Annotated in this window: 103 protein-coding genes, 1 pseudogene and 1 riboswitch; of the genes and pseudogenes, 46 read left to right on the forward strand and 58 right to left on the reverse strand. The window is 60.6% G+C overall.

Going from position 1 to position 115,343, the window contains the following annotated elements; all coding sequences use genetic code 11:
* Positions 1-484: 484 nt before the first annotated feature.
* The 6 genes from FHT86_RS16430 to FHT86_RS16455 are packed head-to-tail and all read left to right on the forward strand — an operon-like array spanning position 485 to position 7,784.
* Positions 485-1,489: a glycosyltransferase family 2 protein gene (locus tag FHT86_RS16430; protein WP_133707903.1), complete on the forward strand. Its 1,005-nt coding sequence runs from the start codon at positions 485-487 to the stop codon at positions 1,487-1,489.
* Positions 1,486-3,294 (forward strand): ABC transporter ATP-binding protein, encoded by a 1,809-nt coding sequence (locus FHT86_RS16435; RefSeq protein WP_133707904.1) that lies wholly within the window; start codon positions 1,486-1,488, stop codon positions 3,292-3,294. The genes FHT86_RS16430 and FHT86_RS16435 overlap by 4 nt, the downstream gene beginning before the upstream one ends.
* On the forward strand, positions 3,291-4,514 hold the full coding sequence (locus FHT86_RS16440; protein WP_133707905.1) for a glycosyltransferase family 2 protein: 1,224 nt from the start codon (positions 3,291-3,293) through the stop codon (positions 4,512-4,514). Before FHT86_RS16435 ends, FHT86_RS16440 begins: the two co-directional genes overlap by 4 nt.
* Positions 4,511-5,821 (forward strand): glycosyltransferase family 2 protein, encoded by a 1,311-nt coding sequence (locus FHT86_RS16445; RefSeq protein ID WP_133707906.1) that lies wholly within the window; start codon positions 4,511-4,513, stop codon positions 5,819-5,821. Before FHT86_RS16440 ends, FHT86_RS16445 begins: the two co-directional genes overlap by 4 nt.
* Positions 5,818-6,558 (forward strand): class I SAM-dependent methyltransferase, encoded by a 741-nt coding sequence (locus FHT86_RS16450; RefSeq protein ID WP_133707907.1) that lies wholly within the window; start codon positions 5,818-5,820, stop codon positions 6,556-6,558. Before FHT86_RS16445 ends, FHT86_RS16450 begins: the two co-directional genes overlap by 4 nt.
* A complete protein-coding gene (locus FHT86_RS16455; RefSeq protein WP_133708613.1) occupies positions 6,555-7,784 on the forward strand; it encodes a glycosyltransferase family 4 protein in 1,230 nt (409 codons plus the stop codon). Before FHT86_RS16450 ends, FHT86_RS16455 begins: the two co-directional genes overlap by 4 nt.
* Before the next feature lie 3 nt (positions 7,785-7,787).
* Here the strand turns inward: FHT86_RS16455 and galE are convergent, their stop codons facing one another.
* From galE to FHT86_RS16490, 7 genes are all read right to left on the reverse strand, one after another.
* On the reverse strand, positions 7,788-8,762 hold the full coding sequence (galE, locus tag FHT86_RS16460; protein ID WP_133707908.1) for a UDP-glucose 4-epimerase GalE: 975 nt from the start codon (positions 8,760-8,762) through the stop codon (positions 7,788-7,790).
* Positions 8,759-9,733, reverse strand: coding sequence for a UDP-glucuronic acid decarboxylase family protein (locus FHT86_RS16465; protein WP_133707909.1), 975 nt, complete (start codon positions 9,731-9,733; stop codon positions 8,759-8,761). Before FHT86_RS16465 ends, galE begins: the two co-directional genes overlap by 4 nt.
* A gap of 546 nt (positions 9,734-10,279) precedes the next feature.
* Positions 10,280-17,815, reverse strand: coding sequence for a hypothetical protein (locus FHT86_RS16470; protein ID WP_246779566.1), 7,536 nt, complete (start codon positions 17,813-17,815; stop codon positions 10,280-10,282).
* Between the two features lie 305 nt (positions 17,816-18,120).
* Positions 18,121-19,179: an ABC transporter ATP-binding protein gene (locus tag FHT86_RS16475; protein WP_133707910.1), complete on the reverse strand. Its 1,059-nt coding sequence runs from the start codon at positions 19,177-19,179 to the stop codon at positions 18,121-18,123.
* 6 nt (positions 19,180-19,185) lie between these two features.
* Entirely contained in the window at positions 19,186-19,977 is a 792-nt protein-coding gene (locus FHT86_RS16480; protein ID WP_133707911.1) for an ABC transporter permease, read from the reverse strand.
* Positions 19,978-19,979: 2 nt separating this feature from the next.
* Entirely contained in the window at positions 19,980-20,804 is an 825-nt protein-coding gene (locus FHT86_RS16485) for an ABC transporter permease (protein WP_133707912.1), read from the reverse strand.
* A gap of 25 nt (positions 20,805-20,829) precedes the next feature.
* Entirely contained in the window at positions 20,830-21,867 is a 1,038-nt protein-coding gene (locus FHT86_RS16490) for an ABC transporter substrate-binding protein (RefSeq protein WP_133707913.1), read from the reverse strand.
* 271 nt (positions 21,868-22,138) lie between these two features.
* On the opposite strand from FHT86_RS16490, the gene FHT86_RS16495 reads away from it, so the two are divergent.
* Positions 22,139-24,016, forward strand: a complete 1,878-nt coding sequence (locus FHT86_RS16495) for an adenine deaminase (RefSeq protein WP_133707914.1) — start codon at positions 22,139-22,141, stop codon at positions 24,014-24,016.
* Between the two features lie 141 nt (positions 24,017-24,157).
* Here FHT86_RS16495 and FHT86_RS16500 read toward each other — a convergent pair whose 3' ends face one another.
* Positions 24,158-24,400 (reverse strand): DUF2934 domain-containing protein, encoded by a 243-nt coding sequence (locus FHT86_RS16500; protein ID WP_133708614.1) that lies wholly within the window; start codon positions 24,398-24,400, stop codon positions 24,158-24,160.
* A gap of 433 nt (positions 24,401-24,833) precedes the next feature.
* On the opposite strand from FHT86_RS16500, the gene FHT86_RS16505 reads away from it, so the two are divergent.
* The 4 genes from FHT86_RS16505 to FHT86_RS16520 all read left to right on the forward strand — a co-directional run bounded on the left by FHT86_RS16505 (position 24,834) and on the right by FHT86_RS16520 (position 28,197).
* Positions 24,834-25,694 (forward strand): sugar phosphate isomerase/epimerase family protein, encoded by an 861-nt coding sequence (locus tag FHT86_RS16505; RefSeq protein WP_246779567.1) that lies wholly within the window; start codon positions 24,834-24,836, stop codon positions 25,692-25,694.
* Between the two features lie 400 nt (positions 25,695-26,094).
* A complete protein-coding gene (locus tag FHT86_RS16510; RefSeq protein WP_133707915.1) occupies positions 26,095-26,883 on the forward strand; it encodes an EAL domain-containing protein in 789 nt (262 codons plus the stop codon).
* 118 nt (positions 26,884-27,001) lie between these two features.
* On the forward strand, positions 27,002-27,601 hold the full coding sequence (locus FHT86_RS16515) for a helix-turn-helix domain-containing protein (protein ID WP_166656847.1): 600 nt from the start codon (positions 27,002-27,004) through the stop codon (positions 27,599-27,601).
* Between the two features lie 146 nt (positions 27,602-27,747).
* Positions 27,748-28,197, forward strand: coding sequence for a MucR family transcriptional regulator (locus tag FHT86_RS16520; RefSeq protein ID WP_208116670.1), 450 nt, complete (start codon positions 27,748-27,750; stop codon positions 28,195-28,197).
* Between the two features lie 169 nt (positions 28,198-28,366).
* On the opposite strand, the gene FHT86_RS16525 is transcribed toward FHT86_RS16520, so the two are convergent.
* Positions 28,367-29,974: an inorganic phosphate transporter gene (locus tag FHT86_RS16525; protein ID WP_133707916.1), complete on the reverse strand. Its 1,608-nt coding sequence runs from the start codon at positions 29,972-29,974 to the stop codon at positions 28,367-28,369.
* Between the two features lie 276 nt (positions 29,975-30,250).
* On the opposite strand from FHT86_RS16525, the gene FHT86_RS16530 reads away from it, so the two are divergent.
* A complete protein-coding gene (locus FHT86_RS16530) occupies positions 30,251-30,556 on the forward strand; it encodes a GCG_CRPN prefix-to-repeats domain-containing protein (protein WP_133707917.1) in 306 nt (101 codons plus the stop codon).
* A 45-nt stretch (positions 30,557-30,601) separates the two neighbouring features.
* Here FHT86_RS16530 and FHT86_RS16535 read toward each other — a convergent pair whose 3' ends face one another.
* The 3 genes from FHT86_RS16535 to FHT86_RS16545 are packed head-to-tail and all read right to left on the reverse strand — an operon-like array spanning position 30,602 to position 32,228.
* Entirely contained in the window at positions 30,602-31,231 is a 630-nt protein-coding gene (locus tag FHT86_RS16535) for a hypothetical protein (protein WP_133708618.1), read from the reverse strand.
* A 34-nt stretch (positions 31,232-31,265) separates the two neighbouring features.
* Positions 31,266-32,006: a CbtA family protein gene (locus FHT86_RS16540; protein ID WP_133707918.1), complete on the reverse strand. Its 741-nt coding sequence runs from the start codon at positions 32,004-32,006 to the stop codon at positions 31,266-31,268.
* 12 nt (positions 32,007-32,018) lie between these two features.
* Positions 32,019-32,228: a CbtB-domain containing protein gene (locus tag FHT86_RS16545; protein WP_133707919.1), complete on the reverse strand. Its 210-nt coding sequence runs from the start codon at positions 32,226-32,228 to the stop codon at positions 32,019-32,021.
* Between the two features lie 57 nt (positions 32,229-32,285).
* Positions 32,286-32,358, reverse strand: a riboswitch (cobalamin riboswitch).
* 108 nt (positions 32,359-32,466) lie between these two features.
* Here FHT86_RS16545 and FHT86_RS16550 point away from each other — a divergent pair.
* Complete coding sequence (locus FHT86_RS16550; protein ID WP_133707920.1) at positions 32,467-33,033, forward strand: histidine phosphatase family protein; 567 nt, start codon at positions 32,467-32,469, stop codon at positions 33,031-33,033.
* Between the two features lie 3 nt (positions 33,034-33,036).
* Here FHT86_RS16550 and FHT86_RS16555 read toward each other — a convergent pair whose 3' ends face one another.
* The 5 genes from FHT86_RS16555 to cyoA all read right to left on the reverse strand — a co-directional run bounded on the left by FHT86_RS16555 (position 33,037) and on the right by cyoA (position 38,179).
* Entirely contained in the window at positions 33,037-33,816 is a 780-nt protein-coding gene (locus tag FHT86_RS16555) for an SURF1 family protein (RefSeq protein WP_133707921.1), read from the reverse strand.
* A gap of 74 nt (positions 33,817-33,890) precedes the next feature.
* The gene (cyoD, locus tag FHT86_RS16560; protein WP_133707922.1) at positions 33,891-34,295 is read right to left on the reverse strand and encodes a cytochrome o ubiquinol oxidase subunit IV; all 405 of its coding nucleotides are present in this window, start codon (positions 34,293-34,295) and stop codon (positions 33,891-33,893) included.
* Positions 34,292-34,921, reverse strand: coding sequence for a cytochrome o ubiquinol oxidase subunit III (gene cyoC, locus FHT86_RS16565; RefSeq protein ID WP_133707923.1), 630 nt, complete (start codon positions 34,919-34,921; stop codon positions 34,292-34,294). The genes cyoD and cyoC overlap by 4 nt, the downstream gene beginning before the upstream one ends.
* A 5-nt stretch (positions 34,922-34,926) precedes the next feature.
* The gene (gene cyoB / locus FHT86_RS16570) at positions 34,927-36,930 is read right to left on the reverse strand and encodes a cytochrome o ubiquinol oxidase subunit I (RefSeq protein WP_133707924.1); all 2,004 of its coding nucleotides are present in this window, start codon (positions 36,928-36,930) and stop codon (positions 34,927-34,929) included.
* A gap of 139 nt (positions 36,931-37,069) precedes the next feature.
* Positions 37,070-38,179: a ubiquinol oxidase subunit II gene (gene cyoA, locus FHT86_RS16575; protein ID WP_133707925.1), complete on the reverse strand. Its 1,110-nt coding sequence runs from the start codon at positions 38,177-38,179 to the stop codon at positions 37,070-37,072.
* Positions 38,180-38,570: 391 nt separating this feature from the next.
* Here cyoA and FHT86_RS16580 point away from each other — a divergent pair, with 391 nt between their 5' ends.
* Positions 38,571-39,908 carry an MFS transporter gene (locus FHT86_RS16580; protein ID WP_133707926.1) on the forward strand — a complete coding sequence of 446 codons (1,338 nt, stop codon included), beginning with the start codon at positions 38,571-38,573 and terminating at the stop codon, positions 39,906-39,908.
* Positions 39,909-40,071: 163 nt separating this feature from the next.
* On the opposite strand, the gene FHT86_RS16585 is transcribed toward FHT86_RS16580, so the two are convergent.
* Together FHT86_RS16585 and FHT86_RS16590 are read right to left on the reverse strand one after the other, a co-directional pair.
* Positions 40,072-40,776 carry an LrgB family protein gene (locus FHT86_RS16585; protein ID WP_133707927.1) on the reverse strand — a complete coding sequence of 235 codons (705 nt, stop codon included), beginning with the start codon at positions 40,774-40,776 and terminating at the stop codon, positions 40,072-40,074.
* A complete protein-coding gene (locus tag FHT86_RS16590; protein ID WP_133707928.1) occupies positions 40,763-41,170 on the reverse strand; it encodes a CidA/LrgA family protein in 408 nt (135 codons plus the stop codon). The genes FHT86_RS16585 and FHT86_RS16590 overlap by 14 nt, the downstream gene beginning before the upstream one ends.
* A 100-nt stretch (positions 41,171-41,270) precedes the next feature.
* On the opposite strand from FHT86_RS16590, the gene FHT86_RS16595 reads away from it, so the two are divergent.
* The 5 genes from FHT86_RS16595 (at position 41,271) to FHT86_RS16615 (ending at position 47,336) form a co-directional block, all read left to right on the forward strand.
* Positions 41,271-42,155: a LysR family transcriptional regulator gene (locus tag FHT86_RS16595; RefSeq protein ID WP_183868828.1), complete on the forward strand. Its 885-nt coding sequence runs from the start codon at positions 41,271-41,273 to the stop codon at positions 42,153-42,155.
* Between the two features lie 119 nt (positions 42,156-42,274).
* Positions 42,275-43,291: an iron ABC transporter substrate-binding protein gene (locus tag FHT86_RS16600; RefSeq protein ID WP_133707930.1), complete on the forward strand. Its 1,017-nt coding sequence runs from the start codon at positions 42,275-42,277 to the stop codon at positions 43,289-43,291.
* 173 nt (positions 43,292-43,464) lie between these two features.
* Entirely contained in the window at positions 43,465-45,018 is a 1,554-nt protein-coding gene (locus FHT86_RS16605; RefSeq protein ID WP_183868850.1) for an ABC transporter permease, read from the forward strand.
* Positions 45,015-46,076 carry an ABC transporter ATP-binding protein gene (locus FHT86_RS16610; protein WP_133707932.1) on the forward strand — a complete coding sequence of 354 codons (1,062 nt, stop codon included), beginning with the start codon at positions 45,015-45,017 and terminating at the stop codon, positions 46,074-46,076. The genes FHT86_RS16605 and FHT86_RS16610 overlap by 4 nt, the downstream gene beginning before the upstream one ends.
* Positions 46,077-46,163: 87 nt before the next feature.
* Entirely contained in the window at positions 46,164-47,336 is a 1,173-nt protein-coding gene (locus FHT86_RS16615) for a M20 aminoacylase family protein (RefSeq protein ID WP_133707933.1), read from the forward strand.
* Here the strand turns inward: FHT86_RS16615 and FHT86_RS16620 are convergent.
* The 9 genes from FHT86_RS16620 to FHT86_RS16660 all read right to left on the reverse strand — a co-directional run bounded on the left by FHT86_RS16620 (position 47,333) and on the right by FHT86_RS16660 (position 57,085).
* A complete protein-coding gene (locus FHT86_RS16620) occupies positions 47,333-49,120 on the reverse strand; it encodes an adenine deaminase (RefSeq protein WP_133707934.1) in 1,788 nt (595 codons plus the stop codon). The genes FHT86_RS16615 and FHT86_RS16620 overlap by 4 nt on opposite strands.
* Positions 49,117-50,040 carry a nucleoside hydrolase gene (locus tag FHT86_RS16625; RefSeq protein WP_133707935.1) on the reverse strand — a complete coding sequence of 308 codons (924 nt, stop codon included), beginning with the start codon at positions 50,038-50,040 and terminating at the stop codon, positions 49,117-49,119. Before FHT86_RS16625 ends, FHT86_RS16620 begins: the two co-directional genes overlap by 4 nt.
* 4 nt (positions 50,041-50,044) lie before the next feature.
* Positions 50,045-51,073 carry an ABC transporter ATP-binding protein gene (locus FHT86_RS16630; protein WP_133707936.1) on the reverse strand — a complete coding sequence of 343 codons (1,029 nt, stop codon included), beginning with the start codon at positions 51,071-51,073 and terminating at the stop codon, positions 50,045-50,047.
* Positions 51,066-51,845: an ABC transporter permease gene (locus FHT86_RS16635; RefSeq protein WP_133707937.1), complete on the reverse strand. Its 780-nt coding sequence runs from the start codon at positions 51,843-51,845 to the stop codon at positions 51,066-51,068. The genes FHT86_RS16630 and FHT86_RS16635 overlap by 8 nt, the downstream gene beginning before the upstream one ends.
* Positions 51,842-52,672, reverse strand: coding sequence for an ABC transporter permease (locus FHT86_RS16640; protein WP_133707938.1), 831 nt, complete (start codon positions 52,670-52,672; stop codon positions 51,842-51,844). The genes FHT86_RS16635 and FHT86_RS16640 overlap by 4 nt, the downstream gene beginning before the upstream one ends.
* Positions 52,673-52,756: 84 nt before the next feature.
* A complete protein-coding gene (locus FHT86_RS16645) occupies positions 52,757-53,779 on the reverse strand; it encodes an ABC transporter substrate-binding protein (protein WP_133707939.1) in 1,023 nt (340 codons plus the stop codon).
* Positions 53,776-54,870 carry a LacI family DNA-binding transcriptional regulator gene (locus FHT86_RS16650; protein WP_133707940.1) on the reverse strand — a complete coding sequence of 365 codons (1,095 nt, stop codon included), beginning with the start codon at positions 54,868-54,870 and terminating at the stop codon, positions 53,776-53,778. Before FHT86_RS16650 ends, FHT86_RS16645 begins: the two co-directional genes overlap by 4 nt.
* Before the next feature lie 192 nt (positions 54,871-55,062).
* Positions 55,063-56,451, reverse strand: coding sequence for a M20/M25/M40 family metallo-hydrolase (locus tag FHT86_RS16655; RefSeq protein ID WP_133707941.1), 1,389 nt, complete (start codon positions 56,449-56,451; stop codon positions 55,063-55,065).
* Positions 56,452-56,668: 217 nt separating this feature from the next.
* Positions 56,669-57,085, reverse strand: a complete 417-nt coding sequence (locus FHT86_RS16660) for a MarR family winged helix-turn-helix transcriptional regulator (RefSeq protein WP_133707942.1) — start codon at positions 57,083-57,085, stop codon at positions 56,669-56,671.
* A 445-nt stretch (positions 57,086-57,530) separates the two neighbouring features.
* Between FHT86_RS16660 and polA the strand changes: the two genes are divergently transcribed.
* The gene (polA, locus tag FHT86_RS16665; protein ID WP_133708619.1) at positions 57,531-60,533 is read left to right on the forward strand and encodes a DNA polymerase I; all 3,003 of its coding nucleotides are present in this window, start codon (positions 57,531-57,533) and stop codon (positions 60,531-60,533) included.
* Between the two features lie 20 nt (positions 60,534-60,553).
* On the opposite strand, the gene phnN is transcribed toward polA, so the two are convergent.
* The 14 genes from phnN to phnG all read right to left on the reverse strand — a co-directional run bounded on the left by phnN (position 60,554) and on the right by phnG (position 73,014).
* Positions 60,554-61,156: a phosphonate metabolism protein/1,5-bisphosphokinase (PRPP-forming) PhnN gene (gene phnN, locus FHT86_RS16670; RefSeq protein ID WP_133707943.1), complete on the reverse strand. Its 603-nt coding sequence runs from the start codon at positions 61,154-61,156 to the stop codon at positions 60,554-60,556.
* A complete protein-coding gene (locus tag FHT86_RS16675; protein WP_133707944.1) occupies positions 61,153-62,292 on the reverse strand; it encodes an alpha-D-ribose 1-methylphosphonate 5-triphosphate diphosphatase in 1,140 nt (379 codons plus the stop codon). Before FHT86_RS16675 ends, phnN begins: the two co-directional genes overlap by 4 nt.
* A gap of 10 nt (positions 62,293-62,302) precedes the next feature.
* A complete protein-coding gene (locus FHT86_RS16680; RefSeq protein ID WP_133707945.1) occupies positions 62,303-62,995 on the reverse strand; it encodes a DUF1045 domain-containing protein in 693 nt (230 codons plus the stop codon).
* 192 nt (positions 62,996-63,187) lie between these two features.
* Complete coding sequence (gene phnE, locus FHT86_RS16685) at positions 63,188-64,534, reverse strand: phosphonate ABC transporter, permease protein PhnE (RefSeq protein ID WP_133707946.1); 1,347 nt, start codon at positions 64,532-64,534, stop codon at positions 63,188-63,190.
* Positions 64,535-64,542: 8 nt separating this feature from the next.
* On the reverse strand, positions 64,543-65,523 hold the full coding sequence (gene phnE, locus FHT86_RS16690) for a phosphonate ABC transporter, permease protein PhnE (protein ID WP_133707947.1): 981 nt from the start codon (positions 65,521-65,523) through the stop codon (positions 64,543-64,545).
* Positions 65,524-65,589: 66 nt separating this feature from the next.
* The gene (gene phnD, locus FHT86_RS16695) at positions 65,590-66,495 is read right to left on the reverse strand and encodes a phosphonate ABC transporter substrate-binding protein (RefSeq protein WP_133707948.1); all 906 of its coding nucleotides are present in this window, start codon (positions 66,493-66,495) and stop codon (positions 65,590-65,592) included.
* 94 nt (positions 66,496-66,589) lie between these two features.
* Positions 66,590-67,444 (reverse strand): phosphonate ABC transporter ATP-binding protein, encoded by an 855-nt coding sequence (gene phnC, locus FHT86_RS16700; RefSeq protein ID WP_133707949.1) that lies wholly within the window; start codon positions 67,442-67,444, stop codon positions 66,590-66,592.
* A 303-nt stretch (positions 67,445-67,747) separates the two neighbouring features.
* The gene (locus FHT86_RS16705) at positions 67,748-68,365 is read right to left on the reverse strand and encodes a DapH/DapD/GlmU-related protein (RefSeq protein WP_133707950.1); all 618 of its coding nucleotides are present in this window, start codon (positions 68,363-68,365) and stop codon (positions 67,748-67,750) included.
* Positions 68,362-69,069 carry a phosphonate C-P lyase system protein PhnL gene (gene phnL / locus FHT86_RS16710; RefSeq protein ID WP_133707951.1) on the reverse strand — a complete coding sequence of 236 codons (708 nt, stop codon included), beginning with the start codon at positions 69,067-69,069 and terminating at the stop codon, positions 68,362-68,364. Before phnL ends, FHT86_RS16705 begins: the two co-directional genes overlap by 4 nt.
* Before the next feature lie 75 nt (positions 69,070-69,144).
* Positions 69,145-69,921 (reverse strand): phosphonate C-P lyase system protein PhnK, encoded by a 777-nt coding sequence (gene phnK / locus FHT86_RS16715; RefSeq protein ID WP_133707952.1) that lies wholly within the window; start codon positions 69,919-69,921, stop codon positions 69,145-69,147.
* Positions 69,918-70,799, reverse strand: a complete 882-nt coding sequence (locus FHT86_RS16720; protein WP_133707953.1) for an alpha-D-ribose 1-methylphosphonate 5-phosphate C-P-lyase PhnJ — start codon at positions 70,797-70,799, stop codon at positions 69,918-69,920. Before FHT86_RS16720 ends, phnK begins: the two co-directional genes overlap by 4 nt.
* The gene (locus FHT86_RS16725; RefSeq protein ID WP_133707954.1) at positions 70,796-71,905 is read right to left on the reverse strand and encodes a carbon-phosphorus lyase complex subunit PhnI; all 1,110 of its coding nucleotides are present in this window, start codon (positions 71,903-71,905) and stop codon (positions 70,796-70,798) included. Before FHT86_RS16725 ends, FHT86_RS16720 begins: the two co-directional genes overlap by 4 nt.
* A 3-nt stretch (positions 71,906-71,908) precedes the next feature.
* Positions 71,909-72,538 carry a phosphonate C-P lyase system protein PhnH gene (phnH, locus tag FHT86_RS16730; RefSeq protein WP_133707955.1) on the reverse strand — a complete coding sequence of 210 codons (630 nt, stop codon included), beginning with the start codon at positions 72,536-72,538 and terminating at the stop codon, positions 71,909-71,911.
* Positions 72,535-73,014 (reverse strand): phosphonate C-P lyase system protein PhnG, encoded by a 480-nt coding sequence (gene phnG / locus FHT86_RS16735; RefSeq protein ID WP_133707956.1) that lies wholly within the window; start codon positions 73,012-73,014, stop codon positions 72,535-72,537. The genes phnH and phnG overlap by 4 nt, the downstream gene beginning before the upstream one ends.
* 101 nt (positions 73,015-73,115) lie before the next feature.
* Here phnG and phnF point away from each other — a divergent pair, with 101 nt between their 5' ends.
* Positions 73,116-73,850, forward strand: coding sequence for a phosphonate metabolism transcriptional regulator PhnF (gene phnF, locus FHT86_RS16740; RefSeq protein ID WP_133707957.1), 735 nt, complete (start codon positions 73,116-73,118; stop codon positions 73,848-73,850).
* Positions 73,851-73,910: 60 nt separating this feature from the next.
* On the opposite strand, the gene FHT86_RS16745 is transcribed toward phnF, so the two are convergent.
* The 8 genes from FHT86_RS16745 to FHT86_RS16780 all read right to left on the reverse strand — a co-directional run bounded on the left by FHT86_RS16745 (position 73,911) and on the right by FHT86_RS16780 (position 80,880).
* A complete protein-coding gene (locus FHT86_RS16745; RefSeq protein ID WP_133707958.1) occupies positions 73,911-74,546 on the reverse strand; it encodes a 2,3-bisphosphoglycerate-dependent phosphoglycerate mutase in 636 nt (211 codons plus the stop codon).
* A gap of 27 nt (positions 74,547-74,573) precedes the next feature.
* Positions 74,574-75,398, reverse strand: coding sequence for a 4-hydroxy-tetrahydrodipicolinate reductase (dapB, locus tag FHT86_RS16750; RefSeq protein WP_133707959.1), 825 nt, complete (start codon positions 75,396-75,398; stop codon positions 74,574-74,576).
* Positions 75,399-75,413: 15 nt separating this feature from the next.
* Positions 75,414-77,207, reverse strand: a complete 1,794-nt coding sequence (locus FHT86_RS16755) for an ABC transporter ATP-binding protein (RefSeq protein ID WP_133707960.1) — start codon at positions 77,205-77,207, stop codon at positions 75,414-75,416.
* Between the two features lie 117 nt (positions 77,208-77,324).
* Positions 77,325-77,576, reverse strand: coding sequence for a hypothetical protein (locus FHT86_RS16760; RefSeq protein ID WP_133707961.1), 252 nt, complete (start codon positions 77,574-77,576; stop codon positions 77,325-77,327).
* Positions 77,573-78,598 carry a glucokinase gene (locus FHT86_RS16765; RefSeq protein ID WP_133707962.1) on the reverse strand — a complete coding sequence of 342 codons (1,026 nt, stop codon included), beginning with the start codon at positions 78,596-78,598 and terminating at the stop codon, positions 77,573-77,575. The genes FHT86_RS16760 and FHT86_RS16765 overlap by 4 nt, the downstream gene beginning before the upstream one ends.
* Positions 78,599-78,632: 34 nt before the next feature.
* Positions 78,633-79,013 (reverse strand): methylglyoxal synthase, encoded by a 381-nt coding sequence (locus FHT86_RS16770; RefSeq protein ID WP_133707963.1) that lies wholly within the window; start codon positions 79,011-79,013, stop codon positions 78,633-78,635.
* Positions 79,014-79,120: 107 nt separating this feature from the next.
* Positions 79,121-80,167 (reverse strand): penicillin-insensitive murein endopeptidase, encoded by a 1,047-nt coding sequence (mepA, locus tag FHT86_RS16775; protein ID WP_133707964.1) that lies wholly within the window; start codon positions 80,165-80,167, stop codon positions 79,121-79,123.
* A gap of 143 nt (positions 80,168-80,310) precedes the next feature.
* Positions 80,311-80,880: a hydrolase gene (locus FHT86_RS16780; protein ID WP_133707965.1), complete on the reverse strand. Its 570-nt coding sequence runs from the start codon at positions 80,878-80,880 to the stop codon at positions 80,311-80,313.
* 39 nt (positions 80,881-80,919) lie between these two features.
* Here FHT86_RS16780 and FHT86_RS16785 point away from each other — a divergent pair, with 39 nt between their 5' ends.
* From FHT86_RS16785 to FHT86_RS16825, 9 genes are all read left to right on the forward strand, one after another.
* Positions 80,920-81,555: a TetR/AcrR family transcriptional regulator gene (locus FHT86_RS16785; RefSeq protein ID WP_133707966.1), complete on the forward strand. Its 636-nt coding sequence runs from the start codon at positions 80,920-80,922 to the stop codon at positions 81,553-81,555.
* 107 nt (positions 81,556-81,662) lie between these two features.
* Positions 81,663-83,501, forward strand: a complete 1,839-nt coding sequence (locus FHT86_RS16790) for an extracellular solute-binding protein (RefSeq protein WP_133707967.1) — start codon at positions 81,663-81,665, stop codon at positions 83,499-83,501.
* Positions 83,502-83,667: 166 nt separating this feature from the next.
* Positions 83,668-84,759 (forward strand): microcin C ABC transporter permease YejB, encoded by a 1,092-nt coding sequence (locus FHT86_RS16795; RefSeq protein ID WP_133707968.1) that lies wholly within the window; start codon positions 83,668-83,670, stop codon positions 84,757-84,759.
* On the forward strand, positions 84,759-85,913 hold the full coding sequence (locus tag FHT86_RS16800; protein WP_133707969.1) for an ABC transporter permease: 1,155 nt from the start codon (positions 84,759-84,761) through the stop codon (positions 85,911-85,913). Before FHT86_RS16795 ends, FHT86_RS16800 begins: the two co-directional genes overlap by 1 nt.
* Positions 85,910-87,541, forward strand: coding sequence for an ABC transporter ATP-binding protein (locus FHT86_RS16805; RefSeq protein WP_133707970.1), 1,632 nt, complete (start codon positions 85,910-85,912; stop codon positions 87,539-87,541). The genes FHT86_RS16800 and FHT86_RS16805 overlap by 4 nt, the downstream gene beginning before the upstream one ends.
* Positions 87,542-87,552: 11 nt before the next feature.
* Positions 87,553-88,512, forward strand: a complete 960-nt coding sequence (locus FHT86_RS16810; RefSeq protein ID WP_133707971.1) for a glyoxylate/hydroxypyruvate reductase A — start codon at positions 87,553-87,555, stop codon at positions 88,510-88,512.
* 77 nt (positions 88,513-88,589) lie between these two features.
* Entirely contained in the window at positions 88,590-88,862 is a 273-nt protein-coding gene (locus FHT86_RS16815) for a hypothetical protein (protein ID WP_133707972.1), read from the forward strand.
* Between the two features lie 193 nt (positions 88,863-89,055).
* Positions 89,056-90,360 (forward strand): nicotinate phosphoribosyltransferase, encoded by a 1,305-nt coding sequence (pncB, locus tag FHT86_RS16820; RefSeq protein WP_133707973.1) that lies wholly within the window; start codon positions 89,056-89,058, stop codon positions 90,358-90,360.
* 85 nt (positions 90,361-90,445) lie between these two features.
* Complete coding sequence (locus FHT86_RS16825; RefSeq protein ID WP_166656848.1) at positions 90,446-91,360, forward strand: tetratricopeptide repeat protein; 915 nt, start codon at positions 90,446-90,448, stop codon at positions 91,358-91,360.
* 78 nt (positions 91,361-91,438) lie between these two features.
* Here FHT86_RS16825 and FHT86_RS16830 read toward each other — a convergent pair whose 3' ends face one another.
* A complete protein-coding gene (locus FHT86_RS16830; RefSeq protein ID WP_133707975.1) occupies positions 91,439-92,395 on the reverse strand; it encodes a hypothetical protein in 957 nt (318 codons plus the stop codon).
* 178 nt (positions 92,396-92,573) lie between these two features.
* Here FHT86_RS16830 and FHT86_RS16835 point away from each other — a divergent pair, with 178 nt between their 5' ends.
* Together FHT86_RS16835 and FHT86_RS16840 are read left to right on the forward strand one after the other, a co-directional pair.
* A complete protein-coding gene (locus FHT86_RS16835; protein ID WP_183868830.1) occupies positions 92,574-94,742 on the forward strand; it encodes a mechanosensitive ion channel family protein in 2,169 nt (722 codons plus the stop codon).
* Positions 94,743-94,837: 95 nt separating this feature from the next.
* On the forward strand, positions 94,838-95,866 hold the full coding sequence (locus tag FHT86_RS16840) for an aldo/keto reductase (protein ID WP_133707977.1): 1,029 nt from the start codon (positions 94,838-94,840) through the stop codon (positions 95,864-95,866).
* Positions 95,867-95,910: 44 nt separating this feature from the next.
* On the opposite strand, the gene FHT86_RS16845 is transcribed toward FHT86_RS16840, so the two are convergent.
* The 5 genes from FHT86_RS16845 to FHT86_RS16865 form a co-directional block, all read right to left on the reverse strand.
* The gene (locus tag FHT86_RS16845; protein WP_133707978.1) at positions 95,911-96,639 is read right to left on the reverse strand and encodes an SDR family NAD(P)-dependent oxidoreductase; all 729 of its coding nucleotides are present in this window, start codon (positions 96,637-96,639) and stop codon (positions 95,911-95,913) included.
* Entirely contained in the window at positions 96,636-97,757 is a 1,122-nt protein-coding gene (locus FHT86_RS16850) for an alkene reductase (protein ID WP_133707979.1), read from the reverse strand. The genes FHT86_RS16845 and FHT86_RS16850 overlap by 4 nt, the downstream gene beginning before the upstream one ends.
* Positions 97,758-97,976: 219 nt before the next feature.
* Positions 97,977-98,714, reverse strand: a complete 738-nt coding sequence (locus FHT86_RS16855) for a bifunctional 2-polyprenyl-6-hydroxyphenol methylase/3-demethylubiquinol 3-O-methyltransferase UbiG (RefSeq protein ID WP_133707980.1) — start codon at positions 98,712-98,714, stop codon at positions 97,977-97,979.
* An 18-nt stretch (positions 98,715-98,732) separates the two neighbouring features.
* Positions 98,733-99,539, reverse strand: a complete 807-nt coding sequence (locus FHT86_RS16860) for an alpha/beta fold hydrolase (protein ID WP_133707981.1) — start codon at positions 99,537-99,539, stop codon at positions 98,733-98,735.
* An 85-nt stretch (positions 99,540-99,624) separates the two neighbouring features.
* Positions 99,625-100,374: a sulfite exporter TauE/SafE family protein gene (locus FHT86_RS16865; RefSeq protein WP_133707982.1), complete on the reverse strand. Its 750-nt coding sequence runs from the start codon at positions 100,372-100,374 to the stop codon at positions 99,625-99,627.
* Positions 100,375-100,475: 101 nt separating this feature from the next.
* Between FHT86_RS16865 and FHT86_RS16870 the strand changes: the two genes are divergently transcribed.
* The 10 genes from FHT86_RS16870 (at position 100,476) to FHT86_RS16915 (ending at position 107,990) form a co-directional block, all read left to right on the forward strand.
* Complete coding sequence (locus FHT86_RS16870; protein ID WP_133708620.1) at positions 100,476-101,441, forward strand: LysR substrate-binding domain-containing protein; 966 nt, start codon at positions 100,476-100,478, stop codon at positions 101,439-101,441.
* Positions 101,442-101,696: 255 nt separating this feature from the next.
* Entirely contained in the window at positions 101,697-102,857 is a 1,161-nt protein-coding gene (locus tag FHT86_RS16875) for a site-specific integrase (protein ID WP_133707983.1), read from the forward strand.
* A gap of 129 nt (positions 102,858-102,986) precedes the next feature.
* A complete protein-coding gene (locus tag FHT86_RS16880) occupies positions 102,987-103,424 on the forward strand; it encodes a hypothetical protein (protein ID WP_133707984.1) in 438 nt (145 codons plus the stop codon).
* A 96-nt stretch (positions 103,425-103,520) separates the two neighbouring features.
* Positions 103,521-103,952: a hypothetical protein gene (locus FHT86_RS16885; protein ID WP_183868832.1), complete on the forward strand. Its 432-nt coding sequence runs from the start codon at positions 103,521-103,523 to the stop codon at positions 103,950-103,952.
* Between the two features lies 1 nt (position 103,953).
* Complete coding sequence (locus FHT86_RS16890; RefSeq protein ID WP_133707985.1) at positions 103,954-104,313, forward strand: hypothetical protein; 360 nt, start codon at positions 103,954-103,956, stop codon at positions 104,311-104,313.
* On the forward strand, positions 104,313-105,683 hold the full coding sequence (locus FHT86_RS16895; RefSeq protein ID WP_133707986.1) for a phage/plasmid primase, P4 family: 1,371 nt from the start codon (positions 104,313-104,315) through the stop codon (positions 105,681-105,683). Before FHT86_RS16890 ends, FHT86_RS16895 begins: the two co-directional genes overlap by 1 nt.
* Positions 105,684-105,853: 170 nt before the next feature.
* A complete protein-coding gene (locus FHT86_RS16900) occupies positions 105,854-106,060 on the forward strand; it encodes a hypothetical protein (RefSeq protein ID WP_133707987.1) in 207 nt (68 codons plus the stop codon).
* A gap of 215 nt (positions 106,061-106,275) precedes the next feature.
* Entirely contained in the window at positions 106,276-106,689 is a 414-nt protein-coding gene (locus FHT86_RS16905) for a Terminase small subunit (RefSeq protein WP_246779568.1), read from the forward strand.
* 123 nt (positions 106,690-106,812) lie between these two features.
* A complete protein-coding gene (locus FHT86_RS16910) occupies positions 106,813-107,064 on the forward strand; it encodes a hypothetical protein (protein ID WP_246779569.1) in 252 nt (83 codons plus the stop codon).
* 284 nt (positions 107,065-107,348) lie between these two features.
* Positions 107,349-107,990 carry a recombinase family protein gene (locus FHT86_RS16915; protein WP_133707989.1) on the forward strand — a complete coding sequence of 214 codons (642 nt, stop codon included), beginning with the start codon at positions 107,349-107,351 and terminating at the stop codon, positions 107,988-107,990.
* 931 nt (positions 107,991-108,921) lie between these two features.
* On the opposite strand, the gene FHT86_RS16920 is transcribed toward FHT86_RS16915, so the two are convergent.
* A complete protein-coding gene (locus tag FHT86_RS16920; protein ID WP_409527606.1) occupies positions 108,922-109,317 on the reverse strand; it encodes a winged helix-turn-helix transcriptional regulator in 396 nt (131 codons plus the stop codon).
* A 163-nt stretch (positions 109,318-109,480) separates the two neighbouring features.
* On the opposite strand from FHT86_RS16920, the gene FHT86_RS16925 reads away from it, so the two are divergent.
* The 4 genes and pseudogenes from FHT86_RS16925 (at position 109,481) to FHT86_RS16940 (ending at position 112,411) form a co-directional block, all read left to right on the forward strand.
* Positions 109,481-110,068 carry an NADPH-dependent FMN reductase gene (locus tag FHT86_RS16925; RefSeq protein WP_133707991.1) on the forward strand — a complete coding sequence of 196 codons (588 nt, stop codon included), beginning with the start codon at positions 109,481-109,483 and terminating at the stop codon, positions 110,066-110,068.
* A gap of 147 nt (positions 110,069-110,215) precedes the next feature.
* Positions 110,216-110,488 (forward strand): annotated as a pseudogene (locus FHT86_RS38105) (OsmC family protein); the annotation flags it as partial.
* A gap of 310 nt (positions 110,489-110,798) precedes the next feature.
* Positions 110,799-111,245 carry a nuclear transport factor 2 family protein gene (locus FHT86_RS16935; RefSeq protein ID WP_133707993.1) on the forward strand — a complete coding sequence of 149 codons (447 nt, stop codon included), beginning with the start codon at positions 110,799-110,801 and terminating at the stop codon, positions 111,243-111,245.
* Between the two features lie 227 nt (positions 111,246-111,472).
* Positions 111,473-112,411: a GlxA family transcriptional regulator gene (locus tag FHT86_RS16940; protein WP_166656861.1), complete on the forward strand. Its 939-nt coding sequence runs from the start codon at positions 111,473-111,475 to the stop codon at positions 112,409-112,411.
* 490 nt (positions 112,412-112,901) lie between these two features.
* Here the strand turns inward: FHT86_RS16940 and FHT86_RS16945 are convergent, their stop codons facing one another.
* The gene (locus FHT86_RS16945; RefSeq protein WP_133707994.1) at positions 112,902-115,151 is read right to left on the reverse strand and encodes a DUF262 domain-containing protein; all 2,250 of its coding nucleotides are present in this window, start codon (positions 115,149-115,151) and stop codon (positions 112,902-112,904) included.
* Between the last annotated feature and the right edge of the window lie 192 nt (positions 115,152-115,343).

Below are 115,343 nucleotides of genomic sequence, written 5' to 3' on the forward strand. Positions count from 1 at the left end.
TCGCTTTCCCTCGCGATGGTATCCTCGTCCTCGCACCACAACCTCAAGGCTGAAGGGCGCTCGCTTTGCGATAATACAGTCCGGTGAACTGTTTTCCTCCGCTCAGGATGCAGGATACACAGACTTCCAGAAGCTCGCTTCGCGAAAAGTCCAGCTGAACTCGGGGGGTAAAGCGGCGATCCGACATTGCCGACCGCGGTTTAAGAATCTTCATTCTTCCTCAGACTAAGGTCCAGTTCATGACAGGACCAATGTCCGAAGACGAAAGTCTTTGGTCCTAATGCCATAGAATTACACCTTCCGCTGCGCCAGTTGTTTCCCGGGATGGAAGCGGCGAGATACCGGACCGCTTTTTGTAGAGCATGCGCAGAAGGTCGATGAACATGAACGGCGTCCTCAAAAGCGGCATCCTTGCCTTGGCATTTGCCGCTTCTTCCGCCGACGACGGCGTCGTCTGGTGTCGACCTCATCGCCAAGGGTGGCAATGACTGTGGAACGTGAGCAAAGTGCCACAGTTGCGGTCGTCGTGCCGATGTTCAATGCCGAACGAACGATCGGTGCTACATTGGCCAGTATCTGCCAGCAGACCCATCAGGCGCTGGACATCATCGTAGTCGATGACGGTTCGTCAGATAATTCTGCATCAATCGTGGCCGCTTATGCAAAGCAGGATCGACGGATTCGGATCCTTCAGCAGTCCAACAGCGGCGTCGCCGCAGCACGCAACAACGGTGCGGCTGCGACCGATGCTGAGTTTCTGGCGTTTGTCGATGCTGACGATTTATGGGCTCCCTCAAAGGTCGCTCTTCAATGGCAAGCTCTTGAAAAGGGCGGGCCGTCGGCAGGATTGGCCTATTGCTGGTATGCCCTTATCGACGAGGATAGCCGTGTGTTTTCGCTCCATAACCGGCCGAGCGCCGAAGGGCGCGTTCTTCAGAGCATGTGCAGAAACAATTTCGTCGGCAATGGCAGCTCGATGCTCATGCGCCGTTCCGCCTTCGAAAAAGCCGGGAAATTCGACTCCTCGCTAAGGGCGCGAAAAGCCCAGGGCTGCGAGGATCTTCTGATTTGTCTCAGAATTGCGGAGAGCTACGAATTTCGCGTCGTACAGCAACACCTTATCGGCTACCGCATGACGAACACGAACATGTCGAGTGACGTCAAGCAGATGCTTCGTTCGTGTGAAATCGTCCTTGCCGAGTATCGCAAAAAATATCCTCAGTACGGCACAGACCTCGATGCGCATTTGGTCGACATGATTCATTGGCTCGTCATCCGAGCTTTTGTCAGCGGACGATTTTTCGATGGCTGTGATCTGTTGAGGCGATTCCTGGCCTTGGAGCCGCGTCTGGCGATTTCGAGCTTGCCGAGCATGCTGGACGTATATTGCCGAGCCAGACTGGTACCCAATTGGGTCAAGGCGCGCTTGAGGGGATTGCGAAGCAAGAACGCCGATTTCCGACCTCTCTATACGGAGACGATCCAGTGACGGCGGGCGGTTCCCTCTTTAAGCGATTGCGCCGGCTTTTCTCCTTGGCAGGGGCGCCTGCTTGGGCGGGACCGACCATCGTCGGGCTCGGGCTGGCTGCGGCGGTCCTCGAGGGTGCCGGCCTCTTTCTCTTCATTCCCCTCATTCAGAGCCTAGGTGCTGCGACGGCGCAGCAGGGGGAATGGCAGCGTATTTTCGACCAACTTCTATCGCCTGTTCCTCAGCAACATTTGACTGCATTCCTGGTCGGAGTGTTGTGCGTCAGCATTCTCTTGAAGAATGCGGTCCATCTCATCAATACCTGGGTGACCCGTTATGTCGATGGGCTTGTTGCGCATCGGCTGAGAGCGAGGGTCTTCGACCAGACAATAAGCTCCTGCATCGACTACAGGGTCGAAAACAAGCGCTCGGACATCATCACGACAATTGCCAACAATACATGGAAGGTCAGTCAGGCACTGAGCCTCGCCTACCGTTTGATGATCTGCTTCAGCACGTTCGTCGTCTTCATCCTTCTCATGCTCCTGATTTCCATTCGGCTGACTTTCTTTTCGATGATGTTCCTGCTCCTTGGGGCCATCGCCATTCGCCTGGCGACGCGCCGCGCAGACGAGACCGGCAAGGCCGTTGTCGAAGAAAATAAGCAGTTCGGCCTCAGGATGTGGGAGAGCATCAACGCGCTGCAATTGATCCGGGCATTTGCCCAGGAAGACTATGAACGCAATCGCTTCCTGAAAAGTTCGGACAATGTGCGACGCCGCCTCCTGAAGCTCGATATGTTATGGGCGACACCCGGGCCTGTCTCGGAAATCTCGATCACAATCCTGATCGGTGCGCTCGTTCTCGCAGCTCAGACGGTAGGTTTAGGCATTGCAGCGCTGGCTGCTTTTCTATCGTTGCTATACCGTCTTCAAGGTCCGACCCGGGAGCTGCTGCAGTCGAAGATCGCACTGGACGGGCTCGCCGGCAGTATCGACGACGTCGATGATTTTCTGCGGACGACCGAGAGGCCGTTTCTCTCCCAGGGTCATGTGCCGGCACCCGCGTTCAGCAAGGCCGTTGAATTCCGAAATGTCTCGTTCCGCTATGCACCTGGCCAGCCGCTGGCCCTGCAGGACGTCTCCTTCAGTATTCCCGCAGGCAAGACCACAGCGATCGTGGGGGAGTCGGGGGCAGGTAAATCAACGGTGATGGCGCTGCTTTTCCGTTTTATGGATCCCACTTCCGGTGCGATCCTCGCAGACGGTATACCCCTTCCCGAATTCGATCTTCGCAGTTGGCGCAAGCGCCTGTCGTTGATGTCGCAGGAGGTCCATCTCTTCAACGACACGATTTCAGCCAACATCGCCTATGGCGACCTGGATGCTGGCGAGGCAGAGATACGCAAAGCCGCCGAAATCGCCAAGGCGGACGATTTCATCCGACTGCTTCCGCATCGCTACGGGACGCAGATAGGCGACCAGGGGATGCGTCTGTCGGGCGGGCAAAGGCAGCGCGTAGCGCTATCCCGAACAATACTTCGAAATCCCGATATTCTGCTCCTGGACGAGGCCACGAACGCGCTCGACGCCGAAACCGAACAGGCGTTTCAGCTCGCACTCGATGAGTACTCGCATAACCGCACTGTTGTCGTGATCGCTCACCGGCTTTCGACCATTCAGGCTGCCGACCAGATTATCGTGATGGCGAAGGGGCGCGTAATCGAGGCCGGCTCGCCGGACGAACTCCTCAAACGGCAGGGTCACTTTTCCAGGCTCAACGAGTTTCAGAATAGTCGCGGCACCAGGTTGGAAATTAGTGGATGAGCTACAAACTTGCTGACATCGAGCTATCGGAGCCCTTGGCGCCGATCGAACTCTCAGCCGGGCAGAAGGGAGTCGGCCTCATCGCCCGATGGAAGGGCCGACTGATCGCATTCGAAATGGTCGAGCTATCAGCCGGATCGATGATGACGGTCGAAAGGCTGAAAACCCTTGCCGGCGAGCGCTTTGCAGGGCGCATCCTCGTTGCTAAGCTGGAAGAAGAGCTAAGAAAACGGCAGCCGATGGAGGGGGCGGCGCTGCCGAGCCTAAGCATTGCAATCTGCACCAAGGATCGCGCGCAGCGTCTTTCCCGACTGCTAGGCTCGCTCGATCGGGTTCGGGCCGAATCCGCCTTCCAGTTCGTCGAAATCCTCGTGGTCGACAATGCATCGGTGGATGCCGCCACGCGCGAGGCCGTCGCGGGTTTCAGGGACGTCCATTATGTTTTCGAACCGAGGGCGGGGCTCGATTTTGCCCGCAACGCGGCTCTTCATGCGGCCAGGGGCGATTTCATCGCCTATCTGGACGACGACGTGGTGGTGGATCGCAATTGGCTTGCGGGCCTTGCCAAGGCGTGCCGGGACAATCCCGGCGTCGGCGGTTTCACGGGCCTCGTGTTGCCGTTTCGCCTCGACACCGAGGCGCAGATCTTTTTCGAGCGACGAGGAGGGTTTGGGCGAGGCTTTGCTCGAAGGGAGTTCCACAAAGCTCGCTTTGACAATCCGCTCCATCCCGTGGGTTCCGGCGTTCTCGGTGCCGGCTGCAACATGGCCTTCGACCGCGCATTGCTCATGGAGCTTGGTGGCTTCGATGAAGCGCTCGATACGGGAGCGCCGCTGCCCGGAGGCGGCGATCTCGATATTTTTTACCGTGTGCTGCGGTCAGGCCGCTCCATGATCTATGAGCCGGAGTACGCAGTCTATCACGAGCATCGCGAAACCATTCCGCAGCTCAGGCGGCAATACTGGACGTGGGGTCTCGGCATGATGGCCTTTCTTGTCAAAAGCTATCGCACCGACGATGAAATGCGGGCGCGGCATCGCGCCATGGTCCGGTGGTGGTTCTTCGACCAGCTAAAGGCGCTTGCACGCGCCGCAAGCCGGTTTCGCGGCCACGACCTGCGTTTCGGCATGGCGGAGCTGTGGGGCGGAATCTACGGCCTTGCTGGCGAATATGATCGCTCGTGTGCCCGCATCCAGGCGATCCGGGAGCGCAACCCATGACCGCAGAGCGCTTTGACGTGCGGCATATCGATCTCGCCACCGCCGATACCGGCACCCTGGGCGAGCCTGCATTGTCGATCTTCTGGTGGAGAGACCTGCCGCTTGGGATGCGTGCATCCTTGCAGGATGAGTTACCTTTCGGGATCTCTCAGTTGCGCCAGCTTGCCGCCGAATATGCTGCCGCGCAATTGGAAGCACGCAGCACCGGGCTAGGTGCGCCGTTGCGAGCCACGTATGAAGGATGGCCGAAGCCGGTGCTCTCGCTCGAGGCCGCGCTTAAAGCGGAAAATCTGGTCGAAAGCCTCGAAGAGTTCGCAGTCAAGTCTTGCGCTTCTGCGCGTGACATCTCTGTGGTGATCTGCACCCGCGATCGGGGGCCGGCGCTGGCCGACTGCCTTCGCAGCGTGGCGGCACAGCGCAGCACTCCGGGGGAAGTCATCGTCGTCGACAATTCTCGCGATGGGAATGCCAAGGGCGTGTGCGGGCAGTTTCCTGGCATCCTCTATGTCCATGAGCCGCGCGCTGGCTTGAGCCGTGCGAGAAACGCCGGAATTCGTGCAAGCCGGCTGCATATCATTGCCTTCACCGACGATGACGTCGAAGCCCATCCCGGCTGGACCGCGGAAATCGCGCGTGCCTTTGCGGATCGGAATATCGAGGCGTTCACCGGCCTTGTGCTGCCGGCGCGCCTCGACACGGCAGCGCAACGCTCTTTTCAGTTCACCATGGGCGGCTTCGGGACCACTTTTGTGCCGCTCACCTTTGACAGGCGCTTCTTTGAAGAGACGCAGCCGAGCGGGGCGCATGTCTGGAAGATCGGCGCCGGAGCCAACATGGCCTTTCAGCGATCTGTATTCGAGCGGGTCGGCATGTTCGACGAGCGCCTCGGCGCGGGGGCTGCAGGATGCTCCGAAGACTCGGAACTTTGGTACCGGCTGCTGGCAACCGGCGGAGCGTGCCTCTACGAACCCCGGGCCGTCGTTTTCCACCACCATCGCAGCGACTGGCCCGGGCTTAAGCGGCAGGTAAGAGCCTACATGAAGGGCCATGTAGCGGCGCTTGTGGCGCAGTACGACAATTTCGGCGATCGCGGAAACATCGTGCGTATCTGCAAGCAACTGCCGGTGTATTTCGTGAAGACTTTCGTCAAGTCGCTTTTCGAGGGGCCGCCGGGCAGGCTCGGAATTTTGGCCTCCGAAATGCAGGGATGGCTGGCCGGGCTGCAGTTTCTCCTGCGCTTCGGCTGGAGAAAGCGGCGGATAGCCATGCACGCAGCCGCCACGGATGCTAAGGGAACAGCGAAATGATCAAGAAGGCACCGCTCGGTCGGTTTCTGTCCAGGAATCCTTATCCGAATGGCCTGACCGATGGCCTGTTCTATCGTGAGAAGATGCGTGCCATCCACCGCGTTGCCCCGACCGAGACCGGCGGCTTGGGACGCGTGCTGGAAATCGGCGGTGGTCGCAGCGGCCTTGCCAGCATCCTCTATCCGGATGCGGAGATCGTCACGCTCGACATCGACCCGGAACTGGGCGACCATCAGCCGCCGTGGGCGAGATCGACCTTCATTTGCGGCAATGCCTGTTCGCTGCCTTTCGCCGACGACAGTTTTGACATCGTCACCCTGTTCGATGTGCTGGAGCATATCGAGGACGATCGCCGCGCCGCGCAGGAGGCGTTGCGGGTGGTGCGGCCGGGCGGACATGTCCTCATCTCCACCCCTGAGGTCAATTGGCACTATCCCTATTTCAGCGTGATGAAACGCTATTGTCCGCATGAGAGCGAGTTGATGCGTGAATGGGGGCACGTCAGGCGGGGATACCGCGACCCGGAACTCGCAGCCCTTTTCGACAGGCGGCCGGAAAGGCGTGCCACATTCATCAACCCCGCCACGGCTTTCTTCCATGACGTCTCGTTCTCCCGCCTCGGTCGTCGCCGTCGCAAGATACTCTATGCGCTGGCGGCGCCCGCGACGGTCATCGGTTATCTGATGCACCGACCTTCCACGCGCGGCACCGAGACGGCTTTTGCTTGGCGCAAATGACCGGCCACCGGACGCCGCAGTTGATAGCCCTCTTCCCATGGGGCGATGTGATCGAGGAATTTCTCGACCCGATTGGGCTTGAACTCGAGGATTTCGTCGAGCGGATGACCGGAGGTTGGCTGTTCGGCTATGCCGCGGCGCTGAGCTCGGCAGGCCACAAGCCGATCATCGTCTGCGCGTCTGAACGGGTGACCAGAATAGAGCGCTACGAGCATTCGGGCACGGGCACGCCAATCTGGGTCGCACCGGGAAAGCGGCCCCGGCAAGGCCATTCTCCTACCGCCTACAGCCTGCGGCGCGGGGTCGCGACGCCACTTGCCGCCTTCCGCGAGATCCTCACCCGCTCCCGATGCGACGTGCTGCTTGCCCAGGAGTATGAGTATATTCGCTTCGATGCGCTTGCATGGCTGGCGCGCAGACTAGACGTGCCCCTTTATGCCACCTTCCAGGGCGGAGATCGCACGCTTTCCTGGATCGAGGCGGTTGCGAGACAGCTCTCGCTGCGCGCCTGCCGCGGCCTCATCGTCGCTTCCTCCGCGGAACGCGACCGTCTCTCCAAGGCTTATCCGCGCATTGCGCTCGACATCGCGAATATCCCGAACCCGCTCGATACCGGGGAATGGCAGGCGATGGACCGCTTGGAGGCGCGAACAAGCCTCGGCCTGCCGCGGGATTGCTTCATTGTCCTCAATCACGGACGCATCGACATCCGCCGCAAGGGGCTCGATGTTCTCTTAAAGGCTTGGGCACACTTTGCCGACGATTCATCTAGCCAGTTGGTGATTATCGGCTCAGGGCAGGATAGCGAGGCCTTCGCAAAGCTCCTTCGCGAAAGCGGCCTGTCGAATGTGCAATGGCTTTCCAGCTACACGACGGACCGGCCTCTAATCCGGCGCTGGCTTTCGGCCGCCGATGCCTATGTCACGGCCTCCCGCATCGAAGGCATGCCGGTCGCGCCATTGGAGGCGATGGCCTGCGGCCTTCCCGTCATCGCCACGGACGCGCAGGGTTTGCCGGACATTATGGCCGATGGAGAGGCCTCGGGCGGCCTGATGGTGGGGCAGGAGCGGCCGGAGGAAATTGCACAGGCCTTGGCGAGATTGAAAGACGACAGCGCGCTTCGAGCCCGGCTCGGCGCGGCCGGCAGAAACCGGGTGACCGAAAAATTCTCGATCGAAGCGGTCGGCGCCTCTCTCGATAATTTTCTGACAACGGCCCGCAAGTAAGGATCAAATTCGGTTGCGATACCAGGCGAGCGCCGTCTCTATGATCCTGTCGATGCCGGATTGCCTTGGCACCCATCCTAGCTCCAACTTGGCCTTGTCGGCCGAGGCTACCAGAGCCGGTGGATCGCCGGCTCTGCGGGGGCCATAGGCAACGGGAACTCTCTGTCCGGAAACGCGGCCGACTGCGTCGACCAGTTCCTTCACCGTCGTTCCGTTGCCCGTGCCGAGGTTGTAGACATGCACTCCCTGGTCCCGCAATAGCTTTTCGCCTCCACGGACATGGGCGTGCGCCAGATCGGTGACGTGGATGTAATCGCGGACGGCAGTGCCGTCCCGTGTGTCGAAATCGGTGCCGTTGACGGTAAAGACCCGGCCCGGTTTGATCGCCGCCTCTATGACGAGCGGAACGACATGCGTCTCGGGTTCGTGCCGTTCGCCGGTCTCGCCATCAGGGTCGCAGCCTGCGGCATTGAAATATCGCAGCATCACCGCATTGAGGCCCCGAGCACGCGAGAAATCCTCCACCATCCGTTCGATCATGAATTTCGACCATCCATAGGGATTGATCGGCCATTGCGGATGGTTCTCGTCGATCGGGGTGCGTACCGGAATGCCGTAGGAAGCGCACGTACTCGAAAAGATCAGCCTGTTTACCCCGGCCTTGAGCATTTCCTCAATAAGGACCAGTGTCCCGAAACTGTTGTTCCGATAGTAGAGTTCAGGATACCAGACGGATTCGCCGACATAGGCGTAGGCAGCGAAATGGGCCACCACATCCGGTCGGTACTGGCGAAGGGCCGCAGCCATTGTCTCAGCGTCTGCGATGTCGCCCACGACGAGCGGGCCCCATTTGACTGCGTCGCGCCAGCCGCGGGAGAGATTGTCATAGGTGACGACCGACCAGCCGGCCTCGGCGAAAGCCTTGCAGCAATGCGATCCGATATAACCGGCTCCGCCTGTGACAAGAACGGTCGTCATTCTGCAGCGACCGCCTGCGAACCGTCCAACGAAAGCAGGTCTTCGAAATAGGCGATCGTTCTGGCAAGCCCATCCCGCAATTGGACCTTGGGCTTCCAACCGAGGTCGCGCATGGCGAGCCCGATGTCAGGCTGTCGTTGCCGGGGATCGTCGGCAGGCAAGGGCAGGTATATTATCTTCGATCGGCTACCGGTCAGTTCTATGACGAGTTCGGCAAGCTCCAGCATTGTAAACTCCGCCGGGTTGCCAAGGTTGATCGGGCCGGTAACCTCTTCCTTTGTCCCCATCAAGCGAACCAGGCCGTCAATGAGGTCGTCGACATAGCAGAATGAGCGTGTCTGCTGGCCGTTGCCATAAACCGTTATCGGCTCGTTCTGCAGTGCCTGCACAATGAAGTTGGAAATGACGCGACCGTCATCGGGGCGCATTCTTGGACCATAGGTGTTGAAGATGCGCGCCACTTTGATCCGGAGCCGGTGCTGGCGCCAGTAATCGAAGAACAGCGTCTCGGCGCAGCGCTTGCCTTCGTCGTAGCAGGAGCGCGGTCCTATCGGGTTCACTCTGCCCCAATAATCCTCCTGTTGGGGATGGATCTCGGGATCGCCATAGACTTCGGACGTGGAGGCCTGGAGGATCTTTGCGCCGACCCGCTTGGCGAGGCCCAGCATGTTGATCGCACCGTGGACGCTGGTCTTGGTGGTCTGCACCGGATCGTACTGGTAGTGAACCGGACTTGCGGGACAAGCGAGATTGTAGATCTCATCGACCTCTACGTAGAGGGGGAAGGTGATGTCGTGGCGGACGATTTCGAACGACCTGTTGTCAAGCAGGTGCGAGACGTTGCTCTTGCGTCCCGTAAAAAAATTATCCACGCAGATAACCTCATGTTTTTCCTGCAAAAGTCGTTCGCACAGGAATGATCCGAGGAAGCCTGCGCCGCCGGTAATCAGAATTCGCTTTGCTTGCTGCATCGCCGCTTATCTCTCAGCCAAAAGGGTGACGCCGTTGCCGTCGGAGGCCGCGGCAAGCGCGGGGGCGAGGATGCCGTTTTTGAGGACGCCGTTCATGTTCATCGACCTTCTCCGCATGCTCTACAAGAAGCGGCCCGATATCTCGCCGCTTCCATCCCGGGAGACAACTGGCGCAGCGGAAGGTGTAATTCTATGGTATTAGGACCAAAGACTTTCGTCTTCGGACATAGGTCCTGTCATGAACTGGACCTTAGTCTGAGGAAGAATGAAGACTCTTAAGCCGTACGGCCGTCGCTTTCGGTAGCCTTCCTAAGCGATGAGGACGGATTGCGGCACGTCACATGCCCAGGAAGTGTCGGCTAATGTGGAGGTCAGTAAGGCTACGAAGATGACCGAAGAATTCACAAGTCTCCGTGTGATCAGAGGCCCCCGCGAGAAGCGCAAGCCGGTCTGGAAAGGGCGTTGAAGGTGTGATCAAAACTAACGCCGCCGGAGAAAAGCCGGCGGCGCAGGACTGCGGAGATATGGGTTCGTCCGCGCTGAAGGTCAGACCGCAAGGTAAGACAAAATGTCTGCGGCGACATCATTTCCGGTGGAGCCGCTCGCCAGTCCGTTACTCGTCAACGCATCAACCTGCGCCGAAGTCATGGCGGCGATCTGACCCGGGGTAAAGGCCTCAGCCTGGGATGGCGTCAGGGCAGCGAGCGCGCTGGTGCTCAATCCCGAGATCGCACTCGAATTCAGGCTGATGATCTGCTCGGCGGAAAACGCACCGAGGTCGTCAGGGCTCAGCGCGGCTGCCTGCATTGCGCTGAAGGCGCTGACCTGCGACGTCGACAGCGCTCCGATTTGTGCTGAACTCATTGCCGCCACCTGGCCGTAGCTCAGCGAAGCCACTTGGCTTGTCGTCAAAGCGGCGATCTCGTCAGGGGATAGGGACGCGACAACAGTCGTGGATAGTCCCCTTATCGCCGTCGGGCTAAGCGCAGCGAGTTCCTCGGTCGGGAGCGTTTCCAAATCCTCGGAGGTCAACCCCGCAAGCCCAGCCGAACTCAATGCTGCTATCTGACTGGTTGAGAGTGCTTCGATCTGATCCTCGCTGAGAGCTCTGACCTGATCGCTGCTCAATCCGGCGACGCCGGCCGTACTCAAGGCTGCAATCTCATCAGGCGAAAGCGCCGCGATGAAGTCCGTGGACAGTCCCTTTATCGCGCTCGAGCCAATCGCGGCGAGTTTGTCCAGCGAGAACGTTTCCAGATCCTCAGAGGTCAACCCTGCAAGGCCGGACGAACTCAATGCGGCGATCTGACTGGTGGAGAGTGCTTCGACCTGCTCAAGGCTCAAGGCGCCGGTTTGGGCACTGCTGAGGCCTGCTATGCCGGCCGTGCCGAGAGAGGCTATCTGATCTGCCGAAAGCGAGGCGATATCGGCCGTGCTCAGCGCGGCAATCTGTTTCGAGGTGAGGGCGCCGACCTGAGCATTGGTCAGGGCGTCCACTTGGTCCGTGCTGAGGGCCGCGATCTGGTCAGTGGTCAGGCCCGATATGCCTGCCGTACCAAGTGCTGCCACCTGCTCCGGCGAAAGCGAAGCGATCGTCGCCGTCGACAAGCCGGAGATCGCATTCGAGCTGATTGCAGCTATCTCGCTGGGAGTGAAGGTGTCCAGATCGTCCGTTCCCAGAACCGCAATCTGTTTCGAGCTGAGCGCGCCGACCTGCGCACTGGTCAGGGCTTCGACCTGATCGATGTTAAGCGCCGCGATCTGATCGGTGGTCAGGCCCGCTATGCCTGCCGTGCCGAGTGCTGCCACCTGCTCCGGCGAAAGCGAAGCGATCTCATTGGTGCTGAGAGCGGCGATCTGTTTTGAGGTGAGAGCACCGATCTGCGCATTGGTCAGGGCGTCCACTTGGTCGGTGCTGAGTGCGGCGATCTGATCGGTGGTCAGACCCGATATGCCTGCAGTGCCCAGAGCTGCGATCTGGGCCGCCGTCAGCGAAGCGATCGTTGCCGTCGACAAACCCGAGATCGCATTCGAGCTGATTGCAGCCATTTCGGCAGGGGTGAAGGTATCCAGATCGTTCGTGCCGAGAGCCGCAATCTGTTTCGAGCTGAGCGCACCGACCTGGGCGCTGGTCAGAGCCTCGACTTGATCGGCGCTCAAGGCTGCGATCTGATCAGTGGTCAGGGTCGATATGGCTGCCGTGTCGAGAGAGGCAATCTGGTCTGGCGAAAACGAGGCGATGTTCTCCGTGCTCAGGGCGGGAATCTGCTTCGATGTGAGGGCGGCGGCCTGGGCGTCGGTCAGGGCCTCGACCTGATCGGCGCTCAAGGCTGCGATCTGGTCGGTCGTCAGGCCCGATATAGTCGCCGTGTCGAGGGCCGCGATCTGGGTCGCCGTCAGCGAGCGGACCGTCGCCGTCGACAGGCCCGAGACCGCGTTCATACTGATCGCGGCCATTTCGGCGGGGGTGAAGGTATTCAGATCGTCGACACTGAGAACTGCAATCTGTTTCGAGCTCAGCATGCCGACCTGGGCGCTGGTCAAGGCTTCGACCTGATCGATGCTGAGGGCCGCGATCTGATCGGTGTTCAGGCCCGATATGCTCGCCGTACCCAAAGAAGTTATCTGGTCTGGCGAAAGCGAAGCGATGTCGCCCGCGCTCATGGCGGCGATCTGTTTCGAGGTGAGGGCGCCGACCTGGGCATTGGTCAGGGCATCCACCTGATCGGTGCTGAGGGCGGCGATCTGGTCGGTGGTTAAGCCCGATATGGCTGCTGTGCCCAGGGCTGCGATCTGGGTCGCTGAAAGCGAGCCGATCGTCGCCGTCGACAGGCCCGCGATCGCACTCGAGCTGATTGCGGCGATTTCGGCGGGGGTAAACGTATCCAGATCGTCCGCACTCAGCGCCGCAATCTGTTTCGAGCTGAGGGCGCCGACCTGGGCGCTGGTCAAGGCCTCGACCTGATCGATACTGAGGGCCGCGATTTGATCGCTGCTAAGGCCCGCTATGCCGGCCGTGCCGAGAGCGGCTATCTGGTCTGCCGAAAGCGAGGCGATCTCGGCGGTGCTCAGGGCTGCGATCTGTTTCGAGGTGAGGGCGCCGACCTGGGCTTTGGTCAGGGCGTCCACCTGATCTGTGCTGAGGGCCGCGATTTGCTTGGTGCTCAGCCCAGCAATGCCTACCGTGCTCAAGGCTGCGATCTGAGCGGTCGTCAGGGAGGCTATGGTCTCTGTCGACAATCCCGTGATCGCACCGGAACTGATCGCGGCAATGTCCTTGGTCGTGAAGGTTGCTATGTCGTCCGGCCCAAGCACTGCAAGCTGTGTGGAACTGAGAGTGCCAACCTGCGCACTGGTCAGGGCCTCCACCTGAGCGGCGCTCAAGGCTGCAATCTGCTTGGTGCTCAGTGCGTTGATGTCTGCCGTGCTCAGGGCTGCGATCTGAGCGGTCGACAGCGAGGCGATCGTGTCTGTCGACAACCCGGAGATGGCATTCGAGCTGATCGCCGCGATGTCCTTGGTCGAGAACGTTGCTATGTCGTCGGTGCTCAGGGCCGCAATCTGTTTTGAGCCGAGCGCGCCGACCTGGGCATTGGTTAGGGCCTCGACCTGTGCTGTGCTCAAGGCGGCGATCTGCGCGGTGCTCAGCGCACTGATGCTCTGCGTGCTCAGGGCTGCGATCTGGGCTGTCGTCAGGGAGGCTATGGTCTCTGTCGACAATCCCGGGATAGCACTCGAACTAATCGCGGCAATATCCTTGGTCGTAAACGTCGCTATGTCGTCCGGCCCGAGCACCGTAATCTGTGTGGAATGGAGATCGCCGACCTGCGCACTGGTCAGGGCTTCAGCCTGACTGGTGCTGAGGGTGGCCAGCTGCTGGGAGCTTAATCCCGCAATGCCAGCGGTGCTCAGAGAGGCGATTTGGCTCGTTGAAAGAGCCGCTATGTCGTTTGTGCTCAGGGCAGCAACTTGCGCCGAGCTCAGCGCTGCCATCTGCTTGCTCGATAAAATCGAAATCTGGCCGGTGCTCAGAGCGGCGATCTGGCTGGTCGAAAGTCCCGCAACACCGGAAGCGCTCAGTGCCGCGATCTGGGCCGCGGAAAGCGATTCTATGTCATCCGTGCTCAGTGCCGCAATCTGTCTCGAGCCGAGCGCACCGATTTGGGCACTGGTGAAGGCGTCGACCTGATCGGCGGTCAGGGCGCCAATCTGATCGGCGGTCAGGCCCGCAACGCCCGATGTGCTCAACATGGCAATTTGATCGGTGGACAGGACTGCAACATCGTCGCCCAAGGCGGCGACTTGTGCCGAACTCAACGCCTTGACCTGCGCGGTGGATAGAAGGCTGACCTGATTGCTGTTCAAGGCTTCCACCTGATCGGTCGTCAGGCTTGCAACAGCACTCGTGCTGAGGGCGGCGATCTGATCTTTGGTGAGGGCCGCGATAATGTCCGTATCCAAGCCCGGCATGGCTCTGTTCGTGATCGCCGCGATATCGGCCGTCGAGAAGGTCGCTATATCCTCGGCGCTCAGAGCCGAAAGTTGCGCCGAGCTCAGCGACTTCACCTGCGTCGACGAGAGGGCTTGGACCTGATCGGTGCTCAAGGCTTCAATCTGATCGGTCGTCAAGCTTGCAACGACGGCGGCACTCAGGGCGGCGATCTGATTTGTGGAAAGCGCCGCGATCGCCTCCGCGCTCAAGCCAGGCATCGCTTTGCTGCTGATCGCCGCGATATCGGCGGTCGAAAAGGTCGCTATGTCCTCGGCGCTCAGGGCCGCAAGTTGTGCCGAGCTCAGCGACTTCACCTGCGTCGACGAGAGGGCCTGGACCTGATTGGTGCTCAAAGCGTCGATCTGGTCGGCCGTCAGGCCTGCAATCGCGCTGGTGCTCAGGGCAGCAATCTGAGCGGTCGACAGAGCCGCGATCTGATCGGCATTCAAGGACTGGAGTTGTGCTGCCTTGAGGGCGTTGAGTTGGGCCGTCGTCAATGCGGCGATCTGATCGGTGGAAAGGGCGGCGATTGAGTCCGTGCTCAGGCCCGGCGTGGCCTTGCTGGTGATCGCTGCGATATCGGCAGTCGAGAGAGTCGCTATGTCCTCCGCACTCAAGGCTGCGAGTTGCGTCGAACTCAGCGACCTCACCTGTACCGACGACAGCGCCCCGATCTGGTCCGCGCTCAAGGCCGCGAGTTGTGTCGTTTTGAGGGTGGCGATCTGGGCGGTCGTCAATGCTGCGATCTGATCGGCGGAAAGCGCCGCCATCGCGTCCGTGCTCAGGCCCGGTGCGGCTTTGCTGGTGATTGCCGCGATATCCGCGGTCGAGAAGGTCGCTATGTCCTCGGCGCTCAGGGCCGCAAGTTGTGCGGAGCTCAGCGACATCACCTGTACCGGCGACAAGGCCCCGACCTGGTCCGCGCTCAAGGCGGCGATTTGTGTCGTTTTGAGGCCGGCGATCTGGGCCGTCGTCAGTGCGGCAATCTGATCGGCGGAGAGCCCTGCGATAATATCCGTGCTCAAGCCCGGCATGGCTTTGCCCGTGATAGCCGCGACATCGGCAGTGGAGAAGGTCGCTATGTCCTCGGCACTCAGAGCAGCAAGTTGCGTCGAACTCAGTGACTTCACCTGTGTCGATGTGAGGGCTTCGACCTGATCGGTGCTCAAGGCCGCAATCTGATCGGTCGTCAGGCTCGCAATCACGCTGGTGCTCAGGGTGGCAATCTCGTTGGTGGAAAGCGCTGAGATCGCCTCCGTGCTCAACCCCGGCATGGCTTTGCTGGTGATCGCCGCGATATCGGCGGCGGAGAAGGTCGCTATGTCCTCCGCGCTCAGAGCAGCGAGTTGCGTCGAACTCAATGACTTCACCTGCGTCGACGACAGAGCCTCGACCTGATCGGTGCTCAGGGCCTGGAGTTGCGTTGCGTTGAGGCTAGGGATCTGGACCGTCGACAATGCGGCGATCTGATTTGTGGAAAGCGCCGCGATCGTGTCCGTGCTCAGGCCCGGCATGGCTCTGGTGGTGATTGCCGCGATATCCGCGGTCGAGAACGTCGCTATATCCTCGGCGCTCAAGGCCCCAACTTGCGTCGAATTCAGCGACTTCACCTGTGTTGGCGACAGGGCCTCGACCTGATCGGTGCTCAATGCGGCGATCTGATCGGTCGTCAGGCCTGCAATCGCGCCGGTGCTCAAGGCAGTAATCTGAGCGGGCGACAGGGCCTCGATCTGATCGGTGCTCAAGGTCTGGACTTGCGTTGCCTTGAGGGCGCCAAGCTGGGCCGTTGTCAACGCGGCGATTTGCTCGGTGGAGAGCCCCGCGATAACCTCCGTGCTTAAGCCAGGCATGGCTTTGCCTGTGATCGCTGCCATATCGGCGGCAGAGAAGGTTGTTATGTCCTCGGCGCTCAGAGCAGCAAGTTGTGCGGAGCTCAGTGACATCACCTGCGTCGGCGACAGGGCCTCGACCTGATCGGTGGTCAAGGCCGCGATTTGTGTCGTCTTGAGAGCGACGATCTGGGCGGTCGTCAGTGCGGCGATCTGATCGGTGGAGAGCCCGGCGATAATGTCCGTGCTCAAGCCCGGCATGGCTTTGCCCGTGATCGCGGCGATGTCGGCGCCGGAGAAGGTTGCTATATCCTCCGCGCTCAGGGCCGCAAGTTGCGTCGAACTTAGCGACGCCACCTGTGTCGGCGACAGGGCCTCGACCTGGTCCGCACTCAAGGCCGCGATTTGCGTCGTCTTGAGAGCGGCGATCTGGGCAGTCGTCAATGCGGCGATCTGATCGGTGGAGAGCCCGGCGATAATGTCGGTGCTCAAGCCTGGGATGGCCCTGTTTGTGATCGCCGCAATATCGGCAGTCGAGAAGGCCGCACTGTCCTCCGCGCTCAGAGCAGATAGTTGCGTTGAACTCAGCGACTTCACCTGAGTCGGCGACAGGGCCCCGATCTGATCTGGGCTCAAGGCCGCGATCTGATCGGTCGTCAGGCTTGCAACCGCGCTCGTGCTCAAGGCGGCGATCTGATCTGTGGAAAGCGCAGCGATAGTATTCGCGCTCAAGCCCGGCGTGGCTTTGTTCGTGATCGCCGCAATATCGGCAGTCGAGAAGGTCGCTAGATCATCCGCACTCAGAGCAGCAAGTTGGGTTGAACTCAGCGACTTCACCTGTGTCGGAGACAAGGCTTCAACCTGATCAGGGCTCAAGGCCTCGATCTGATCGGTCGTCAGGCCTGCAACCGCGCTCGTGCTCAGGGCGGCGATCTGATCTGTCGTGAGGGCTGCGACAATGTCCGCGCTCAAGCCCGGCATGGCTTTGCTGGTGATAGCTGCGATATCGGTAGTCGAGAAGGTCGCTATATCCTCTGCGCTCAGGGCCGCAAGTTGCGTCGAACTCAGCGACTTCACCTGTGCCGGTGACAGGGCCCTGACCTGGTCGGTGCTCAAGGCGGCGATCTGATCGGTCGTCAGGCCTGCAATCGCGCCGGTGCTCAAGGCAGTAATCTGAGTGGGCGACAGGGCCTCGATTTGATCGGTGCTCAAGGCCTGGAGTTGCCCTGCCTTGAGGGCATTAACCTGGGCAGTCGTCAATGCGGCGATCTGATCGGTGGAAAGTGCCGCGATTGCGTCCGTGCTCAAGCCCGGCAAGGCTCCGTTCGCGATCGCCGCGATATCGGCAGTCGAGAATGTCGCTATGTCCTCCGCAGTCAAGGCCTGGAGTTGCGTCACTCTGAGGGCGCTGACCTGAGATGAGGTCAGAGCTTCCGCCTGATCTGTCGTTAGAGCATGAAGCTGTGTGGTGGTGAGTGCGGAAACCTGGCTCGAGCTTAGACCTTCGATGGCGTACTTATCGAGAATGCTCAACTGGTCCAGCGTCAAACCAATTATGGCGCCTTGTGAAATGGCGCTTAGCTGTTGAGTGTCGAGGACTTTGACATCCTCTGTATCCAAGGCTGCGATCTGAGCCGAAGAAAGCGCTTTGATCTGAGCTGTGGAAAGCGACGCCACATCGTCGGTTGACCAGGCTGCGACTGCCGCTGTCGAAAGATATCTGATCTGATTGACATTCAGGGAAGAAACGATCGAAGTCATGTCCGCAAATCCTAAACGTTAAGTCCAACGTCCCAACAGCCAGCAGATGGCTTGCCTGTCCAAGCTCTGAAGGAGCATTGGCCATTCAAGCCCACCTTGTCGTAGACGCTGAGTACGCAAACGGGCTTGCCTGAACCTGAAGTTGATATGCTTCAGCCGATCTGGTTGGGTTTGAGCGGTCCTCGACCGCTCTGCGCAAGGACGGAAATTACGCCGCACAGCTCGGCGGCTTCAGAAGCCCGCTTGGTCAATACCAGCGGGCGTCCTGCATTCTAAGGCAAGGCATTTGAACGCCCGGCTTCTATTTACCGCTCCGATGCAAGCACGCAGCACTGTTCCGGCAAGTGCACGAGCACGGCCTCACTTCCCGCCGCCATAGGGTCCGACAAGGCTCCGTTGGCGACGATATCGCCCGCTGGTGTCGCGCATTGATATTGATAGGCGCGGCCGAGATAGGTTCTTGTTCCGAGAACAGCCGGCAAACCCGCACCTTCGCGGCGAACAGCCAGGCCTTCGGCGCGGCAGGCAAGAACGAATTCGTCGGGGATCGGCCCCAAATCATCCTGCGAAAGAATGATCCTGGCGCCGCCAGCGGTTTCGGTGGCGACCGATGCGCCGTTGCGGGCGACGACCCGCATGGACAAGAGATTTTCGAAGCCGACGAAGCGCGCGACAAAGGCATTGGCCGGCTTCTGATAGAGCACTTCGGGCCTGTCGAGCTGCATAATGCGGCCGGCATTCATGATGGCGACACGATCCGAGATCGAGAAGGCCTCTTCCTGGTCGTGGGTCACGTAGAGCGACGTCGTGCCGTTGGCGCGCTGCAATTGGCGAATCTCGACGCGCATGTCGATCCTGAGCTTGGCGTCGAGGTTGGAGAGCGGTTCGTCGAACATCAAAAGCGGCGGCTCAATGACGAGGGCGCGGGCAAGCGCTACGCGCTGTTTCTGGCCGCCGGAGAGTGCCGAGGGAAGCCGGTCCATAAGGCCGGACAGCCCGACGCGCTCCAGCATGGCTGCCGCCTTCTTCGAACGCTCTGGCATGGCCATACCCCGCTGCTTCAGGCCGAAGGCGACGTTTTCGAGGACAGTGAGATGTGGAAACAATGCGTAGTTCTGGAAGACCAGACCGATATTGCGGGCATGCGCCGGGAGCTTCGTCAGATCCCGGTCGCCGAGACGGACGGTGCCGCTCGTGGGCTGCAGGAAGCCGGCGACGAGGCGTAACGTGGTGGTCTTGCCACAGCCGCTGGAGCCGAGCAGGGAAACGAGTTCGCCGGCGGCGATCGAAAGCGACAGATCCTGCAGCACCGGGGTGTTGCCGTAATGGGCGGTAATGGAGTCGATGGAAAGCGATACGGTCACGGGCGGCTACTTGGTCAGGAAGGTGAGGCCCAACGTCGCTTCGACGATCGCCATGACGCCAACGGTGACGAGCATCAAAAGCACGGACACCGAGGCGATCGTCGGATCGAAGAACTGTTCCATATGGGCAAGGATCTGGATCGGAAGCGTGGATATGCCCGGCCCGGTCAGGAAGACCGAGACGGAGACATCGTTGATGGAGGTGATGAAGGCCAGGATGAAGGCGGCAATGACGCCGGCGCGGATATTCGGTAGGACGACCGTGAGAAAAGTCTTCACCGGCGGGCAGCCTAGGCTGATCGCCGCTTCCTCGATCGAAAAATCGAAGCTTGCCAGACTGGCGCTCACCACCCGCACGGAATACGGCAGGACGAGCAGGGCGTGGCCGATGAGCAGGCTCGCGAAGATCGGAAGGTCGAGGCCGATGGTGATCGATTTCATCAGCGAGAAGCCGAAAACGATCTCGGGGACGAGGATCGGCAGAACGAAGAGCGTCGAGAGCCAGCTCGGCAGCTCGAGCCTGTAGCGGGTGATGGCGTAAGCCGCGGGGATGCCGATCAACAGCGAGAGGGCCGTACCCAGAAAGGCAAGCTCGAAGCTGGTAATCGCCGTCGTGCGGAACGCCTCGATCTGGAAGATATTCCAGAACCAGTGCAGCGTCAGTCCCTGCGGTGGAAAGGTCAGAAAGCTGGTATCGCTGAAGGCCGCGCCGATGATGATCACGAGCGGTGTCAGCAGGAAGAAGAAGACACAGACGGTAAAAGCAATCAGGAGAGGATGGATGCGGTTCGCCGTCATGGTCACACCGCCATCGGATTCAGGCGCCGGGCGATGCGGCTCATGATCAGCACGATTCCGATCGTCACGACGACCATGATGGCAGCGATCGTCGAGGCGCCGACCCAGTCGAAGGTCACCATGGCGCGCTGATAGAGGAAGGTACCCATCATCATCTGCTTTTCGCCGCCGAGAAGCTGTGGGGTGGCGTAGGAGGTGAAGCTGCCGGTGAAGACCAGCACCGCGCCGACAATGAGGCCGGGGGTTGCGAGCGGCAGGACGACCTGACGGAAAGTCGCGGCCGGCGTCGCCCCAAGCGAGGTTGCCGCCTGGATCAGGTCCTGCGGTATGCCTTCGAGAACGCCGACGAGGGTCAATATCATCAGCGGCACGAAGAGATAGACCATGGCGACGATGACGGAGCCCTCGCTATAGAGCATCGAAAGCGGCTCGCTGATCGCGCCGATCGAGAGCAAAATGTCGTTGATGATGCCGTTCTTGCCGAGAATGATCAGCCACGCGAAGGAGCGAACGACGACGCCGGTGAGCAGTGGAAACACGGCAGCGATGATCATCAGGCTCTTCGCCCGGCCCGGCATCTGCGCGATCACATAGGCGGCTATGAAACCGACGAACAGCGAAATCACCGTCGTTGTGAGGGCGATTTCGATCGTCCGGTAAAGGACGGTGCGGCGAAAACCGCTGGAGAAGAAGGTGACATAGGGCGAGAACAACCCCTTCGGCTCGGCAAAGGTCGCGGCAATCGTGATGGCCACGGGAATGAGCAGAAACAGCACGACGGCGATGATCGCCGGCGCCGTCAAACCCCATTTCGCGAGATGCTTCATCGATCGAATTCCGCGCGGCATGCCGTTACATGCCGAAGATCTCATTCCAGCGATCGATCCAGTCCGATTGGACGGCATTCATCTTGGCGTAGTCGATCCGGCTGAGCTTGGCGATCATATCCGCGCCGTAGGTCCAGACTTTCGCCTGTTCCGGCGTGAGTACGACCTTTGTCGAGACCGGCGCATCGACACCTTGTTCGGCCTCGGCCTGCTGAACGTCCTTGGACAGGATGAAATTGATAAACTGATGGGCCAGCTCGACATTCTCGGAGCCCTTAGGAATATTGACGGTGTTGAGCGTGGCGATATCGCCGTCCTTGAGGCTGGCCCAGGTCATGGTCGGAACGGCGGCCTGCATCGATGCCAGTGTGAAGTCCTGCGCGAGAGCAACCTTGGCTTCGCCGGTGGAAATCAGGTTCACCAGTTCGGAGCCGGTATTGTAGTTCTTGACGACGTTCGGCTTCAGCGCATCGATCGCTTCGAAAGCCTTGTCGGTATCCTCATAGGCATCGGCGCCCGCATGCTTGCCCGCCTCCAGAACCATAAGCGGACCGGCGGTGGTGGTGATGCCAGGGAGCGTCACGGCGGCTTTCAGATCGTCACGCCAGAGATCGTTCCAGGATGTGACCGGCGGATTGACCTTCGCCTTGTCGTAGACGATGCCGACACGGCCGATCGTGTAGGCGGGGCCGTAATTGCCCTGCGGCGCCTTGGCCAGATCGTAGAGATCGGCGATATTCGGGATCTTGGTCCGGTCGACCTCCTGAAAGAGTCCCTGCTGGATGCCGATCTGCGAATAGCTGTCGGTCAGATAGATGACGTCGACGCCCTTGCCGCCGCGAAGTTTCAGCTTGTTGAGGCGGTCGGCGTTGTTGCCGGTTTCGAAGGCGACGTCGCAGCCGCAGATTTTCTTGAACGGCTCGATGATGTTGGCGCTCATCTTCTCGCCATTATAGCCCCACCAGGAGATGGTCAGCGTCTTCGCCTGAGCGTAGGCCGGCAGAGCAACTGCTGCTGCGAGAATCGCAAGACCCGCAACGCGGGACAGGGTGAGGCCTTTCATTATCGAGATCCTTTCGGGCGTGAGATCGTGGCTGAGCGTCTGGCTAGCGGAATACTATTTTTCGAGCATAGGGTTTACAAGCCTAACAATTGAGCAAAACGCAGCTTTTGACAGATCTCAACGGCGGGCGAAGCCAGCGCTGGAGGGCGATCGCGACTGATCGCAAGCTGCTGAGATAGTTCGAATTTTTTTGAGCTGGATCGGACAGCTTTACACGTCAGGCCGCCGTCTCTACGCTCGCCCCATCGAATTTCTTGCAGGCATCCTTCCGATGGCGTCTCTGCCCACAATTCTTCCGAACGACCTGCTCGTCAACGCGGCCGACGAGGTTCTCATCCGCCAGGATCTGACGCTCACTGCGCTTGGTCGGCGGCCTGCCGACCGGCTGCTGAGGGTAGGTCGGCTGCTCGATGTCCATAGCCGTAGCTGGCTCGAGGACCAGGAGATCGTAATCAAGGGACGGCGCATCGCCTATGTCGGCCCGGCCGGTAGCTACAAGGGGGAGGTCGCCGAGCGCGTGTCCGAACCGCGATTTGCCGCCGTTCCCGGATTCGGCGAAGCGCACAAGCATATAGAGAGCTCGCATTTGACGCCGGAATGGGAAGCAGCACTTGTCATGCCGCACGGCGTCACCTGGACCTGCGAGGCAAGCCACGAATTTTCCAATGTGAACGGTCCGCGCAATCTGGAATTCTGGCTGGAGGCGCGTCGGCGCGGCTCGCCGATGAAGATCTTCCCCTTGCCCGGTTCCGCAGTGCCGCCGACCGCCTACGAATGGGGTGGCGGCCATTTCGGCTACGACGAGCAGAAAGCTTTTCTTGCGGAGAGCCTGATGGTGGCGGGCCTCGACGAGGTAATGGACTGGCCATCCGTCAGCAATCCGGAAAATCCCGCCTATGATCGTCTTTGGGGCATGATCCGCGCCACATTCGAACAGCGTGGCGTCGTCGAAGGCCATGGCGCCGGGTTGCGCGACCTCGCCTCGATCAATGCCTTTGCCGGTGCCGGTCTTGCCTCGGATCACGAAGGCTGGTTCCTGGACGAGATCTGGGAGAAGCTGACGCATGGCCTTTTCATCGAGCTTCGGCCGCATTCGTTGCCGGAGGTGATCAGGGGGCTGATCGAAAAGGGGCTCTCCGACTGGTCGCAGATTGCCTTCGTAACGGATGACCGCAGCGCCTCGGATACGCTGAAGATCGGAGCAACGGATCACAATGTCCGTCTTGCCATCGAAAACGGGCTGGCGGCGGAAATCGCCATTCAATGCGTGACGATCAATCCGGCTCGGCACATGCGGCTGACGCCCTGGGTCGGCTCGATCGCCCCCGGTCGTTTTGCCGATATCGTGCTTCTGGACGATGTCGAGAAACTCTCGATCGCCAAGGTCTGGGCTGATGGAAGGCCGGCTTCCGAAGGCAAGAGTTTCGTCGGCATCCGTCCCGAGATCGATTGGCCGGATTGGGCGACGAAGACCGTGAAGATCGATAGGGTGGTCACCCCTGAGGATTTCCGGATCGCAGCGCCGTCGGATGCGCCGACAGCGAAAGCCGCTCTTCTGCGCCCCTTTCACTGGGCTGACGATTTCATCACCATGGACCTGCCGGTCAGGGACGGCGCCGTGCAGCGCGACCCCGACCGCAACGTCACGAAATTTGCGATTGTCGACCGGTTTTCCGGCGAGGCCAAGATCGCGCGGATGTTCTGGCTGGGCACCGGGCCGCGAACGGCCGATACCGCGCTTGGCGCCACGCTCGGGCACGACAAGCATAATATCTGGGTTGCCGGCTCTTCCGACGAGGCGATGGCGATGGTCGCCAATGCGCTGAACGAACAGCAAGGCGGCTGGGTGCTCGTCTCCGGCGGCAAGGTCATTGCGCGCGTTCACTACGAAGTCGGCGGCCTGATGACGGCGCGCTCCGCAGAAACGCTCGATGCGGAAATGCAGGCGCTTTATGCGGCTGGCGCCGAGATCGACTGGATGTACGAGCCGACCTTCTCGCCGCGCTGGTGGCCGGGTTTTCCGGAGCGCCTTTCTTTCGCGACGCTCACCTGTGCGCCCTGGCGTTGGGTTCTGGTCGCGCCGTCGGAAAGGGCGCCGGAAGGTTTCGTCAACGTCGCAACCGGAGAGACCCATCCGATCGTCTGGTGATCGACGATCGCCACGCCAAAGCCATTCGAGGAAAATTGCGAAGCGGTTTGCGTCCGGAATGCGAAAAACAAAAGATCGGACGGTTCTGCGATTCCGTGAAAAGCTGAACCGCCCTAGCTGTCGTATCGGAGATGCCGAACTTTATGTCGTGCCGTTGGATTTGGAGAGTGACTGAGCTTCGGCTTTTTTGCCGAGGCCAGGCTTTCGCTTGTATTTGACCAGGATTTCCTTGCCGTCGACAGACGCCTGTGTTCGCTCGAGATCTTCGCGTTCGGCAGCAGCCTGGTTCCAATGGTCCTGATCGCGGCCGTGGGGGCGGCCTGCTTCTTCCCACAGAGAATATGCACGTCTTTTAATCCACTCATATCCTTGCTCAGTCGGCATTATCGTCTCCTTCTCATCAATGGATGTCTTTTCGGAAATCTTTGTCTCGATGAATGTTATGCTGGAGGTGAACGCCGGCGCTTTCGTGGGAATTCTCGCGCCCTCGATCACCGACTGAAAACCATCATTTGCAGGGAATGTTCCCAGCCCCTGATAAGAATCACGGGCGCTGCCGATCAGCGCACCTGAAAGGGTGATAGATCTCCCTTGCGGGAAACATGACACCCGTGATGGAGGCCATGATCGGCGCCTTTCGACGTGCTTTCGGAACAAGCGCAGACAGCCGGCGTTGCCGCCAAGCTCTTGACGCCCAATCGGTGCTTCGTAATTATCTATTTAGTTACTAACGTGCGCCTGGTTCTCCCCTCGAGAGACATCGCGTTGGTGAACGCCACATTTATTTGCATCCAGGAACCAAACGGAGGAGGCGACGATGGTGACTGCCGTTGGTCTCAAAACCCAACGAATGACGCTGGCATTTTCGACATTGGGATGTGCGGAGCTGGAATTGGACGAGGCCCTGGCTCTGGCAGCGCGCCACGGCCTCGACGCGATCGAAATTCGCGCGCTCGGCGGCATGATCGATCTGCCGGCCTATTTCACCGAACGGTTTGGCACCCCGGCAGGTCTTGTCCGTGCCCTCAAGCATTCTCCTGTGTCGGTTTGCGCGCTCAATACGTCGATGCGCCTCGTCGGCGCCACGTCGCAATCGAAAGAAGAGTTCCTGCGCTATCTCCCCTGGGCGGAGGCGGCAGCGATAAAATCGCTACGCATCTTCGACGGTGGCAGCACCGGTGATGCCGGCGAACTTTCCGAGGCGCTGTCGACGCTGGAATGGTGGCGCGAAACGGCTCGCCGAGAGGGTTTTGCGTCAGATATCATGGTGGAGACGCACGACTTTCTGGTGCATCCGGACGCGCTCGGTCGTTTTCTGGAAGCGGCGCCGGACTGCGCACTGCTCTGGGACACCCATCATACATGGCGCAAAGGTGGGCAAGATCCCGCGGAGACCTGGAAACAAATACGTCGCAACGCTCGGCACCTTCATGTGAAGGACAGCGTCTTAAAGCCAAGCGGAAAGCTGCCATACACATACACACTCCCCGCCGCTGGCGAGTTTCCGATGCCGGCGCTGCTCGCGGCACTGGCTGCTGATAAATATGCCGGCGTCATGAGCCTCGAATGGGAGCGACTGTGGCATGCAGAGCTCCCGCCGCTTGATCTCGCGCTGCAGGCGGCAAGGCAGACGGGCTGGTGGCCGCTATCCGTTGGGGAAGGCGACCCTGAACAGTAAGGTTGGTCAGAATTTTGCTACAACCGGCGCAGGAAGACCGCGCGTCTAACTCACCCCTCAATATAACCGCCAGCGGTTAGCGGCGGAAAATTATAGCGGCTCGCTTCCACGCCAATTGAATTAGTAACTAGAAAAACGCGCGTCAATTGAATGTTAGGGAATACTAGTTTACATATTAGGAATATATTGATTCTGGGTGATTTGTCGCTTTAACGCGACACGTTCTGCTTGGCGAAGGGAAACTCTAGTTACCTAGAGTTAGAGGGTGTCTGGGAGATGGAAAAGGCGGGTTTTGGGCACCAGAAATCCCATGCTCTCAGCCTGCGTGCGTCCTTTTCAGATATTGGCCTTTCCTTCGGATTTTCTGTTCGTTGCCGATCTTGCGGCCGTTGGAGGCTTGATGACCGGTAGAGGAAATCGAACTGGAAAAGGGCGTAACGCTCTGATTTTAAAGGCAATCTCCAAAGGCGGCCTGAGCTTTGTCGCACAACGGATCCATAACATCGAAAACACCAAAGAGGTTCTCTATGCCGAGAGCCTGGCGCGTCTGACGGACGCCGAAGGTGTCGTTCACACCGCGGGTGCTTTCGTGCCGCAGTTGGGGCGGCTGGACGGCCGATTCGACCTCGATTTTCGTATCTTGGACTTGGTTCTGTCTGCTTTGACGGCCGATTCGACACTTAATCTCGGCTGCAATCTCTCCGTAGCCAATTTATCTGCGCCGGATCGATTCGCCGATATTTTTGGCCGACTCACCCGCCAGCCCGAGCTTGCTTCGCGGCTTATCGTGGAAATTACCGAGACCTATCCGCTCATCGGCTCCGCCATCGAGCGGTTGAAGATGATTCGTGCCCTTGGGTGCCGCATAGCGATCGATGATTTCGGCACCGGCTTTGCAACGCCTTCGCATCTGCTGCAGGTCTCTGCCGATATCGTCAAGATCGATGCATCTTTTGTCCGCGATATCAGGCCGGGCCGCGATGGCCACGACAGCCTGTATCATATGGTCGGTTTTGCATCCTGCATTGCACCCCAGATCGTCGTCGAAGGAATCGAGACCGAGCAGCAATTGGAGGCAGCACGCTCGACCGGCGCGACGCATGTGCAGGGTTTCCTGCTGTCCAAGCCGGTTGTACTTCCGCAGTTTCCACAGAAAAAGGGCAAATTCGGCCTGCGGGAGGTTGGATGAATACTCCACTTTTTGTCCCGCGAAGCTGCCCGATAAAACGAACTCACAACTCGAAATGCCTCGGCGTGGCGTGCGACTCGCTTGTTCTTGCTTCCATCCCGATCATGGAGGTGGCGATATGATCAAACACCCCTCGTTCGCTCGGGACTATGATTTCTCCGCCGTCTCGACCACACACGATCTACAGGCGCGAGCGCGGCTCGCCATGCTGTTCGAGGAGCTGCAGGGCCTGTTCGGTGGCGCCTCGAGCTTCAACAATCGATTGCCGGTCGCTTTCGTGGGTGGAAGCGAGCCGCATGTCGTCATTTACAACATGTCGGGAGAAATCTCCGCGCGGGTGACGATCGATCCTGAAAACGGCCTCTATGTCTTTTGTGAACTCGACCGTGCTGCCGGCATCGTGCTGGCGACCGCGAGCGAAGAACGGCTGATCGATGAGATCGTCGCGCACCTCTCTGTCAGCGACGACAACCCCGCGCCACACACGGTGGACGCAGCCGTCGGCATTCTCGTCGGCCAGACCGTGGAGGATGTCGAACGCAAGCTCATCCTTCAGACCCTCCGTCACTGCGGCGGCAATCCAACCTATGCCGCCTTCATGCTCGGCATTCCTCTGATCACCCTATGCACCAAGCTGGCCACCTATTTTGCAGATTCTGCAAAAGACTTTGCGGATGCGACTGACCGCGCCGAGCCTCTCAAGGAAGACCGACAATGAGCAGGCGTCCTCATCAAACGACGTCAATGATGCCGCAACCAAAACCTGTGGAGTTTGAACCAATGCAAGATTCACGAATGGGTTTGCACATGCCGCAATCACGCGAGGCGGCAAGCGCCGACCCAAATGAAATTCGGGAAACGATCATGGACGCTTTCAGTAAGAGAAGAGACCAATCTGAGCCTCAAGCGCATAATCTGTTCGATGGCTGTGTGAAGATTGTTTCGGCCTATGTCAGCCACAACCCCATTCTTATCGGTAGCCTTCCGAAGCTGATCACGGATGTGCACGAGGCGTTGCAGGCTTTGGATGGCTTGCCGCCTTCGGTGGAGCGGACAAAGCCGATTCCGGCCGTCGATCAAAAAAAGTCGGTGACGAGTGAGTACATCATTTGTCTCGAGGACGGCAAACGCTTCAAGACGCTCAAGCGTCACCTGCGCGTCCACTACGGCATGACGCCCGAGGAATATCGCCAGAAATGGGGCCTTGCTCCCAATTATCCGATGGTCGCGCAGAATTACGCGAACCGCCGTTCGGAACTCGCCAAGCTCTCTGGCCTCGGCGCCAACGGCAATAGGAAGGAAATCGTCCGCTAGAGCCTCCGGCTCTCAGGCGGCATCACCTGCAGGCGGACAAGATGCTCTAGCTTCAAAAAGCTAGCGCGATCTTTGTGCGTTCAAATGAATTGGAGCTGGCAATGATAGTGGCGCCGTACGGGGTGCCACTATCTAGTTTGTTGCGCGCCGTCACGACGCGCGGCACCGATCAGAAGACCTGGCGGAGCACGATGAAGAGTACAAAGGCAAGCGCGATCGAGGCGGGCAGAGTCAGGACCCACGCCATCAGCATATTGCGGACGGTCGACCATTGCAGACCGGAGCCGTTGGCGGCCATGGTGCCGGCGACGCCAGAGGACAGGACGTGCGTTGTCGAAACCGGCAAGCCGAGATGGTCGGCCGCACCGATCGTCAGCATGGCGACGACTTCGGCGGCGGCGCCCTGGCCGTAGGTCAGGTGTGTCTTGCCGATCTTTTCGCCGACGGTGACGACGATGCGCTTCCAGCCGACCATGGTGCCGAGCCCAAGTGCCAGCGCGACGGCAACCTTCACCCAGAGTGGGATGAACTTCGTCGCATGGTCCACGGCCGCATGATAGTTGGTTACGGCCTTCAGATCGTCGGCGCTCATCGGCAGGAGCTTCTGCTTGTCGATTAGCTTCAGCGATTCACCGATCAGGTAGATGTCATTGCGGACGTTGCCGACGAGCCCGTTCGGCAGCTTTTCGACGCTCGGATAGGCGGCGATCTCGGCGCTGGTGGCGTGGATATAGGCCTGCAATGCCGGTGTCGTTGCGTCCGTCCAGGTCTTGCTCTTCACGGCATCGCTGACTGCAGCCTTCGGATCCGCAGGTGCGGCGACGCCGGGCTTCACATATTTGCCGAGGACGGTCTCGACCTGCGCAGAGGCGGCTTTGTAGGCGTCGAGATAGTTGACGTCGGGCGTGCGGTTCAGGGCGAAGGCGGTCGGCACGAGACCGATGAGAATGAGCATGATCAGACCCATGCCCTTCTGGCCGTCATTCGAACCGTGGGCGAAGCTGACGCCGGTGCAGGTGAAGATCAGCAGAACGCGGATCCACAGCGGCGGTGGGCCATCGCCCTTCGGCGCCTCGTAAAGCTCCTTGTTGCGGATCAGAACTTTTGCGACCAGCAGCAACACTGCGGCCAAGCCGAAACCGATGATCGGCGACAGCAGCAGCGACATGCCAACGCTGCTTGCCTGCGACCAGTCGACACCACTTGTGGCCGAACCGGCGGGCGCCAGGAACTGATTGGCGAGGCCGACGCCGATGATGGAGCCGACGAGCGTATGCGAGCTCGATGCCGGCAGGCCAAGATACCAGGTGCCGAGGTTCCAGACGATGGCCGCGATCAACAGCGCGAACACCATAGCAAGGCCGGAACCGGACCCGACCTGCAGGATCAGCTCGACCGGCAATAGCGCCAGGATGCCGAAAGCAACGGCGCCGGAAGACGTTAGCACGCCGAGAAAATTGAAGAAGCCGGACCAAATGACCGCGAATTCTGCGGGCAGCGAGCGGGTGTAAATGACGGTAGCGACCGCATTGGCCGTATCGTGGAAGCCGTTGACGAATTCAAAACCCAGCGCGATCAGCAGGGCCAGACCGAGGAGGATCCACGGAACCGCTGCGGCCTCGGCAAGATCGCTGCCGAGAGCATAGCCGACATAGGCAAGGCCACCGAACACGACGACGCCGAAGAGCGGGAGAAACCATTTCGCCGAACTGCTTGCGCCGTGAATTGGGTGATTGGTGTTGCCACCCTCAGCACTGTTTGAAACGAGGTCGACCATCCCAAACTCCTTTATGGCAAATGATATTCCTGATTTAAGCGCGGTTGATGAAGCTCTCATGACGCATAAAGAGACACTTATGCGGTCACTGGTTGCACAGATGTTCAACTCGCCAACATAGAAGTTTCGCGTTTGACGGAAACACACGAAACGGTCATCGCAACCTGACGTTCAACATCTTGATTTCGCCGCGAAATCGCCTTTTTCGGTTCAGGCGGCGTTCAGCCGGCAAGGGTTTAAATCCGCTCGTAGGGACTTGGAAAGAGGACCATCACAATGAGATTGTCCGTGATTGCCATCGCTGCCGTGCTCGGCAGCCTGGTCGTATCTTCGGCAGAAGCAATGCCTATCGCCACTGTTGGGACCGTGGCCAAAGCGCCGGTCGTCAATGTCGATTATGCCTGCGGCCGTGGCTGGCATTTGACGCCCCGAGGCGTATGCCGGCCGAACCGCTGGGGACCGCCGCGCGGCTATGGCTGGGGATATTACAGACCACCACCGCCACGCTGGGGCTGGTATGGCCATCGACCCTATCGTGGCGAATGGGACGGCGGCTGGCGCGGTCGGCCGCGAGATTGGTGAAACGAGACACACCGCCGTCCGGTGACGGCGGGTGTCGTCTATTAACTACCAGCCGGGCCTCGTACGCAGGAGCCGTGCGGTCCACCACAGGCCGACTACGGCTGTTAGCAGTGTCAGCATCGTCGCGGCGAGGCTTTTGGCGTGCAGAACGATGCCGGCGAGCTGTGGCCGGATAAGGTCGGCCGTGTTGAAGCTCTCGCCGCTGAATCGGCAGAGAATAAAAGACAGGTTGTTGCGCACCAACGCCGCGTCGATCTCGGAGATGAGATCGCCGGCGGGCGCCCGCTCGTCCTTCATCGTGCGCATCTGCACCAGCGTCATCTTGGCAGCGGCGAGATAGGCATGCGAGCATTCGTTGAAAGGACTGTCCTCGTCGCTGACGCTTCCCGGCATTACCCCCCAAAGGCAATAGGTGCGTTGAATCTGGGCGAAGTTCAGCACGCGACGAAAGGACTCGTCGGTATCAGACGCCGATGAGGCAAGCGCGACGATACGCCCGTAATAGGGAGCGATCACAGCCATTTCACCATGGGTCAAGCTTGGGATGGAAATGCCCGCATGACTTCCGGATGAACCGCTTGTATGCGCATTCGCCTCTATCGACCAGCCCAGTGTGCAGATCAGACAAATGAACGAAAGTAGAGCAGTTGGGCTCAGCAAATGCGTCCCCCGCATGAAGACATGCGCGGGACGTGTTAGGCCTGCCATTTCAGGCCCGGCGCATGGCTGTGCGACCGTAGCGAACCTGCGGAAGGTCGCGTTCGGCCCATGCGCCGAAGGCGAGGCCGAGCGTCGTCCACAAAATCGCGTGCATGCCGAGCGAGGTGATCCGGAATCGCCAGAGCACAATGGCGGAGAACTGCTCCGGCACCTCGTTGATCGCCGGCAGCAGATATTGAACCAGGCCGATGAACACGATGTAGGCGATGCCGGCGAAGATCACGCCGTTCCATGATCCGTAACGCATGGCCAGCCGGCGGGCGAGGGATACTGCGGCAACCATGGCGGCGACGGAGGCCACAATCATCACGAAAAACAGTTCGGTCCTGGCGCCGATCGTGTCCGGATTGCCGACTGCCGGCGGATTGGCCGGATATTTGATGTCGGGAACCAGCGAGATGGCGATGAAGGCGGCGATCGCCAGCAGTGCGGCAGTGCCGCGTGCGCCGAACGGGCTGACTCGGCCGTAGACAAAGGCGAAGACCAGAGCGAAAAGCCCACCGACCGCCGTTGCATAGACCATGATGCCGGTGAAGAGACCGAGGCCCGCCTGGGTAGCGCGGCTGACGATTTCCGGTTCCGGCGTTTCGCCTGCCGCTTGGGCGGCCTGCTCTTCAAACGCAATCGCCCGATCGACGAGCGGCTCGCCGAACGTATGGGCGAAGGCAAAAATGAGAATACCAGCGAGGGCTCCGACCAGCATGCCGCGGAGCAAAAGACGTCCAACCATGTCCTTTACCCCTTAGTGGCAGGGGAAGCCGAGCAGATGGCGGCCGTCATGCACGAACTCGTGCACATAAATGCCGGAGATCAGCGACGTCGCGCCTTCCTCGGCGCCGACGAAATAGATCGCCAGCATGAGCAGAAGGCCGGCGAAGATCGCCCAGGGCAGGATCTGGCCGAGCGGGATCGGCGTCGGGATGGCGGTCGGTGCGAATGTGGTATCAGACATTTTATTCCCTCTAAGAATAGCGCGTTCCATTTACGGAAGGGGTTTTTTACGGGAAGGGTCTGGCTCTCTGGGGGCGGTATCCGCCCGTCGATTACAGTGGCGCGACCGCGCCGGGATTTCACCGGCTTCCACACCCGTAAGACTAAGCTTATATCTGGCGGCAAAGACGATTGTCAATCAACACGCTGCCGCTATTGAAGGTGGTAACGAGACAGCCCGCCCGAGGATATCGAATATCATGAGAGCGCATCTGAGCTGGGTTTGCCACGGGCCGACCGAGGCCAACCGGAATAGCCGCTTTCCGGCCGATGAGCCGCTGGAGGCAAAAGGTGTTCAACAGGCCGGCGCAATTGCCACGCAGCTCGGAACGGTCGACCGGGCGTGGGCGAGCCCGGCCCTGCGGGCCCGCCAGACCGCTGCTGCTATGGGACTTGACGCCACGACGCAGCCGTCGTTCCGGGAATGCGACTATGGGCGCTGGCAAGGCAGGTCGATCACGGAGCTCCATGAGACCGATCCGGAAGCGCTGTCGCTCTGGATGATGGACTTGGACACGGCGCCGCATGGTGGCGAACCTTTGTCCGCTGTTTTTGCGCGCGTCGGCGATTGGATGAAGAGCCACATCGGCGATGGCGGCCACGCCGTCATCGTGACACATGCCACCGTCATTCGCGCCGCCGTTCTCCATGTGCTGCAAGCACCGCCTTCGGCTTTCTGGACGATCGACATCGAGCCGCTCAGCATCGTGGAGATGACCACCGATGGCCGTCGCTGGCAGCTTCGTTTTCCGAATGCCGCGAGATAGCGATCAGCGACTCGCCTTCGCGCGCTGCCGGTCAAAATAGACTAGATAGGCGGCAAGGCCGAACGTCATCACGGCAAGCCCGTACCAGGTAATAGCGTAGACGAGATGATTGTTCGGAAAGACAATCTGCGTCAGGCCGCCGACCGGCAGATCGCCCGGATTTTTCGTGTCGTCCGCGTCGATGAAATAGGGCGCGACGTTTTGGAGGCTGCGAGCTTCGGCGATCGCCGTAACATCGCGGGAATACCAACGCTCCTCCGCCGGCACGTTGGAGCGCAGCAGCGTGCCCTTCGGTTCGTTGATCCGGAGCAGGCCGGTGACGGTCGTTTCGGTGGTCAATTCACCGGCAGGGCGCGTGTTCGGATTGCGCTTATCGGTCGGCACGAAACCGCGGTTGACGATGACAATCGCACCGTCACCTTCTCTCATCGGCGTCAACACCCAATAACCGGGGCCGAGCGCGGTCGACGCATAAACCTGCGCTTCCTTGTCGTTGAGGAACGTGCCGGTCGCCTGCACATGCTTGTATTCATATCCGGCAGCGTCGACCGCAGGCCATTCCGCCGGACCGGGGGCGGGCACGGGTGCCGCATGCACGCGCGCATCGACGCGGGCGATCAGGTCCAGCTTCCAGGACAGGCGCCTTACTTGCCAGGTGCCGAGCGCAATGAGCGCTGCGGTCAAAAGCAGAAGCAGGATCACCCAGATGGCAAGTGCGAGTGTTGAGCGAGGTTTTTCTGAGGAAAGGTCGGAGGAGGTGTCAGTCAAGGCGCAGAACTCCATCGGAGGCGCGATCCCGGCGAGTCATTAGGCCGGGAGAGCGGCGGGCGTCCGGAAAAACGCCCGCCGTTCGATCGTTACGGCATGTTGCGCATCATGTCGGGCGACATGACCATCATGTTGGCATTCAGGTGGTGCATGACCCAGAGCGAACCGGAGAGCGCGATGATCACCAGGATGATGGTGAAGATCAGCGCCATCATATTCCAGCCGCCTTCCGAGCGGGTGTTCATGTGCAGGAAGTAGATCATGTGCACGATGATCTGGATGGCGCCGAGGATCATGATCAATGCCGCGGTGACGCTCGGATCGGAGAAGACCTTGCCCATGACCAGCCAGAAGGGGATGGCGGTCAGGATGACGGAGAGGATGAATCCCGTCATGTAGCTCTTGAAGGTACCGTGTGCAGCCTCGTGGCCGCCATGGTGGTCATGGCCGTGGGCGTCGGCGGAATGATGCGAATGGTTTGCGTTCGAGCTCATCCGAGAACTCCCATGAGGTAGACGAAGGAAAACACGCCGATCCAGACGACGTCGAGGAAGTGCCAGAACATCGAAAGGCACATCAGACGGCGCTTGTTTTCGGGGATGAGCCCGCGCTGGCTGGTCTGCACCATCAGCGTGATCATCCAGACGATACCGGCGGTGACGTGCAGGCCGTGCGTGCCGACCAGCGTGAAGAAGGCCGACAGGAAGGCGCTGCGCTGCGGGCCGGCGCCTTCCATGATCAGGTGGTAGAATTCGTTGAGTTCGAAATAGAGGAAGGCGGCGCCGAACAGGCCGGTGATTGCCAGCCACAATAGCGTCCCCGACTTGTTGTCCTTCTCCATCATCAACATGGCGAAGCCATAGGTGATGGAGGAGAGCAGCAGCATCGTCGTGTTGAGAGCGACGATCGGCAACTCGAACAGGTCGGCCGGCGACGGACCGGCCGCATAGTTATGGCTGAGTACGGCGTAGGTTGCAAAGAGGACTGCGAAGATCAGGCAGTCGCTCATGATGTAGATCCAGAAGCCGAGCATCGTGCTGCCTTCGGGATGATGCTCCTCCGTCACGTAGAAGGCGGGAGCTTCGCTGTCCTTGGGAGCGTGTGCGATTTGGGTCGTCATGGGTCTTATACCTGTCCTGCCAGCTGCTTCGTGCGCTCGTTCTCGGTCTCCACGACCTCTTCGGCGGGAATGTAGAAGTCGCGCTTATAGTTGAAGGTATGCCCGATCGTAATGGCGATCATTGCGACGAAGGTGATGGCGGCGAGCCACCAGATGTACCAGATCATGCCGAATGCGAAGGCGATCGAGATAACGCCGAGGATGATGCCCGTGGCCGTGTTCTTCGGCATGTGGATCGGGATGAAGCCTTCGGTCGGCCTGACGTAGCCACGGTTCTTCATGTCCCACCATGCGTCGTGATCGTAGACGATCGGCGTGAAGGCGAAGTTGTAGGCCGGCGGCGGCGACGAGGTCGACCATTCCAGCGTACGGCCGTTCCACGGGTCGCCGGTGTGGTCACGAAGCTCTTCGCGCTTTCTGAAGCTGACGACGAGCTGGATCAGGAAGCTCGCGATGCCAATGGCGATCAGCACTGCGCCGAAAGCTGCGATGATGAACCAGATCTGCAGCGATGGATCGTCAAACTGGCTCATGCGGCGGGTAACGCCCATCAAGCCGAGGATGTAGAGCGGCATGAAGGCGAACCAGAAACCGATCTGCCAGAACCAGAAGCTCATCTTGCCCCAGAACGGATCGAGCTTGAAGCCGAAGGCTTTCGGGAACCAGTAGTTGACGCCTGCAAACATGCCGAAGAGCACGCCGCCGATGATCACGTTATGGAAATGGGCGATCAGGAACAGCGAGTTGTGCAGGACGAAATCGGCAGGCGGAACCGCGAGCATGACGCCGGTCATGCCGCCGATGGTGAAGGTCACCATGAAGCCGACGGTCCACAGCATCGGCACCTCGTAGCGGATGCGTCCGTGGTACATCGTGAACAGCCAATTGAACAGCTTCGCACCCGTCGGAATCGAGATGATCATCGTCGTGATGCCGAAGAAGGAATTGACGCTGGCGCCCGAGCCCATGGTGAAGAAGTGGTGCAGCCAGACGAGGTAGGAGAGGATCATGATCACGCAGGTGGCGTAGACCATCGAGGCGTAGCCGAACAGGCGCTTGCCGCTGAAGGTGGCGACGACTTCCGAGAACACGCCGAAGGCCGGCAGGACCAGGATGTAGACTTCCGGGTGACCCCAGATCCAGATGAGGTTGACATACATCATCGGATTGCCGCCGAGGTCGTTCGTGAAGAAGTTCGTGCCGGTGTAGCGATCGAGGGTCAGCAGCGCGAGCGTGGCGGTCAGGATCGGGAAGCTCGCGACGATCAGGATGTTGGTGCAGAGCGACGTCCAGGTGAAGACCGGCATTTTCATGAAGGTCATGCCCGGGGCGCGCATCTTGACGATAGTGGCGATCAGGTTGATGCCCGAGAGAGTCGTTCCGATACCCGCGACCTGCAGGCCCCAGATGTAGTAATCGACGCCGACGTCTGGACTGTAGGCGATGCCGGAGAGCGGCGGATAGGCAAGCCAGCCGGTCTTGGCGAATTCGCCGACGAAGAGCGAGATCATGATGACGATCGCGCCGGCCGTCGTCATCCAGAACGAGAAGTTGTTCAGGAATGGGAAGGAAACGTCGCGAGCGCCGATCTGCAACGGCACGACGAGGTTCATCAGACCCGTGACGAAGGGCATCGCCACGAAGAAGATCATGATGACGCCGTGGGCGGTGAAGATCTGATCGTAGTGATGCGGCGGCAGGTAGCCGTCGGAGCCGTTAAAGGCGATCGCCTGCTGGCCACGCATGAGCAGCGCGTCGGAAAAGCCGCGCAGCAGCATGATCACGGCCAGCACGATATACATCACGCCGATCTTCTTGTGATCGATGCTGGTGAACCATTCCTTCCAGAGAAAGCCCCAGAGGCGGAAATAGGTCAGCAGGCCGAGTACGGCGATACCGCCGATCGCCACGCCGATGAAAGTCACGACGAGGATCGGTTCGTGATAGGGGATAGCGTCGAGCGTCAGCCGACCGAAGATGAATTTATAGAGGTCCGGGTTGGAAAACATGGATTGCCTCTGTCCTTATAAATGTCTTGTTACCGCGCCCGACCTCTTGAACGGGAAACGTTCAAGAGGTCTCGCGCCACTTCAAATCTTGCTGCGCCATGCGTCCCGTGGAAGGCCCGCTGCAGCACGGCGCCTGAGTTCACTTGCTCGGCTGGGAAGCCGGAGCGGATGAACCGCTGGATGTGCCGTTGCCCATGTCCATGCCTGGCATGGAGTGCATGTCATGGGCTGCGGGCTCGGTAGCGTTCACCGGCGTGACATCGCCTGCATCGCCGCCGCGGTTGTCATAAATCAGACGCTCACGATTTTCCTGGCTATCTTTGCCTGCGCCGCCGTTGGCGTCGATATGCATCATTTCGCTCATGCACATCTTGCTCGGATCGGCGCACATGTTGAGGATTGCCTCATAAAGGCCGCTGTCGACCGCGTTGAAGTAACGCACCGGCTCCTGTTCGCTCGGTTTGGCAAGCGCCAGATATTCCGTACGGCCGAGTGCGGTGCCGGTCGACTTCACCTTTTGCACCCATTGGTCATAATCGGCCTGGCTCAAGCCATGAAACTTGAAGCGCATATGCGAGAAGCCGGCGCCGCTATAGTTGGCGGACAGGCCCTGATATTCGCCCGGCTTGTTGATGACGGCGTGCAGCTTCGTCTCCATGCCCGGCATGGCGTAGATCTGGCCCGCAAGCGCCGGAACGAAGAAGGAGTTCATCACCGAGGAGGCGGTGATCTTGAAGTTGATGGGCGCGTCCACGGGAGCGGCAAGTTCGTTGACCGTGGCGATGCCGAGATCGGGGTAGAAGAACAGCCATTTCCAGTCGAGTGCGACGACCTCGACATTGACCGCCCTTGTGGTCGTGGTCACGGGCTTGCCTTCGGCGACGCGATCGAGCGGCCGATAGGGGTCGAGCTGGTGGGTGCTGATCCAGGTCACCGCGCCCAGCGCGATGATAATTGCCAGAGGCGCAGACCAGATCACCAGCTCGAGGCGGGTGGAATGATGCCACTCGGGATCATAGACCGCTGCCGCCGCGCTGTTCGACTGGCGATATCTCCAGGCGAAGAACAGTGTGAGGAAGATCACCGGTATGATGATGATTAGCATCAGGACGGTCGAGACGACGATAAGGTCGCGTTGCTGCACGGCGATATCGCCGGAGGGAGCCATCACCACCATGTTGCAGCCCGAGAGCAGCAAGATGAGCGGGAGGACAGATAAGCGGCTGAAAATCTTCGATAGTCTTGGCACGTCTCAAAGCTCTTTTTGTTATTGACCGTACCGCGACTAAAGGACGGCGGTCATGAACGATATGAGGTGTTTCGTCGCACCGCAGCAAGCTTGGGTGCAATGCAGTATCGAGCGCAACTTCACCTATCGGGAAAATCTTGAGAAATCCAGAAGGTTTTCCAACGGCCAGTTGCTTTTGGCGTAGCTAATATAGCGAGATCAGTGGATATGGCTACCGCCGGCGGCACGTCAACCCGGCATTGTGGCCGCAAGGGCCGAATTTGACCCGTGCCGACCGCCAATTTGCGAATTAATCCATGCGCGACACTTGATAAGTTCGGAAGTTTGATAAACATCTTGTTTGTACGCGAATTCGTGGAGGAGTTCGCGTCCGGAGAGGGAGGCTCCCCATATGGTCAGCGCCACACATGAATCATTAAATCCAACATCTGCAGGTTTAGAACGCGATGCCCGCGACATGCATGCTGGCGGTACCGTCGACCCAGGTAGTATTGCTATCGGCGTGATCATCGGTCGCACGTCCGAGTTTTTCGATTTCTTCGTCTACGCTATCGCATCGGTCCTGGTTTTCCCCAAGCTGATCTTCCCCTTCGTCGATCCGCTGCCCGGCACGCTGCTTTCTTTCCTGGTTTTTTCGTTTGCCTTTATCGCCCGACCCATCGGCTCGTTCATCTTCATGGCGATCGATCGCAACTATGGCCGCGGTGTCAAGCTGACGATCGCGATGATTCTGCTCGGCGGGTCCACGGCGTCGATGAGCTTCCTGCCCGGCTACAGCGAAGTCGGCGTCTATGCGATCATCCTGCTTGCCATTTTGCGCATCGCTCAGGGCCTTGCGCTCGGCGGCGCCTGGGACGGTCTTGCCTCGCTGTTGGCGCTCAACGCGCCGACCAACCGTCGTGGCTGGTACGCGATGATCCCGCAGCTCGGCGCGCCGATCGGCTTCATGCTGGCGAGCGCTCTGTTCGCATATTTCGTGGCAAACCTCTCCACGGTCGATTTCCTGGAGTACGGCTGGCGCTATCCGTTCTTCTGCGCCTTCATGGTCAATGTCGTGGCCCTCTTCGCCCGGCTTCGCCTGGTCGCCACGCCGGAATTCGGCGCGCTGCTGGAGCGCCATGAGCTGGAGCCGGTCAGGATGTCCGAGCTGCTGCATGTGCATGGCCGCGATGTGCTGATTGGCGCTTTCGTGCCCCTGGCAAGCTTCGCGACGTTCCATCTGGTCACGGTCTTCCCGCTTGGTTGGGTAACGCTTTATAGCGCGCAAACCCCCGGTTCGTTCCTGATGGTCGAGTTCCTCGGCGCGATCTGCGGTATCGTTGCGATCATCTGTTCCGGCCTGATCGCTGACCGTATCGGCCGCCGCAACCAGCTTGCCGTCGGTGCCGTGCTGATCGCGATCTTCGCTTTTGTCGCGCCTTGGCTGCTCGATGGCGGCGTCACCGGCCGCCACATCTACGTGGTTCTCGGCTTCACGCTGCTCGGTCTCTCCTTCGGTCAGGCAGCCGGCGCCAGCGCCTCGCGCTTCAGCCGGAACTATCGCTACAGCGGCTCGGCATTGACCTCGGACCTCTCCTGGCTGATCGGCGCTGGCTTTGCGCCCTTCGTCGCGCTGGCACTCTCCAGCCAGTTCGGCCTAGTCTATACCAGTCTCTATCTGCTGTCCGGCGTGGTCTGCACGCTCGTTGCGATCTTCTTCAGCAAGACGCTGGAGACGCGCGACAACTGATCGAACCTTTGAAGCACGAAAAAGCCGCGGCGCGAGAGCGTCGCGGCTTTTTCTTTAAAGCATGTCGCGCAAAAGTGCGCAGCGGTTTTGCGATAACGATCTGCGCAAAATCAAAAACCTAAAGTGCAAGGAGCGAATCCCAGAGATCGCGATGCGCTTTAGGTCAGGCAGCGTGCATCGCCCAGGCGATCAGAGGCGCAGCAAGCACGTTGGTCAGGCCGACCAACACCATGACCAGCCCGGCAATCGACCCCTCTTCGCGGCCGATCTCGTGCGCCTTGGCGACGCCGACGCCGTGGGCGCCCATACCGAACAGCGCACCGCGCGCCAGGCCGGAACGCAGCGGCAGGAGACGCAACAAGGTCTGCCCGGCGGCCGCGCCGAAAAGACCGGTGATGACCACGAACACTGCGGTCAGATTGGGCACGCCGCCGATATCGCCGGAGACGACCATGGCGAAAGGCGTGCTGATCGAACGCGGCATCAGGCTGAGGCGCAGGCTTTCGTCCAGGCCGAAGAGGCTGGCGAGCCCCCAGGCCGATACCATCGCCGTGGTACTGCCGACGGAGACGCCGGCAAGGAGGATCGGCCAGTAGCGCTTGATAAGCGCGCGCTGCTCGTAGATAGGCACGGCGAAAGCAACGGTTGCCGGGCCGAGCAACGCCAGCAGCCAATGTGTGTCGCGCATGTAGTCCTGATAGCTCGCGTGCAGGATGACGGCGATCGCGATCAGGACGGCTGGTGCGGCAAACAGCGGCGACAGCCAAACCACCGGCCATCGGCGATACAGCGCTTTCGAGAAGTAATAGAGCGCGATCGTCGCGACCGGCCAAAAAAGGGTCAGCGCAATGGCTTCAGCGGTGGGCATGGCGAGATCCCTCCCGGCGCATCATCAACCGGTACCCGACATCGATTGCCAGCGCCGTGACGCTCATGACGATGATCGTACCGAACAGGATGACCGCCATGATCTTTAGTCCGACAAGGCCGATGAACTCGCGATGATCGAGTACGGCAAGAACTGCCGGAACGAAAAACAGCAGCATTTCGGCGAGAAACCATTCCGCACCGCGCCGCATGCTACCGATGCCGACCTTGCCGCTGGCAAACAGGGCCAACACCAGCAGCATGCCGACGATCGGACCTGGAACAGGCAGGTGAGTGACGCGCACGATCCCCTCACCGGCCTGCCAGAAGGCGAGCAGCAGGATGATCTGAGCCAGGCGGCTCAGTCTGGGGCGGTTTTGCAGGTCGATGCGCATGGGCGGACTCTCGGAAAGACTAATGATGCAAACATAGGTTCTCGGCACCTATGAACAAAATGAATTGAATTCATGAAATCTAGTCTGATATGGAATAGACATGGAACTTCGGACATTGCGCGCCTTTGTCGAGGTCGTGCGCCAGGGCGGCTTTTCGGAAGCGGCCAAGGTGGTCTTCACGACCCAATCCGCCGTCAGCAAGGCCGTCCGCCAATTGGAGGACGAGCTTGGCCTGCCCCTGCTCAACCGTATCGGCCATCGCACGACACTGACCGATGCCGGCGAAGTGGTCTATCGCCGTGCTCTCACGATTCTGGCCGGTCGCGATGATCTGATCGCCGAACTTGCCGAGCTGAGAGGGCTGTCGCGCGGCATGCTCAGGCTCGGCCTGCCGCCGATCGGCAATGATGCGCTGTTTGCGCCGCTCTTCGCCGTCTTCCGCAGCCGCTATCCTGGCATCGAGATCAAGCTGGTGGAGCAGGGGGCCAAGCGGCTGGAGGAGATGGTGCTGTCTGGAGAGGTCGATCTTGGAGCCTCGCTGCTGCCGGCGCCGGAGGTCTTCGAATGGCAGAGCGTACGCCGGGAGCCGATGCATGTGCTCCTGCCCGCAGGGCACACGCTCGAAGGTCAGAAGACAGTGCGGCTCGCCGGGCTCAAGGACAATCCCTTCATATTGTTCGAGAGCGGCTTTGCGCTCAACGGCATCATCCTCGATGCCTGCCGCACGGCCGGTTTCGAGCCCGATATCGTTGCGCGCTCTAGTCAGATCAATTTCATCATCGAACTGGTTGCCGCCGGCCTCGGCGTGGGCTTCCTGCCCCGAATGATCGCAGAGCAGCGCGACCGCGCCGGTGTCAGCCATGCCCTGGTCGCCGAGCCCTCGATGGAATGGCACATGGCCTGGATCTGGCGGCGCGGCGGCTATCTCACCCACGCCGTCCGCGCTTGGCTGGACCTCGCTGGTAAGCAATCACCTAAATCTTGACTCTCTTTTCAAACTTTTGTGATAAAAAGAGGCATGCTGAAACTTGAAAACGGCAGTCAAGAAAAATATAGGCTATCGCACCACCGTCAAAGACGGGGTTTTCAAGCGAGAGGACGCCTATGACTTTTTCCTTTACCCATCTCACCAGCGCCCTGGCGCTTGCCGCTGGCCTCGCGGTTGCTCCGCTGATGGCCAATGCCGCCGATTCCGAAGGCATCGTCGTCTACAATGCGCAGCACGAGACCCTGACGCAGGCCTGGGCGGATGGTTTTACCAAGGAAACCGGCATTAAGGTAACGATCCGCAACGGCAGCGACATGCAGTTCGCCAATCAGATCATCGAAGAAGGGGCCGCATCTCCCGCCGATGTGTTCCTGACGGAAAATTCTCCGGGCATGACGCTTGTCGATGCCAGCAAGCTCTTCGCCCCCGTCGACGCCGATACGCTGGCGCAGGTGCCGGAAACCTTCAGGGCGGCCGATGGCGATTGGGTCGGCGTTGCCGCCCGCTCCACGGTTTTCGCCTATGACAAGACCAAGCTGAAAGAGAGCGACCTGCCGAAGTCGCTGCTCGACCTCGCCGATCCCTCATGGAAGGGCCGCTGGGGTGCTGCGCCGGCAGGCGCCGACTTCCAGGCGATCGTCAGCGCACTTCTTGAACTGAAGGGCGAGGACGTCACGAAGTCCTGGCTGAAGGCGCTGAAGGAAAACGCTACGCCTTACAAGGGCAACAGCGTCGCCATGAAGGCTGTCAATGCCGGCGAGATCGAGGGCGCGGTCATCTATCACTATTACTGGTTCGGCGATCAGGCGAAGACGGCTGAAAACAGCAAGAACGTCGCTCTGCATTACTTCAAGAACCAGGATCCGGGCGCTTTCGTCAGCATCTCCGGCGGCGGTGTTCTCGCCTCCAGCCAGCACAAGAAGGAAGCTCAGGCTTTCCTGAAATGGATCACCGGCAAGGGTGGCCAGGCCGTTCTTCGCGACGGCGATTCCTATGAATATGCTGTCGGCAATGGCGCTCAATCGAACCCGAAGCTTGTGCCGCTCGCCGACCTGCAGGCGCCGAAGGTTGAGCCTTCCAAGCTGAACAGCAAGAAGGTGACCGATCTGATGACGGAAGCCGGGTTGATCTAACCTCTTGCATCCGGTCCGCATGCCCTGCTAGGGGCTTGCGGATGGCCATTCGGCCAATTCGATCCCGGCAATCGCCTCCAGCGGCGATTGCCTTCCTATTTCAGGGCGTGAAAGGCAGCTAAGATTTGCTGCAGAAGAACACATATGCCGCGCCGGCCGGCCAGGCCGCTGCCATGCGATTGCCCCCGTTGACGGCTGCGCCTCGCGGCCGCGTTCCGCACGCTTCCGTCGTCGCCCTCGCATCTGTCGTCGCGCTTCTGAGCCTAGTGCCGCTCGGTTTCATCATTTGGATCACCGTCGAGACCGGCTGGCGCGACGTCATCGCGCTCATCTTCCGCAACCGCGTCGGTGAATTGCTGACCAATACAGTCCTGCTCGAAGTCTGGACCATCCCGCTTTGCATCCTGCTTGCCGTCACGCTCGCCTGGCTGACCGAGCGCACGAATATCCCTGGCGCCCGCCTGTGGTCCTGGCTGGCAGTCGCACCGCTTGCCGTGCCGGCTTTCGTGCACAGCTATGCCTGGGTCAGCCTGGTGCCTGGAATGCGCGGGCTCTGGAGCGGCGTACTCGTTTCGGTTCTTGCCTACTATCCCTTTCTCTACCTGCCGGTCGCTGCAGCGCTGCGCCGTCTCGATCCGGCGATCGAGGATGCTGCCGCCTCGCTGGGCCTCGGTCCCTGGCGTGTCTTCTTCCGGGCGATTCTGCCGCAACTTCGCCTCGCCATCTGCGGTGGCTCGCTGCTGATCGGTCTGCATCTGCTGGCGGAATACGGTCTCTACGTGATGATCCGCTTCGACACGTTTTCGACCGCGATCGTCGATCAGTTCCAATCCGCTTATAATAGCCCGGCCGCGAACATGCTCGGCGGGGTTCTCGTTTTCTGCTGCCTGCTGTTGCTAGGCATTGAGGTGCTGGTGCGCGGCAACGAGCGTTATGCCCGTGTCGGCTCCGGTGCGGCCCGCCCGGCGGACCGGCGGCGTCTCGGCTGGTTCGTCATCCCGGCCATTACGCTTCCGCTGGCAACGGCTGTGCTCACGCTCGGCGTGCCGTTCGTGACCCTGGCGCGCTGGCTCTATCTCGGCGGCATTGGCATCTGGCGGGTGGATACGGTCGGCTCCGCTTTGCTGCAGACCATCGGTCTCGCAGTTGCTGGCGGCCTGTTGACCACCATCGCCGCCGCCCCCATGGCCTGGCTCTCGGTGCGCGCGCCTGGCCGGCTGCAGCGCATCCTCGAAGCCTGCCATTATTATGTCGGCTCGCTGCCGGGTGTCGTGGTCGCCTTGGCGCTGGTGTCGATCACCGTGCGGCTGATCCTGCCGCTCTATCAGACCTTTGCGACACTATTGCTCGCCTATGTCCTGCTGTTCCTGCCGCGCGCCATGGTAGGCTTGCGCGCCAGCATCGCCCAGGCCCCGGTCGAGCTCGAACGCGCCGCCATGGCGCTCGGCCGTACGCCCGGCCAAGCTGTGCGGCAGATCACCATGCGCCTTGCCGCACCCGGCTTTGCGGCCAGCGTCGCACTTGCCGCTCTCGGCATCACCAATGAATTGACGGCAACGCTGATGTTGTCGCCGAACGGTACGGTGACGCTGGCAACGAAATTCTGGTCGCTGACCAGCGAGATCGACTATGTCTCCGCCGCACCCTACGCCTTCATGATGGTGGTGCTGTCGCTGCCGCTCACCCTTCTCCTCTACGTGCAATCCAAGCGGACGGCCGGACAATGACCTTTCTGGCGATCAAGAACATCAGCAAGCACTATGGCCCGGTGCACGCGCTCGACAATATCGATCTCACGGTCGCCGCCGGCAGCCGCACGGCCGTCGTCGGCCCGTCCGGTTCCGGCAAGACGACGTTGCTGCGCATCATCGCCGGCTTCGAGATCCCGGATGCAGGCCAGGTGATGCTGGAAGGCGAGACGCTGGCGGACGGGCCGGCCATCGTGCCCGCCCACCGCCGGGGCATAGGCATCGTTTCGCAGGACGGCGCACTGTTTCCGCATTTGAGCGTGGCTGATAATATCGGTTTCGGCATGGAGCGCGGGCAAGTGGACCGCGCAGAGCAGATCAACGCGCTGATCGACATGGTGGAGCTCGACCGCGGCATGCTCGATCGCCGCCCGCACCAGCTCTCCGGCGGCCAGCAGCAGCGTGTGGCGCTTGCCCGTGCGCTCGGACGCAAACCCAGGCTGATGCTGCTCGACGAGCCATTTTCCGCGCTCGACACGGGTCTGCGCGAAAATATGCGCAAAGCCGTCGCCCGCGTGCTGCAGAACGCGGGCATCACCACGATCCTGGTAACCCACGATCAGGCCGAGGCGTTGTCCTTCGCCGATCAGGTGGCGGTTCTGCGTGATGGCAAATTAGTGCAGGCTGGAACGCCGCAAACGCTCTATCTCAATCCCTGCGATCGCGAGACGGCCACCTTCCTAGGTGATGCCATCCTGCTGCCGGCCGAGCTGGGCGATGGTTTCGCTGATTGTGCGCTTGGCCGTATCCAGACAGACGCAAACGGCCGCCGGGGGCGGGCGGAAATCATGCTGCGGCCCGAGCAATTGCGATTCAACATGATCGACGCCGTCGCTTCCGATGTCATATGCGCGGGCGATGTCATCGACGTCGAGTTCGGTGGCGCGGTCTGCACGGTGACGCTTGCCCTTGCCAATGCCGCAGGTGCCGCACCGCTCACCATCAAAAGCTCCAGCGTCGGCCTTCCGGAAATCGGCAGCACCGTGCACGTCAGTGTGCTTGGCAAGGCACACGTATTCGATGCGGTGGGCAAATAGCCTCTTTCCTGTTGAAACCGTTGGTCCTTTGGGGAAGAAGGGAATGATCGCCGCCCTGCGATCGTGTCCGATGCCGAAGGAATGCCCATGTCTCTACCCGAGCAGATTGCCCAGGATCTCCCCTTTCTGACGTCTCTCCGTCATAACCTGCACGCTCATCCCGAGCTTGGGTTCGAGGAGGAGCGCACCAGCGGCATCGTCGCGACATTGCTCGAGGAGGCAGGCATCACGGTGCATCGCGGTCTCGGCAAGACCGGCGTCGTCGGCACGCTTCAGGTTGGCAACGGCACTCGGCGTATCGGCCTTCGCGCCGACATGGACGCGCTCGCCATGCCGGAGAAGGGCAACAGACCTTACAAATCCACTATTCCCGGCAAGATGCATGCCTGCGGTCATGATGGCCACACGACGATGCTCTTGGGTGCCGCCCGGCATCTGGCGGCGATGCGCGGCTTTTCAGGAACGGTGCATTTCATCTTCCAGCCGGCCGAGGAAGGCCGCGGCGGCGCAAGGCGCATGATGGAGGAGGGTCTCTTTAATCTCTTCCCCTGCGATGCCGTTTACGGCCTGCATAATATGCCAGGTCTTGCCGTCGATGAGATGGCAGTGGTCGAGGGGCCGCAGCTTGCTTCCTCGGATAGTTGGCGCATCACCTTCCGCGGCACCGGCACGCATGGTGCCAAGCCGCATCTCGGCAAGGATCCGATCACCGCGGCGGCGACATTCCTCTCCTCGCTGCAGACCATCGTTGGCCGCGTCGTCGATCCGCTGCAGCCGGCGGTCGTCAGCGCGTGTTCGCTGCAAGCCGGCGACCCCAAGGCCCTGAACGTCATTCCCGACACGGTCGATATCGGCGGTACGGCGCGCGCCTATACGCCCGAGGTCCGCGATCAGCTCGAACAGGAGATCGGCCGCTTGGCGCACGGCACGGCGGCTATGTACGGCATTGCGGCCGATTACCAGTTCGAACGCCGCATCCCGCCTGTCGTCAACGACGCAGACGCAACCGCGCGGGCGCTGAAGGCTGCGGCGAGCGTTTTTGGCGAAAAAGTCTTCACCCGCTTTCCGCCCTCCACTGCCGGCGACGATTTTGCCTTCTTCGGTCAGAACGCCCCGGGCTGCTACGTCTGGCTCGGCAACGGCCCCGCCGTCGACGGCGCTCTGCATCACAATACGGCTTATGATTTTAACGATGATGCCATCGCCTCAGGCGTTGCATTCTGGACGACGCTGGTGGAGCAGGAGTTGAAGGGGGACTAGACCTCCCTGAGCACAGGTGTCTCCAACACCCGCCCCGTTACCACATCGGCAATGCCGCGATCCGTCTGATGCGGCCCGATGTTGCACGCCAGCGTCGCGCCGAAGCAGGCTTTGAAGACGAGGTAAGGCGGTCGCCAGTCGGCGATTTTTTCCATCGCCTTGCGGATGGCGCGGAAAGCGAGAGCGGTTTCTTCGAGAAGTGCCGTCGCTACCAGGCCGGAGATGGGCAGGGGCAGCAGCATGTCGACTTGACCGTTGGAGGCAACGGCCATGCCGCCACCGGCAGCGATGACGGCGTTGGCTGCTATCGTCATATCCCTGATATTGCCGCCGAAGACCGTCAGATTGTGGCTGTCGTGCGAGACGGTAGTGCAGAAGGCGCCGCGCCATTCGCCCCAACCGGTGAGAAAACCGACGCGCGGGCGTCCATCCGCCTTACCATGGCGATGGGCGACGGCGATCATGATGGTCCCGGCCGGCGGGACGACAAATCCGTCCATTACATCGGCCTCCGCCTCGCCCCACTTCGTGAAGCGCGGCTGGTCGATCGTTGCGACGCGCACGCGATTGCCGACGGCCGGCACACGGAAATCGTCTTCGCTGAGAGGCGCAAGTTTGACCGAGTTCTGCAGCGGCGCGGTGTCGAGATAAGTGACTGTGCCGGTGATCTTGCCGGCCTCGGCAACGATCTTGCCGCTGGCGATCACCTGCTTCGCCTTGAAAGCCTGGAGGTCTTCGAAAAGCACGATGTCGGCGCGGCGACCGGCGGCGATCAAGCCGAGATCGTTGCGGCCGAGCCGCATAGCCGCGTTCAACGTCGCAGCTCTCAATGCCCATTCGGGCTTCAGTCCGTCGCGCACCAGGCGGCGGACAACGTCGTCCAGGCCGCCGTCGAAATACAATTCGTCGGGAAAGACGTCGTCGGTGCAGAGCGTTACTGTCTGCGGCATGAAGCCGAGATCGTTGATCACCTCGACGAATTGCTTGAGCAGATGGTCGTGCGAGCCGCGCAACTCGATCATCATTCCGGCAGAGAGCTTGGAAAGGAGATCGGCGCCGGACGTAAGCTCATGGTCGGAGGAGACACCTGCCGCCATGAAAGCGTTGAGATCGGCGCCTTCCAGCCCACGGGCATGGCCGCAGACGGTCTTGCCTGATTGCAGTCCGGCATTCACGATCGCGCTCGTCCGCGGATCGCCGTCGATGACGCCGCGCATAGTCATGACCTCCGCGACGCCGCCGATCTCGGGCCAAGCCAGCATGTCGGCCATCGCGGAAGCATCGAAATCGGCGCCCGCCAGCTCCAGGCCGGGGGCGGAGGGCACGCAGGAAGGCGCAAGCGGGATCACACGGAGCGGCAGCGGGCGTGTTGCTTCGATCGCCCAGCGCACGCCGTCGAGGCCATGCACGTTGCCGAACTCGTGCGGATCCCAGACGACGGTCGTGACCCCGTGCGGCAACACGGCTTCGGTATAAGCGGCCGGCGTCACCATCGAGCTTTCGATGTGCATGTGCGTATCGATCAAGCCAGGGGAGAGAAAGGCGCCTCCGGCATCGATCGTCTCACTCGCATCCGTGCGGCTGCCTGGCGCATGCACGCTCGCGATCAGCCCGCCGACGATGCCGATATCCGCGGCGCGAATCTGGCCGGTTACCATGTCGACCAGGCCGCCACCCACAATCAGCAGGTCGAAAGGCGCATCACCGCGGGCAGCAGCGACAGCGCGAGTGCGCAACTCGGGCAAATTGAGATCGGCGGGCTCGCCCTTGGAATGTTGGATCATCGGCGTGCCTCGTTGATCATAGCGCCGAAGATGATGACGCGCGCCATGTCGGCGTCGATCTCGGCGGCAAAGTGGGCGTTGAATTCCGCATGCGAGGCGCGCGTCTCGACGACGGTACGCCCGCGGGTGTGCTGCCCCTGCAGCTCGACATCGATCCGAGCGTGCTGGACTCTCGCGATTTCCGGGGCAATGAAGATGGCGGCGGCGGTCGGATCGTAGATCGCCATGGCAGGACGGCCGCGGCTGATGGCGATATTGACATAGCCGGCCAGGAGATCGCCGAGCAGTCCGGCGTTTTTGCCGGCAGCTTGGCGCACGCGGTCGACATCGTCAGGCCGCGCCAGCACCTTTCGGCAGATGTCGAGATCGACCATCCGCAGTGGCAGGCCGTGGGCGAGCACGATCGCAAGCGCTTCCGGATCGGCATAGGCATTGAATTCGGCGGAAGCCGTGTGATTGCCTGATGTTACGCCGCCACCCATCCAGGTGAGCTCGTCGACGCGCGCGGCAAGATCGGGCCGGGCTAGCGCCAGCGCGGCGATATTGGTGAGCGGCCCGAGCGCGAGGATGCGCTTGGGCTCCGTGCCGCTCTCCAGCCAATTGCAGAGGGCAGTGAAGGCGTCGCTTGCCGGTAATTCGTCCGCCGTCGGCAGGCTCTTGCCGACGGTCGGTATGCCGCTATGCCCGAGAATGCGCTGCGCCGTTTCCAGTTTGCAAAGCACCGGCAATTCGCGGCCGGTATGGATGGGAAATTCCCAGTCGAAGGCGGCGGCGGCACTGGCCGCATTGGCGCGCACCTGCGCAAGCGGCGCATTGCCGCTCACCAGCGAAACGCCATCGATCGCGAGGCCCGAATGCGTCACCACGAGAATAGCGGCGATATCGTCGAACCCCATATCGGTATCGATCCAGATTCCCATAGCCTTACCCGTATTTTGCAAGCGATGCTGCGGCTGCGACCGGCAGGTCGAAGGCGAGCTCGCTGCCTATGGCGTGAACGGCCGCAGCCGCGTCCACTTCGGCTTTGATTGGCCCGAGCGGCGTGTCGAGCAGATATTCGCGGCTGTTGCCGGCGAAAGACGTGCCGCGCACGGTGCCCTGGAAAGGACCTGAGCCCAGGGTCACCGTGCGCGGCCGCCAGGCCAGGCCCGCCACAGACGTAGGCGCGGGAGAAGAAAGCGTGACGGCGCCGTTTGCCGTCTTCAGCCTGCCGTTCTCCAGCGCAAAGACATTCTCGAAGCCGACGAAATCGGCGACGAAGGCTGAAATCGGTCGGTTGTAGATATCCTCCGGCGTGCCAATCTGCTCGATGCCGCCGTTGAGCATGACGATGATGCGGTCGGCGAGCGCCAGCGCCTCCACCTGATCATGGGTGACGAAGATCATCGTCACGCCGGTTTCCTTCTGCACCCGCTGCAACTCGGTACGCATCTCCAGGCGCAGGCGGGCGTCCAGGTTGGATAGCGGCTCGTCGAGCAGCAACACCTTCGGCTCCATCACCATCGATCGTGCCAGCGCCACGCGTTGCTGCTGGCCGCCGGACAATTCGCCGGGCTTGCGGCCGGCGAAGTTGGTCAGCCCTACGGATTTCAGGCCGGCGCTGACACGCACATCGAGATCGTTGCCGCGCATGCCCTTGAGACGCAGCCCGAAGGCGACGTTTTCGTAGGCGGTCAGATGCGGAAACAAAGCATAGGATTGGAAGACCAAGCCAACGGCGCGCTTGTTGGCGGAGACGCGGGTGATGTCGGCGCCGTCGAGGCTGATCTTGCCGGAGGCCGGCGCAAGCAGCCCGGCGATCGCCCGCATTGTGGTCGTCTTGCCGCAGCCGGAAGGACCGAGCAGAGCCACAAGTTCGCCTTTGCCGATCGACAGGTTGAGGTCCCTGACCGCGACCGTGTCGCCATAGGCGAGCGTCAGCCTGTCCAGCGTGAGGTAGGAGGGATCAGACATAGCGGGAAAATCCTAGGAAGCGTTCGGCAAGGAAGACGATACCGATGGAGAGGAAAGCAAGCAGCGCCGATAGGGCGGCGACGGAGGGGTCGTAGGTCGTTTCCATATAGCCGAGCATGTCGATCGGCAGCGTCTGCACGCCGGGCTTGGCGAGAAACAGCGACACCGGCACCTGATTGAAACTGGTGACGAAGCCAAGGATGAAGGCGGCGAGCACGCCGCTGCGAATATTCGGCAGCACGACGCGGAAAAAGGCGCCGAGCCGCGACGAACCGAGAAGCACTGCCGCCTCTTCCATGTCGGAACGCAGGTTGTTGAGGCTAGCCGAGACCACGCGGACGGCATAGGGCAACACCAGCGCCGTATGCGCAAAGAACAGCGCCAGCGTGATGTCGAACGAAAAAGGCACGACGAGATAGCGCAGGATCGCCAGGCCGACGATAATTCCCGGCACAATGATCGGTACGGAGACCATGGTGCGGATCGTCTCCCCGCCGGGCAGTTTGTAGCGCGACAGCGCATAAGCCGCGGGAATGCCGAGGATCAGCGCAAACAACGTGCCGCCGATCGCCAGGAACATCGACATGCCGAAGCTAGCGCGGAAGCTGTCGACGGTGAAAACCTTCGCCACCCAGCGCAGCGACAAGCCCTGCGGCGGAAAGGCAAGCGTCTCACCGCCCGACAGAGAGGCTGCGACGATGATGATGAAGGGGCCGATCAGGAAGACCAGCAGCAGGAAAAGGACGAGCGGAGAGAACAGGCGGCGCATCATGTCCGGTTCCTCGCGGTGGCGAGTCGCTTCAGCACCAGATTGGCGCCGAAACTCATGACGATGAGGATGAAGGCGATGACGCTGGCGGAAACATAGTCGTTGGAGACAGAGATGCGCTGATAGAGCAGCGTTTCCAGCATCAGCACCTTGGAGCCGCCGAGAATGGCCGGCGTGATATAGGCCGTCAGGGAGCCGGTGAAGACCAGCGTGCCGCCGACCACGAGTCCCTCGCGCGTCAGCGGCAGCACCACTTTCCAGAACACCTGGAACCAGTTGGCGCCAAGGACCCGCGCGGCAGGAATGGCATCCTTCGGCATATTCTCGAGCGCGCTGATCAGCGACAGGATCATCAACGGCAGGAAGAGCTGTAGGAGGCCGATGAACACGGCTGTCTCGCTGAACAACAAGCGCAGCGGCTCGCCGCTCAGGCCAAGGCCTTGAATGGCTTGGTTGACGATGCCGGTTCGGCCAAGGATGACGATCCAGGCATAGGTGCGCGCCACCGGCGAGATCATCAGCGGCAGCACTACCAGACCAACCATGCGGCCTTTACCTTTCGGCGGCAGGTTGACGATGGCAAAGGCGGCCGCATAGCCGATGACGGCGGAAACGGCGGTGACTTCGACGCCGAGCCTGAGCGTACGCAGGAAGACGGTCTGGTTCAGCGCCTCCGAAAAGAAGTCGGTATAGGCCGAGAGCGTCCAGCCGCTGGAGGGGATGTGAAAGCCCTCCGACAATAGGATCAGCACCGGCGCAAGAAAGACCACCGCGACGAAGACCGCCGCGGGCAGGGCAAGCGCCAGAGCTTCGGCCCTATTCTGGAACATCGAGGCTAACCTTCATGAAAAGGATAAAAAAAACGGCGGGGCGATATCCCGATCCCATTGTCGGGATATCGTTTCGATGCGGCCTTACTGGCCGACCTTGTCATTCCATTCCTTGACCCAGCCATCGCGCTCGTCGAGGGCGACGGCGGACGGGATCAGCTTCAGGCTCTTGGCCGTGTCTTCGCCATAGGTCAGGTTGTTGGCGACGTCGTCAGGCAGCTTCACGTCCTTGTTCGCCGGACTGTCGACCAGCTTCATGGCAAGCGCCGTCTGGACCTCGGTCGAGAGCCAGAAATCCATGAACTGCATGGCGAGATCCTGGTTCTTCGAACCCTTGGTCATGACCATGACGTTCATGCCGCCGGTCTGGCCTTCCTTCGGCGTCGCCCAGGCGACGGGCACATCGAGCTTGGTGAAGCCAGCCCAGGAGAAGCGGCCGATCGGGGCGGCCCAGATTTCCTCCTGCTGCATCAATTGCACGAGCTGCGAGGATTTTTCGTAGAAAGTGACGATATCGCTCTTGTGTTCGCCGATGGTGGCGATCGGGGCAGCGAGGTCAGGCGTGTTCTTGCCGAGCGCAAGACCCAGCATATAGAGCGCCGGCGGGCCTTGGTTGGTGGTGACGTTCGGCCATGCGACATGGCCGACATATTCCGGCTTCAGGAGATCGGTCCAGGAATCGATCTTCATCTTGTCCGGACGATAGGCGATCGAGGTGGCGTAGAACGTATAGCCGACGCTCATGCCGTCGCCGTTCGGATCTTTGGCGACGTCGTAAAGCTTGTTGAAGTTGCTGAGTTTCGAGGTGTCGATCTTGTCGATCAGGCCGGCACGGGAGGCCTGCAGCGCATCCGCCATGGAGATAACGGCCATATCGACGACCGGATTGGCCTTGTTTTCCTGCATCTTCGCCAGACGCTCGACGCTGTTGCCGGTTTCGACCACCAGCTTGCAACCGCATTTGGCTTCGAAAGGATCGTAGACGAGCTTCTTGTAGTCGTCCTGGGCGAAGGCGTAGACGGAAATAGTGAGCGTTCGTTCCTGCGCCTGTGCACCGAGCGTCGAGAGCGCAAGCAAGGTGGCCGAAGCCAGAAGCAGTCGTTTCATGTCAGGAGTTCTCCGCTGAGGGGTTCGTTCTTGCCGACCCAGGGCGGGCCGGAGGATTGACGGACGACAAGCTGCATCGGCACGCGGGATTTCTCCGCGGTGACGAGCCGGCTATCGGGCAGCGACTCGTCCGCAGACGCTTCGCCCGGCCCCCCTTTTTCGATCGGCCCGCCATTTTCAATGGCATCGACCAGCGCCGCGACGGCGATGTCGGCAATCGTCGCCATATCCATGCGCATTGTGGTGAGCGCGGGAGTGACGACCGTCGACCAGATGAGATCGTCGAAACCGGTGACGGTGGCACTGTCCGGCACGGCGATACCGGCCCGCTGCAATTCGGTGAGCGCACGCAACGCATGCAGGTCGGAGACGGCGGCGAAGGCGGTAAAGCCCTGCTGCACCTTATCCACCAATCCTAGCAGACAGCCGGGACCATTCCGCTCCTCCAGATTTTCGATCCAGAGAACTTCAGTCTTTATGGTGGCGTCGAGGGCGGATTTAAAGCCGCCGATGCGGTCGTTCTGCACGTTGGAGGTGCTGCTGGCGCCGATCAGCAGGATCTTGCGGTGTCCGAGATCGCGGAGATGCTTGGCGATCTCGCGGCCGCCCTGCCAGTGGTCGGCAGAGACCGTGTTGCCCGGCGTCGACGGCGTATCGATGACAGCCACGGGGCAGCCGGCATCGGCGATACGCGTGCCGCGCCGCGGCACGATCACCATGCCGTCGACACCGCGCTCCACCAGCCGGTTGATCGCTTCTGTCTGCATGCCGACGTCACCGCGGGAATCGGCGATCAGCACGCCGTAACCGGCCACGGAGGCCGAATATTCGATCGCCTGGGCGATCTGCGGAAAGAGCGGATTGGAAATGTCGGGTAGGACCAGGCCGAGAACGCCGCTACGCCCTGTCCTCAGCGCGCGGCCTGCCTGGCTCGGCACATAGCCGAGGGCGGCTGCGGTGGCGCGGATGCGCTCCACCAGCTCCACCGAAACGCGCCCCTTGCCGGAAAGGGCATTGGACACCGTGGCGACGGAGACGCCGAGCGAGGCGGCGATCCTGCTGAGATTGGGCCCGGTTCGCGTGGATACCATTTGATCGTTGCACCATTGATAAACAAGATGATTAATCGTTTAATCAACGCCTATAGTAATTGCCTGCTTTTGTCGAATCCAAATTGATGTGGGTGCAATCTTGTTGCCGACCACCATGGTAGCACGAGGCGGCTGAAGACAAAAACAATGGGAGGACGCGCGATCTCGATCACGCGTCCTCATTTGACAAACTTAAGCCGCGAGCGCGTCGAGGATGCGGATCCAAGAGCGGATGCCCTTGTGATAGGACTTCAGCTCGTATTTCTCATTTGGCGAATGGATACGGTCGTCGGCGAGGCCGAAACCGACAAGCAGGGATTCCATGCCAAGCATCTTCTGGAAATCGCCGACGATCGGGATCGATCCGCCCATGCCGATAACGATAGCCGGCTTTGGCCACTCGTTGGAAAGGGCGTTCTTTGCCTTGGTCAGCACCGGCGAATCGTAGGACAACTGGATTGCCGGCGAGGCGCCGTGCGCATGGAATTCCACCGAGCAGTCGGCCGGAACCTGCGAACGGACATAAGCGCGGAAGCTCTCGCGGATTGCAGCCGGGTTCTGCTGCCCCACGAGACGGAACGATACCTTCGCCGATGCCTTGGCGGCGATCACGGTCTTGAAGCCCGCGCCGGTATAGCCGCCCGAGATGCCATTCACCTCAGCGGTCGGCCGTGCCCAGGTCAGTTCCATTACCGAACGGCCCTTTTCACCCGAAGGAATGGATAGGCCCACTTCACCGAGGAATTTCTCCGTCGTCATGCCGAGCGTTTCCCACGAGGCCTTGATATTGCTCGGCGTCTCTTCGACGCCGTCATAAAAGCCGTCGAGCGTGATGCGGCCGGTTTCGTCGTGCAGGCCGGCTAGAATGTTGGCGAGGATATGGATGGGATTGGCGGCAGCGCCGCCGAACATGCCGGAATGCAGGTCTCGGTCGGCAGCATTGATGGTGACTTCTTCACCGACGAGGCCGCGCAAGCCGGCCGAGATCGCAGGTGTATCGCCGTCCCACATGCCGGTGTCGCAGACCAGCGCATAGTCCGCCTTCAGCTCGGCGGCATTGGCTTCGAGGAAAGGCTTCAGCGACGGTGAGCCGGATTCCTCTTCGCCTTCGAACAGGATGGTGATCCTGACCGGAAGCGCACCCTTGATTTCCTTATAGGCGCGAACGGCTTCGACAAACGTCATCAACTGGCCTTTGTCATCGGAAGTGCCGCGGCCGGTCAGGATCTTGCGGCCAGTCCCCATGTCCTTGATGGCAGGCGCGAAAGGATCGCTCTCCCAAAGCTCGATCGGATCGACCGGCTGCACGTCATAGTGGCCGTAGAAAAGAACATGCGGCGCATCGGCGCTCGCCGCGTCGTGATGGGCGACAACCATCGGGTGGCCCGACGTATCCCGCACGGAGGCAGTGAAGCCGAGCGAGTTCAGATAGGCAACCAGCCATTCCGCTGCCTTACGGCACTCCGCCTTGAAGGCCGGATCGGTCGAGATGGATTTGATGCGCAGCAGTTCGAAGAGATTATCGAGGCTGGACGGAAGGTTCTGATCAGCACGGTCGAGAATGGGCGATACATCAGTCATATCCGACTCCTTACATGGAAATTGGCCGGACGATAGACCAAAGCCGATCCGGTTTCGAGGCAGGAAAATCGAAAATTTCCAAATGCCCTGTCAATCGGATAGGACACGCGGCGCTAGAGCATCACGATTTTAGGTGGAATCGCCGGATGGCGGATAAGATGCTCTGGATTGAAAAGACTGGATCGACCTTTGTGCGTTCAGATCAACGCACGGCGCACTAGAGATGCTTGGCGTTTTCCAGGATGCGCCGGACATATTCGAGCAGCAGCTCGCGCTCGAAGGTGCGAAAACCTCTGAACAACTCCTTGTCCGCCGCCATCGCTGCTTCCACGGCTTCCGTCTGCATGGCGGTGGCCTTGCCGGTCAGGAAAACCAGTTGCGCGCGTTTATCCGCTGGATGCGGTCGGCGTTCCACCAGCCCATCTCGCTCCATGCGCGACAACGTATTGGCCATTGTCGCCTGCTCGATGTCGACGCGCTCCAGCAATTGTTTCTGCGTCAGCCCGTCTTCGGACCATAGTTCGAGCAGTATCGGGAACTGACCAGGTGAAAAACCGAGCCCTGCCGCCCGTTGTTGCAACGAGCGGGCAAATCCCTTCGCCATTTGATTGGCAAGGTAGGCCGCAGAGTCCATCCGGTTAAATCCCATGATTGTAAGTATGCCCGTATTTTGGAGCAAGACAATCAGCAAATCTTGGGTGGGGGCGTCTGAGACGGGCCAAATTCTGGTGGTATTTTACGTTTTGATTTGCTGGCTATGTGAATGAATTCTAATAGAAAAGCCGCCATGGCCTGGAGGGGGGACCATGGCGGCTCTAAAAGGGGGACAAAGGCCCGGAGAGGGGGATAGGCCTTTGTCCAAGTCTGACATGGCGGGGGACAGGCCGGTTGTCAGACCCTCGGCGTAATCAATCGCCGGTGAGTATGAAATGTGGCTCCAAATATGGTTTTTCAAGGGAATCCGCAGATTAGATTGATTAAAAATTGGTAACGTTTCAGTGAGAGATTTCGCCCTTCCGCACATCGCCTGATGGAACTTTATATGGACGTTGGAGATGCGCCACGCTATCCATGCTTTCATGAAAAAAGGTGATCATCTCTTCCTCGTCGACGGCTCCGGGTTCATTTTCCGGGCCTTCCATGCTCTACCGCCGCTGACGCGCAAATCCGATGGATTGCCGGTCGGCGCTGTCTCCGGTTTTTGCAACATGCTGTGGAAGCTGATGACCTCGGCGCGCGATACTTCGGTTGGGGTCACACCGACACATTTTGCGGTCATTTTCGACTACTCCTCGAAGACATTCCGCAAGGAGATCTACGATGCCTATAAGGCGAACCGAGCCGCACCGCCGGAAGAGCTGATCCCGCAATTCGGGCTCATCCGTGAGGCGACGCGCGCCTTCAATCTGCCTTGCATCGAGACCGACGGCTTCGAGGCCGACGACATCATTGCCACCTATGCGCGTCAGGCCGAGGCGAACGGCGCCGACGTCACCATCATCTCCTCGGACAAGGACCTGATGCAGCTCGTCACCCCCATGGTCCACATGTACGACAGCATGAAGGACAAGCAGATCGGTATCCCCGATGTCATCGAGAAATGGGGCGTACCGCCGGAAAAGATGATCGATCTGCAGGCCTTGACCGGAGATTCGGTCGACAACGTGCCAGGCATTCCCGGCATCGGCCCGAAGACGGCGGCACAGTTGCTGGAAGAGTTCGGCGATCTCGATACGCTGCTTGCCCGTGCCAGCGAGATCAAGCAACAGAAGCGCCGCGAAAACATCGTCGCCAATGCCGATCTCGCCCGGATTTCTCGGCAGTTGGTGACGCTCAGGACCGATGTGCCGCTCGAACTGCCGCTGGACTCGTTGGTACTCGAACCGCAGAACGGGCCGAAACTGATCGGCTTCCTGAAGGCGATGGAATTCACTTCGCTGACGCGCCGTGTCGCCGATGCCTGCGATTGCGATGCCGCGGCGATCGAAGCATCAAACGTCAAGGTCGAGTGGGGCGATACCGCCCATGGTCCCGACCTCGATGTCGGTGAAAATGTCGACCTCGTTGCCGGCAGTGTGGTCGCAGCCGAGGGCGCTTCCGTTCCTGCGCCCGTGGTCAAGTCTCGTATGGCATCGGAAAGCGCTGCCGAGCCCGCCGAACTCGCCAAGGCGCGGGCAGCAAGTTTTGCCACCGCGCCAATCGATCACTCTAAGTATGTCACCATCCGTGATGTGGCCGTTCTGGACCAATGGATTGCGGACGCGCGTGAAACCGGGATCGTCGCCTTCGACACTGAGACGACCTCGCTCGATGCCATGCAAGCCGAAATCGCCGGCTTTTCGCTCGCGATCGCCGATAACCGAAACGATCCTTCGGGTACCTCCATTCGCGCTGCGTACGTCCCGATCGGCCACAAGAACGGCGTCGGCGATCTGCTCGGCGGCGGCCTGGCGGACAATCAGATCCCGCTGCGCGATGCCCTGCCGAGACTGAAGGACCTGCTCGAAGACGTCTCTATACTGAAGATCGCGCAGAACCTGAAATACGACTATCTGCTGATGAAGCGCTATGGCATCGAGCTCAAGGCCTTCGATGACACGATGCTGCTTTCCTACGTGCTCGATGGCGGCGCCAACGCTACGCACGGCATGGACAGCCTGTCGGAGCGCTGGCTCGGGCACACGCCGATCGCCTACAAGGATGTCGCCGGCAGCGGCAAATCCAACCTCACCTTCGATCTCGTCGATATCGACCGCGCCACCACCTACGCCGCCGAAGATGCGGATGTGACGCTGCGGCTCTGGCTGGTACTGAAGCCGCGGCTGGCGGCGGAAAAGCTTACCAGTGTCTATGAGCGCCTGGAACGCCCGCTGGTGCCGGTTCTCGCTCACATGGAAGAGCGCGGCATCACCATCGACCGGCAGATCCTGTCGCGGCTCTCCGGCGAGCTGGCGCAAGGTGCTGCCGCCCTGGAGGACGAGATTTACACCCTAGCCGGCGAGCGCTTCAACATCGGCTCGCCGAAGCAGCTCGGCGATATTCTCTTTGGCAAGATGGGCCTTGCTGGCGGCAACAAAACCAAGACCGGGCAATGGTCGACCTCGGCGCAAGTGCTGGAAGACCTGGCGGCTGCCGGCTTCGAGCTGCCGCGAAAAATCGTCGACTGGCGCCAGCTCACCAAGCTGAAATCTACCTATACCGATGCGTTGCCGGGCTACGTCCACCCCGAGACCAAGCGCGTCCACACTTCCTATTCGCTGGCTTCGACCACGACCGGGCGCCTGTCCTCCTCCGAGCCGAACCTGCAGAACATTCCGGTGCGCACCGCCGAAGGCCGCAAGATCCGCACGGCTTTCATCTCGACGCCGGGCCATAAGCTGATCTCTGCGGACTACAGCCAGATCGAACTGCGTGTGCTGGCGCATGTCGCCAATATTCCGCAGCTCGAGCAGGCTTTCGCCGACGGCGTCGATATTCACGCCATGACGGCCTCGGAAATGTTCAGCGTGCCCATCGAGGGCATGCCGAGCGAAGTGCGCCGCCGCGCCAAGGCGATCAATTTCGGCATCATCTACGGCATTTCCGCCTTTGGCCTCGCCAATCAGCTATCGATCGAGCGCTCGGAGGCGGGCGACTATATCAAGCGGTACTTCGAGCGTTTCCCCGGCATCCGCGACTACATGGAAAGCACCAAGGCGGCTGCACGCGACAAGGGCTATGTCGAGACCATCTTCGGCCGCCGCGTGCACTTTCCGGAAATCCGCTCCTCCAATCCGTCGGTGCGTGCCTTCAACGAACGCGCCTCGATCAACGCACCGATCCAGGGTTCGGCCGCCGACGTCATCCGCCGCGCCATGATCAAGATGGAGCCGGCGCTTGCTGCAGCCGGCCTTGCCGATCGCGTGCGCATGCTATTGCAAGTACACGACGAACTGATCTTCGAAGTCGAAGACGCCGATGTCGAACGCTCTACGCCGATCATCGTCTCGGTGATGGAAAATGCCGCCATGCCGGCGGTCGATATGTCCGTGCCGCTGAAGGTGGACGCCCGCGCCGCCAACAATTGGGACGAGGCGCACTGAGAAGTGGGTCGACGCGATCCCTACCGCTTTATGAGCGCTTCCAGCTCGGCGACGATCGAGCGGCCGGCCTCGTCGAGCGTGCCGCTATTGTCGATATTGGCGACGTCGTAGCCGCCCTTGACGGTGAGTGAGCTACGTTCCAGCCGCTTCAGCACATCCTCGCGACTCTCGCGGCCGCGCGCCATCAGCCGCTCGGCCAATACTTCACGCTGCGCCGTGACGTTGATGATCTTCAACCGCGGAAAGACAGCTTGAAAACGGTCGAGCACTGAGCGTGAGCCATTTGCGACAACAAGATGGCCGCGTGCGAGCTCGTCGCTGACGGTTGCCGGGATGCCATATTTCAGGCCGTGTGCTTCCCAGGAGACGGCAAAGGCGCCGGCGTGTTCCATAGCGTCGAAATCGGCGTCCGAGACGCTTTTGTGATCCTCGTTACCGGCATCGCCCTCTCGCGTGATGACGCGGCGGACGAAATGGATATCCGATCGGCCGGCAAAATGCCGGGCCGCGAGATTCATCAGCGTATCTTTGCCGGCACCGCTGGGGCCGACCACAACGGCCATAATGCCGGCCGTCTTGGCCGCCAGGTTCTTAGCCGGCTCGATGTTGGCTTCGAGCGTCATGCGACACGCCGTCCTTCCCGCCAGACCGAACGCGTCACCGGTACGCCATGATCGCGACGGACGCGCACGAGATCGGCGCGCAGACCTTCGGCGATGCGGCCACGGTCGTCCAGGCTGACGGTCTTCGCCGGGGTCGCGGTCACCATGGCGATTGCCTGCGGCAACGAAATGCCCTCGACCTCGTCGGCAAGGATGAAGGGGGCGTGCAGCAGGCTGAGCGGCACGTAGTCCGAAGACAACACGTCAAGCACGCCGAGTTCGGCGAGATCGCGGGCAGCGATATTGCCGGAATGCGACTTGCCGCGCACGATGTTCGGCGCGCCCATCAGCACGCTCATGCCCGCGCCGTGCGAAGCCTTGGCGGCGTCGATGCTGGTCGGGAATTCCGCCAGCCGAACGCCATAGGCAACAGCCTCGTCAACATGGGCGAGCGTGGCGTCGTCGTGGCTGGCAATGGTGATGCCTCGTTCGGCGCAGACCTTCGAGATGGCGTCGCGATGCGGCGTCGCGTATTTGGCCGATTCTTCCTGGCGCTTGGCGACGAAGCGGGCGAAGGCCTCGTCGCTCAAGCCGCGCTTCTTCTGATAGTAGAAGATATACTGATCCATGGTCTGGAACTGGCGCTGGCCAGGGGCATGGTCCATCAGCGAAACCAGACGAACGTAGGCGTCCTTTCTGAAGTCCTCGAAATGATCGAGAACATTGTCGGAAGAGACTTCGCAACGCAGGTGGATCAGGTGCTCGGCGCGCAGCCGGTCCTCGCGCTGTGCTGCCTGGATGGCATCGGCCATGTCACGCATTTCGCCGCGCTCGAAGCCGCCGTCTTCATCCGAGCCCATGCGCAGGCAGTCGAATACCGTGGTGATGCCCGACGTGACGATCTGGGCGTCATGCGCCTGAATGGCAGCCGTCTTGTTCCAGCGTACGCCCGGGCGCGGCGAATAGTGTGCTTCCAGATGATCCGTATGCAGCTCGACCAGGCCGGGGATCAGATAGTCGCCCTCGAAATCTTCGCCGATATCGGAATTGCCTTCGGAAATTTCGGCAATCCGTCCGTCGCGGATCAGTACCGAACCCTGAAGAACCTTGTCTTCGAGAACGATGCGGGCGTTGGAGAGGACGGTTTCTTTGGTCATGTCAGGTCTTTCAGCTTTGGGCGCCGGCAAGCGGCAGCCAGGAACGGACGGTAAAAGGCGCACCACGCTCTTCTTCGACGAAAACCGCAAGGCCGGAAATGGCGAGCGGCTTGCCGATATGCGCAGAGAAGCGGTCGCGCAGCAGGTCATGGATGCCGGCTTGTCGCTCTGTCGTGACCCTGCCTGTCAATGTCATATGGAAGCGGAACTCGTCAAAGACATAAGGATAGCCCCAGCGCAGCAGGTTTGCGCGTTGCGGTTCGGTCAATCCTTCCGGCTTCCGCCGTGCAATATCACCATCCGAGAGGGCGGCGCGAAATGGTTCGAAGGTCTTGACCACGCGGGCGGCGAAATCCTGTAGTGTCGGATAGACGGCTCCCGGAACGAGCGCGAAGAAATGCCCGAGCTGGCCGAGCACGAGCTCAGGAATGGCAAAGGCCGGCGTGCGCGAGGCAAAATCGGCTGCCACCTCCAGAAGGTCGCGCTCGGTGACCGAGGTTGCGAGCTCGAAGGGTGCCTTCAGCGTGGCGTGAAACCCGTAACGGCTTGGCTCGGCAATGATCTCGGCATGGTCCTCCGGCACAGCGCCGATGGCCTTGTCGGAAAAAATCTCGCCTGAAAAAGCATCGCGACCCAGCCAGCGGGCGGCAAGCGCCGTCAAGGGATCGGCTTTCGGCGGTGTAAAATAGAGAGCGTAGCGCAAGGCTATATTCCTTGGAAAAATCGGCTGCGCGAAACATTGTTCGGTGATTTGGCGGCAAACCGCAAGTGAAGCGAGACAGGATCGAATCGAATCCGGCTAAGTCCGGCGCGACCGATCCTATCATGCCCGGGCCTGCGCTAACGGATTCCCGTGACAAAATGATGATAGGAGGCGGCGATTAGCCGCCTTTTTTCATCTGTTCTGCGTACCCATCAGGCGGGAGCGCAGCGCGTTGGATGCGGCGTCGAAAAGGAAGACGACGATCAGGATCAGCAGCACCATATAGGCGACGTTTTCCCAATTGGCGTTGGTGCGCATGGCCTCCCAAAGTTTCAGGCCGATACCGCCGGCGCCGACGGCGCCGATGATGGTGGCGCCGCGCACATTCGATTCCCACTGATAGAGCGTCTGGCTGACGATAACAGGAACGATCTGCGGCATGATGCCGTAGCGATGGACGAGGACCGTCGACGAGCCGGTGGATTTGACGCCTTCGCGCGGCTTGTTGTCGATGTTTTCCAGGCCCTCGGAATAGAGCTTGCCGAGCGTGCCGGTCTCGGTGAGGAAGATCGCGCCGCTGCCGGCGAGCGGGCCGGGGCCGAAGGCGCGGGTCAGGAACAGCGCCCAGATCAGCATGTCGACCGAGCGCAGGAAGTCGAAGAAGCGCTTCAGCACCTGATTGAGCAAGCGGTTCGGCGTGATGTTGCGCGCCGCGAGAAATGCCAGCGGGAAGCCGACGACCGAACCGAGCAACGTGCCGAGAAAGGCCATGACGATGGTCTGGAACAGCTTGGTCAGCACGTCGCCATGCTGCCAGGCGGAATTGTTCCAGAAGTTGTCGAAGGCGAGCGACAGATTGGATTCATCCGGCTTCAACCGCGGACCGGAGACGATCAGGCTGACGACCTCACTCGCCGGCTTGTCGAAGAAGGGCGATTGCGTGTCGAAGATGAAATTGGCCCAGCCGAGGAAGCGCTTGCGGATCTTCACGCGGTCGGTGGAGATGCTGACGTCGCCGGCAAAGCCCATATTGGCGAGAATATTGTCGTCATAGACCGTGATCCAGGCGGGAACCGGCTCCGAACCGACGAGCTTCGGCGAGTCGCCGGTGATGTCAATCGGGATGGTGACGCCATGCGCCGTGAGGATGGCCTCCGTCTTGTTAACGGTGACGGTGCGGCTGGTGCCGCTGACCGATATGGTCAGGCTGCCGTCGGGATTGCTCGTCACCCACTCCGGATGCGGATCGTCGCCGAGCGGCGAAAAGCGCGGATATTTGACGCTGATCTTGTCGCCGGAAACGCGGAATTCCGGCTGTACGTCGTAGCTGACCCATTCGCTCAAATAGATGCCCACGCGCTCCCAATGGGCTTCCGCGATGATCTTCGGCAGGTCGAAGAACCAGACGGCGTAGATGCTGTAAAGGATCACGCCGATGAAGATCATCAGCGCGCCGAAGCGCTGGCGGATCGATCGGTGCAGGATTTCCGGGTAACGGGCTTCGATATCCTGCATGCGGCTGACGTCGATGACGGACATGGCCTACCTCAATGTTGCAGAAGGAAGGCATGTTCGCCGACGAGACGGCGACGGAGCCATGCGGAAAATTGGTCGACGGCAATGATCGTCACGAAGAGCAACAGCACAAGGGCCACCGTCTTGGCGCCGAAGCCGCGCGAGATCGAAAGTTTCAGCTCCTCGCCGATGCCGCCGCCGCCGACGGCGCCGATGATGGTCGAGGCGCGGACGTTGATTTCCAGGCGCAGCAGCGCATAGGACATGAAGTTGGGCAGTACTTGCGGCAGGGCGGCGAAGCGGACGCGCTCCGTCCAGCTTGCACCGACTGCCTTCATGCCTTCGTCGGGCTTCATGTCGATATTCTCGATCACTTCGTAGAAGAGCTTGCCGAGCGCTCCTATCGTATGCAGGCCGACGGCGATGACCGCGGCGATCGGGCCGATCGACAGGATCGCCGAAAACAGGCCGGCGATGACGATCTCGGGGAAGGCGCGCAGCAGTTCCATGAAGCGTTTCGTCACCAGACGCAGCGGATGCGACGGCGACATGTTGCGCGCGGCAAAGAAGCTGAGCGGCAGAGCGACGACGAAGCCGACGATGGTGGAGACCAGCGCCACGTTGATCGTGATGATCATCAACTCGAAATATTCGGGGATGTAGAAATCGCCCCAGACATAGACGCGGCCGTTCGGGAAATTGAATTCCTCGCCGCCGACACCGTTTGCGCCGTTGGGGCTCGGCAGGTCGAAAAGCGCACGATAGACGTCGGCCCAATCCTTGGGGATGAGCCAGCTCAGGAAATCGAAAAGATGCGGCAGGCGGTCGAAGAAATGGCCGGCATTGCTCTCGTCGGCAAAGCGGACGGAGCTGACGAAGGCGATGATCAGTATCAGCAGGCCGATGCCGGTATAAAGGCGGCGGCGTGCCACCATCCTGCTCCAGGCGTCGCCGATGTCCTTGGCGCTCTGGGGGGCGCTTTGCACCTGTGGCTGAGTATCGGCAATCGTCATGAATGTCCGGCCCTTGTGATAGGAAAAGGGCGGCCGTCGCCGGCCGCCCCGCAGTCTGGATAGGGATTAGCCGCCGATGGCAGCCTTACGAACGTCGATAACGGCGTTGTAGAAGTCCGGGGTGACCTTCGAGTAGCCCTTGAAGTCGCCGCCTTCGATAGCCGAGAAGCACTTAGCGTCGGTGGTCGGGAGCTTCATGAAGAAGTCGGTCAGCTTGGCCTGCCATTCGGTGCCGAGAGCGTTGCGAACGACGAGCGGGCCGTTCGGGATCAGCGGCGAACGCCAAACTTCGACGAGCTTGTTCGGATCAACAGCGCCCTTGTCGACTTCCTTGCGGAAGGTACCGGAGGTGTAGCCATCCTTGAAATCGCCGAGGCCCGAAGAGTCGTCAACTGCTACGTCGACCTTGCCGTCATAAGCGGCGAGCAGGTTGTTCTCGTGACCGCCGTTGAACTGGGTCGAAGCGAAGAACTTGTCGTTCGGAGCGCCAGTGTCCTTCGGGATCTGCGTCAGCGGAACGAGGTAACCCGAGGTGGAGTCCGGATCGGCGTAGCCGAGCTTCTTGCCCTTGGCGTCCTTGATGTTCTTGATGCCGGAGGACTTCAGAGCGAGACCGATCGAGTAGTAGCCGGTCGAGCCGTCGGTCTGCTGCGTGGTCAGGATCGGGGTAACGGCCTTCGGATCCTTGATGGCGACGGCTGCATAGCCGGAAGCGCCGAGTTCGGCGAAGTCGAGCGTGCCGCCGAGCAGGCCCTGGATAACGCCGTCATAGTCGGCGGCCGGGAACAGCGATACCTTTTCGAAACCGAAGGTTTCCTTCAGGTGGTCGGCGAGGCAAGCGTAGTTGCGCAGGCGGTCAGCTTCGTTTTCGCCACCGAGAATACCAACGCGGAATTCCTTGATGTCCTGAGCGGCAGCGCCGCCAGCGAGCGCGAGAAGCGCCGTGGCTGCGAGAAGGGTCTTCTTCAACATGGGTTCGTCTCCTGATTAACCGGTGTGTCCCCGGATGTCTTCGGTCTAGAAGAAATGCGCCCTTGACGCGGGCCTTCGATCGAGGCCGTCTCCCTCAGAGACCGGCCAGTGCCAGCGGTTGCGGGCCGGCAGATGCAATTGCCGCGGCTTGCGCGGGCGAATCGGAAAGATTGATGGCGGTCGACGTCATCGTCTCGTCGACGCCGGCACCGTCCTTGTCGGTGCCGTAGATTTCCTTGACGGCCTCGGCGGTCAACTCCGCCGGCTTGCCGTCGAAGACGACGCGGCCGGCCGCCATGCCGACGATGCGTTCGCAATAATTGCGTGCCGTATCCAGCGTGTGCAGGTTGGTGATGACGGTGATGCCCTCGCGCTCGTTGATGTCGCGCAGCGCATCCATGACGATCTTGGCGTTCAGCGGATCGAGCGAGGCGATCGGCTCGTCGGCCAGCATCATCTTCGGCTGCTGCATCAGGGCGCGGGCGATGGCGACACGCTGCTGCTGGCCGCCCGACAACGTGCCTGCCATCTGCAATGCGGTCTGCTCGATGCCGAGGCGTTCGAGTGCGGCGATGGCTTCGATGCGCTCTTCGCGGCTGAAGATGGAAAGCAGGCTAAGCGTCGTCGAGCGCTGGTTCAAGCGGCCGAGCATGACGTTGGTGAGCACGTCGAGGCGCGGAACCAGATTGAACTGCTGAAAGATCATGGCGCAATCGCGTTGCCAGTTGCGCAGCGCCCGGCCACGCAGGGCGGATACTTCGGTGCCGGCGAAATGGATCGAGCCGGAGCTCGGATCAGCGAGACGGTTGATCATACGCAGCAGCGTGGACTTGCCCGCGCCCGAGCGGCCGATGATGCCGACCATCTGTCCTTGCGGAATGTCCAACGTCACGGAATCGACAGCGAGCTTGTTTCCGAACCGGCGCGAGACATTCTTCAGCTCGAACATGAGGCCTTCCCTTTCATGGCTGCCTGGCTCCGCAGCAAACTTTGACAGTCGGCGCTGCGGAACCTGTTGGACGGGCGCATGATCCTTCGCTTCGAAGAGACCTTCGAGGCGGTCATGCGCTGAGCATAGGCAACGCATTAGCCCTGGTTCATGAAGCTCCGATGTCAGATTTGTGTAACTGCTGTTACAATCCACCGCCGTTTGTGGCCTGCCGTTACGGCAACGCAAAAGCCCGAAAATCGCAGGGGATTTTCGGGCTTTGAAGTAGATTTGAACGATGATTGCGCTTGTTGCGCAGAAGCGTCATGCGCCGTAACGGACCAGAAAATCCTCGGCGGAAAGGGCACGGAAGTCGGCAAGCGCGGTACGCAAGGTGGCGTGATCCCAATCCCACCAGGCAAGCTTGTCCATACGCTCGCCGACAGCTTCGGTGAAGCGCTGACGGATGAGCTTGGCCGGCACGCCGCCGACGATCGTATAGGGAGCGACGTCCTTGGAGACGACTGCGCCGGCGCCGATGACGGCCCCATTGCCGACGGTGACGCCCGGCAGGATGGTGGCGCCGTGGCCGATCCAGACGTCGTTGCCGATGGTCACGCGGTGGTCGCGCCGCCAGGTGAAGAAATCCGTCTCCATATCGGCATCCGGCCAATAGTCGGCGGCGCGATAGGTGAAGTGGTGCAGCGTCGCGCGCCAGGTCGGATGGTTGGTGGCGTTGATGCGCACGGCCGCGGCAATATTGACGAACTTGCCGATCGTCGTGCACCAGACAGCGCCGTCCTGCATGATGTAGGAATAGTCGCCGATCTCGGTTTCATCGATACGGCAGCGGTCGGAGACTTCGGTATAGCGGCCGAGCGTCGAGTTCTTGACGGTCGCGGTCGGGCTGATGAAGGGCGTTTCGCCCAATTGACGGCTCATGCGGCGGACTTTCTGGGTGAGAATTGCGAGACATCGAGAATGCGGCTGCCAACGGCCTCGCGGACTTCCTCGTCGTGGAAGATGCCGAGCAAGGCGACACCGGCTTTCTTCTTCTGTTCGATCATGTCGACCACGACGGCGCGGTTCTTGGCGTCGAGTGAGGCGGTCGGCTCGTCGAGCAGCAGAATGGCATGATCGGTGATGAAGCCGCGGGCGATATTGACGCGCTGCTGCTCGCCGCCGGAGAAGGTGGCAGGCGGCAATTGCCAGAGCTCTTCCGGCAGGTTGAGTTGCGTCAGCAAGCCGGCCGCCCTTTGGCGAGCGTTGTCGGCACTTTCGCCACGCGCCAACAGCGGCTCTGCAACGACGTCGATGGCCGCAACACGCGGCACGGTGCGCAGGAACTGGCTGACATAGCCCATGGTATGGCGGCGAACTTCCAGCACTGTGCGCGGATCGGCGGTGGCGAGATCGACGATCCTTTCCTTGTGCGTCACCAGGATCTGACCGCTGTCGACGGCATAGTTGCCGTAGATCATCTTCAAGAGCGAACTCTTGCCGATACCTGAGGGGCCGCCGAGTACGACGCATTCGCCGGCCGCGACCGAGAAGGAGACATCGGCGACGACGGGCAGGCGGATGCCGTCGCGCAGGTGCATGGTGAAGCTCTTGAAGACTTCGGAAACGACGAGGGGCGTTGCCATATTCTTTTCCTTGTCAGCGCATGATCCCGAAAAATGTGGAGCGGTTTTCGGATGAGATCACGCGCAATTAAACCCTTAAACTTGCAGGATCGAAGAGACGAGCAGTTGCGTATAGGGCTCGCGCGGATCGTCCAGCACGCGATCGGTGAGACCGTGCTCGATCACCACCCCATCCTTCATCACCATCATGCGGTGCGACAGCAGGCGAGCGACGGCGAGGTCGTGCGTAACGATGATCGCCGACAGGCCGAGATCGTTGACGAGACCGCGCACGAGATCGAGCAAGCGGGCCTGCACCGACACGTCAAGGCCGCCGGTCGGTTCGTCCATGAACACCAGGCGCGGACCGGTCACCAGGTTGCGGGCGATCTGCAGGCGCTGGCGCATGCCGCCGGAGAAGGCGCGAGGCTGATCGTCGATGCGGTCGGCGTCGATTTCGACACGTTCCAGCCAGTCGACCGCCGTGGCGCGGATATTGCCGTAATGCCGGTTGCCGATCGCCATCAGCCGCTCGCCGACATTGGCGCCGGCCGAGACCGTCATTCGCAACCCGTCGGCCGGGTTCTGATGGACGAAGCCCCAGTCGGTGCGCATCAGGAAGCGGCGCTCGGCCTCATTCATGCGAAAGAGCTCGCGATAGGTCTCGTCGCGCATATGGTATTCGACGCTGCCGGTGGTCGGCAGCAACCGCGTCGAGATGCAGTTGAGCAGTGTCGTCTTACCGGAACCGGATTCGCCGACGATCGCCAGCACTTCGCCGGGCCAGAGGTCGAAGGACACGTTGCGGCATCCGATGCGGCTGCCATAGAATTTCGAGATGTCCTTGACCTTGAGGAGTGGCGTGTCGCTCATTCGGCGGCCTCCTGATTGGGTGCCAACATCGTGCCGACATGGCCATGGGCGCGGCGGTCTTCGCAGAAATCGGTGTCGGAGCAGACGAACATCCGTCCGCCCTTGTCGTCCAGGATCACTTCGTCCAGATAGACCTGCTCGGCGCCGCAAAGCGCGCAGGGCTTGTCGAAGCGCCGCACTTCGAAGGGATGATCCTCGAAATCGAGGCTGACCACTTCCGTATGCGGCGGCACGGCATAGATGCGCTTCTCGCGGCCGGCGCCGAAGAGCTGCAGCGCGTCCGACATATGCATTTTCGGATTGTCGAATTTCGGCGTCGGCGATGGGTCCATCACGTAGCGCCCGGAGACCTTGACCGGATAGGCGTAGGTGGTGGCGATGCGGCCGTTGCGGGCGATATCCTCGTAGAGCTTCACATGCATGAGACCGTATTCCTCGAGCGCATGCATCTTGCGGGTCTCGGTCTCGCGTGGTTCCAGGAAGCGCAACGGTTCCGGGATCGGCACCTGGTAGACCAGCACCTGGTTAGGGCCGAGCTTGCCTTCTGGGATGCGGTGGCGCGTCTGGATGATGGTCGCTTCGTCGGTTCGGGTGGTGACCGCGACATTGGCCACTTTCTGGAAGAAGGCGCGGATCGAGACGGCGTTGGTGGTGTCGTCAGCGCCCTGGTCGATGACCTTCAGGACATCGTCCGGCCCGATGATCGCGGCCGTCAATTGCACGCCGCCGGTGCCCCAGCCATAGGGCATCGGCATTTCGCGTGACGCGAAGGGCACCTGATAGCCGGGAATGGCGATCGCCTTCAGGATGGCGCGTCGGATCATCCGCTTGGTCTGTTCGTCGAGATAGGCGAAATTGTACGTGGCTAGATCGGTCACTCGGCTGCCTCCGTCATGGGATCCTTGCCGCCGTTGCGGGCGTCTTCAAAGTCGCGGCGCATGCGGCGAACCAGGTCGAGCTCGGCCTGGAAATCGACATAGTGCGGCAGCTTCAGATGTTCGACGAAGCCAGTCGCCTGCACATTGTCGGAATGGGAGATGACGAATTCCTCGTCCTGGGCGGGTGCGACAATATCCTCGCCGAGTTCCTCAGCGCGGAGCGCCCGGTCGACCAGCGACATCGCCATGGCCTTGCGTTCACTCTGGCCAAAAACCAGGCCGTAGCCGCGGGTAAACTGCGGCGGCGCCTTGGCCGAACCCTTGAACTGGTTGACCATTTGGCATTCGGTCACCTGGATGGAACCGAGCGAGACGGCGAAACCGAGTTCCGGCACTTCGAGTTCGACTTCCACTTCGCCGATGCGGATTTCGCCGGTGAACGGATGCGTGCGGCCATAGCCGCGCTGGGTCGAATAGCCGAGCGCCAGCAGGAAACCTTCGTCGCCGCGAGCCAGCGCCTGTAGGCGCAGATCGCGCGTCATCGGGAATTCCATCGGCTCGCGCGTCAGGTCGCCGGTCTCGTGGTCGATCGGCATCTCGCCGTCACCTTCGATCAGCCCTTCCTGGCTCAGAATTTCGGAAACGCGCATCACACGGCCTTCTTCCGCCGGCCGCTGCATCGGCTCATCTACCGGCGTATCGGTAAGCAAGCTTGGGTCGAGCAGGCGGTGGGTATAATCGAAAGTGGGGCCGAGAAGCTGGCCACCCGGCAGGTCCTTGTAGGTGGCGGAGATGCGGCGTTCGATCTTCATCGCCGACGTATCCAGCGGCTGGGAATAGCCGAAGCGCGGCAGCGTCGTGCGATAGGCGCGCAGCAGGAAGATCGCTTCGATCATGTCGCCCCGCGCCTGGCGAACGGCAAGTGCTGCTAGCGTGCGGTCGTAAAGCGAGGCTTCGGCCATGACGCGGTCGACGGCGAGCGCCAGTTGCGCGACGATCTGGTCGATGCCGATCGCCGGCAGCGAACGGTCGCCGCGACGGCGATCGGCGAGCAGCCGGTGAGCATTGGCGATGGCGGCTTCGCCACCTTTAACGGCAACATACATGCGTCACATCTCCGTCGCGATGATCTTGGTGGTGCGCGGCAGGCAAAGGAATTGCCGTCCCGCCGTCAGAACGAGATCGACGCCGCGCGGGAAAAGTGCGCGGTTGTCGTTCCAGATGCGCAAGAAAGTATCCGGCAGGCCGATCGGAGCGATCATGCGGATACCGGCAATGCCGGGGCCGGAGAGCGCCAATTCCTTGCCGCCCTCGAGGGCTGCGATTTCCAATACCAGCGTCGTCGAGCGGTCGGGATATTCCTGGGTGCCGACGGCGAACTGGTTGAGCGAAGAGAGCGTCATGCCGGCTTCGAGGAAGGCAAAGCGCGCCTCGATCCTTTCCGGTGTCACTGCTGTACCGGTGTGAAAGCTCAGCCATTCCGGCATGGTCGACTTGGTGAGACCGGTCGACAGCCAGACCGGCGTATCGTGATCGCAAAGAGTGAGGCCGATCGCGCCGGCGGCGATGCCGAGTGGGGCAGGCGGGGTGATATCGGAGACGACCGTCTGGACGGTGCCAGGCCGCGCCATCGCGTCCATCATCATCTTGAAGACGCTCTGTGCGTCGAACACCGGGTCGGCGAAGCCGCCGGTCAGCGCATCGTTGCCGGGTGTCGTGGGCGTGATGGAAAGGCTCATTTGTCTTCTCCGCGGACCATGGTGAAGAAATCGACGCGGGTGGCCGCCGTTTCCTCGGCGCGTTTGCGGTCATATTCGGCAATCCGATCGGTGACCGGCAGCAGGATCGCTTTCTCGACGAAATCCTTGGTGGCCGGCTGGTGCCAGAGCGCATCGAAGATCGCCGCCAGCCGCACCTTCTCGCGATCGGTGCCGAGCGCATGCGCATGGCCAACCGCACCGGAGGCAAGCTTGACGGTCGCGCGTGTCACCGTGACCTCGCCGAGATTGAAGGGCGAGCCGCCGCCGCCGATGCGCCCGCGCACCATGACGAGGCCGGTTTCCGGCCCCCGTACGGGCTGGACCACCGGCTTGTCGGACAGTGCTTCCCAGGCCGAGTCGAGCTCGTCGCGTTCGGCCCGCGCCAAAAGATCGGCAGCGCGCTTGCGTTCCCGGCGCTCCTGCGCAGCCGCCTCTTGCCTCTGTGCTGAATTCATCGCGTCATCCCCAAAATGTCTATTGATATAGACAACCATACAAGGTAGTTTTATATTTATTGGCGGCACGTGACAAGCGTGTGACATAACAAGCGGGCAATATGGCGGGGCAGAAAGTACAAAGACAAACGGGCGTGGCGCTCTGGCGACAGATCGCCGACCGGATTCGCACATCGATCAATCACGGCGATTTCGACGACACGGGCATGGTGCCGCCGGAAACGGTGCTGGCGCTGCAGTTCGGGGTTAACCGGCATACGGTCCGAAGCGCACTTGCCGCGCTGGCGCAGGAGGGCATCGTCCGCGCCGTGCAGGGCCGCGGCACGCTGATAGAGCGCAAGGAGCGGCTGAATTTTCCGATTTCACGGCGGACACGCTTTTCACAGGGGATCGGCGATCAGGCGCGCGAGGCGCGGGGCATTTTGCTCTCTGTCATCGATGAAGCGGCCGATGCGGAGGTGGCTCGCTGGCTGCAGCTCAAGTCCGGCGCGCGCGTCGTCCGGCTGGAGACGATCGGAAAGGCCGACAACCGCCCGGTATCGCGCGCCACCAACTGGTTTCCTGCCGATCGTTTTGCCGATATCGCCGAGGTTTATCGTGATACCGGATCGATCACCAAGGCTTTTCGCGAGCTCGGCGTGCCGGATTACGTGCGAATGACGACGGAAATCACCGCCGCCCATGCCGATGAGGGCGATCTCGCCGACCTCGAACTCTCACCCGGCGCCATTATCATGACCACCCGGGCGCTGAATACCGATCTCGCCGGCATTCCGGTGCAATATTCGATCACACGCTTTGCCGCCGACAGGGTGCAATTCACGATCGAGAATTGATCATAAAGATGCCGGGGAGAACAAATCTCCCCGGCACATCGGTAAAAACTCAAAAGTCGTTCAGTGCGCGTTCGACATATCGCCGAGCACTTCCTTGGAAGCGACCGTGGAATCTGCTTTGAGCTTGTAGACCATTGGCACGCCGGTCGCGAGGTTCAGCGCCAGGATCTGTTCCTTGGTCAGCCGGTCGAGGACCATGACTAGCGAACGGAGCGAGTTGCCGTGGGCGGCGACCAGCACCTTTTGGCCAGCGAGCACGCGCGGCAGGATTTCGGTCAGGTAGTAGGGCCAGACGCGGGCGCCGGTATCACGCAGGCTTTCGCCGCCGGGCGGCGGCACGTCGTACGAGCGGCGCCAGATATGCACCTGTTCTTCGCCCCACTTGGCGCGGGCGTCGTCCTTGTTCAGGCCCGAAAGATCGCCGTAGTCGCGCTCGTTCAGCGCCTGATCCTTGATGGTCTGCAGGCCGGTCTGGCCGACGCTGTCAAGGATGATGTCAAGCGTGTGCTGGGCGCGCTGCAGCACCGAGGTGAAGGCGATATCGAACTTGATGCCGTATTCGGCAAGCGCCTTGCCACCGGTCCTGGCCTCCTCGATGCCGAGTTCGGTCAGGTCGGGGTCCTTCCAGCCGGTAAATAGATTCTTCAAATTCCAGTCGCTCTGCCCGTGGCGAACGAGGACGAGAGTACCGCTCATGAAATATTCCTCCTTGATAGGATGGGATCAACGTGTGGAAAGCCCGAGAACGTCGAGCATGGAATAAAAGCCGGGTTTCTTGTCGCGCGCCCAGAGGGCGGCCTGAAGCGCGCCGCGGGCAAACAGCGAACGATCGCCGGCGCTGTGAGAGAGTGTCAGACGCTCGCCCTCGCCCGCAAAGATGACCGAGTGGTCGCCGATGACGGCGCCGCCGCGCAGCGTTGCAAAACCGATCGTGCCGGCCGGCCGCGGACCGGTATGGCCGTCGCGGACACGCACGGAATTTTCGCCGAGATCGATGCCGCGTCCCTTTGCCGCCGCCTGGCCGAGCAGGAACGCGGTGCCCGAAGGGGCGTCGACCTTGTGCTTGTGATGCATCTCCAGGACTTCAATGTCCCAATCGGCCGACGGAAGTGCGCGCGCCGCCTGCTCGACAAGGACGCTCAGCAGGTTGATGCCGAGGCCCATATTGCCTGACTTGACGATACGAGCGTGGCGCGAGGCCGCCTTGAACTTGGCTTCGTCTTCTGCGGAGCAGCCGGTCGTACCAATGATATGGACGATGCGGGCCTGGGCGGCGAGGCCTGCGAAGGTGACGCTGGTTGCCGGCATGGTAAAGTCGATCACGCCTTCGGCATGCAGGAAGGCGGAAAGCGGATCGTCGGTCACTGGAACGCCGATCGGTCCCAGCCCGGCAATCTCGCCGGCATCCTTGCCGATGAAGGCGGAGCCGGGACGCGCGACAGCGGCATGCAGGGTCAGGCCCTCGGTGGTGTGAATGAGGCGGATCAGGGCCTGGCCCATGCGGCCCGCTGCGCCAACCACCACCAGCTTCATCGCATCGTCGCTCATGTCTTCTCTATCGTCTTATTTGCGGGAAGTGCTGGAAACGGCCGGCCGCTGGAGGTTGTTGAGACGAGCGTAGAGGCCATTGTCGGCTGTCGCAAGCGTCTCATGGTTGCCCTCTTCGACAACGCGCCCGTTCTGCATGACAATGATCTTCTCCGCCCGCACTACCGTCGACAGGCGGTGGGCGATGACGACGACGGTGCGGCCGCTCATCGCTTCGTCCAGCGCCTTCTGCACGGCTGCCTCCGACTCGGTATCGAGCGCCGAGGTCGCTTCGTCCAGCAGCAGGATCGGCGCGTTGCGCACCAAGGCACGAGCGATCGACAGCCGCTGGCGCTGGCCGCCGGAAAGCGTCACGCCGTTTTCGCCGACCGGCGTGTCGTAGCCAAGCGGCTGCGCCACGATGAAATCGTGCGCATAGGCGAGCCTGGCTGCCTCCTCGACTTCAGCGTTCGTCGCCTCCGGACGGCCGTAACGGATGTTGTCGCCGATCGTGCCTTCGAAGAGGTAGGGCTGTTGCGAGACATAGGCGAGCTGCTCGCGCAGCGACTGCTTGGTGACATGCGCTATGTCCTGCCCGTCGATGAAGATGCTTCCGGCCTTGGGATCGTAAAAGCGCGGAATGAGATTGATGACGGTGGACTTGCCGGCCCCGGAAGGACCAACCAAAGCCGTGGTCTCGCCGCCCTCGGCAACGAAACTCACGCCACCCAGGACTGCCTCGTCGCCATAGGCGAAGTGAACATCGCGAAACTCGATGCGGGCCTCGGTGACGGCGAGCGGTTTGGCGTCCGGCAGGTCACGCTGACGCGGCTCCATATCGAGCAGTTCGTAGATCATGCGCGCATTGACGACGGCACGCTCCATCTGCACCTGCAGCTTGGCAAGGCGGCGGGCCGGATCATAGGCCAAGAGCAGCGAGGTGACGAAAGAGAAGAATGCGCCAGGCGGAACGTCGTGATAGATCGAACGATAGGCGGCATAGGCAAGGACACTGGCGACGGCGAAGCCGGCGAAACTTTCGGTCAGCGGTCCGTTGCGCTCCGACAGGCGGGCGATGCGGTTCTGCCGGTGCTCTGCCGCCGTGATGAGCTTGTTGATTTTCCGATCCAACTGCTCTTCCATCGTGAAGGCTTTGACGATGGAGATGCCCTGGATCGTCTCCTGCATCGCGCCCAGGACGTGGCTGTTCAGATTGACAGCTTCGCGCGTCGCTGAGCGCAGGCGCTTGGAGACGTAGCGCAGCGCATAGAGCAGCGGCGGGGCTGCGACAAAGACGGCAAGGCTGAGCAGCGGGTCTTGAATCACCATGACGCCGAGAAGAGCGACAAAGGTCAGAAGGTCTCGCGCTGTCGAGGTGATCGTCAGGTTCATGACGTCGCGGATGCCGGAGACGTTCTGGCTGACCCGCGCGGCGATCTGCGCCGACCGCGCCTCGTTGAAGAAGCCGACCGACAGGGTCATCAGATGCCCGTAAAGCCGGCGCTGGTACCGCGCGATGATGTTGTTGCCGATCTTGTTGAGGATGACCGACTGGAAGTAGCCGGCGAAACCACGCACCACAAACGCGGCGAAGATCGCCGAACAAATGATCCACACGACATCGGCCCGGCGCTCGACGAACGCCTGATTGATGATCGTCTTCATGATGTAGGCGATAAAGGCCGTCGACAACGCCACCATGATCAGGCAGGCGATGGCGATGGAATAGCCCCAGACATGGTCACGGCCGTTTTCGGCAATGATGCGTTTCAAGACACCGGTGACGGTCTCACTATCGACGCTGTTGTTTTTGGTGTCGGGCGACTTCAAATATCGGCTTCCTGTCTCAAACCAAGCGAGCCGCATATGGCACGTGCTTCCGCGGGTCTATAAAGAGTTAGGACGGCTTTGGCTAGATATGGCTTGCCGCGCTAGTTAAGAGGCAGGTCACGGAGCCAACTCCATTATAAGGGAAGGCAGCTCCTTCAAAAAGGCGTCGCACGACGCGAGTTCGCAATTGCCCTGCTGCAACAAAATCTTGCCGTCTGCCGCGTTCACCGCTGCTGCCGTGCAGATGATCCTGGTATCGGCGGCAAAGGCTGAAAGCGCGGTCGCAGCAGTGCAGGCGAGACGAAGCGACAATTCATCCGAACCTGCCGACGACCGCGCCTGAACACCTGCTGCAGTATACTTGGTCAACGCCGCCAGCGGCGGCCGTCCGTCGCCAGGCCAAAATTGGAAGGCATGCGGGCATAGGCCGAGAGGCCGGCGAGTGCTGCAAGCGGATGGGTCACGACGTGCGTCGGGATCGATTTCAGTAGCGCGGTATGCGGCGCCTTGTCTTCAAAGGCGGCGCGGAATTCCGGCTTCTGCAGCGCCGGCAGGATCTTTTGCGAAATACCGCCGGAAAGATAGACGCCGCCGCGCGCCATGAAGATCAAGGCTATATCGCCCGCGACGCGACCGAGATAGGTGACGAACAGCGTCACGGTCTCTTCAGCCTGAACGTTGGTGCCGGCGAGCGCATGGGTCGTGATATCAGCCGGTTGCGCCAGCACAGGTTCGATGCCGTCAGCCTTGCAGATGGCGTGATAGAGGTTCTGCAGGCCGCGGCCGCAGAGGATCTGCTCAGCGGAGATACGGCCCTCGATGGTCTCCAGGTGCGGCCAGATCTGAAAATCGCGCGCGCTGCGCGGCCCGAGATCGATATGTCCTCCTTCGCCCGGCACGGGGATCCAGGCGTGCTGGGCATGGATGAGACCGGCGACGCCGAGGCCGGTGCCCGGTCCGAGCACGGCGCGCGAAGCGATCATGCCTTCAGACGTTTCGCCGATGGTCTCGCGATGCTCCTCGGACACACCGGCGATCGCCAGCGCCTGAGCTTCGAAATCATTGATGACCAGCACATCCTCGAGGCCGAGATTGGTGATCATCGTCTTCGGGCGGATCACCCAGTCGCAATTGGTCAGCGGAATTTCATCGCCCCGAACCGGCCCGGCAATGGCGAGAATCGCCGAACGCGGCCTTACCGCCGTCTTGTCGAGGACACCCTGCTGGATCGCCTCGTCGATCGTCTCGAAATCGGCGGTATGCACATTCGGGAAATGCTTCGGCTCGGCATAGACATCGACGAGGATGGAAAAGCGCGCATTGGTTCCTCCGATATCGCCGATCAGGATAGGAAAGGGCAAAGGGGCTTCGCTGTGATTGAGCTTGGGCATGGCCAGGTCCGTGGTCAGCCGCCGGTACGGCGGATTAATGGTTCAGTGTTTTGATCAGTCGTTCGGCGGTGGCTTCGTTCAGAGCCATTGGAATGTCGTAGAGAACGGCGAGCCGCGTCAATGCCTTGACGTCGACATCGTGCGGCACGGGCGTGAGTGGATCGATAAAAAAGATCAACAGGTCGATCTCACCGGTTGCAATCAAGGCGCCGATTTGTTGATCGCCGCCGAGCGGGCCGCTTTTCAAACGAGTGACGTTGAGGGTCGGGCAGGCGTCGAGCACACGGCCTCCGGTCGTACCGGTCGCAACAATACGGTACCCGGAAAGCACATCCTGGTTACGATGCGCAAATTCAGCCATCGCATCTTTTTTCTGATCATGTGCAATCAGCGCGATGCATTTGCCCCCGGCCATGAAACTCCCACTCCGCCCAGACTTTTAATCGATTTATCCGCCTTCTATACCAAGAGTCACCCCTTTGAAAGACGGGTCGAGCCGGTCGCAACCGGCCTTGGCCGCTGTCACTGTTGCGGGATGCTGCCGGGCGGCGTGTTGCCCGCGCCGGTACTGGAAACTGGCAGCGTGCTAGTCGCGGGCGTCGCTGCAGCAGCCTTGGCGCCGAAGGTTGCCACCCCGGCCGAGGCGACTGAAGGTGCATTCAGTACTGCCTGGCAGGCCTTCGGCAGATCGGAAACCATGACTTCGCGGGGCTTTACCGGCGGCTTCTCGCTAGGCTTCGGCTTGGCCCATGGTTCGGGTGTAAACCACCAGGCAAGTGTCTTGCCGCAACCGTCGCCGGCGGCAACCGGAGGCTGCGGCTTACAGTTGGCGGAACCGGCCGGGCATTTGATACGGATATGAAAATGCGAGTCATGGCCGTATTCCGGGCGCAGCTTGCCGAGATTGGTGCGGTCGCCGGTCCAGGTCTCGCACATCTTCTTCTTGATCGCCGGATTGACGAAGATGCGTTCGACTTCGGGATAGCTGGCGGCGCGCATCAGAAGGCGGGCGCGCGACTCCGTCCACACCTTGTCGTCGACCGTGAGGAACTTGTTCTTTTCAAGCATGCTGGTGAAGGGCAGGCTTTCACGTTCGGCCGTTGACAGCGGCCGCGCTGGCATCGGCGTCAGCCAGACATCGGCGTCAAGGCCGATCTGATGCGAGGCATGGCCGTTGAACATCGGTCCGCCGCGCGGCTGTGAGATGTCGCCTACCAGGATGCCCGGCCAGCCATCATATTTGGCAGCGTCGCGCGACAGACGTTCGAGGAGCGCGATCATCTCCGGCCGGCCCCAGCGACGGTTGCGCGACAGGCGCATGGCCTGCCAGGTCGGCCCATCGGCCGGCAGCGCCACGGCGCCGGAAAGGCAACCCTTGGCATAAAAGCCGATGGATTGCGGTGGTCCCTGGGTCGGCAGCGTCGCAGCCCCGAAAATTGCTTTGGCGCTGCCGGGCGTCGGGGCTGCTTGCTGTGCCATTGCGTCGCCGGTGATGACAGTTGCGCCGATCGTGGCGGCGAAGGTAAATTTGCTGACGGTGTTGAGGGTCCGAACCCGGAGAGGAATCATGCGGTTCCTTGAAGGCTGCCGGCGTTGGCCGAAGTGATTTGCTAACGAATCTACCTTGAAAAGCGATTTTGGTGAATCCGTGTTTTATCGCTTGAGGCTAACGAACCGCCGCATATTGCCCGTCCGGACCGCTAAGTGCGTGATCAGCCAGCCAGAATTTCCGCCGTCTTGCGGATGCGCGACAGCCGCGGCAACACCTTTGTACAGGCAAAATCCTGCATCTCCTTCGAAAAGGTCGTCACCGCATCCTCGGCGACGATGACGGCATAGTTGGCGGCGTAGGCGTCGCGAACAGTCGATTCGACGCCGAAATTGGTGGCGACACCGGTGAGGATCAACGTTTTGATGCCGCGGCGGCGCAGTTGCAGGTCGAGTTCGGTGCCGTAAAAGGCGCTCCATTGGCGCTTGACGATGGCGACATCAGGCGTCAGCGCCGCAATTTCGGCGGGTGCCGCGAGAGCTGCCGGCGGCAAACCTCCCTCTGGAAAGCTGAAGGTTTCGTCGATTGGCTGGTTGACAGCGTCGGCATAGTCTGCGGAAAATCCAACCGTCACAAAGATTGTGGTTCCGCCGTCGGCTTTCAGTTTCCTGGCGATGGCGGCCGTATTCTCGACGATCTGCTGCGCAGAATGGGGAGCGAGCGGTCGGCTGAGAACTAGGCCCTGCAGATCGATTGAGACGAGTGCGGTGGTTTGGGGATCGTAAAGAGGCATTAAAGGGGCTCCGGGGGAAAATATGAGGGTATCCTCACAATGACAAATATGAGTGAATCCTCGCAAAAATCAAGCGAGGAACCGCAAACGCGCATTCCGAAGCGCCGTCGCGGCCATGATCGTGTTGCCGTTCTTTTGGAAGCGGCCGCAAAAATCTTCGTTCAAAAGGGCTATGACGCTGCGACGATGACGGAAATCGCCGCCGAAGCGCGTTCGTCGATCGGTTCGCTCTATCAATTCTTTCCGACCAAGCCGCTGCTCGCCGAAGCACTGCATATCGAACGGCTGGAGCGGCTGAAAGCGGTGCTTCAGGACATCGCGGAAAAGAGCGGCGGCCTTTCGGCTGCCGACAGCGGTGAGGCAATCTTCGACAGGCTCGGCGCTTTCATCGAGGAGTTTCCGGAATTTCCGGTGCTCGCCGCGCGCCGCGATGTGCCGAAGGACCGCAAGATGCGTTCGCGGGCGGAGCTCAAGGAGCTGATTTCGGCCATCCTGCGGCGAGCCAAGCCGCCGGTCACGGACGACGTCGCCTTGATGTCGGCGATTGTTCTGGAGCTGCTGCGCATCGCCGTCGTTGCGGCCAACGAGCCGGAAGCGGCCGGAGACCGGCGCCTTGTCCGCGAATTGCGCCTGATGCTGCGCAAGCGCCTTGAAGAAGCCACGGCAAAAGCCTGATTCATGGGCGGCATCGGCCGGTTTGCGAAGAGATGAGCAATTCCGTCCTGTTTTTTGCCCTCATTTGCCTTATGCTTGATTCCCATCAGAAAAACAGGGGATCGTGAATGGTATTGACGCGCGCGACGGCAGGCTTGGCTCTTTCTCTTTTCTGCCTGCTGGCCCTGCCGGCTCTCTCCCACGCCGACGAGCCACAATTCCGCATCGGCACGGCCATTCTCGGCGATCTCAAATACCAGCCCGGTTTCAAACATTTCGACTATGTCAATCCGGACGCGCCGAAGGGCGGCCAATTGAAGCTTTCGGACGAAGGCACGTTCGATACGCTTAATCCGGTACTGCTCAAGGGCAACCCCGCCACCGGATTGCCGATGGTTTTCGACACGCTGATGAAATCGTCCAATGACGAGATTGCCACCTCCTACGGCTTGCTCGCCGAGGGCGTCGCCTATCCCGACGACATATCGAGCGCGACTTTCCGCTTGCGCGCCGAGGCGAAATGGGCCGACGGCACGCCGGTCACCCCCGACGACGTCGTTTTCAGCTTCGATCGCACCAAGGAGCTCAATCCTTTCGCGACGAGTGTCTATTCCCACGTGACGCGGGCCGAAAAGACCGGCGACAGGGACGTCACCTTCTATTTCGACGAAAAGAACAATCGCGAGCTTCCTTATATCGCCGGCCAGCTTCAGATCGTGCCGAAACATTGGTGGGAGAGTGTTGGTCCCGACGGCAAGCCGCGCGACATCACCCGCACGACGCTCGAGCCGGTCATGGGGTCCGGGCCATACAAAATCGCCGCCGTGCAACCGGGCTCGTCGATCCGCTACGAACTGCGCGACGACTATTGGGGCAAGAATTTGCCGGTGAATGTCGGCGAGAACAATTTCGGGGTGATTTCCTACACCTACTACGCCGACAAGGATGTGGAATTCGAAGCCTTTCGCGGCGGGAACACGGATTTCTGGCAGGACCAGTCGGCAAGCCATTGGGTGACCGCATATGACTTTCCCGCCGCCAAGGACGGCCGCATCAAGCGCGAGGAACTGCCCAACTCGCTGCGCTCGGTCGGCATCATGCAGGCGATGGTGCTCAATCTCCGGCGCGATCAGTTCAAGGACCAACGCGTGCGCGAGGCGCTGAACTACGCCTATGATTTCGAGGAGACGAACCGGGCGCTTGCCTTCGGCCAGCTGACCCGCGTCAACACCTTCTTTTTCGGTACCGAGCTTGCCTCTTCGGGGCTGCCCACGGGCGAGGAATTGAATATCCTGAACAGCGTCAAGGACAAGGTGCCGCCTGAGGTCTTCACCACGCCCTATACCAATCCGGTCGGCGGCGACCCACAAAAGGCCCGGGACAATCTGCGCAAGGCGATCGAGCTTTTCAAGGAAGCCGGTTATGTGTTGAAGGGCAATCGCATGATCAACGAAAAGACCGGCCAGCCCTTCACGATGGAAATCCTGCTCGGCAGTCCGTCGCTGGAAAGATCAAACCTGCCTTACGTCCAGAACCTGCGCCGCATCGGCATCGATGCGACCCTCAGGACGGTCGATTCATCGCAATACATCAACCGCATTCGCAGTTTCGACTATGACGCGACTTGGAACGTCTGGGGCACGGCGCTGCCGCCCGGCAGCGAACAGATCGACTATTGGGGCTCTGCTTCGGCCAATCGCCAGGGCTCGCGCAACTATGCCGGCATAACCGATCCCGGCGTCGACGCGCTGATCGCCAAGGTGGTTTCCGCCGCGACGCTGGAGGAAAAGACCGCTGCCGCCAAGGCGCTCGACCGCGTGCTGCTCGCCCATCACTATGTCGTGCCGCTGTTTTACGGCGCCACGACCAAGATCGCCTATTGGGATAAGATGGCGCATCTGCCGGAGCTGCCCTATTACTCCATCGGCTTCCCCGATCTCTGGTGGTCGAAAGATGCCGGCAAGTGAGCGGTACTTGCAATGACGGTCATGCTGGCTCCAAATGGCCCATGCCGATTCGGCGGAAAGGGATTAGCGGTTTGAACGACGGACGGATGCGGTGGTCGTATGGCGGGTTTTCCCAGGCCAGAAAAGCCAGGCACGGCATAGGCTCTTTTGAAAGAGAACAGGGCTGATGGGCGCCTATATCCTCAGACGTCTGCTGCTGATGATCCCGACCATCGTCGGCATCATGGCGATTTCCTTCACCATCATCCAGTTCGCGCCGGGCGGCCCGGTCGAACAGGTTATCGCACAGCTCACCGGGCAGGCCGACAATGCCGCAGGCCGCCTGTCCGGCGGCACCGATGGTCTCGCCCAACAGGCTGTCGATGACAGCAGTTCCAAATATCGCGGCGCCCAGGGGCTCGATCCGGAGCTGATCGCCAAGCTCGACAAGCAGTTCGGCTTCGACAAGCCGCCGCTCACGCGCTTCGGGCAGATGATGTGGAACTATATTCGCTTCGATTTCGGCGAAAGCTTTTTCCGCAATACGACGGTGATCGATCTCATCGCGCAGAAGCTGCCAGTGTCGATCTCGCTCGGCATCTGGATTCTGATCTTCTCTTACGCCATCTCCATCCCGCTCGGCATTCGCAAGGCGATACAGGACGGATCGACCTTCGATGTCTGGACATCAGGCGTCATCATCATCGGCTACGCCGTTCCGAGTTTTCTCTTCGGCATCATGCTGATCGTGCTTTTCGCCGGCGGCTCCTTCTTCGATTGGTTTCCGCTGCGCGGCCTGGTCTCCGACAATTTTGCCGATCTCAATTGGTGGCAAAAGATCATCGACTATCTGTGGCATCTCGTCCTGCCGCTGATCTCGCTGTCGCTCGCCGCCTTCGCCACGACGACGCTTCTCACTAAGAATTCTTTCATCGAGGAGATCAAGAAGCAATATGTCATCACGGCTCGCGCCAAGGGCCTGAGCGAGCGGCGGGTGCTCTACGGCCATGTATTCCGCAATGCCATGCTCATCGTCATCGCCGGTTTTCCCGGCGCCTTCATATCCGCTTTCTTCACCGGTTCGCTGCTGATCGAGAACATCTTCTCGCTCGACGGCCTCGGCCGGCTCAGTTACCTCTCCGTCGTCCAGCGCGACTATCCGATCGTTTTCGCGACGCTCTATATCTTCTCGCTGCTCGGCTTGTTCGTCGGCCTGATCTCGGACCTGATCTATACCTGGATCGACCCGCGCATCGATTTCGAGCGGAGGGACGTCTGATGGACGCAGCGACCAAATCCGCATCCCCGGCCGCGGTAAAACCGCCGCGCAGAGGTCTCTTCTCCCCGACCAACGTTCGCCGCTGGCAGAATTTCAAGGCAAACGGGCGTGGTTATTGGTCCCTCTGGCTGTTTCTGATCCTGTTCGTTCTCAGTCTAGGGGCGGAATTCATCGCCAACGACCGGCCGATCCTCGTTTCCTACAAGGGCGAGATCCTGTTGCCGGTCTTCGTCGATTATCCCGAAGACAAGTTCGGCGGCTTCCTTGCGCAGACGGATTATCGCGCAGAGGATATCAAGGACGAGATCAACGCCAATGGCTGGATGATCTGGCCGCCGATCCACTACTCCTACCAGACCGCCAATTCGAACCTTCCAAAGGGAACATCCGCTCCGACCGCGCCCTTCTGGCTGATGAGCAAGGAACAGCGCTGCTCGGGCTATGAAAAGGGCGTTGCCGACCCGAATTGCACCTTGAGCAATCTCAACTGGCTCGGCACGGACGACCAGGCGCGCGACGTGCTTTCGCGCATGATCTACGGCTTCCGCATCTCCGTGCTGTTCGGCCTGGCGCTGACCATCTGCTCGGCGATCGTCGGCGTTGCGGCTGGCGCCATCCAGGGCTATTTCGGCGGCTGGACGGATCTTCTTTTGCAGCGATTCATCGAGATATGGTCCTCGATGCCGGTGCTTTACATCCTGCTGATCATCGCCTCGGTCCTGCCGCCCGGCTTCTTCATCCTCCTCGGCATCCTGCTGCTGTTTTCCTGGGTGGGTCTGGTGGGTGTCGTGCGCGCCGAATTCCTGCGAGCGCGCAATTTCGAATATGTGCGCGCCGCCCGCGCGCTCGGCGTCAACAACCTCACGATCATGTATCGCCACCTGCTGCCGAATGCCATGGTCGCGACCCTCACCTTCGTGCCCTTCATCCTCTCCGGCTCGATCACGACGCTGACCTCACTGGATTTCCTAGGCTTCGGCATGCCTCCCGGCTCGCCCTCGCTCGGCGAAATGATCGCCCAGGGCAAATCCAACTTGCAGGCCCCCTGGCTCGGCCTTTCCGCCTTCTTCACCATGTCGATCATGCTGTCACTTTTGATCTTCATTGGCGAGGCCGTGCGCGACGCCTTCGATCCGAGGAAGACGTTCCGATGAGCGAAAATCCCTTGTTGTCCGTCCGCAACCTCTCCGTCGCCTTTCACCAGGGCGGACGGACCTCGACAGCCGTCGATGGCATCTCCTTCGATATCGCCAAGGGCGAGGTGCTTGCATTGGTCGGCGAATCCGGGTCGGGCAAATCGGTGTCGGCCAATTCGATCCTGAAGCTGCTGCCCTATCCGTCCGCCAGCCATCCCTCGGGCGAAATCCTGTTCAAGGGCAAGGACCTGCTGAAGGCGTCTGACAATGAGCTGCGTGCCGTCCGCGGCAACGACATTACCATGATCTTCCAGGAGCCGATGACCTCGCTCAATCCGCTCCATACGATCGAAAAGCAGATCGGCGAAATCCTGGCGCTGCACCAGGGCGTGGTCGGCCAGCCAGCCCGTCGCCGTACACTGGAGCTCCTGAACCAGGTTGGCATCCGCGAGCCGGAAAAGCGCCTCAAGGCCTATCCGCATGAGCTGTCCGGCGGCCAGCGCCAGCGCGTGATGATCGCCATGGCGCTCGCCAACCGGCCGGAGCTTCTGATCGCCGACGAGCCGACAACGGCGCTCGATGTGACGGTGCAGGCGCAGATTCTCGAGCTGCTGCGTGATCTCAAGGGTGTGCACGGCATGTCGATGCTGTTCATCACCCATGATCTCGGCATCGTCCGTAAATTCGCCGATCGGGTCTGCGTCATGACCAAGGGGCACATCGTCGAGACCGGCACGGTCGAAGAGGTTTTCATCAATCCGCAGCATGACTATACCCGCCATCTGCTCGCCGCCGAGCCCCGCGGCGAGCCACCGGTGGGCGACATCAGCAAGCCGGTGGTCATGGAAGGCTCAGACATCAAGGTCTGGTTCCCGATCAAGGCCGGGCTGATGCGCAAGGTGGTAGACCATGTGAAGGCGGTCGACGGCATCGATCTAAGGCTGAGGGCCGGCCAGACGCTCGGTGTCGTCGGTGAATCCGGCTCCGGCAAGACGACGCTCGGCCTGGCGCTTGCCCGGCTGATTTCCTCCAAAGGCCGCATCAGCTTTGTCGGCAAGGATATTGCCGACTACTCCTTCAAGGAGATGCGGCCGCTGCGCAACCAGCTTCAGGTCGTCTTCCAGGACCCTTATGGATCGCTGAGCCCGCGAATGTCGGTCGGCGAGATCATCGCCGAGGGATTGAAGGTGCATGAGCAATCTCTGTCGGCGGAAGAACGCGATCGGCGCGTCTGCTGGGCGCTGGAGGAAGTCGGCCTCGATCCATTGACCCGCTGGCGCTTCCCGCATGAATTCTCCGGCGGGCAGCGTCAGCGCATCGCCATTGCCCGCGCCATGGTGCTGAAGCCGCGCTTCGTCATGCTGGACGAGCCGACCTCGGCGCTCGACATGAGCGTTCAGGCCCAAGTGGTCGACCTGCTGCGCGACCTGCAGCGGCGCCATGACCTTGCCTACCTCTTCATTAGCCATGACCTGAAAGTGGTGAAGGCGCTTGCCAACGATCTGATCGTCATGCGCTTCGGCAAGGTCGTGGAGCAGGGTGCGTCAGCAGAGATTTTCCGTGCGCCGAAAGAGGACTACACTAAGGCGCTTCTCGCCGCCGCCTTCAACATCGAGGCGGTGCCCACTGCCGCCGTCCAGCAATAAAGATAATCGCCATGCCGGCCAAAAGCCCCGTTCTCGTCGATCTCAAGTTCACGCCTGAGACCATCGCCAAAGTCCTTAAAACCGCTTTCGTCGATCGAGGCAGCATCAATCTCGCCGATCCCGCCAACAAAAGCGCGGATCTGAGCCACGTTGACTATGCCCTTCTGTGGAAGCCGGATGCCGATCTCTTTCAGCGCGCGCCCAACCTCAAAGTGATCTTTTCCGGCGGCGCCGGTGTCGATTCCATGTTGAATATCGCCGGTCTGCCCGACATTCCCATCGTTCGCTTCGTCGACCGCAGTTTGACGGTGCGCATGACGGAATGGGTCGTGCTGCAATGCCTCATGCATCTGCGCGACGTCTTCGGTCACTTCAGGCACCAGCGCAAGCGCGTCTGGGGCCATCTGGTGGCACCGGAGGCACGCGATGTCACGGTCGGCGTCATGGGCCTCGGCGTCCTCGGCCTCGATGCCGCCACCAAGCTCAAGTTCATGGGCTTCAATGTCATCGGCTGGTCGCGGCAGAAGAGGCAGATCGACGGCATGGAGACGTTCGACGCCGGTGAGCTCGATGCCTTTCTCGCGCGGACCGATATTCTCGTCGGCCTGCTGCCGCTGACGCCGGAGACCACGGGGCTCTACAACAGCTCGCTCTTTTCCAGGCTTCGTCGTGGCGGCGCCTTGGGCAGGCCGGTGTTCATCAATGCCGGGCGCGGCAAGAGCCAGGCTCAAGCCGATATCGTCTCGGCGATCGAATCCGGTATGCTTGGCGGTGCGTCGCTGGATGTCTTCGACGTCGAACCGCTGCCGGCGAATGACCCGCTCTGGGGCCTGGAGAATGTCGTCATCACCCCGCATGATGCAGCGGTTTCGGAGGAATATTCGCTGATGCGCCATGTTGAAGAACAGATTGCCCGCTTCGAACGGGGCGAGCCGCTGCAATATCTGGTGGATCGCAGCCGGGGCTATTGAGCATCCTCGGAACCTTCCAGAGCTGCTTCCGTTTTCCAATGAGCGCCGCCGCAAAGCGAAGCTGGAAGGAGGCAATCATGCCACGGAAGCTGGAAACCCATACGCATTGGGAGGATTCTGATCACCGTCTGCATGAGGAAAAGGAACTGCCGGCGACCGAAGCCAAGCAAGGGCGCATGGGGCGCCGGGTATTGGCGATGCTCATTGTCGCGCTTGCCCTGACAGCGATCGTCTGGGCGCTGGCGGAAATATGGGGCGGCCAAACCACGCAGACAGCGCCCGTGACGGCGACTCAAGATCAAACCGCGCCGCCGAAACCACCGGTTCAAGGCAATTCCCAGCCGCAATGAATTCGGCCATCAGTCAAAACTTAGGCACGCATTGCCGCTGTCCGCGGCAGCACGTTCAATTTAGTATCAATTTCCTTTCAGTGACTGGACTTTCGCTCAACATTTTTTGATAAGAAGAGCATTATACCCGCCGCCAACAAGCTGGAGGTGTGGAGCATGACCTCCGGGGCGCAGGGAGACGGGGCAGGAAGACATGACGAAAACGGATATCGCCACCCGTGTCTATAACCATACTTGGAAGCTCGATCCGATCATCCGCAGCCTGATCGATACGGATTTCTATAAGCTCCTGATGCTGCAGATGATCTGGAAGCTTTATCCGGACGTCAACGCCACCTTCTCTCTGATTAACCGCACGAAGAGCGTGCGGCTCGCCGAAGTGATCGACGAGAAGGAATTGCGCGAGCAGCTCGATCATGCCCGCACGATCAGGCTTGCCAAGAAGGAGATGATCTGGCTGGCGGGTAACAGTTTCTACGGTCGCGCCCAGATCTTCGAGCCGGAATTCCTGGCCTGGCTGTCGAATTTCCAGCTTCCGGAATATGAACTCTCGAAGCGCGACGGGCAGTATATTCTCGACTTCCACGGGTCGTGGAAGGAAACGACCATGTGGGAAATTCCGGCGCTTGCCATCATCAACGAGCTCCGCTCGCGCGCGGCGCTGAAGGCGCTCGGCCCCTTCACGCTCGATGTCCTTTATGCGCGCGCCAAGGCGAAGATGTGGGAAAAAGTCGAGAGGCTGCGGGAACTGCCTGGCCTGCGCATTTCCGATTTCGGCACCCGCCGCCGCCACAGTTTCCTCTGGCAGCGTTGGTGCGTGGAAGCGCTGAAGGAAGGCGTCAGCCATGCCTTCACCGGCACCAGTAACGTGCTGCTTGCCATGGATTCCGATCTCGAAGCGGTCGGCACCAACGCGCACGAGCTGCCGATGGTAGCGGCGGCACTGGCTGAGACCGATGATGAACTTGGCAAGGCGCCCTACAAGGTGTTGCGTGACTGGAACCGCCTTTACGGCGGCAACTTGCTGGTGGTTCTGCCCGATGCCTTCGGCACGGCCTCTTTCCTGCGCGACGCACCGGAATGGGTGGCCGACTGGACTGGTTTTCGTCCGGATAGCGCACCTCCCATAGAAGGCGGCGAAAAGATCATCGACTGGTGGAAGAAGATGGGCCGCGACCCGCGCCAGAAGCTTTTGATCTTCTCCGACGGCCTGGATGTCGACGCGATCATCGCCACGTACAAGCACTTCGAGGGCCGGGTGCGCATGGGCTTCGGCTGGGGCACCAACCTCACCAACGATTTCGCCGGCTGTGCGCCCACCGAAATCCACGGCCTCAACCCTATCTCGATCGTCTGCAAGGTGATCGAAGCCAACGGCCGCCCGGCCGTCAAACTCTCGGACAATCCGCAGAAGGCAACGGGCGAGGCCGCCGAAGTCGAGCGCTATCTGAAATTCTTCGGAGCCGAGGATCGCGTCGATCAAGAGGTGCTGGTGTAATCTATCTTTTTTGGAACGAGGCACGTGACAACTTTGCCGATTGTTGCAAAGATGGGATGCTGCCGTTTCAATTGAAGGATCAGCCGTGGTACTGAATCATTGTGGCTACGGGTTACTGTTGTGCCTTGTCCTCTCGCTACCCGCTTACGCGCAAACGGATGACGGGAAAGCCGCATTCGCAAAGCGCGACTATAAAGCAGCACTGCTGAATTGGCAGCCACGGGCGGAGCAGGGCGACGCAACTGCTCAGTACGGCCTGGGGCGCCTATATTTCTTTGGATTAGGTGTACAGCCAGACTTTAAGCAAGCCGTTTTCTGGTTTCGCAAGGCGGCCGATCAAAATAACCCCTACGCTGAACGTCGCCTGGCTCTCGCTTATTCACTTGGTGATGACGATGCTGCTCCAGACCCCGAACAGGCGAATATCTGGTTTCAGAAGGCAATAGCTGGCTTGAGCAAGGCGGCTGAGGACGGCGATGTCATGGCTCAATACTTGCTTGGAGGTATGTATTCTCAAGGCGAGGGCACGGAGCCAGATGTCGTGAAGGCGAACTTCTGGTTTCAGAAAGCGATAGATGGTTTTCGCGAGTCGGCAGCGCAGGGAACAGGCTCAGCCCAATACTGGCTCGGCGAGATGTATCTAGGCGGCCAAGGCGTGAGCCGAGATGTGGATCAGGCGATCATCTGGCTCTCGAAGGCTGCGGAGCAAAGCGATCTGGACGCCCAACGCGGCCTTGGCGAAATCTACACTTATGCGCAATACAATCATAGGGATAGCGAATTGGCGATTAAGTGGCTTACGAAGGCTGCGGAGCAAGGTGACCCATGGGCGCAAAAGCGTCTTAGTGCTGCTTACGCGGAGCGTGCACATCCCACCGATGCGTCGGCGTCGGCTTACTGGTATCGCAGGGCGGCTGATACACAAGCTTCATCTGTAGTTACAGACAGCTCTTCCGAAACGGACAAGCCAACGATCATCCCATCTTCTTCCAAAAAATGAATTAGTGAGAAGGCATTCGCACAAACCGGCGTTTGCACGAGTTCGTGTTAATGTGCCAGGGAAAGGCAAGGTCGCACGCTACTGCACACTCCGCGTCACCCGCTTGAACAGGGACCACTTGCCGTTCTCCCAGCGATACTGATCCGGTGAGATCACATAGGGCACGTCGCTGAGATCGGCGCTGATCAGTTCGAGGAGCTGCAGTCCCTGGGCGTCGTTTTCATGGGTGAAGAATACCTTGTCGCGTGACAGAAAGGCCGCAATCGGCGCGGCGCCGCCGGACTGATCCTGCACCTGGGCCCAGAATTTCGGCAGGAAGGCGACACTCGATTCGAACTGGCCGTCGATCTCGACATATTGGAACTGACTGCGTTTGGCGATCTGGACCCCGGTTTTGGAGAGGAACTTGTAGAGATTGGCCTGTGCCGTCTCAGCCAGTTCGCCGATGTCGATACCCCAGCCGTCCAACGCCGTGGTCATCACATAGCTGACGGCGGTGTCGCCATTGACCACAAAAAGCCTGACCAGATCTTCGGCTTCGTCGAGATAGACGAATTGCGGCGGGTCTGGTTCGTCCTTGACCGCCTGCATCATCTGCTGCCGCGCCACGTCGACGAAGTTGCGCGACTTCAGCACTGGCAGAACCTTGCCGAGCTCGTCGTCGCCTTCCATGGCTTCGGTCATATTGAGATAGTTGAGCAGAGCCTGAGCACGCGCCGGTCCCTGCTTCTCCCTCAACGCCAACAGCGCATTGCTCAGAAATTTCGTCATCTTGTCGCCATTGCGGCTATGCAGCGTCAGGCTGCCGGCTCCCGGATCATAGTCGACTTTGATCACGTCGCCGAAAAAGGGCAGGCGCTCTTGCAGGTAGCTTGCAAAGCGTGCCTCGTCTTGCAGCGCTTCATCGGGGATGTTGAGATCGAGGCTCTTGATCGCCGGCGTCTCGGCGGGCGTTGGCGCGGGAGGGGCTGATTGCTCAATCTGGGTATTCGGCCGTTTGGCTCCGCCGAAGAGCTGTTTCAGGAAATTGAACACGCGTACGTCCCCAAGCACCAAACGGTTTCTACGAAGCCTAACGTGCCACCGGCTCTCGCGCAATGCTGACGCCAACTGATTGAGCCACTTGCGTAAGTGCCTGCTTGTTCGCGCTAAAAAGGCGTATAGTCTGCAAAAAAACGGACTGATCAGGCCGATTGCAAGAAGGGCATTGCATATGAGTATAGTTGGGGGTGGCAGGCAGGCGATCGGGGCGCTGCTTCTGTGTCTTTTTGCGTTCGCAACACCGGCTGCGGCTCTCGCGCAAAGTGCGGCGCCGTCAGCGGCCACCGTCGCGCCGCCGCCGGAGAAGGTCCGAGAACTCATTCAGTTGATGAGCGAGCCTGATGTCAAGCAATGGCTTGCGTCGCAGGTCAATTCCACGCCCGCTTCCGCCGGCAGTCCCAGCACGGGTAGCGGCGGCCAGATGTCGGAATTGTCTGATACCCTCGGCCACACCAGACGGCACTTGGAGATAGTATCAGGGGCAGCGATGACATTGCCCTCCGAGGTGATGACAGCCTCCAGGAGACTTGAAAACGAGGGGGAAGCAGCAGGCCGGCTGCGCATCGGTATCCAGGCGCTGGTGCTGTTTTTCTTTGGTCTCGTGGCTGAACTGGTGGTTGCACGCCTGATCAATATCAAACATATGCAGCATACCGAGAGGGCGGATGGCGTCGAGACCGAACTTCAGGCCGCGCGGTTCCAGTTCATGGGCGGCGTCGTGCCCGCCATCGTTCACGGCGCGGCAACGCTGGTTCCGCTTCTTGTCTTCGACTGGCCGCCGATCATCGAAAGTTTTGCGATCGCCTGCGTCATAGCGCTCGTCTCCATAAGGCTGGCGATCTCTCTAGGCAAACTGCTGATGGAGCTGATCGCGATGCGCCGGGCGAGCGACATTCTCGATGAGGACGGTGGCGCTGCGCGCATCGCCGAGCGGCGGCAGGTGGCGAAATACTGGTATCGGCGCGGCGCCCTGTTCGTCATCTACTTCGCTTGCGCTTGGGCGGTGATCCAGGCCATGGAACCGCTCGGCTTTTCCAGCGGCGCCCGCGATCTTGTCGGCTATACGCTCGGCATCGGCCTGTTCCTGATCGCCGTGGAGGCGGTCTGGGCACGCCCCGGCCATCCCGGAGCGCATGGTAGAAAGGTTGTCTCGTGGCTGTTGACGATTTATTTCGCCGCGCTTTGGGCTCTGTGGGTGACCGGCTTAGAGGGCCTGTTGTGGCTGGGTATCTATGTTATTCTGCTGCCGCGCGCACTCTCGGTCTCGTCGCGGGCGGTGGAGGCGCTGCATGATGCCGCCGGCGGTGTTCTCGGTGCCGGCAAGCTCGCGACGGTGCTGCTGGACCGCGGCGTACGCGCGATCATCATCGCGCTTGCCGCCCTCTGGCTCGGCCGGATGCTCGGCGTCGAGGCGGAAATGATGATGAGGCCGCCTGAATCCATGATTGACCGCGTGGTCCGCGGCATTCTCGGCGGTGTCGTCATTCTATTGGCCGCCGATCTGCTCTGGCATCTTTCGAAGACCTACATCAACGCCAAGCTCTTGGCGTCTGTGCCGCTTGACAGCGATAGCGAGGAGATAAAGGCCCGGCGCGCCCGGCTGCACACGCTGCTGCCGATCTTCCGCAATATCCTTGCCGTGATTATCGGCATTATCGCCATCATGATGGTGTTGTCGGGTCTCGGCATCGAGATAGGGCCATTGATCGCCGGCGCCGGCGTGGTCGGCGTCGCCGTCGGTTTCGGCGCGCAGACCATCGTCAAAGACGTCATCAGCGGCATCTTCTATCTCTGGGACGATGCTTTCCGCATCGGCGAATATATCGAAAGCGGCAACCACAAGGGTGTTGTCGAATCCTTCAGTCTGCGCTCGGTGAAGCTGCGCCATCAGCGCGGTCCGCTCGCGACCGTGCCTTTCGGCTCGCTCGGCGCGGTCAACAACATGAACCGCGATTGGGCGATCGACAAGATCATCCTGAAGGTCACCTACGACACCGACCTGGTGAAGACTAAGCGGATCATCAAGGACATCGGCCAGCAGCTGCTCGACAATCCGGAATTGGCGCCCAACATCATCCAGACGCTGAAGATGAAGGGTGTCGAGCAGTTCGGCGATTTCGCGATCGAAATCAGACTGGCGATCACCACCAAGCCCGGCGAACTCTCCGTCATCCGGCGCAACGCCTTGGCGATGATCAAGCAGGCTTTCGATGAAAACGGCATTCGTTTTGCGTTCCCGACGGTGCAGGTCGCCAGCGACAAGGATGCTGCCGCCGCTGCCGCCCGTCAGGTGATCGAGATGCGGGCCGCGAGCGTCGAAGGTGTTGAACAAACTGGGTAGAGACACACATCACCCAGGTGTGAACGCAGCCTGACCTAGGTACAGGTTCGCTCCTGTGGCATATTTGATTCATCAATCCATTTGGAGGTTATGTTATGGACTATCGCTATCTCGGCGGATCGGGTTTTCGCGTGCCCGTTCTCAGCTTCGGCACTGGCACCTTTGGCGGCAAAGGCGAGTTTTTCGGCGCCTGGGGCGCAACCGACGTCAGTGAGGCAAGCCGCCTGATCGATATATGCCTCGATGCCGGTCTCAATTTCTTCGACAGCGCCGATGTTTATTCCGGCGGCGTTGCGGAGCAGGTACTGGGCGAGGCGCTCAAGGGCCGCCGCGACAAGGTGCTGATCTCCACCAAGGCGACCTTCCGTTCCGGCGATGGGCCGAATGATGTCGGTTCCTCGCGCTTCCATCTGATCAAGACCGTGGAAGCCTCACTGCAGCGCCTGCAGACCGACCATATCGATCTCTTCCAATTGCACGGCTTCGATGCCATGACGCCTGTGGAGGAAACGCTGTCGGCGCTCGACGATCTCGTGCGTGCCGGCAAGATCCGTTATGTCGGCTGCTCGAATTTCTCCGGATGGCATCTGATGAAGTCGCTGGCGGCGGCCGATCGCCACAATCTGCCGCGTTACGTGGCGCACCAGGCCTATTATTCGCTTGTCGGCCGCGACTACGAATGGGAGTTGATGCCGCTTGCCGTCGATCAGAAGGTCGGCACCGTCGTCTGGAGCCCGCTCGGCTGGGGCCGTCTGACCGGCAAGATCCGCCGCGGCCAGCCTTTGCCGGAGGTCAGCCGCCTGCACAAGACGGCGGATCGCGGTCCGCAGGTGGACGACGAATATCTCTACAACGTCGTCGATGCGCTCGACGACGTCGCCAAGGAAACCGGCAAGACCATTCCGCAGGTGGCTCTGAACTGGCTGCTGCAGCGGCCGACGGTGTCGAGCATCATCATCGGCGCTCGCGACGAAGGCCAGTTGCGCGACAATCTCGGGGCCATCGGCTGGAACCTGACAGCGGAACAGGTCGCCCGCCTCGACGCCGCCAGCGCCCAGACCCCCGCCTATCCCTATTGGCATCAGCGCGGCTTCGATGAACGCAATCCCTTTCCAGCCGGCTAAGGGAATTCTCTTTTCATGGGCCGGCGCCCCAAAAAGGCGCCGGCTCAGAAGGTTTCCTTGTAGGGGCGCAGGTCGATCTCCTGCGTCCAGGCGGAGGGATGCTGGCGGTGGATATGCCAGTAGGTCTCGGCGATCGCGTCGATGTTGAGCAGCGCGTCGGCCTCCAGGTCCGGCCGCCTCGACCGCAACCTTTCGCCGTCGATGCCGCCATCGATGATAGTGTGTGCGACATGCAGGCCGAGCGGCCCAAATTCCCGCGCCATGCTCTGACTGATCATTCTTAAGCCCGCCTTGGCGGCGGCGAACTGCGCAAATCCGGCCTTGCCGCGCAGGCTCGCCGAGGCGCCGGTAAAGATTACCGTGCCGCGCCCGAGGGGTACGAGATGCCGGGCCGCCTCCCGCCCGACGAGGAAGCCGCCGAAACAGCCGACGCGCCAGAATTCCTCGAACTCGGCAGCGGTGACATCTCGAAAGCCGATGTGACGGTTGATGCCGGCATTGAAGACGATGAAATCGGGCGGGTCGATCTCATCCTGCGGCGCAAAGGCGTGATCGAAAAGCTGCTTCACCGCGGCCTCGTCCGTCGCATCGGTTTCTATCGCTTCCGCACTGCCGGCGGAGGCGGTGATGGTGCCGGCGACCTTGGCTATCTTCTCCAATGTCCGGCCGGCGATGATGACGTGATAGCCCTTGTCGGCCAGCAGCCGGCAGAGGGCTGCGCCGAGACCCTGTTCCGCTCCCACTCCAACGATGATGGCGCTTGGCGTGCTCATTCTGCAGCCTCCCTGGCATCCAGTGTCGGGTAATCTGTATAACCCTCCGTGCCACCGCCGTAAAATGTCGGGCGATTGTAGGGGTTGAGCCTCGCGCCACGGCGAATGCGTTCCGGCAGATCGGGATTGGCGATGAACAGGCGTCCGAAGGCGATGGCGTCGGCATGGCCAGCGGCAAGGGCCGCCTCGGCAGTTTCGGGCTTGAAATTGCCGGCGGCGATCAAGGTTCCGGACCAGGCGGGGCGAAAGAGCTCGGCTGCCGATGGCACGTTCTTGTGGTCGACTTCGGCTTGGCCTGCGCCGCTGGCGCGCGGCTCAATCAGGTGCAGATAGGCAAGATGCAGTCGGTCGAGCTCGCGAATGACATGGCCGTAGAGGCGCAGCGGATCGTCCTCGCCGCTGTCGTTGGCAATGCCGAAGGGAGAGAGGCGGACGCCGACGCGGTCCGAACCCCAGACCGCGGACACCGCCTCGACCACCTCGAGCAGCAGGCGTGTCCGGTTCTCGATCGAGCCGCCATATTGGTCGGTACGCCGGTTCGACCGGGCCTGCAGGAATTGTTCGATCAGATAGCCGTTGGCGGCGTGGATTTCGACGCCGTCGAAACCGGCCTCCTTCGCGTTGGCCGCAGCCTGGCCGTAGACTTCGATCAGCAGGGGCATCAGATCGGTATCAATTGCTTGCGGCGTTTCGAAGGGCGCGCGCTCGAACGACGCCGTGAAAGCATTCCCCGAAGCGGCGATCGCCGAGGGCGCGATCGGCGGGGCGCCACCGGGCTGATGCGATGAATGGGAGATGCGGCCGACATGCCAGAGCTGCAGAAAAATCCGGCCGCGCTTGGCGTGAACCGCTTCGGTGACCGCCTTCCAGCCGGCGATCTGTTCCGGCGTGTGGATGCCCGGCGTTGCCGGCATGCCCTGTCCGCTCGGCGAAATCTGCGAGCCTTCGGAAATGATCAACCCGCCTAGTGACGCGCGTTGGGCATAATAATCGACATTCATTGCGGACGGTATATTGCCCGGCTGGCTTGCCCGCATGCGCGTCAACGGCGCCATGATGACGCGATGCGCCAGTTCGTAAGGACCAAGGGCTAGCGGCGAAAATAAAGTAGCTGTCATAAAATCTCCTGCCTGGAGCGGATTTTGCTCCCCGGGGCGGAAGGGCCGGTCACCGGCGGTTCGGTCTCGGGAGTGTTGAAATATGATGTTCATCATGTATTCCAACAATCGGACGTGCGCAACCAAATCCCGCACAAGCGAGATTTGTATAGTGAGGATTTTCGCGCTGCCCTTGCCGGGAGCACGCGCCGAAGGTGAGGCCTTGAATTCTTGGCGCAATCAATCACCGGGCACGGTAAAGATCATTTCATGCGACACTGCCGCGTCGAACGGCCGCCCGTCCCAGTCTCCAAGCACATTCTCGACCTGCAGGCCGGAAGCGGTAAGGCGCTCTTCGATGGCAGTCCGCGGCAGGAACAGCAGCTCGCTTGCGGACACCAGAACCTTGTCGGGAAAGCTATAGTGGAGCTCAAACGACATGCGATTATTCTCCATGGAGAGAAACCGCCGGGACTCGCGGACGATCATCCCGTCCAAGGGAAGATCGATGTCGTCGACCCACCAATTCCGCCAGTCGATTGTCGGATTGCGGGTTTCGAAAACTATCCTGCCGCCTGGAGCTAGATGTTTTCGCATGGTCGCGAAGGTGGCGAGGATGTCGTCGTCTTCGAGCAGGACCTGAAAGGCGTGGCCAGTCATGACGATGAGATCGAAGCGCTGATCCGAGCGAAAGGCTTGCGCGGAGGATTGGACCCATTCGACCTTTTCGCCATTGGGTTTGCGGCGCGCAACATCCAGCATGGCTTGAGCCGGATCGACCGCGGTAACGGCATGGCCCAAAGCTGCATAGGCATCGGCGAGCAGGCCGGTGCCGCAACCGAGGTCGAGGATACGCTTCGGCGCGGCTGTACTAGGCCCGCCGGCCAGCGCCAGGTAAAAATCCGAGTCGGCCGACCATCCGTTGTCGAGCTCGTAGAGCGCCGAAAGCTCGGGATTTTCGTAATGCAGATCGGGCATGCCGCCGCTCCTCGGCTGCTACGGCGCAATCTTGCGAAGGAAAGCCAGCATCGCGTCGTTGAATTGCGCCGGCCGCTGTAGCGGTGCGAAATGGCTGACGCCGGAAAGCAGGACAAGCTCTGCGCCGGGGATGCTGCGGGCAAGGTGGTCGGCATGGTCGCGCTTGATGAACTCGTCATGCTCGCTGTGCACGATCGCGACCGGTACGTCGATCTCAGCGAGATCGGAGGCGGAATAGTTCGGCTCCGTCCGCTGCATCAGGCCGACCGCCTGAACGAAGGCATCGAACTGATCGGGCGTCGCCGACAGGGCGGCGTAATCCTTCACGTGCCGGGAAAAACAGCGGTCGATGATCGGCGTGGGCACGAATTCTTTCGTGCCGCTGGGGTCCATGTTGCAGGCGAAATAGAAAACACCTGGAATGCGCGCCGGATTGGTCCTGGCGAGGATCAATGCCGTGCACGCGCCGTCGCTCCATCCCACGACGGCAGCTTTTTCGATACGTAGCCTGTCCATCACGGCCAACACGTCTGATGCCATCAGCTCATATTTGTAAGGCCGCGAATCGCGCGTGCTGCGCCCGTGGCCACGGCTGTCGATGACAACAGCCTGGTAGCCGGCACCGATCAAGGCGGGCACCTGATACCCCCAGTTGCCGCTGTTCCCGAGACCGCCATGCAGCAGGATGACCGGCATGCCGGACCCGTAGGCCGCATAGCAGATGCGGGCGCCGTCGTGTTCGACATGACCCTGGATATCCGAGGCCGGCAGTGGTGCCGCGCCATCTGCCGCAAACTTTTCGAGATTGTCGTCTTGGAATTCCATGCTGATCCCCCGCCAAATATCGCCCTTATAGCGCATCGTGCCCCGGACACGAAGGCCGGATGAGGGCATCATTGGCCATGCCGCGCTAGAAGAATGAACGCAGGGCAAGCTCGCCACCGAGTACGATGAGAGATATCAGGAACCATCGGCGAAATGTTGCGGGACTGACCTTTCGCCGGATCGCTTGTCCCAACCACATGCCGAGCAGCGCCGGCACCATGGCGAGAGAGGACATCGCCAGATTGTCGAGTTGGAAAGCGCCGCGCGACGCCAATCCGATCGCAAGAGCGACGGTCGAAACCGTGAAGGAAAGCCCGAGAGCCTGGATCAGATCGTCTTTGCCCAATCCAAGCGCCTGAAGATAGGGAACGGCAGGAATGACGAGAACACCGGTGCCCCCCGTGACGGCGCCGGTCATCAGGCCGATCAGGGCCGACAGCCAGGGCTCCGCACGCTTTGGCACGAACAATTGACGGGCAAACAGGGTGTAGCCGGCATAGATCACCAGGGCCGTACCGAGCGCCAACGTGGTCCAGCGAGTATTGTCGCTCGCCAGAATGGAGGAGGTAGCGACGGTGCTGACCAGGATGCCGAGCAGCATAGGCCACAATCTTTTCGCAAGCGCGACGAAATTTGGTCCGGCCGATAACTGCCAGACGTTGGAGACGAAGGATGGCACGATCAGCAATGCCGCCGCTGCGACCGGAGGCATGATGGCGCCCAACAGCCCCATGGCGACCGTCGGCAAGCCCATGCCGGTTACACCCTTGACGATGCCGGCGAGGAGGAACGTCAAGGCGGTGGCGACGATCGGCCATGGAGAAGGATCGAACATGCCGTTATTTGTGGCAATTCTGCCGGTGCCTCGCAATGCGGATGATCCTAATCCAGCCTTAGGCTGGTCCGAAGGCTGAGCACGTGGTAGCCTTCCCGCCCATGCGCTTCGATCTCACAGACCTCCGCCTGTTCCTGCTCGTGGTCGAGGCGGGCAGCATCACCCATGGAGCAATGCGGGCAAATCTTGCGCTTCCTTCGGCCAGCGAACGGCTGCGCGGAATGGAAGAGGTGAGTGGCGTGCGGCTGCTCGAACGACGCCGCAGAGGGATCGCGCCGACGGCAGCCGGCGATGCTCTTGCGCACCACGCGCGCATCATTCTTCGACAAATCGACCATATGCAGGGCGAGTTGGGCGGCTATGCCAAGGGACTGAAAGGCAATATCCGGCTGCTGGCGAACACGGCCGCCATCACCGAGTTTCTTCCAGAGGCGCTTGCGCTCTATCTCGCCAGCCGTCCCCACATCGACATCGATCTGACTGAACGTCTGAGCACCGAGATCGTGAAGGCGGTGGCGGGCGGTCTGGCGGAGATCGGGATTATCTCTGATGCCGTCGATGCGGGCAATTTGCAGCTTCTGCCCTTCGCTGTCGACCGCCTCGTCGTGGTGATGCCTCCCGATCATCCCCTGGCAGCGGCCAAGGCGCTCGCCTTTGCAGAGATCGTTCGACAGGAGTTCGTTGGATTGACGATCGGGAGCCCCTTACAGGAGCATATCGACGAGCATGCGGCCCGCGCGGGCCATCCTCTGAAATTTCGGGTGCGGATGCGAACATTCGAGGGCATCTGTCGAATGGTGGCCCAGGGCGTTGGAATCGGGATCGTCCCGGAAACCGCCGCGAAAAGATGCCGCCGGTCGATGGCCATCCGGCCGATCCCGCTGGTCGATGACTGGGCGACACGCCATCTCTCGCTCTGCATGCGTGCGATCGAAGAACTGTCTCCATTCGCGCGTGATTTGGTCGAGCATTTGAGCGCTGGGACGAAAGGCAGTCCGGGCTCGTCGCTGAAATCACAAGGCTACTCGGCTGCCGCTGCAACGCGCAAGCCGCCAACGTCGCGCTGAGGGCCTACGTCCCAGGGACAAACTGTAACTATGTCTTCGGGACGGACAAAAGAGTTCATGGCGGACAGGGAGGACGCCGTACCCATCATCTTTCAGCCTTCGTTAACTTCCGTCAGCATGCGAAAGAACCTTTGATTTCCTTGCTTTTCTTGCCTTTCATCATCTTCTAGCTTGCGCCTACATGTGCTATTAACCGGCAATAAAGGTGCAGGAAAAGGTGCAGGGAAATGGCGAGAGAACTTCACAAGCTGACGGATGTCGCGGTCAAGGCTGCAGGGGCGGGCCCGGCACGGTGACGGCGGCGGTCTATGGCTCGAAGTCGCGTCGTCCGGCTCACGGGCATGGCTGTACATGTGGAAAGTCGGAGGACGGCGCAGCGCGATGGGCCTTGGGGGTTACCCGGGAGTATCACTGAAGCGCGCGAGGGAGCTCGCCACTGAGAAACGCAGCGTTTTGGAGCGGGGCGGAAATCCGCTTGCCGAAAGTCGCAAGGCAGCCGAGCCCACCTTCGCCGAGGCCGTCGATCTGTTCATTGTCGACAACGAGCCAGCCTGGCGGAACGCGAAGCATCGCGCGCAGTGGTCGATGACACTGGGTGATGCCTACTGCCGGCACCTTCGCCCGCTATTGGTTTCGGCCATCTCCACCGAGGACGTCTTGCGGGTGCTCAAACCAGTTTGGCAGACGAAGCCCGAAACCGCTTCCCGCCTGCGTGGCCGCATTGAGCGGATACTTGCGTTCTCCAAAGCGAAAGGCTGGCGTTCAGGCGAGAACTCGGCGCAGTGGCGTGGCCACCTCGACGCCATCCTTCCCGCGCGCAGGAAGCTGACGCGTGGTCATCACGCGGCGACGCCCTTTGCCGACGTGCCTGCCCTCGTCGCTCGGCTGCGCTCTGCCGACGCCATGGCGGCGCGAGCGCTTGAGTTCCTGATCCTGACTGCAGGCCGGTCTGGTGAGGTTTTGGGCGCCACATGGGACGAGATCGACCTCGAGCGCGCTATCTGGACCGTTCCTGCCGTCCGCATGAAGGCGGCCCGGGTTCATCAGGTGCCACTGTCCCCGCGTGCCATTGCCATTCTCAAGGGATTGGCTGAGACACGCCGCAACGATTTCGTGTTTCCGGGTGAGCGCAAGGATCGCCCGCTATCGGCCTCATCGATGGAAATGCTGCTGCGTCGCCTGAAGGCTAAGCCGGTGACACCCCATGGTTTCAGATCATCGTTCCGCGACTGGGCCGGCGATCGGACGTCCTTTCCGCGTGAGATCGCCGAGGCGGCGCTTGCCCACACGCTGCAGGGCGTCGAGGCGGCCTATCGGCGCGGCTCAGCCCTCGAGAAGCGTCGCAAACTGATGAGGGCGTGGACGGATTTTCTTGGTGGCGACGCTTCCAAGGTGGTTAGTCTGGCTGTGGCCTAGGGCGGCGCAATGGACGCCAGGGGTCCAACATGAGAGGGTTTTGCGCGCAGGGATAGGAGGCATCCGACAAGCTGGCACTGCACCGCCGGCTTCCCTGCGCCTCCATGGTGCGATGCGAGGTCCAGCGCGATGACCGACGACACCCCCGAAAACCAGCCGCCTGCTAAATTCCACGACAAGGCATTCGCTCACGCCTCCCTTCGGGCCATAGCGAGGGTTTTGGGCCCCGAAGGTGTTTTGGATTTTTTGGTAAAGTGGCTTCGCATTTCCGATGACGGAATGGATCAGGCGCTCGCCGATTTGATGGACCCGAACACGGCCACGGACATTAGCGTCACGGTCACGCTGGGTTGGTCGGATCACGCAAACCCTGCTCGAGATCTCGAGATCGCGGGGCTCGTCGAGTGGCACGTCACCAGAGGCAAAACAAAGCAGCAAGCTGTCGGCATTGCGGCGGATGAATACGGCCTGAAAGACAAAACAGTAAAGGATCTATGGCTGAAGCATCGCAAGAAAATCCGCGATGATGCAGCGCTTCTTGCAGAATTTCTTGAAGACCAACACTGAATTTGGTCCGTATGCCCCGGAGCAGACGGACCTTGTCTTGCTTCGACATTTCCAGCCTCCTCTGCCAGCCTCCTCAGGCCTTTAGGAGGATGCGCTATGAACAACGACGAGCAGGAAGTGGCTCAGCCGCAGCGGCCGAATAAGCGCGGCGCAATGACAATCAAAGGATTCCGCGCCTGGTCGGGCGTCGGACTGTCCAAGGTCTATGAAGAGATCGGTGCCGGGCGGCTGCCGGCGCACAAGCTTGGGCGGAAAACGCTGATATTCGTGGCCGACGCGGAGGAATGGCTGGCCGCGCTGCCAAGCGGCCTGGGGCCGCCGGTTCTAAAAAGGCCGGATGTTAACCCCCAATCCGAGCCGATCGGCCTGGAGCCGCCGGTTCCACGGCTTTCTAAACAAACGGATCCTCATCCCGCTTTCGAGCCGGTGGGGCCATCTGGCATGGGGCCGGCGCCGGTTTCAAATCGTGCTCAGAAACGAACCTTGAGAAGCCAACCGGCTGCTCGCATACGTGCCTGGGATCGGTGAGATGACGGTTGTGGTCGACCCTCGCACTCCCGAAGACCTGCCAGATCAGTGCGGCGCGAACGTGATCGTCGACAACGCTGCCCCACGGAAGACTGTCGCCGACGTGCTTATCGCCAAGGCCTACGAGATCGCCGCCCTGAAGTTCCACAACGAGCAACTCATCGCCACCATCTGCTCGTTGACAGACGAGATTGCAGATCTCAACACCGAGATCGGCAGGCTTACCCGTACCATCCACGATCTTCGCAATCCACCGCCGCCGCCGGAACCGGAGAATGAAAGCTGGCAGCGGCTTTATGCCGATTACAGAAGGTACCGCCGGCAGGTTGGTTATCCGGGCGAAAAGGGGAGTAGAAGGTGATGGACGCGAATTCAAAGCGCTCGAACGCTGCCGCGACCTTTGAAGATATAGACACCGTGAGCCAGAGCGATGTCGCGCAAACGTTCGTCGACCTCTATTTCGGAGCGTTCGCCTTCGATCACACGCGAGGCAAATGGTATCGCTGGACGGGTAAGCTCTGGGAGCTCGACGACACCAAGCTTGCATTACACCGGGCTGTGGGTCTATCGCGGCATTATTCCGCCAACCTCACCGGATCGCAAAGGCGCGATTGCCGCAAATCGGCTTTTGCTCATGGGGTCCTGGCTATCGCCGCCGCGCATCCAGAGCTTGCTGTCACCGCAAGCCGATGGAACCCCAATCCTTTCCTCTTGGGCACACCCGACGGCACGGTCGACCTCAGAACTGGCACCATAATGCCGCCATCGCCGAGCGATTTTATCGCTAGAGCTGTGGCTGTAGTGCCTGCCGAGGTGTCGGATTGCCCGAGATGGCTGGCCTTCCTGTCAGAAGCGTTCGACGGCAACCCCGCCATGATCCGGTTCGTTCAGCAGTGGTGCGGCTACTCGCTCACGGGATCGACGCGCGAGCAAAAGTTTGCCTTCCTCTACGGCCCCGGTGGCAACGGCAAGGGCACCTTGCTTGGTACCATCTCGGCGATCGCGTCGGACTATTTCACGGAAGCGCCGATTGAAACCTTCCTTGCCTCGGCACACGACCGTCACCCCACCGAGCTTGCCATGCTAGAAGGAGCGCGGCTCGTCAGTGCCACGGAAACCGACCAAGGCCGGACATGGAACGAGCAGCGGCTGAAGGCACTGACTGGCGGCGACACTATTAGCGCCCGCTTCATGCGCGGCGATTTTTTCAGCTTTAAGCCACAATTCAGTCTAACCTTCCAGGGCAACCACATGCCGGAACTGAAGGCGGTGGGCGATGCGATGTGCCGCCGCTTGATCCTCGTTCCAATGCTGCACAAGCCGGCCAGGGCGAACCTTTCTCTTGCTGATAACCTGGTGGCGGAGTGGCCCGGCATCCTGCGCTGGATGCTTGACGGATGCCTCGACTGGCAACGAAACGGACTCGTTATTCCCGACGATGTCAACGCCGCGACGAGAGACTATTTTGCAGAACAGGATACGTTTAACGTGTGGGCGGAGGAGCGCTGCGACGTCCAGCCCAACAACCTCTATCTCTACGACACGGCAACTCGGCTTTTTGGATCGTGGCAAGCGTTCATGAAGCGCAACGGGTTAGGTTCCGGTTCACTCAAATCGTTCTCTGAAGAACTTGAAAGGAAAGGTTTTCCGCTGGTTCGCAAGAACAGTGAACGGCGCCGCATAGGCATTCGGCTGAAGGCTCTGGAAGGCGAACGGTATGGTGACGAGTAATGGATTGGTGACGGGTGTGACGGGTTTTCCGCATATGCCTCACGTACGCGCACGCGCGTCATGAGCCGATAGTTAGAAAACCCGTCACCATCCGTCACCCTACGGCATTCTTAGGTTGCAGTTACAAAATCGGCAACGCCGGGGCCGATGATCCGGCAGGAGGAAAGAGCATGCAGGAACGTCTGATCAGCTACATCATCGAGACCTATGGCAAATATGGCAACGCATGGGAATGGCTGTACGCGGCCCGAAAGCTTTTTCCCGGCCTAAGCGCCCCGCAGTTCTCGGAAGCGCTTCGGGAGGCGGGTAGACGGGCAAAGGAACATGCAAGAGAGCTTGAAAGCTTTGAGACCAATAGCAACCGGCCAGTCAGGTGAAGTCGCCAACACATCCACCATTTGGCGGGCTCGCTTCGATAGCGTATCCTTGCCTCATGCCACCGCTGTCGAACCAACGTCACGAAGCTTTCGCACGCCTCATCAGTCGAGGACAACCGGCCTCGACGGCGTATGGCAGCGTTTATCACGTCACCGGAGCGGGCGCGGAGGTCAACGGCTGCAAGCTGCTAAGGAACACTAAGGTGATTGCCCGGGTGAGTGAACTGAAGGGGCAAGCGGCAAGACGGACAGTAAAAACAGTCGAGAGTCTGGTCGAAGACCTCGATGCCGTCATTGTTTTTGCACGGCAATGCAAACAACCGGGCGCCATGGTCAGCGCCATTGCGCAGCAGGCGAAACTCCTCGGCCTCGAGGCTCCGAAGCAGTTGGAGATCCTGCATAGGCCCGCGCTGCTGCCCACCAAAGTCCTTGAGCTGACCGAGCAGGAGTGGGTGGCGCAGTTCGGCGCCGGGCCGGGACCGAGGCCCGCCTTGACCGAAGCGGGCAAGCGGAGGACCGCCGAGAAGCGGCTGAATGGTTGCGCGCGGCCAAAGCCAACCGTCGCATTCGAGCCGGATGACGACGAAGCGACAGCGATACCAACCACGGGAGTGATCGATCTTGATTGATACCGTCGCAACTGCTGCGCATGTCGTCATGCTCGATGCCGATGCCGATAAGGTCACCTGCACCGATATTTTCGGGGCCGGAGACGCAACGCGCTTGCTAATAGCCGCATGGAGGCCTTGGAAATGACGCGCCATAAGAGCGCTACCCCTGCAACCAATCGCGATGGCCTTATTGCCGATCTCAGGATGCTGGCCGAGCTGGCGGAAACAGGTGGCGACAGGGTTTCCGCTGTCCGGGCGCTAAAGCTCGCGTGGCGCATCGAGCATGTCTGCCCCATTAAGCCCGTGCCACTCTCCATCGACCGCGCCATCGCGCTTGTTGAGACGATTGCCCCGATGATACGCCGCGTCGCACCGGGCACGCTTGCGGAATAGCGCAGACGATTGCCGGCCTGCGCTATTCCGCACGGAATTAATCAATGCGGGAAAACGCACCCTACGCTGACAGTCGTCCACCTTTCTTTGGCATCCACCAGATGCTCGGGAATGTGCGCACTTCTCTGCGCCAATGGCGCTCCGCATTTTCCTAAGTTCAGTTTGGGTGTGCCTGGAGTGAACCAGTTGTAGCGCGGTTCCCGTCTAGTTCATTAATGGTCGTTGACAACTTAAAATGAACTGACAGTATGTGAACTATGTTAAGTGAACCGCTGGAGAGTTTTATGCTTGTTCGCGCCTACCTGAGAGCCTCGACGAGGGAACAGGACGCCAGCCGTGCGAAGGCTGACCTGGTGCGCTTCGCAAATGAGCGCGGCCTGAAGATCGCGGCAACCTATGTCGAGAACGAAAGCGGCGCATCCCTGGCGCGGCCTGAGTTGTTCCGTCTGCTTTCCGACTGCCATCCTGGCGATGTGCTGTTGGTGGAACAGGTGGACCGCTTGAGCCGCCTGAACACGGCCGATTGGGAGCGGCTGAAGTCGGAAATTCAGCGGATCGGCGTGAGGGTCGTGGCACTGGATCTGCCGACGAGTTGGAACCAGGTGACGATTTCGGAAGGCGACGACATCCAGCGGCGCATGCTGGATGCGGTGAACGCCATGATGCTCGACATGCTGGCGGCACTGGCTCGCAAGGATTACGAGGACCGCCGTCGCCGGCAGCGTCAGGGGATCGAAAAAGCCAGGGGCCAAGGGCTGTACAAGGGGCGCCCTGAAGACCTGGAGCGCAACACCGCGATCATGCAGATGCTTGCCAAGGGCCAGAGCTGGAACATGATCGTCAAGGCAACAGGATGTTCGCGGGCAACGTTGGCGAAGCTGGCAAGACGGTTGAAGGAAGGCTTGAAAGCAGAGGCTGCGCAGTAGTCGGTGAACGCTAGATGGACGTGGACAGGGCATCTCCCACTCCCGTTACGTCGGCGGGCGGGTATGTAGTCGCAAAAGCGTCCCCGGCAATCCACGTACGGGGCATTTTGAAACAAGTTGACGTCGCAGCAAGCCAGCTCCGCCAGTCGCCCGAGCGTCGGCGGATCATCGCTGTCGATCAGTTCGTCGCGCAACCGCTTTGGGATGTTGGCGATGCGGTCGGCGGCTGGTCGCCGTGGACCAGGTCATTGAACTGGTCATGCGGCACTTTGGCGACGCGCACCGCCTGCAATTGTTGATGCTCTGATAGCCCGGCCTCTTCGGCGGCTTGGCGCTGGCTGAGCTTACCGTGGGCACCCTCGGTATGCGGATATTGCCCTTACCATCCAACTCGCCCGGCGGTTCACCGCAGCGCTGGATGGCGTGCAATTGGATGCGCCTGGCGTTGTGTAAACTTGGTAGAGCTTCCCCACGCTCCGCCGAGAACGCCGGTCAGATCGCCCACGCCTTGGGAAAGGGTGGACGGCCGATCCATCTAGCGTGGGAACGCGCTTCACGGAGTGGAACTGCTCTTTCTCGCATGCTCAGCAGGAAGCAGGACGCCTAGACGACCGCAAAGGAAGGCTAGGGGAGGGTAGCCGCCCATCCCGGCTTCACCGGACGGCCACCCCTACCCCCAAAACAGGGGCCCACGCGCAATGCACTTGTCCGGCATAGATAGCAAAGACCCAAAAGCGGCTTACGCAGCTGAAATAAAAGAGCAATTCCGGGCAAAATTTGAAAGTTCCGGGATTACCAGCAAATGCCTCGAGACGTTGACCCCGCTTGCAGCCTTGTGCTTGAGCCCTCCGGAAAGCGCGGCCAATTGCGCCATTGCCCTCTGGCTGAAGTTATAAATCTCGCCCGTGGAGAATGGCTCGACGATTCCTCGTCAGAGGTCGGACTTCTCGTCGAACGTATCGCGGGACGCGACGATCTCGTCCAGATGATTGCGCGCCCACGAGCTGAGCGGTTCTACGGCCTTCCACAAAGTGCCGCCGAGTTCCGTCAACTCGTACTCCACCCGCGGCGGCGTCGTCGGATAGACCGTTCGGGTCACGAGCCCGTCTCGCTCTAGTCCCCGCAGCGTGAAGGTCAGCATCCTCTGTGAAATACCTCCGACCATACGCTTGATCTCGTTGAAGCGCTTCGGTCCATCGCCGAGCAGGACAACGATCAGCACGGTCCATTTGTCTCCGACAATCGCCAATATGGAGCTAAGCGTGCGGCAGTCCTCGGAAGCGTGATCGGGGATTTGAACAGTCATTTCGGTGTGCCCTGGTAACAGATCTGTGCGTTCTTGCGCACCATAACAACGGTATCCTATTTAGTCCAGGTGACAGTTTGATACCTAGGTGGGCATCAAGCGACCGACCCCGCAGCGGAAGGAATGCTTCGGTGAGGTTGGGTCATTCGAGCGATTTTCTCTGAGGATGCAAAGGAATAGAAACATGACAGTCATTTCGGTTATCATTGGGAGCACTCGTGAAGGGCGATTTTCGGAAAAGCCGGCGAACTGGATTTTCCAGCACCTGAAGAAGCGCCAAGGCGTCGAAGCACGGCTTCTCGATCTGCGCGACTTTCCAATGCCATTCTTTGATCAGCCGCTGACGCCCGCCATGCCGGGCCGCCCGGCTTTCGCGCATCCGATCGTTCAGAAATGGACCGCGGCGATCGCGCAGTCCGACGGTTTCGTCTTCGTCACCCCCGAATACAATTATGGCCCCCCTGCAGTGCTCAAGAACGCCCTCGACTGGGTTTATCCCGAGTGGCATCGCAAAGCGGCTTGCTTTGTGAGCTGGGGGAACGCAGGTGGCGCGCGCGCCGTTCAGCAGCTCCGCGAAAACATCGTTGAGCTCCAACTCACCCCCATCCGCTCGTCGGTCCACATTCCCGTAACCACCCTGATGGCTCACTACACGGGCGGTGACGTCGACGCTGGATTGGCGGAGCTGGACGTACCCGCTGCCGGGCCGATGATCGACGATCTGCTGTGGTGGACCGCAGCCTTGAAGACCGCTCGCACAAGTGCGTTGTGACCAGCCACGGCGCGGAAGGGGCTCCTGCCGCGCTCTTTCAAAGGCCCTAAGTCCCCTGCTCCGGCAAAACCACCCAAGCCGGAAGCGAGCGATCGCGCGACGTATAGTCGCTCACCAGGAGGAAACCATGACCACGACCTCGAGAAGGTGCTTTATACCGGCAAGACCCATACTACCGGTGGCCGTGACGGCGCATCCCGCAGCTCCGACGGCCGCTTGGACATCAAGCCTTCGTCCCCCGGCGCGCCCGGCAATGGCACCAACCCGGAGCAGATGTTTGCCGCTGGCTGGTCGGCCTGTTTCATGGGTGCAATGGGGGTTGCTGCCGCCAGAATGAAGACCAGCCTCCACGCGGATGCATCCAGTGCGGCAGAAGTCGACCTGTGTAGCGCCGGCGGTGAATATTTCCTCAAGGTGAGGCAACCGCCGAGGGCCGGAGTTCAGCTTTAAACTTGCGTTCGAGAACGGGCGCATCAGGAACTAGCCCGACCGCCCGCCAGTCGCCGCCAGAAGGAAGACTTCTGTGGGGAGCACATTGCAGCGGTCACGACTGCGCAAACGCATATGAAGTTAGCCACCCCATGTCGCGAATCGTGGCTTTTACGACCTTTGGGTCTTCCTGCAAGAGGCATATTCTGCAGACCAGGTCACGGAATGCCCTTCTGCTCGCGACCAACACCACATCTCGCGGGACCGTCCGGTGAGCCCATTCCATCTGAAGGAGTTGAAAATGAAGAACTCGAAAACCTTGCTGTTGGACTACCTCGCATCGGTGCGGGATCCTGAACGCGCTGCATCGCTTTTCGCTGAGGACGGGACATTCGAACTGCCGTTCTTGCGTTCTCTCGGCGTCGAACCCCGTTACAATGGTCGGCGCGAGATCGCCGCCCTCGTGCATAAATTACTTGAACTCTACCCGGACTTCGCATTCGCCACCGAGGATACCCGCATCTTGATCGAGACCCCGGAAAAGACTTTCGCCGAGTACGTCGCGCACGGACGCGCCGCTGCGACGGGCCGGACGGCGCACCATCTGTTCACCGGCTACCTGGTGGCAGAGGCTGGGGAAATTAAATTACTGCGTGAGACCTTCAATCCGCTGACTATGGCGCAGGCGCAACTTCCAAACGGAGCGGCGGACGTTGGGCCACCCGGCGACGAATTGCATTCCTTCTGAGTGCAAGAAAGGTGTCAACCCGCTGGCGGAAGCGGCGGAAGCTCCGCGCTACCTCGTTGAAGGCCGACAGCGGGTGCTCACGATCTGACAGGCCCTGGGGGAGGGTGGCGAGTTCGCTGGTATGTCGGCAGAGCGGGCGGCCCGAAACGAACCGTCCTCCATCTATAAGCCGGCATTATGTTCTTGCGTCATTTGTAACGTTCCAAGGACTTCAAATGGAGACCACCTTGCGTCATATCGAATTTGTTGTCTTTCCTGGTTTCCAGCTAATGGGCGCGACGGCCATCACCGTCTTTGAAGTCGCCAATCTGATTCTCGGGGAAGATGCCTATCATGTTCGGCTAGTGTCGGAGCACGGCGGTAAAGTACCGTCGTCGTCGGTTTTTTGCGTCGAAACTGAACCTTTCGGCGATGCGACGTTTGACACGGTCATTTTCGGAGCAGGCATGCAGCCGGAGCCCGCATCGGCTGGGCTGCTTGACTTCGCGCGACGGGCGGCCCGGACATCACGGCGATTGGCAACCACCTGTGTTGGAACCTTCGTTCTGGCGCAGGCAGGAGTGCTCGATGGATGCCGAGCGACAACACACTGGGCTTTTGCGCACGAACTTCAGGACCAGTATCGACGCCTGAAGGTGGAGGAGGACAGTATCTATATCGTCGACGGAACCGTCTGGACGTCGGCGGGCATGACGGCTGGCATCGACATGGCACTCGCCATGGTGGAAGAGGATCACGGCATCGACGTTGCCCGTTCGGTAGCGAGGAATCTTGTGGTCTATCATCGGCGAGCAGGCGGTCAGTCGCAGTTTTCAGTCCTGCTGGAACTGGAACCGAAATCCGACCGCATTCAGAAGGCACTGGACTATGCGAAAAAGAACCTCAGGCGCACTTTATCGGTGGAAGAATTGGCTGATGTAGCTCATCTCAGCCCAAGGCAATTCACGAGGGCATTCCGCGCGGAGACAAGACAATCGCCCGCTAAAGCCGTTGAGCACCTCCGCGTCGAATCCGCTCGATTGATGATGGAGCAGGGTCGGCATTCAATGGACGAAGTCGCCAATGAAACAGGCTTTGCCGATCGGGAGCGTATGCGTCGTGCTTTTCTGCGGACGATGGGACAACCACCACAAACGGTTCGTCGGAATTCCAGGTCGAGGACTTGATTTGGCTTCCGGATCGGGCAACATCACGCAAACGAAAACCATCGGCAATGTGCAGGGCGAACTCGCATCAACTGCCGCGCCATTATCCGCACTCTACCGATGCTGCGGCATGATCCGAACAATATCGAGGACGTCGACACCGATGGCGACGATCATGCCGCAGACTCCGCTCGATACGCGGCGATGAGCAGGCCTTTCCTTGCAAGAGTAGCGCCTGATGCCAATGCGAAAAATCCTTGGCTCGTAGCGAACGCATTTCGCCTGCACGAACTGCGCGATTAAGTCTGAGTTTGTGAGAGATGTCGTGTGTGGTCGGATCGTCTTGGGTCGCCCGTCGGGCCCTAACCGGATATAGCGTAAGCGATATCTGAAGGCGGCTTTGGGCCCCCATTCCCGTCACTATCAAGGATCCCGCGCCTTCGCGTAAGCAGACATTTCATTCGAGTACTAGGCTACACGCACATCCGCTTCCGAGTGCGTTTTTGCCGTGCTAATCGAAGCGTTTCATGACGTAATCGGTGATGGCGATCCCTTGGAGTTCTGCGGTGGCGTTGCCGCCCCTAACATAGAAGCGCTGGAGAGCACCGTCCTTGACAAACGCTGCCTTCGGTCCTCGTTCGCAGCGAACTACCAGAACCCGTTTATCATCCTGATCTTTGAAATGGGCGTGCACGTAGGGAAGGAATATCTGCCCAATACGATCGGCGATCAGGTTCACCAGATGCAGACCGTATTTGTCTTCATTCGGAAAATTGTCTGCATCTAACCCGAGCACTTCCCCATCATCGGCAACACCAATCAACAAGGTGCCACCATTGTTGTTTAGGAAGCCCGCGATGGTCTTCAGCACCGATAGCTGCATCTTGTCGTCGACTTGTCCGGTGTGAAGATTCGTACGTAGCGTCGATTTGAACTCGACCGACTCGGTTTCCCGGCCGAGAATGATTTGCTCTACCGTTGGGGCTAGTGGCGCCGCTTTACTCTTGGCGCCAGAAGTCAATTCTTCCCACGCTCTCTGGACGACACGTGCCATTCTGACGCGGCGTTCCCTGAGGAAGGTTTCGTAGTCGAGGTCCCACCAGAGATGCGGCAGCGCATGCCAGAAATACATAATCTCGCGCTCCTTGCCGCCTAGTTGGGCATCAAGCGGGGGTACATACTCGGCGGGGGACTTAGCCGCGATCTTTATATTCTCCGGCCATTCCACTGGGGCAAAGTTGGCGATCTGATTGACCTGTGCCGTTTCGGTCATGTCGAGGGTCTTAAGATAACCGCGCGGGAAGAGGTGATGTTGTTCCAGCGCCGACTTCGTACCGCTTACCGCTGGATCTACGAGGCTGGCAATCTTGATGGGACTATATAGCGCGAGCGCATCCAGCTTGATCAAGGCCGCCTGATATGCAAACAGGGACGGGCTTCGCGCTGCTGATGTCGCAAGTGCGTTCGGCAGGGAGATTTCCCAATAGTCTTTGGTTAGCACGGTGCCCGCCATTTCGCGGAGCCGGCCGAGATAGTCCTCGCCGGCCTTAATGCCGCGGATCTGCGCTAGGTCGGACTCAAACCGCGTCTCCGGAGATGTAGTATAGCGGCCGGTCAGCGCCGCCATAAAGAAGAACTCCGCCACCGCCTGGCGCATGGCACTCTTGTCGATGGCGAAATCGCAGATGCCAATGAGATAAAGCACATAACTATAAATGATCGCGGTCTGTGAGCTGATCATCTTCTCGCTGCGATAGCCCGCGAGCTTGAGACCACTGAGGAAATGATGCCAGTTGGCGAGGTTGAGCGCCTGATCCTGCGCCTTTGCTAGGAGAGCGAACTGCTCATCGCGCTTCGACGGATCGTCCTTTCCGCTCACAGCATCGCGGCCGCGCAGGACGGCGTATACATTTTCCAGCCGAGCACGCTTAAGACCTAGTCCGATGGTCGCCCGAAGCATCTGATCGGGGGCCGGCTTGATAAAGTGGTTGTAGGATGAAGCCTGACCATCGGACGGCCGCGTGGCTGCCCATGCGAACTTCTCCAGCTCCGTCCTTCCTTTGTCCCAGAACACAGACATCAGCGTCATGATGAAATCGGCCTGGTTCAGCTTCTTACCTTCACCATTGATGCGCACGAACACCTCGGCGATCGTTTCGGCATCGACGCTGGACGCCAGCGTGAGGGCGACGAACTGATAGCTGAGCAGGTTGTGCAACTTACTGATTGCTGATTGAGCATGCCTGATTTGTTCGAGCGTCAGGTCCCGGACGGTGGATAGTTGCTCGACATACTCGTTGGCGATGCTGAACAAATCAGTCTCGGACTTCCACAGTTCCGAGATGTCCGGGATGAAGCTCTTGTCCTTGACGATGGCCGCGTCGGTCACCTCAAATTTTTCAGAGAGCGGGCTGAAGGCGATGCGGATACGCTCCTTATTGAAGTTGGCACGCAGCACCTCCGTGCCCTTAACGACGGCATAAAGCGAGGTCAGCCGCTGTTGCCCATCAACGATGGCCGTTTCCGGTACGGCCTTCTCATAGCCGGCTCCGATCCCCCTCAATGTAGCGCCCTCGGCGCCGGTCTTCCAAAACAGGAGGAAACCGGCCGGATAACCTCGATAGAGCGAATCGAACAGGTTGCGGACGTTGACGTTCGGCCAGACGAATGGCCGTTGCAGCTCCGGAAGCCCGATCTTGCCTAGGTCGATATCCTCGATCAGCGCGTTGATCGGAAAGTTGGTTGTCGTAAAAAGCGGCATATTTTCCCCTGCCGGTTCTGCCCCGGTATTAGGCCTTGGTTCGTGCTATCACGCTTACCGGATCTCTGTTGGTCAAAACAAGCGTCGTAAGATGAGTGAATAGAAGCGCCGACTTTGTGCACTGAAATTAGCGGAACACAATGAGATCTGAGCGTATGCAGCCCCTCCACAGTGGGTGGCACATCAATGTTA

The sequence above is a fragment of the Rhizobium sp. BK313 genome, from assembly GCF_014193655.1.
Lineage (GTDB): Bacteria > Pseudomonadota > Alphaproteobacteria > Rhizobiales > Rhizobiaceae > Rhizobium.

Bases quoted from the DNA above. Each gene is read 5' to 3' on its own strand.
- FHT86_RS16430 (WP_133707903.1), top strand. From the start codon at position 485: ATGACTGTGGAACGTGAGCAAAGTGCCACAGTTGCGGTCGTCGTGCCG.
- FHT86_RS16440 (WP_133707905.1), top strand. From the start codon at position 3,291: ATGAGCTACAAACTTGCTGACATCGAGCTATCGGAGCCCTTGGCGCCG.
- FHT86_RS16445 (WP_133707906.1), top strand. From the start codon at position 4,511: ATGACCGCAGAGCGCTTTGACGTGCGGCATATCGATCTCGCCACCGCC.
- FHT86_RS16450 (WP_133707907.1), top strand. From the start codon at position 5,818: ATGATCAAGAAGGCACCGCTCGGTCGGTTTCTGTCCAGGAATCCTTAT.
- FHT86_RS16455 (WP_133708613.1), top strand. From the start codon at position 6,555: ATGACCGGCCACCGGACGCCGCAGTTGATAGCCCTCTTCCCATGGGGC.
- galE (WP_133707908.1), bottom strand. From the start codon at position 8,762: ATGACGACCGTTCTTGTCACAGGCGGAGCCGGTTATATCGGATCGCAT.
- FHT86_RS16465 (WP_133707909.1), bottom strand. From the start codon at position 9,733: ATGCAGCAAGCAAAGCGAATTCTGATTACCGGCGGCGCAGGCTTCCTC.
- FHT86_RS16470 (WP_246779566.1), bottom strand. From the start codon at position 17,815: ATGACTTCGATCGTTTCTTCCCTGAATGTCAATCAGATCAGATATCTT.
- FHT86_RS16480 (WP_133707911.1), bottom strand. From the start codon at position 19,977: ATGACGGCGAACCGCATCCATCCTCTCCTGATTGCTTTTACCGTCTGT.
- FHT86_RS16485 (WP_133707912.1), bottom strand. From the start codon at position 20,804: ATGAAGCATCTCGCGAAATGGGGTTTGACGGCGCCGGCGATCATCGCC.
- FHT86_RS16490 (WP_133707913.1), bottom strand. From the start codon at position 21,867: ATGAAAGGCCTCACCCTGTCCCGCGTTGCGGGTCTTGCGATTCTCGCA.
- FHT86_RS16495 (WP_133707914.1), top strand. From the start codon at position 22,139: ATGGCGTCTCTGCCCACAATTCTTCCGAACGACCTGCTCGTCAACGCG.
- FHT86_RS16500 (WP_133708614.1), bottom strand. From the start codon at position 24,400: ATGCCGACTGAGCAAGGATATGAGTGGATTAAAAGACGTGCATATTCT.
- FHT86_RS16505 (WP_246779567.1), top strand. From the start codon at position 24,834: ATGGTGACTGCCGTTGGTCTCAAAACCCAACGAATGACGCTGGCATTT.
- FHT86_RS16510 (WP_133707915.1), top strand. From the start codon at position 26,095: ATGACCGGTAGAGGAAATCGAACTGGAAAAGGGCGTAACGCTCTGATT.
- FHT86_RS16515 (WP_166656847.1), top strand. From the start codon at position 27,002: ATGATCAAACACCCCTCGTTCGCTCGGGACTATGATTTCTCCGCCGTC.
- FHT86_RS16520 (WP_208116670.1), top strand. From the start codon at position 27,748: ATGGACGCTTTCAGTAAGAGAAGAGACCAATCTGAGCCTCAAGCGCAT.
- FHT86_RS16525 (WP_133707916.1), bottom strand. From the start codon at position 29,974: ATGGTCGACCTCGTTTCAAACAGTGCTGAGGGTGGCAACACCAATCAC.
- FHT86_RS16530 (WP_133707917.1), top strand. From the start codon at position 30,251: ATGAGATTGTCCGTGATTGCCATCGCTGCCGTGCTCGGCAGCCTGGTC.
- FHT86_RS16535 (WP_133708618.1), bottom strand. From the start codon at position 31,231: ATGCGGGGGACGCATTTGCTGAGCCCAACTGCTCTACTTTCGTTCATT.
- FHT86_RS16540 (WP_133707918.1), bottom strand. From the start codon at position 32,006: ATGGTTGGACGTCTTTTGCTCCGCGGCATGCTGGTCGGAGCCCTCGCT.
- FHT86_RS16545 (WP_133707919.1), bottom strand. From the start codon at position 32,228: ATGTCTGATACCACATTCGCACCGACCGCCATCCCGACGCCGATCCCG.
- FHT86_RS16550 (WP_133707920.1), top strand. From the start codon at position 32,467: ATGAGAGCGCATCTGAGCTGGGTTTGCCACGGGCCGACCGAGGCCAAC.
- FHT86_RS16555 (WP_133707921.1), bottom strand. From the start codon at position 33,816: ATGGAGTTCTGCGCCTTGACTGACACCTCCTCCGACCTTTCCTCAGAA.
- cyoD (WP_133707922.1), bottom strand. From the start codon at position 34,295: ATGAGCTCGAACGCAAACCATTCGCATCATTCCGCCGACGCCCACGGC.
- cyoC (WP_133707923.1), bottom strand. From the start codon at position 34,921: ATGACGACCCAAATCGCACACGCTCCCAAGGACAGCGAAGCTCCCGCC.
- cyoB (WP_133707924.1), bottom strand. From the start codon at position 36,930: ATGTTTTCCAACCCGGACCTCTATAAATTCATCTTCGGTCGGCTGACG.
- FHT86_RS16580 (WP_133707926.1), top strand. From the start codon at position 38,571: ATGGTCAGCGCCACACATGAATCATTAAATCCAACATCTGCAGGTTTA.
- FHT86_RS16585 (WP_133707927.1), bottom strand. From the start codon at position 40,776: ATGCCCACCGCTGAAGCCATTGCGCTGACCCTTTTTTGGCCGGTCGCG.
- FHT86_RS16590 (WP_133707928.1), bottom strand. From the start codon at position 41,170: ATGCGCATCGACCTGCAAAACCGCCCCAGACTGAGCCGCCTGGCTCAG.
- FHT86_RS16595 (WP_183868828.1), top strand. From the start codon at position 41,271: ATGGAACTTCGGACATTGCGCGCCTTTGTCGAGGTCGTGCGCCAGGGC.
- FHT86_RS16600 (WP_133707930.1), top strand. From the start codon at position 42,275: ATGACTTTTTCCTTTACCCATCTCACCAGCGCCCTGGCGCTTGCCGCT.
- FHT86_RS16605 (WP_183868850.1), top strand. From the start codon at position 43,465: ATGCGATTGCCCCCGTTGACGGCTGCGCCTCGCGGCCGCGTTCCGCAC.
- FHT86_RS16610 (WP_133707932.1), top strand. From the start codon at position 45,015: ATGACCTTTCTGGCGATCAAGAACATCAGCAAGCACTATGGCCCGGTG.
- FHT86_RS16615 (WP_133707933.1), top strand. From the start codon at position 46,164: ATGTCTCTACCCGAGCAGATTGCCCAGGATCTCCCCTTTCTGACGTCT.
- FHT86_RS16620 (WP_133707934.1), bottom strand. From the start codon at position 49,120: ATGATCCAACATTCCAAGGGCGAGCCCGCCGATCTCAATTTGCCCGAG.
- FHT86_RS16625 (WP_133707935.1), bottom strand. From the start codon at position 50,040: ATGGGAATCTGGATCGATACCGATATGGGGTTCGACGATATCGCCGCT.
- FHT86_RS16630 (WP_133707936.1), bottom strand. From the start codon at position 51,073: ATGTCTGATCCCTCCTACCTCACGCTGGACAGGCTGACGCTCGCCTAT.
- FHT86_RS16635 (WP_133707937.1), bottom strand. From the start codon at position 51,845: ATGATGCGCCGCCTGTTCTCTCCGCTCGTCCTTTTCCTGCTGCTGGTC.
- FHT86_RS16640 (WP_133707938.1), bottom strand. From the start codon at position 52,672: ATGTTCCAGAATAGGGCCGAAGCTCTGGCGCTTGCCCTGCCCGCGGCG.
- FHT86_RS16645 (WP_133707939.1), bottom strand. From the start codon at position 53,779: ATGAAACGACTGCTTCTGGCTTCGGCCACCTTGCTTGCGCTCTCGACG.
- FHT86_RS16650 (WP_133707940.1), bottom strand. From the start codon at position 54,870: ATGGTATCCACGCGAACCGGGCCCAATCTCAGCAGGATCGCCGCCTCG.
- FHT86_RS16655 (WP_133707941.1), bottom strand. From the start codon at position 56,451: ATGACTGATGTATCGCCCATTCTCGACCGTGCTGATCAGAACCTTCCG.
- FHT86_RS16660 (WP_133707942.1), bottom strand. From the start codon at position 57,085: ATGGACTCTGCGGCCTACCTTGCCAATCAAATGGCGAAGGGATTTGCC.
- polA (WP_133708619.1), top strand. From the start codon at position 57,531: ATGAAAAAAGGTGATCATCTCTTCCTCGTCGACGGCTCCGGGTTCATT.
- phnN (WP_133707943.1), bottom strand. From the start codon at position 61,156: ATGACGCTCGAAGCCAACATCGAGCCGGCTAAGAACCTGGCGGCCAAG.
- FHT86_RS16675 (WP_133707944.1), bottom strand. From the start codon at position 62,292: ATGACCAAAGAAACCGTCCTCTCCAACGCCCGCATCGTTCTCGAAGAC.
- phnE (WP_133707946.1), bottom strand. From the start codon at position 64,534: ATGTCCGTCATCGACGTCAGCCGCATGCAGGATATCGAAGCCCGTTAC.
- phnE (WP_133707947.1), bottom strand. From the start codon at position 65,523: ATGACGATTGCCGATACTCAGCCACAGGTGCAAAGCGCCCCCCAGAGC.
- phnD (WP_133707948.1), bottom strand. From the start codon at position 66,495: ATGTTGAAGAAGACCCTTCTCGCAGCCACGGCGCTTCTCGCGCTCGCT.
- phnC (WP_133707949.1), bottom strand. From the start codon at position 67,444: ATGTTCGAGCTGAAGAATGTCTCGCGCCGGTTCGGAAACAAGCTCGCT.
- FHT86_RS16705 (WP_133707950.1), bottom strand. From the start codon at position 68,365: ATGAGCCGTCAATTGGGCGAAACGCCCTTCATCAGCCCGACCGCGACC.
- phnL (WP_133707951.1), bottom strand. From the start codon at position 69,069: ATGGCAACGCCCCTCGTCGTTTCCGAAGTCTTCAAGAGCTTCACCATG.
- phnK (WP_133707952.1), bottom strand. From the start codon at position 69,921: ATGAGCGACACGCCACTCCTCAAGGTCAAGGACATCTCGAAATTCTAT.
- FHT86_RS16725 (WP_133707954.1), bottom strand. From the start codon at position 71,905: ATGTATGTTGCCGTTAAAGGTGGCGAAGCCGCCATCGCCAATGCTCAC.
- phnH (WP_133707955.1), bottom strand. From the start codon at position 72,538: ATGAGCCTTTCCATCACGCCCACGACACCCGGCAACGATGCGCTGACC.
- phnG (WP_133707956.1), bottom strand. From the start codon at position 73,014: ATGAATTCAGCACAGAGGCAAGAGGCGGCTGCGCAGGAGCGCCGGGAA.
- phnF (WP_133707957.1), top strand. From the start codon at position 73,116: ATGGCGGGGCAGAAAGTACAAAGACAAACGGGCGTGGCGCTCTGGCGA.
- FHT86_RS16745 (WP_133707958.1), bottom strand. From the start codon at position 74,546: ATGAGCGGTACTCTCGTCCTCGTTCGCCACGGGCAGAGCGACTGGAAT.
- dapB (WP_133707959.1), bottom strand. From the start codon at position 75,398: ATGAGCGACGATGCGATGAAGCTGGTGGTGGTTGGCGCAGCGGGCCGC.
- FHT86_RS16765 (WP_133707962.1), bottom strand. From the start codon at position 78,598: ATGCCCAAGCTCAATCACAGCGAAGCCCCTTTGCCCTTTCCTATCCTG.
- FHT86_RS16770 (WP_133707963.1), bottom strand. From the start codon at position 79,013: ATGGCCGGGGGCAAATGCATCGCGCTGATTGCACATGATCAGAAAAAA.
- mepA (WP_133707964.1), bottom strand. From the start codon at position 80,167: ATGATTCCTCTCCGGGTTCGGACCCTCAACACCGTCAGCAAATTTACC.
- FHT86_RS16780 (WP_133707965.1), bottom strand. From the start codon at position 80,880: ATGCCTCTTTACGATCCCCAAACCACCGCACTCGTCTCAATCGATCTG.
- FHT86_RS16785 (WP_133707966.1), top strand. From the start codon at position 80,920: ATGACAAATATGAGTGAATCCTCGCAAAAATCAAGCGAGGAACCGCAA.
- FHT86_RS16790 (WP_133707967.1), top strand. From the start codon at position 81,663: ATGGTATTGACGCGCGCGACGGCAGGCTTGGCTCTTTCTCTTTTCTGC.
- FHT86_RS16795 (WP_133707968.1), top strand. From the start codon at position 83,668: ATGGGCGCCTATATCCTCAGACGTCTGCTGCTGATGATCCCGACCATC.
- FHT86_RS16800 (WP_133707969.1), top strand. From the start codon at position 84,759: ATGGACGCAGCGACCAAATCCGCATCCCCGGCCGCGGTAAAACCGCCG.
- FHT86_RS16805 (WP_133707970.1), top strand. From the start codon at position 85,910: ATGAGCGAAAATCCCTTGTTGTCCGTCCGCAACCTCTCCGTCGCCTTT.
- FHT86_RS16810 (WP_133707971.1), top strand. From the start codon at position 87,553: ATGCCGGCCAAAAGCCCCGTTCTCGTCGATCTCAAGTTCACGCCTGAG.
- FHT86_RS16815 (WP_133707972.1), top strand. From the start codon at position 88,590: ATGCCACGGAAGCTGGAAACCCATACGCATTGGGAGGATTCTGATCAC.
- pncB (WP_133707973.1), top strand. From the start codon at position 89,056: ATGACGAAAACGGATATCGCCACCCGTGTCTATAACCATACTTGGAAG.
- FHT86_RS16835 (WP_183868830.1), top strand. From the start codon at position 92,574: ATGAGTATAGTTGGGGGTGGCAGGCAGGCGATCGGGGCGCTGCTTCTG.
- FHT86_RS16840 (WP_133707977.1), top strand. From the start codon at position 94,838: ATGGACTATCGCTATCTCGGCGGATCGGGTTTTCGCGTGCCCGTTCTC.
- FHT86_RS16845 (WP_133707978.1), bottom strand. From the start codon at position 96,639: ATGAGCACGCCAAGCGCCATCATCGTTGGAGTGGGAGCGGAACAGGGT.
- FHT86_RS16850 (WP_133707979.1), bottom strand. From the start codon at position 97,757: ATGACAGCTACTTTATTTTCGCCGCTAGCCCTTGGTCCTTACGAACTG.
- FHT86_RS16855 (WP_133707980.1), bottom strand. From the start codon at position 98,714: ATGCCCGATCTGCATTACGAAAATCCCGAGCTTTCGGCGCTCTACGAG.
- FHT86_RS16860 (WP_133707981.1), bottom strand. From the start codon at position 99,539: ATGGAATTCCAAGACGACAATCTCGAAAAGTTTGCGGCAGATGGCGCG.
- FHT86_RS16865 (WP_133707982.1), bottom strand. From the start codon at position 100,374: ATGTTCGATCCTTCTCCATGGCCGATCGTCGCCACCGCCTTGACGTTC.
- FHT86_RS16870 (WP_133708620.1), top strand. From the start codon at position 100,476: ATGCGCTTCGATCTCACAGACCTCCGCCTGTTCCTGCTCGTGGTCGAG.
- FHT86_RS16875 (WP_133707983.1), top strand. From the start codon at position 101,697: ATGTCGCGGTCAAGGCTGCAGGGGCGGGCCCGGCACGGTGACGGCGGC.
- FHT86_RS16880 (WP_133707984.1), top strand. From the start codon at position 102,987: ATGACCGACGACACCCCCGAAAACCAGCCGCCTGCTAAATTCCACGAC.
- FHT86_RS16885 (WP_183868832.1), top strand. From the start codon at position 103,521: ATGAACAACGACGAGCAGGAAGTGGCTCAGCCGCAGCGGCCGAATAAG.
- FHT86_RS16890 (WP_133707985.1), top strand. From the start codon at position 103,954: ATGACGGTTGTGGTCGACCCTCGCACTCCCGAAGACCTGCCAGATCAG.
- FHT86_RS16895 (WP_133707986.1), top strand. From the start codon at position 104,313: ATGGACGCGAATTCAAAGCGCTCGAACGCTGCCGCGACCTTTGAAGAT.
- FHT86_RS16900 (WP_133707987.1), top strand. From the start codon at position 105,854: ATGCAGGAACGTCTGATCAGCTACATCATCGAGACCTATGGCAAATAT.
- FHT86_RS16910 (WP_246779569.1), top strand. From the start codon at position 106,813: ATGACGCGCCATAAGAGCGCTACCCCTGCAACCAATCGCGATGGCCTT.
- FHT86_RS16915 (WP_133707989.1), top strand. From the start codon at position 107,349: ATGCTTGTTCGCGCCTACCTGAGAGCCTCGACGAGGGAACAGGACGCC.
- FHT86_RS16925 (WP_133707991.1), top strand. From the start codon at position 109,481: ATGACAGTCATTTCGGTTATCATTGGGAGCACTCGTGAAGGGCGATTT.
- FHT86_RS16935 (WP_133707993.1), top strand. From the start codon at position 110,799: ATGAAGAACTCGAAAACCTTGCTGTTGGACTACCTCGCATCGGTGCGG.
- FHT86_RS16945 (WP_133707994.1), bottom strand. From the start codon at position 115,151: ATGCCGCTTTTTACGACAACCAACTTTCCGATCAACGCGCTGATCGAG.